General features: G+C 62.0%; 105 protein-coding genes and 4 pseudogenes. 54 read left to right on the forward strand and 55 right to left on the reverse strand.

Translation table 11 applies throughout. From position 1 onward, the window contains the following. Positions 1–771: 771 nt before the first annotated feature. On the forward strand, positions 772–2,766 hold the full coding sequence (locus tag AC0L14_RS19445; protein ID WP_473750488.1) for an nSTAND3 domain-containing NTPase: 1,995 nt from the start codon (positions 772–774) through the stop codon (positions 2,764–2,766). A 36-nt stretch (positions 2,767–2,802) separates the two neighbouring features. Here the strand turns inward: AC0L14_RS19445 and AC0L14_RS19450 are convergent, their stop codons facing one another. The 10 genes and pseudogenes from AC0L14_RS19450 to AC0L14_RS19495 form a co-directional block, all read right to left on the reverse strand. After that, positions 2,803–4,653 carry a hypothetical protein gene (locus tag AC0L14_RS19450; RefSeq protein WP_473750431.1) on the reverse strand — a complete coding sequence of 617 codons (1,851 nt, stop codon included), beginning with the start codon at positions 4,651–4,653 and terminating at the stop codon, positions 2,803–2,805. A 285-nt stretch (positions 4,654–4,938) separates the two neighbouring features. Next, positions 4,939–5,169 (reverse strand): annotated as a pseudogene (locus AC0L14_RS19455) (ABC transporter ATP-binding protein/permease); the annotation flags it as partial. A 15-nt stretch (positions 5,170–5,184) separates the two neighbouring features. Continuing rightward, a complete protein-coding gene (locus AC0L14_RS19460; protein WP_473750432.1) occupies positions 5,185–5,604 on the reverse strand; it encodes a DOPA 4,5-dioxygenase family protein in 420 nt (139 codons plus the stop codon). A gap of 131 nt (positions 5,605–5,735) precedes the next feature. Beyond that, positions 5,736–7,232 (reverse strand): serine hydrolase, encoded by a 1,497-nt coding sequence (locus AC0L14_RS19465; RefSeq protein WP_473750489.1) that lies wholly within the window; start codon positions 7,230–7,232, stop codon positions 5,736–5,738. Positions 7,233–7,413: 181 nt separating this feature from the next. Further along, entirely contained in the window at positions 7,414–8,172 is a 759-nt protein-coding gene (locus AC0L14_RS19470) for an ABC transporter permease (protein WP_473750433.1), read from the reverse strand. Next, positions 8,169–8,945 carry an ABC transporter ATP-binding protein gene (locus AC0L14_RS19475; protein WP_473750434.1) on the reverse strand — a complete coding sequence of 259 codons (777 nt, stop codon included), beginning with the start codon at positions 8,943–8,945 and terminating at the stop codon, positions 8,169–8,171. Before AC0L14_RS19475 ends, AC0L14_RS19470 begins: the two co-directional genes overlap by 4 nt. After that, on the reverse strand, positions 8,945–9,991 hold the full coding sequence (locus AC0L14_RS19480; RefSeq protein ID WP_473750435.1) for an ABC transporter substrate-binding protein: 1,047 nt from the start codon (positions 9,989–9,991) through the stop codon (positions 8,945–8,947). The genes AC0L14_RS19475 and AC0L14_RS19480 overlap by 1 nt, the downstream gene beginning before the upstream one ends. Before the next feature lie 67 nt (positions 9,992–10,058). Beyond that, a complete protein-coding gene (locus AC0L14_RS19485) occupies positions 10,059–10,496 on the reverse strand; it encodes a VOC family protein (RefSeq protein ID WP_370463434.1) in 438 nt (145 codons plus the stop codon). Between the two features lie 2 nt (positions 10,497–10,498). After that, positions 10,499–11,230: a FadR/GntR family transcriptional regulator gene (locus AC0L14_RS19490; protein WP_292192908.1), complete on the reverse strand. Its 732-nt coding sequence runs from the start codon at positions 11,228–11,230 to the stop codon at positions 10,499–10,501. A 10-nt stretch (positions 11,231–11,240) separates the two neighbouring features. Then, positions 11,241–11,678: an FAD-binding oxidoreductase gene (locus AC0L14_RS19495; protein WP_473639521.1), complete on the reverse strand. Its 438-nt coding sequence runs from the start codon at positions 11,676–11,678 to the stop codon at positions 11,241–11,243. A gap of 400 nt (positions 11,679–12,078) precedes the next feature. Here AC0L14_RS19495 and AC0L14_RS19500 point away from each other — a divergent pair. Together AC0L14_RS19500 and AC0L14_RS19505 are read left to right on the forward strand one after the other, a co-directional pair. After that, positions 12,079–12,226: pseudogene (locus tag AC0L14_RS19500) on the forward strand (sugar ABC transporter substrate-binding protein); the annotation flags it as partial. A 47-nt stretch (positions 12,227–12,273) separates the two neighbouring features. Further along, positions 12,274–13,023, forward strand: a complete 750-nt coding sequence (locus tag AC0L14_RS19505) for a glucose 1-dehydrogenase (protein WP_473526969.1) — start codon at positions 12,274–12,276, stop codon at positions 13,021–13,023. A 69-nt stretch (positions 13,024–13,092) separates the two neighbouring features. Here the strand turns inward: AC0L14_RS19505 and AC0L14_RS19510 are convergent, their stop codons facing one another. From AC0L14_RS19510 to AC0L14_RS19520, 3 genes are all read right to left on the reverse strand, one after another. After that, on the reverse strand, positions 13,093–13,668 hold the full coding sequence (locus AC0L14_RS19510) for a dihydrofolate reductase family protein (protein WP_473526968.1): 576 nt from the start codon (positions 13,666–13,668) through the stop codon (positions 13,093–13,095). 130 nt (positions 13,669–13,798) lie between these two features. Then, positions 13,799–14,332 (reverse strand): SRPBCC family protein, encoded by a 534-nt coding sequence (locus AC0L14_RS19515; RefSeq protein WP_473526967.1) that lies wholly within the window; start codon positions 14,330–14,332, stop codon positions 13,799–13,801. Then, positions 14,329–14,718 carry an ArsR/SmtB family transcription factor gene (locus tag AC0L14_RS19520; RefSeq protein ID WP_473750436.1) on the reverse strand — a complete coding sequence of 130 codons (390 nt, stop codon included), beginning with the start codon at positions 14,716–14,718 and terminating at the stop codon, positions 14,329–14,331. The genes AC0L14_RS19515 and AC0L14_RS19520 overlap by 4 nt, the downstream gene beginning before the upstream one ends. Before the next feature lie 419 nt (positions 14,719–15,137). Between AC0L14_RS19520 and AC0L14_RS19525 the strand changes: the two genes are divergently transcribed. Then, the gene (locus AC0L14_RS19525) at positions 15,138–16,685 is read left to right on the forward strand and encodes a winged helix-turn-helix domain-containing tetratricopeptide repeat protein (RefSeq protein WP_473526965.1); all 1,548 of its coding nucleotides are present in this window, start codon (positions 15,138–15,140) and stop codon (positions 16,683–16,685) included. Between the two features lie 103 nt (positions 16,686–16,788). Here AC0L14_RS19525 and AC0L14_RS19530 read toward each other — a convergent pair whose 3' ends face one another. Then, positions 16,789–17,424, reverse strand: a complete 636-nt coding sequence (locus tag AC0L14_RS19530; protein ID WP_473750437.1) for an ankyrin repeat domain-containing protein — start codon at positions 17,422–17,424, stop codon at positions 16,789–16,791. A gap of 387 nt (positions 17,425–17,811) precedes the next feature. On the opposite strand from AC0L14_RS19530, the gene AC0L14_RS19535 reads away from it, so the two are divergent. After that, positions 17,812–18,267: a histidine phosphatase family protein gene (locus tag AC0L14_RS19535; RefSeq protein WP_473526963.1), complete on the forward strand. Its 456-nt coding sequence runs from the start codon at positions 17,812–17,814 to the stop codon at positions 18,265–18,267. 57 nt (positions 18,268–18,324) lie between these two features. Further along, positions 18,325–18,747, forward strand: a complete 423-nt coding sequence (locus AC0L14_RS19540; RefSeq protein ID WP_473526962.1) for a VOC family protein — start codon at positions 18,325–18,327, stop codon at positions 18,745–18,747. Positions 18,748–19,134: 387 nt separating this feature from the next. Here the strand turns inward: AC0L14_RS19540 and AC0L14_RS19545 are convergent, their stop codons facing one another. Beyond that, positions 19,135–20,277, reverse strand: coding sequence for an MFS transporter (locus tag AC0L14_RS19545; protein ID WP_473550346.1), 1,143 nt, complete (start codon positions 20,275–20,277; stop codon positions 19,135–19,137). A 474-nt stretch (positions 20,278–20,751) separates the two neighbouring features. Between AC0L14_RS19545 and AC0L14_RS19550 the strand changes: the two genes are divergently transcribed. Both AC0L14_RS19550 and AC0L14_RS19555 read left to right on the forward strand, forming a co-directional pair. After that, the gene (locus AC0L14_RS19550; RefSeq protein ID WP_473750438.1) at positions 20,752–21,762 is read left to right on the forward strand and encodes an Lnb N-terminal periplasmic domain-containing protein; all 1,011 of its coding nucleotides are present in this window, start codon (positions 20,752–20,754) and stop codon (positions 21,760–21,762) included. A 152-nt stretch (positions 21,763–21,914) separates the two neighbouring features. Beyond that, on the forward strand, positions 21,915–22,769 hold the full coding sequence (locus AC0L14_RS19555; protein ID WP_473487544.1) for an aldo/keto reductase: 855 nt from the start codon (positions 21,915–21,917) through the stop codon (positions 22,767–22,769). Positions 22,770–22,878: 109 nt separating this feature from the next. Here AC0L14_RS19555 and AC0L14_RS19560 read toward each other — a convergent pair whose 3' ends face one another. From AC0L14_RS19560 to AC0L14_RS19575, 4 genes are all read right to left on the reverse strand, one after another. Further along, entirely contained in the window at positions 22,879–25,026 is a 2,148-nt protein-coding gene (locus tag AC0L14_RS19560) for an alpha/beta fold hydrolase (RefSeq protein WP_473487543.1), read from the reverse strand. Between the two features lie 310 nt (positions 25,027–25,336). Continuing rightward, on the reverse strand, positions 25,337–25,624 hold the full coding sequence (locus AC0L14_RS19565; RefSeq protein WP_473487542.1) for a hypothetical protein: 288 nt from the start codon (positions 25,622–25,624) through the stop codon (positions 25,337–25,339). Further along, positions 25,608–25,913: a hypothetical protein gene (locus AC0L14_RS19570; protein ID WP_095496525.1), complete on the reverse strand. Its 306-nt coding sequence runs from the start codon at positions 25,911–25,913 to the stop codon at positions 25,608–25,610. Before AC0L14_RS19570 ends, AC0L14_RS19565 begins: the two co-directional genes overlap by 17 nt. A gap of 138 nt (positions 25,914–26,051) precedes the next feature. Continuing rightward, positions 26,052–26,855, reverse strand: coding sequence for a class I SAM-dependent methyltransferase (locus AC0L14_RS19575; RefSeq protein WP_473750439.1), 804 nt, complete (start codon positions 26,853–26,855; stop codon positions 26,052–26,054). 222 nt (positions 26,856–27,077) lie between these two features. Between AC0L14_RS19575 and AC0L14_RS19580 the strand changes: the two genes are divergently transcribed. Then, a complete protein-coding gene (locus tag AC0L14_RS19580) occupies positions 27,078–27,998 on the forward strand; it encodes a VOC family protein (protein WP_473487540.1) in 921 nt (306 codons plus the stop codon). Between the two features lie 92 nt (positions 27,999–28,090). Here AC0L14_RS19580 and AC0L14_RS19585 read toward each other — a convergent pair whose 3' ends face one another. Beyond that, positions 28,091–29,143, reverse strand: coding sequence for an acyltransferase family protein (locus AC0L14_RS19585; RefSeq protein ID WP_473750440.1), 1,053 nt, complete (start codon positions 29,141–29,143; stop codon positions 28,091–28,093). A gap of 359 nt (positions 29,144–29,502) precedes the next feature. Between AC0L14_RS19585 and AC0L14_RS19590 the strand changes: the two genes are divergently transcribed. Together AC0L14_RS19590 and AC0L14_RS19595 are read left to right on the forward strand one after the other, a co-directional pair. After that, entirely contained in the window at positions 29,503–29,682 is a 180-nt protein-coding gene (locus AC0L14_RS19590; protein ID WP_095496522.1) for a hypothetical protein, read from the forward strand. Beyond that, positions 29,679–30,080, forward strand: a complete 402-nt coding sequence (locus AC0L14_RS19595) for a DCC1-like thiol-disulfide oxidoreductase family protein (RefSeq protein WP_473487538.1) — start codon at positions 29,679–29,681, stop codon at positions 30,078–30,080. The genes AC0L14_RS19590 and AC0L14_RS19595 overlap by 4 nt, the downstream gene beginning before the upstream one ends. Before the next feature lie 190 nt (positions 30,081–30,270). Here the strand turns inward: AC0L14_RS19595 and AC0L14_RS19600 are convergent, their stop codons facing one another. From AC0L14_RS19600 to AC0L14_RS19615, 4 genes are all read right to left on the reverse strand, one after another. Beyond that, on the reverse strand, positions 30,271–31,770 hold the full coding sequence (locus tag AC0L14_RS19600) for a thiol-disulfide oxidoreductase (protein WP_473750441.1): 1,500 nt from the start codon (positions 31,768–31,770) through the stop codon (positions 30,271–30,273). A gap of 322 nt (positions 31,771–32,092) precedes the next feature. Further along, complete coding sequence (locus tag AC0L14_RS19605) at positions 32,093–32,335, reverse strand: hypothetical protein (protein WP_473487536.1); 243 nt, start codon at positions 32,333–32,335, stop codon at positions 32,093–32,095. Positions 32,336–32,611: 276 nt separating this feature from the next. After that, positions 32,612–33,862: an NAD(P)/FAD-dependent oxidoreductase gene (locus tag AC0L14_RS19610; protein ID WP_473750443.1), complete on the reverse strand. Its 1,251-nt coding sequence runs from the start codon at positions 33,860–33,862 to the stop codon at positions 32,612–32,614. A gap of 1 nt (position 33,863) precedes the next feature. After that, complete coding sequence (locus tag AC0L14_RS19615; protein ID WP_473487534.1) at positions 33,864–35,252, reverse strand: aminotransferase-like domain-containing protein; 1,389 nt, start codon at positions 35,250–35,252, stop codon at positions 33,864–33,866. Between the two features lie 311 nt (positions 35,253–35,563). Here AC0L14_RS19615 and AC0L14_RS19620 point away from each other — a divergent pair, with 311 nt between their 5' ends. Genes AC0L14_RS19620 through AC0L14_RS19635 form a run of 4 tightly spaced genes read left to right on the forward strand, consistent with a single transcriptional unit; the run spans position 35,564 to position 39,896 of the window. Then, positions 35,564–36,727, forward strand: coding sequence for an ABC transporter ATP-binding protein (locus tag AC0L14_RS19620; RefSeq protein ID WP_473487533.1), 1,164 nt, complete (start codon positions 35,564–35,566; stop codon positions 36,725–36,727). Positions 36,728–36,732: 5 nt separating this feature from the next. Continuing rightward, on the forward strand, positions 36,733–37,782 hold the full coding sequence (locus tag AC0L14_RS19625) for an ABC transporter substrate-binding protein (RefSeq protein ID WP_473547848.1): 1,050 nt from the start codon (positions 36,733–36,735) through the stop codon (positions 37,780–37,782). Positions 37,783–37,788: 6 nt separating this feature from the next. Beyond that, the gene (locus tag AC0L14_RS19630; protein ID WP_473487531.1) at positions 37,789–39,069 is read left to right on the forward strand and encodes an ABC transporter permease; all 1,281 of its coding nucleotides are present in this window, start codon (positions 37,789–37,791) and stop codon (positions 39,067–39,069) included. Between the two features lie 2 nt (positions 39,070–39,071). Next, the gene (locus tag AC0L14_RS19635; RefSeq protein WP_473750444.1) at positions 39,072–39,896 is read left to right on the forward strand and encodes an ABC transporter permease; all 825 of its coding nucleotides are present in this window, start codon (positions 39,072–39,074) and stop codon (positions 39,894–39,896) included. A 46-nt stretch (positions 39,897–39,942) separates the two neighbouring features. Here AC0L14_RS19635 and AC0L14_RS19640 read toward each other — a convergent pair whose 3' ends face one another. Beyond that, positions 39,943–40,281, reverse strand: coding sequence for a winged helix-turn-helix transcriptional regulator (locus AC0L14_RS19640; RefSeq protein WP_065008584.1), 339 nt, complete (start codon positions 40,279–40,281; stop codon positions 39,943–39,945). Here AC0L14_RS19640 and AC0L14_RS19645 point away from each other — a divergent pair. The 3 genes from AC0L14_RS19645 (at position 40,179) to ftsH (ending at position 44,000) form a co-directional block, all read left to right on the forward strand. Beyond that, positions 40,179–41,339 (forward strand): NAD(P)-dependent oxidoreductase, encoded by a 1,161-nt coding sequence (locus AC0L14_RS19645; RefSeq protein ID WP_473750445.1) that lies wholly within the window; start codon positions 40,179–40,181, stop codon positions 41,337–41,339. The genes AC0L14_RS19640 and AC0L14_RS19645 overlap by 103 nt on opposite strands. Further along, a complete protein-coding gene (locus AC0L14_RS19650; RefSeq protein ID WP_473750446.1) occupies positions 41,332–41,745 on the forward strand; it encodes a GFA family protein in 414 nt (137 codons plus the stop codon). The genes AC0L14_RS19645 and AC0L14_RS19650 overlap by 8 nt, the downstream gene beginning before the upstream one ends. 341 nt (positions 41,746–42,086) lie before the next feature. Continuing rightward, a complete protein-coding gene (gene ftsH, locus AC0L14_RS19655) occupies positions 42,087–44,000 on the forward strand; it encodes an ATP-dependent zinc metalloprotease FtsH (RefSeq protein ID WP_473750447.1) in 1,914 nt (637 codons plus the stop codon). Positions 44,001–44,025: 25 nt separating this feature from the next. Here ftsH and AC0L14_RS19660 read toward each other — a convergent pair. Then, positions 44,026–44,338 (reverse strand): annotated as a pseudogene (locus AC0L14_RS19660) (glycosyltransferase family 2 protein); the annotation flags it as partial. Positions 44,339–44,613: 275 nt separating this feature from the next. Between AC0L14_RS19660 and AC0L14_RS19665 the strand changes: the two are divergent. Continuing rightward, the gene (locus AC0L14_RS19665) at positions 44,614–45,576 is read left to right on the forward strand and encodes a glycosyltransferase family 2 protein (RefSeq protein ID WP_473750448.1); all 963 of its coding nucleotides are present in this window, start codon (positions 44,614–44,616) and stop codon (positions 45,574–45,576) included. Positions 45,577–45,654: 78 nt separating this feature from the next. Here AC0L14_RS19665 and AC0L14_RS19670 read toward each other — a convergent pair whose 3' ends face one another. Then, positions 45,655–46,881 (reverse strand): glycosyltransferase family 2 protein, encoded by a 1,227-nt coding sequence (locus AC0L14_RS19670; protein WP_473750449.1) that lies wholly within the window; start codon positions 46,879–46,881, stop codon positions 45,655–45,657. Positions 46,882–47,160: 279 nt separating this feature from the next. Here AC0L14_RS19670 and AC0L14_RS19675 point away from each other — a divergent pair, with 279 nt between their 5' ends. The 5 genes from AC0L14_RS19675 (at position 47,161) to AC0L14_RS19695 (ending at position 53,126) form a co-directional block, all read left to right on the forward strand. Continuing rightward, positions 47,161–48,132, forward strand: a complete 972-nt coding sequence (locus AC0L14_RS19675; RefSeq protein ID WP_473750450.1) for a polysaccharide deacetylase family protein — start codon at positions 47,161–47,163, stop codon at positions 48,130–48,132. Next, positions 48,132–48,977 (forward strand): ABC transporter permease, encoded by an 846-nt coding sequence (locus AC0L14_RS19680; RefSeq protein ID WP_473750451.1) that lies wholly within the window; start codon positions 48,132–48,134, stop codon positions 48,975–48,977. Before AC0L14_RS19675 ends, AC0L14_RS19680 begins: the two co-directional genes overlap by 1 nt. Before the next feature lie 88 nt (positions 48,978–49,065). Further along, entirely contained in the window at positions 49,066–50,016 is a 951-nt protein-coding gene (locus tag AC0L14_RS19685) for a glycosyltransferase family 2 protein (protein WP_473750452.1), read from the forward strand. A gap of 240 nt (positions 50,017–50,256) precedes the next feature. Beyond that, entirely contained in the window at positions 50,257–51,885 is a 1,629-nt protein-coding gene (locus AC0L14_RS19690; protein ID WP_473750453.1) for a glycosyltransferase family 2 protein, read from the forward strand. A 5-nt stretch (positions 51,886–51,890) separates the two neighbouring features. Then, on the forward strand, positions 51,891–53,126 hold the full coding sequence (locus AC0L14_RS19695; protein WP_473750454.1) for an ABC transporter ATP-binding protein: 1,236 nt from the start codon (positions 51,891–51,893) through the stop codon (positions 53,124–53,126). 231 nt (positions 53,127–53,357) lie between these two features. Here the strand turns inward: AC0L14_RS19695 and galE are convergent, their stop codons facing one another. The 3 genes from galE to AC0L14_RS19710 all read right to left on the reverse strand — a co-directional run bounded on the left by galE (position 53,358) and on the right by AC0L14_RS19710 (position 56,884). Beyond that, the gene (gene galE, locus AC0L14_RS19700; protein WP_473750455.1) at positions 53,358–54,332 is read right to left on the reverse strand and encodes a UDP-glucose 4-epimerase GalE; all 975 of its coding nucleotides are present in this window, start codon (positions 54,330–54,332) and stop codon (positions 53,358–53,360) included. Further along, positions 54,329–55,303 (reverse strand): UDP-glucuronic acid decarboxylase family protein, encoded by a 975-nt coding sequence (locus AC0L14_RS19705; protein ID WP_473487518.1) that lies wholly within the window; start codon positions 55,301–55,303, stop codon positions 54,329–54,331. The genes galE and AC0L14_RS19705 overlap by 4 nt, the downstream gene beginning before the upstream one ends. A gap of 378 nt (positions 55,304–55,681) precedes the next feature. Next, positions 55,682–56,884: an MFS transporter gene (locus AC0L14_RS19710; RefSeq protein ID WP_473526944.1), complete on the reverse strand. Its 1,203-nt coding sequence runs from the start codon at positions 56,882–56,884 to the stop codon at positions 55,682–55,684. Between the two features lie 212 nt (positions 56,885–57,096). Here AC0L14_RS19710 and AC0L14_RS19715 point away from each other — a divergent pair, with 212 nt between their 5' ends. Next, positions 57,097–57,519, forward strand: a complete 423-nt coding sequence (locus AC0L14_RS19715; RefSeq protein WP_473526943.1) for a VOC family protein — start codon at positions 57,097–57,099, stop codon at positions 57,517–57,519. Positions 57,520–57,562: 43 nt separating this feature from the next. Here AC0L14_RS19715 and AC0L14_RS19720 read toward each other — a convergent pair whose 3' ends face one another. Next, complete coding sequence (locus tag AC0L14_RS19720) at positions 57,563–58,456, reverse strand: LysR family transcriptional regulator (RefSeq protein ID WP_473750457.1); 894 nt, start codon at positions 58,454–58,456, stop codon at positions 57,563–57,565. A gap of 97 nt (positions 58,457–58,553) precedes the next feature. Between AC0L14_RS19720 and AC0L14_RS19725 the strand changes: the two genes are divergently transcribed. Together AC0L14_RS19725 and AC0L14_RS19730 are read left to right on the forward strand one after the other, a co-directional pair. After that, the gene (locus tag AC0L14_RS19725; protein ID WP_473750458.1) at positions 58,554–59,303 is read left to right on the forward strand and encodes an SDR family NAD(P)-dependent oxidoreductase; all 750 of its coding nucleotides are present in this window, start codon (positions 58,554–58,556) and stop codon (positions 59,301–59,303) included. Positions 59,304–59,463: 160 nt separating this feature from the next. Further along, a complete protein-coding gene (locus tag AC0L14_RS19730) occupies positions 59,464–59,847 on the forward strand; it encodes a YybH family protein (RefSeq protein ID WP_473487513.1) in 384 nt (127 codons plus the stop codon). Between the two features lie 106 nt (positions 59,848–59,953). On the opposite strand, the gene AC0L14_RS19735 is transcribed toward AC0L14_RS19730, so the two are convergent. Continuing rightward, the gene (locus tag AC0L14_RS19735; RefSeq protein WP_095496501.1) at positions 59,954–60,415 is read right to left on the reverse strand and encodes an Lrp/AsnC family transcriptional regulator; all 462 of its coding nucleotides are present in this window, start codon (positions 60,413–60,415) and stop codon (positions 59,954–59,956) included. Positions 60,416–60,572: 157 nt separating this feature from the next. Here AC0L14_RS19735 and AC0L14_RS19740 point away from each other — a divergent pair, with 157 nt between their 5' ends. Beyond that, complete coding sequence (locus AC0L14_RS19740) at positions 60,573–61,580, forward strand: ornithine cyclodeaminase family protein (protein WP_473526940.1); 1,008 nt, start codon at positions 60,573–60,575, stop codon at positions 61,578–61,580. Positions 61,581–61,661: 81 nt separating this feature from the next. Here the strand turns inward: AC0L14_RS19740 and AC0L14_RS19745 are convergent, their stop codons facing one another. Both AC0L14_RS19745 and AC0L14_RS19750 read right to left on the reverse strand, forming a co-directional pair. Further along, complete coding sequence (locus AC0L14_RS19745; RefSeq protein ID WP_473750459.1) at positions 61,662–62,594, reverse strand: dimethylarginine dimethylaminohydrolase family protein; 933 nt, start codon at positions 62,592–62,594, stop codon at positions 61,662–61,664. A gap of 22 nt (positions 62,595–62,616) precedes the next feature. Next, entirely contained in the window at positions 62,617–64,209 is a 1,593-nt protein-coding gene (locus AC0L14_RS19750) for a zinc-binding metallopeptidase family protein (RefSeq protein WP_473527004.1), read from the reverse strand. Between the two features lie 75 nt (positions 64,210–64,284). Between AC0L14_RS19750 and AC0L14_RS19755 the strand changes: the two genes are divergently transcribed. The 6 genes from AC0L14_RS19755 (at position 64,285) to AC0L14_RS19780 (ending at position 69,836) form a co-directional block, all read left to right on the forward strand. Next, the gene (locus AC0L14_RS19755; protein WP_473487510.1) at positions 64,285–65,172 is read left to right on the forward strand and encodes a LysR substrate-binding domain-containing protein; all 888 of its coding nucleotides are present in this window, start codon (positions 64,285–64,287) and stop codon (positions 65,170–65,172) included. A gap of 268 nt (positions 65,173–65,440) precedes the next feature. Further along, on the forward strand, positions 65,441–66,535 hold the full coding sequence (locus AC0L14_RS19760) for an ABC transporter ATP-binding protein (protein ID WP_473547825.1): 1,095 nt from the start codon (positions 65,441–65,443) through the stop codon (positions 66,533–66,535). A gap of 91 nt (positions 66,536–66,626) precedes the next feature. Continuing rightward, the gene (locus AC0L14_RS19765) at positions 66,627–67,739 is read left to right on the forward strand and encodes an ABC transporter substrate-binding protein (RefSeq protein ID WP_473750490.1); all 1,113 of its coding nucleotides are present in this window, start codon (positions 66,627–66,629) and stop codon (positions 67,737–67,739) included. Between the two features lie 24 nt (positions 67,740–67,763). Beyond that, positions 67,764–68,597, forward strand: a complete 834-nt coding sequence (locus AC0L14_RS19770) for an ABC transporter permease (RefSeq protein WP_473750460.1) — start codon at positions 67,764–67,766, stop codon at positions 68,595–68,597. After that, positions 68,597–69,403, forward strand: a complete 807-nt coding sequence (locus AC0L14_RS19775; protein ID WP_123148113.1) for an ABC transporter permease — start codon at positions 68,597–68,599, stop codon at positions 69,401–69,403. Before AC0L14_RS19770 ends, AC0L14_RS19775 begins: the two co-directional genes overlap by 1 nt. Before the next feature lie 187 nt (positions 69,404–69,590). Then, positions 69,591–69,836, forward strand: coding sequence for a DUF982 domain-containing protein (locus AC0L14_RS19780; RefSeq protein ID WP_473750461.1), 246 nt, complete (start codon positions 69,591–69,593; stop codon positions 69,834–69,836). Positions 69,837–69,881: 45 nt separating this feature from the next. Here the strand turns inward: AC0L14_RS19780 and AC0L14_RS19785 are convergent, their stop codons facing one another. Beyond that, on the reverse strand, positions 69,882–70,946 hold the full coding sequence (locus AC0L14_RS19785) for a glycosyltransferase family 2 protein (RefSeq protein ID WP_473750462.1): 1,065 nt from the start codon (positions 70,944–70,946) through the stop codon (positions 69,882–69,884). Between the two features lie 171 nt (positions 70,947–71,117). Here AC0L14_RS19785 and AC0L14_RS19790 point away from each other — a divergent pair, with 171 nt between their 5' ends. Further along, complete coding sequence (locus tag AC0L14_RS19790; protein WP_473526934.1) at positions 71,118–71,327, forward strand: hypothetical protein; 210 nt, start codon at positions 71,118–71,120, stop codon at positions 71,325–71,327. Between the two features lie 112 nt (positions 71,328–71,439). On the opposite strand, the gene AC0L14_RS19795 is transcribed toward AC0L14_RS19790, so the two are convergent. Next, positions 71,440–72,771, reverse strand: a complete 1,332-nt coding sequence (locus AC0L14_RS19795) for a dicarboxylate/amino acid:cation symporter (RefSeq protein WP_123148166.1) — start codon at positions 72,769–72,771, stop codon at positions 71,440–71,442. A 239-nt stretch (positions 72,772–73,010) separates the two neighbouring features. On the opposite strand from AC0L14_RS19795, the gene AC0L14_RS19800 reads away from it, so the two are divergent. From AC0L14_RS19800 to AC0L14_RS19810, 3 genes are all read left to right on the forward strand, one after another. Further along, positions 73,011–74,870, forward strand: coding sequence for a sensor histidine kinase (locus AC0L14_RS19800; RefSeq protein WP_473750463.1), 1,860 nt, complete (start codon positions 73,011–73,013; stop codon positions 74,868–74,870). 14 nt (positions 74,871–74,884) lie between these two features. After that, positions 74,885–76,240, forward strand: coding sequence for a sigma-54-dependent transcriptional regulator (locus AC0L14_RS19805; protein ID WP_473526932.1), 1,356 nt, complete (start codon positions 74,885–74,887; stop codon positions 76,238–76,240). Positions 76,241–76,516: 276 nt separating this feature from the next. After that, entirely contained in the window at positions 76,517–77,242 is a 726-nt protein-coding gene (locus AC0L14_RS19810; protein WP_473750465.1) for a 3-keto-5-aminohexanoate cleavage protein, read from the forward strand. A 50-nt stretch (positions 77,243–77,292) separates the two neighbouring features. On the opposite strand, the gene AC0L14_RS19815 is transcribed toward AC0L14_RS19810, so the two are convergent. Beyond that, positions 77,293–78,123 carry an NAD(P)H-dependent oxidoreductase gene (locus tag AC0L14_RS19815; RefSeq protein ID WP_473750466.1) on the reverse strand — a complete coding sequence of 277 codons (831 nt, stop codon included), beginning with the start codon at positions 78,121–78,123 and terminating at the stop codon, positions 77,293–77,295. Positions 78,124–78,213: 90 nt separating this feature from the next. Between AC0L14_RS19815 and AC0L14_RS19820 the strand changes: the two genes are divergently transcribed. The 7 genes from AC0L14_RS19820 (at position 78,214) to AC0L14_RS19850 (ending at position 84,087) form a co-directional block, all read left to right on the forward strand. Continuing rightward, positions 78,214–79,137 (forward strand): LysR family transcriptional regulator, encoded by a 924-nt coding sequence (locus AC0L14_RS19820; protein WP_473750468.1) that lies wholly within the window; start codon positions 78,214–78,216, stop codon positions 79,135–79,137. A gap of 178 nt (positions 79,138–79,315) precedes the next feature. After that, positions 79,316–79,837, forward strand: coding sequence for an Lrp/AsnC family transcriptional regulator (locus AC0L14_RS19825; RefSeq protein WP_095496485.1), 522 nt, complete (start codon positions 79,316–79,318; stop codon positions 79,835–79,837). Further along, positions 79,834–80,991, forward strand: coding sequence for a saccharopine dehydrogenase family protein (locus AC0L14_RS19830; RefSeq protein WP_473750469.1), 1,158 nt, complete (start codon positions 79,834–79,836; stop codon positions 80,989–80,991). The genes AC0L14_RS19825 and AC0L14_RS19830 overlap by 4 nt, the downstream gene beginning before the upstream one ends. Positions 80,992–81,106: 115 nt before the next feature. Beyond that, positions 81,107–81,895, forward strand: coding sequence for an ABC transporter substrate-binding protein (locus AC0L14_RS19835; protein ID WP_145721171.1), 789 nt, complete (start codon positions 81,107–81,109; stop codon positions 81,893–81,895). Between the two features lie 85 nt (positions 81,896–81,980). Beyond that, a complete protein-coding gene (locus tag AC0L14_RS19840; protein ID WP_473750470.1) occupies positions 81,981–82,658 on the forward strand; it encodes an amino acid ABC transporter permease in 678 nt (225 codons plus the stop codon). Further along, a complete protein-coding gene (locus AC0L14_RS19845; RefSeq protein WP_473750471.1) occupies positions 82,655–83,329 on the forward strand; it encodes an amino acid ABC transporter permease in 675 nt (224 codons plus the stop codon). The genes AC0L14_RS19840 and AC0L14_RS19845 overlap by 4 nt, the downstream gene beginning before the upstream one ends. A 29-nt stretch (positions 83,330–83,358) precedes the next feature. After that, positions 83,359–84,087, forward strand: coding sequence for an amino acid ABC transporter ATP-binding protein (locus AC0L14_RS19850; RefSeq protein WP_473750491.1), 729 nt, complete (start codon positions 83,359–83,361; stop codon positions 84,085–84,087). Positions 84,088–84,235: 148 nt separating this feature from the next. Here the strand turns inward: AC0L14_RS19850 and AC0L14_RS19855 are convergent, their stop codons facing one another. After that, positions 84,236–85,237: an NADP-dependent oxidoreductase gene (locus AC0L14_RS19855; RefSeq protein WP_473750472.1), complete on the reverse strand. Its 1,002-nt coding sequence runs from the start codon at positions 85,235–85,237 to the stop codon at positions 84,236–84,238. A 126-nt stretch (positions 85,238–85,363) separates the two neighbouring features. Between AC0L14_RS19855 and AC0L14_RS19860 the strand changes: the two genes are divergently transcribed. Beyond that, entirely contained in the window at positions 85,364–85,966 is a 603-nt protein-coding gene (locus AC0L14_RS19860) for a TetR/AcrR family transcriptional regulator (protein ID WP_473750473.1), read from the forward strand. Next, the gene (locus AC0L14_RS19865; protein WP_473750474.1) at positions 85,963–86,829 is read left to right on the forward strand and encodes an alpha/beta fold hydrolase; all 867 of its coding nucleotides are present in this window, start codon (positions 85,963–85,965) and stop codon (positions 86,827–86,829) included. The genes AC0L14_RS19860 and AC0L14_RS19865 overlap by 4 nt, the downstream gene beginning before the upstream one ends. A 132-nt stretch (positions 86,830–86,961) precedes the next feature. Here the strand turns inward: AC0L14_RS19865 and AC0L14_RS19870 are convergent, their stop codons facing one another. The 3 genes and pseudogenes from AC0L14_RS19870 to AC0L14_RS19880 form a co-directional block, all read right to left on the reverse strand. Then, entirely contained in the window at positions 86,962–88,020 is a 1,059-nt protein-coding gene (locus AC0L14_RS19870) for a Gfo/Idh/MocA family protein (RefSeq protein WP_473487495.1), read from the reverse strand. Between the two features lie 77 nt (positions 88,021–88,097). After that, positions 88,098–88,882 (reverse strand): annotated as a pseudogene (locus AC0L14_RS19875) (ThuA domain-containing protein). A 193-nt stretch (positions 88,883–89,075) separates the two neighbouring features. Continuing rightward, positions 89,076–90,557, reverse strand: a complete 1,482-nt coding sequence (locus AC0L14_RS19880; protein WP_473750475.1) for a DUF2778 domain-containing protein — start codon at positions 90,555–90,557, stop codon at positions 89,076–89,078. Between the two features lie 503 nt (positions 90,558–91,060). Here AC0L14_RS19880 and AC0L14_RS19885 point away from each other — a divergent pair. Then, complete coding sequence (locus AC0L14_RS19885) at positions 91,061–91,489, forward strand: hypothetical protein (protein ID WP_473485608.1); 429 nt, start codon at positions 91,061–91,063, stop codon at positions 91,487–91,489. Between the two features lie 62 nt (positions 91,490–91,551). Here AC0L14_RS19885 and AC0L14_RS19890 read toward each other — a convergent pair whose 3' ends face one another. After that, positions 91,552–92,991: an FAD-binding oxidoreductase gene (locus AC0L14_RS19890; protein ID WP_473641174.1), complete on the reverse strand. Its 1,440-nt coding sequence runs from the start codon at positions 92,989–92,991 to the stop codon at positions 91,552–91,554. Positions 92,992–93,278: 287 nt separating this feature from the next. Here AC0L14_RS19890 and AC0L14_RS19895 point away from each other — a divergent pair, with 287 nt between their 5' ends. Both AC0L14_RS19895 and AC0L14_RS19900 read left to right on the forward strand, forming a co-directional pair. Beyond that, positions 93,279–93,542, forward strand: coding sequence for a hypothetical protein (locus AC0L14_RS19895; protein ID WP_473641176.1), 264 nt, complete (start codon positions 93,279–93,281; stop codon positions 93,540–93,542). Between the two features lie 529 nt (positions 93,543–94,071). Then, positions 94,072–94,371: a hypothetical protein gene (locus tag AC0L14_RS19900; RefSeq protein WP_473526922.1), complete on the forward strand. Its 300-nt coding sequence runs from the start codon at positions 94,072–94,074 to the stop codon at positions 94,369–94,371. 63 nt (positions 94,372–94,434) lie between these two features. Here the strand turns inward: AC0L14_RS19900 and AC0L14_RS19905 are convergent, their stop codons facing one another. The 3 genes from AC0L14_RS19905 to AC0L14_RS19915 are packed head-to-tail and all read right to left on the reverse strand — an operon-like array spanning position 94,435 to position 97,432. Continuing rightward, positions 94,435–95,658 carry an NAD(P)/FAD-dependent oxidoreductase gene (locus AC0L14_RS19905; RefSeq protein WP_473750476.1) on the reverse strand — a complete coding sequence of 408 codons (1,224 nt, stop codon included), beginning with the start codon at positions 95,656–95,658 and terminating at the stop codon, positions 94,435–94,437. Beyond that, positions 95,655–96,368, reverse strand: coding sequence for a methyltransferase domain-containing protein (locus AC0L14_RS19910; protein WP_473750477.1), 714 nt, complete (start codon positions 96,366–96,368; stop codon positions 95,655–95,657). Before AC0L14_RS19910 ends, AC0L14_RS19905 begins: the two co-directional genes overlap by 4 nt. Then, the gene (locus tag AC0L14_RS19915; protein WP_473750478.1) at positions 96,365–97,432 is read right to left on the reverse strand and encodes a type III polyketide synthase; all 1,068 of its coding nucleotides are present in this window, start codon (positions 97,430–97,432) and stop codon (positions 96,365–96,367) included. Before AC0L14_RS19915 ends, AC0L14_RS19910 begins: the two co-directional genes overlap by 4 nt. A gap of 651 nt (positions 97,433–98,083) precedes the next feature. On the opposite strand from AC0L14_RS19915, the gene cueR reads away from it, so the two are divergent. From cueR to AC0L14_RS19930, 3 genes are all read left to right on the forward strand, one after another. Further along, positions 98,084–98,482 carry a Cu(I)-responsive transcriptional regulator gene (gene cueR, locus AC0L14_RS19920; RefSeq protein WP_123148164.1) on the forward strand — a complete coding sequence of 133 codons (399 nt, stop codon included), beginning with the start codon at positions 98,084–98,086 and terminating at the stop codon, positions 98,480–98,482. Beyond that, positions 98,479–99,027 (forward strand): cytochrome c, encoded by a 549-nt coding sequence (locus AC0L14_RS19925; RefSeq protein WP_244602786.1) that lies wholly within the window; start codon positions 98,479–98,481, stop codon positions 99,025–99,027. The genes cueR and AC0L14_RS19925 overlap by 4 nt, the downstream gene beginning before the upstream one ends. 109 nt (positions 99,028–99,136) lie before the next feature. Continuing rightward, positions 99,137–99,811 carry a phytochelatin synthase family protein gene (locus AC0L14_RS19930; protein ID WP_473750479.1) on the forward strand — a complete coding sequence of 225 codons (675 nt, stop codon included), beginning with the start codon at positions 99,137–99,139 and terminating at the stop codon, positions 99,809–99,811. Positions 99,812–100,047: 236 nt separating this feature from the next. On the opposite strand, the gene doeB is transcribed toward AC0L14_RS19930, so the two are convergent. The 10 genes from doeB to ehuR all read right to left on the reverse strand — a co-directional run bounded on the left by doeB (position 100,048) and on the right by ehuR (position 109,886). Beyond that, positions 100,048–101,049 (reverse strand): N(2)-acetyl-L-2,4-diaminobutanoate deacetylase DoeB, encoded by a 1,002-nt coding sequence (doeB, locus tag AC0L14_RS19935; protein WP_473750480.1) that lies wholly within the window; start codon positions 101,047–101,049, stop codon positions 100,048–100,050. A 5-nt stretch (positions 101,050–101,054) separates the two neighbouring features. Next, complete coding sequence (gene doeA / locus AC0L14_RS19940; protein WP_473641188.1) at positions 101,055–102,245, reverse strand: ectoine hydrolase DoeA; 1,191 nt, start codon at positions 102,243–102,245, stop codon at positions 101,055–101,057. Between the two features lie 38 nt (positions 102,246–102,283). After that, the gene (eutC, locus tag AC0L14_RS19945) at positions 102,284–103,276 is read right to left on the reverse strand and encodes an ectoine utilization protein EutC (RefSeq protein WP_473641190.1); all 993 of its coding nucleotides are present in this window, start codon (positions 103,274–103,276) and stop codon (positions 102,284–102,286) included. After that, positions 103,273–104,265, reverse strand: coding sequence for a hydroxyectoine utilization dehydratase EutB (eutB, locus tag AC0L14_RS19950; RefSeq protein WP_473750481.1), 993 nt, complete (start codon positions 104,263–104,265; stop codon positions 103,273–103,275). The genes eutC and eutB overlap by 4 nt, the downstream gene beginning before the upstream one ends. Positions 104,266–104,269: 4 nt before the next feature. Continuing rightward, positions 104,270–105,046 (reverse strand): ectoine utilization protein EutA, encoded by a 777-nt coding sequence (gene eutA / locus AC0L14_RS19955; protein WP_473750482.1) that lies wholly within the window; start codon positions 105,044–105,046, stop codon positions 104,270–104,272. Between the two features lie 55 nt (positions 105,047–105,101). Next, complete coding sequence (ehuD, locus tag AC0L14_RS19960; RefSeq protein WP_473750483.1) at positions 105,102–105,761, reverse strand: ectoine/hydroxyectoine ABC transporter permease subunit EhuD; 660 nt, start codon at positions 105,759–105,761, stop codon at positions 105,102–105,104. Positions 105,762–105,777: 16 nt separating this feature from the next. Then, a complete protein-coding gene (gene ehuC, locus AC0L14_RS19965) occupies positions 105,778–106,437 on the reverse strand; it encodes an ectoine/hydroxyectoine ABC transporter permease subunit EhuC (RefSeq protein WP_473750484.1) in 660 nt (219 codons plus the stop codon). A gap of 229 nt (positions 106,438–106,666) precedes the next feature. Beyond that, positions 106,667–107,518: an ectoine/hydroxyectoine ABC transporter substrate-binding protein EhuB gene (ehuB, locus tag AC0L14_RS19970; protein ID WP_473744964.1), complete on the reverse strand. Its 852-nt coding sequence runs from the start codon at positions 107,516–107,518 to the stop codon at positions 106,667–106,669. Positions 107,519–107,591: 73 nt separating this feature from the next. After that, positions 107,592–108,377 (reverse strand): ectoine/hydroxyectoine ABC transporter ATP-binding protein EhuA, encoded by a 786-nt coding sequence (gene ehuA / locus AC0L14_RS19975; RefSeq protein ID WP_065006648.1) that lies wholly within the window; start codon positions 108,375–108,377, stop codon positions 107,592–107,594. Between the two features lie 123 nt (positions 108,378–108,500). Beyond that, on the reverse strand, positions 108,501–109,886 hold the full coding sequence (ehuR, locus tag AC0L14_RS19980; RefSeq protein WP_473750485.1) for a MocR-like ectoine utilization transcription factor EhuR: 1,386 nt from the start codon (positions 109,884–109,886) through the stop codon (positions 108,501–108,503). Positions 109,887–109,969: 83 nt separating this feature from the next. Here ehuR and AC0L14_RS19985 point away from each other — a divergent pair, with 83 nt between their 5' ends. Then, the gene (locus AC0L14_RS19985; RefSeq protein WP_473750486.1) at positions 109,970–110,461 is read left to right on the forward strand and encodes an Lrp/AsnC family transcriptional regulator; all 492 of its coding nucleotides are present in this window, start codon (positions 109,970–109,972) and stop codon (positions 110,459–110,461) included. Positions 110,462–110,626 lie beyond the last annotated feature (165 nt).

The raw sequence follows: 110,626 nt of genomic DNA on the forward strand, positions 1-110,626 counted from the left end.
GTGCTGAGGCGCCGCCCCCCCCCCCCCCGGCTCGACCGCCCCCCCCCCACCCCCCCCCCCCCCCCCCCCCCGCGGCCCCCCCACCCCCAGGGGGGGGCGCGCCCCCCCCACCGCGCGGGGGAGCCGCCCGCCCCGCCCCCGCGGGGGCCGGGGGGGTAGTGGGGGGTAGGCCGACCGGAGAGAGCTGCGCCAGGACTCGGACACAATCGCAGACTGCCACGCCAAGCTAAGCGATTTCACCCCTTTAGTTCGCCGACTACGGCTAGCTTCGGACTAATCCATCCAAGCCTTACTTCGCGAATTTGTGTGGAAGAGAGGACGGCAACGATACATCCAACGTGGCGTGTTGGCGTGGATTGTTGCATCTATTTGCGGAGATTCGGCGCGTGGCATACCAGGTGCAGCTTGGGTAAATCGAACGGTCAAACGAATCTAAGTGGTAGTCCACGAACGGCTCAGGGAGCCTGGACAGATCTAGCGCTTCATACCTTGGGCTGGAAAGCCTTTCAGGACCTTTGCGCACATGTTTGCGAAGATGTCTTGGAGATACCAGTCGAGGTCTTTAGGGAGGCCCAGGATGGCGGGCAAGATGCCGTCTTTGTTTCCAAACCTCAGAAGTTCGATGGCGCACTTCTAACGACGACGGTCCAGTGCAAATTCAGTTCTGATCGAGCCCGCTCGCTAAGATTGACGGATTTAGCTCCGGAAGTGGAACATGTAGAGGAGCTTATAAAAAAGGGGCAGGCGCACCAATATTTACTGATGACCAGTATGTCGGTGTCAGCCCCGATTGCCGTCCTAATTAAGGACCGTCTGCGGGCGTTAGGTGTAGCCAGGCCTCACGTTTTCGGAAAAGAATATCTTGTACGGGTGATCAGAAGTAGCGGGCGACTGCGCGCACTGGTGCCAAGAATATACGGGCTCGGCGACCTATCCGTTATACTGGACGAACGGCGTGCAGCTCAGACGAAAGCCCTTCTAGGCCACCTTACCTCGACTCTCAAAGCTTATGTGCCAACCGGACCACACGTCAAAGCTGTAAGAGTTCTGTCGAAGCATAGAATCGTCATGCTCACAGGCAATCCTGCGACGGGTAAGTCGACCATAGCAGCCGTTCTTTCAACGATCGCAGCTGATAGCCCCGACCATGTTTGTTATAAAGCAGACGGCCCGAAGCAGCTGTTGGAAAGCTGGAACCCCGACGAGCCCGGTGGGTTTTATTGGATTGACGACGCGTTTGGGCCTAATCAACTTCGTGAGGATTTTGTCGATCACTGGATCTCGATAATGCCAAAGTTGCAGGCGGCGATAGCTGCAGGGAATTCCTTTGTTCTCACATCTAGGCGCCATATCTACGAGGCTGCAAAGCCAAAACTGGGAACGAGGAATCACCCCCTGTTCCGCGACAACACAGCGATTGTCGAAGTTGGCGCTCTTAACGAAAACGAACGGCGCCAAATACTATACAATCACATAAAGATCGGTCGTCAGCCCGCGTTTTGGAAGCGAAAGGCCAAGAATTATTTGGGTGAAATAGCCAAAGAGTGGACGTTCACTCCTGAGGTGGCACGGCAGCTTGGCGACCCAGCCTACACCGCAAATGTATCGTTGACGCCGGACTCACTAGTACGGTTTGTCCGCGAAAATCGCGAATTTCTCCTCCAGACCGTAGGCGAACTCTCCAAGGCGCATCGTGCCGCGTTAACGCTGATATTCTTGCATCGCGGCAAAATGCCGATTAGCGGGCCTTCTCCAGAAATCCAAGATACAGTTGTCCGGTTCTACGACGTGTCCCGTGAGCAGTTGGCGGAATCCCTCCATGAACTGCGCGAATCCTTTCTCGTTCAAACGTTGGAGGGTGCTGAGCGCGTCTGGAGCTTTAAACATCCGACTCTTTCCGACGCGCTCGCGGCAAGTCTGCGTGACGCTGACGGTATGAGAGAACTGTACATTCGTGGTGTAGGTGTAACGACGATCTTATCAGAAGTACGCTGCGCGGATGTTGAGCACATTCCGGATGCGGTAGTTGTTCCTAAGGATTTGGACCAGCTTCTCGTAGGACGCCTTCTTGAAGCACCTGACGACGGTGGCGGTGTGAACCGCCTTTTATACTATTTCTTATGGGTGCGCGCGTCGGATGCGGTTTTCCGAGAGGTTTTAAAGGCAGACCCCTCCATTCTTCGTCGGCGAGCATGGGTGAGTAGAGAGATCGCTCAGGATCCAAAAGCCAATACTTATGCGCGTGCCTTATCCATGGGGCTTCTGTCAGTTGAACTCAGGAATGACATGAGCGACAGAATCGAGAGTGATCTTTTCGCCGATCTGGATGCTTCGGTTCTCGCCAACGATGGGGTGCTATCGTTGCTAACTCCGATGGCGCTTATCAAGCTCGCGAAGGGAATTAAGATCCGACTCATTCCGGCGATAATGGAGAAGGTGGACACCGTCTCCGAAAGTCCGGACGCAGAGCTAAGTCCTGAAGAGAATTTCGAAGATATCGCGGTCGCTATTGAATACGTAAGGAATTTCTTTGCCGAGGAGTTAGAAGATTTTCCGGAGTTGGACGAAATATCTGCCTCAGTTTCTACGAATATCGACAGTCTGGAGCGAAAAAGACGCGAGGATGAGTTGGAACAGGCGGAAGGTGATTGGAGATGGAAGGAAATGTCCGATCGGTCCGCGCTGGTCGGCGCGGTCAACTCTTCTAAAATCCCTCACCAATTCGCAGCCCGGGAGCGCTCGATCTTCAGCGACGTCGACGAGTAGGCTTGAGAGTTCGACGCGTCGTAAGCTGCGACTCGATCAGTGGCCGAGTAGCGAAAATACTTCATCCGGATTCAAAATCCGGGGCACGTCCGGTCGAATCCAAAGCTCTTCCCCGTAATCCCAAATCCATTCGGTGAATGGAGATACGACAGCGTACACAACTTCCTCGGCGGACGAAAAATCAAAATTGCGCCCAGATGGATTGTGGCGAACGAACTCGCCCAGCGATTTCGCTTGATCTAGTTTCGCGACCAGCCGCTCCCGTCGAATCTTTATCGTTCGCGGCCGTCCGATCTCGTAATCCAACGGCCGCTCGATAGACACGCACTCGAATAGGTATAGACGTTTGCCGACAAGGACCCCAGCGTCCAACTCTCGTTCGCTTCCGTCATTGGCGGTCAAGACGCCGGCGCTAACGTCAAAGCCACGCCTAGCTAAGGCCTCTCGAAACAGTCTTTCAAACACAGTCCCACTCTCACCAAACTGGTCAGTCATGAAGACAAAGATCGAGCGCAACAAGGCCGGGACGCTAACCAGGTCGAGCACGCAAAAACCATTGGTGGGGATAACGACACTCCGTGGCCCATTGCTCCATGGCGATACCTTTTCCTGGAGACCTTTGTTGAGCGTCATGGAATCGACGACCCTGCGCACTTCAGCTAGTTCGAATTCCCTAGAGAAAATGATAGACAGGCGATCCATAAGCATCGCCATTAGATCGTCGATCGTGCCGAGAAATAGGTGGTAGCCCCTAGTAAGTGTTTGAGTAAATGCCGCAAGCTTGTAGCGCTCTTTTTCCTTTTCATCATCGTTGTATAGGCTTCTTGAAGGAATAAAAAGGAAAGAAGATAGAGCAGACAATACACTAACCATCAACTCAAAATCATAACCTCTCTTCTTGATGAACTCGTCACGCATAAAGTGGTGATGTCGAAAGAAAGTGCCAGCACTTAGAAAAAGTGGAAAAAAATTCATAACAGAGTTCTCAGCGAACCGAGCTCCGAATATCTCTAGAGATTCGGGTGTCTTGGCTCGGGAAGTGTTATAGATCGGAAAGAAAACCACATCTGCAACCGGTTCCTCGCTATTGCGAGTGGGTCTAAGTGTTTCAGAATCAATCCATATGCCGAGAAGAGATGAAAAATTCCCTGAATTTGACGTTCTTTGGTCGATCGACTCGATCAGCTTGGAGAGTTTTCGATCGGGCACGTAATCCCAATCGCCGCCGCTGCTCACAACGATCCTCGCGCCTTTACCCAGAGATCGAAGAAGTGCGGTCAGTCGCCAGTACTGGTAAGAGGCCCCTTCTATTGCGTAGATATCAACGAAGTCCCTCTTGGAAAAATCGCGTATAACCCAAGTCGGAGTCTTTCTCGCGAGACTCGCGTATCTCCGAAATATTGCCTCGCCGCTTCTTCCGTCACCACCAAGGCTCTTAAGCCCTTTCTTCATCCAGCCGCCTAGAATGAGGCTAGCTCCCAACTCGTCAGAACGACCGAACTCTCTGGGTGCGTTCAGTAGTCCGTGTTTCTGGATAGTTAGTTCGGCGATTTGTCGCACTAGCCCAAGTGTGACTTCATCCGTCTTACCCTCGTGCTCCGGAGACAGATAAACGCCTATTCTGCGGTAAAGGTGAAGCCAATATGCGACGCTCCTCCGCTGAACTATCGCCCCCATTTCCCGATCAATAATTTCAAGTATTTCTCTGACTATAGGCCAGGCATCGTCGCTCTCGATTATCTTTCCAGGTGCAAATCGATCCAGAAATAGCTTTGATCGGAAATCAGCAAACCTTCTTATAAGAACAACGTTAATTTCATCGTAAAATATTTTAGTAAGAAGATCGAAAGCCGCGTGGTGGTAGGGTAAGTACAGGTATTCCGACATGGTGTGATACCAGCCCAATTGGGGTAAAGGTGCGTTAGAACTAGGCGTTTATAGACGCCTCAGCGCGCCTTGTATTTTCCCACAGTACGATGGCGAATAGGCCAGTCGGGACTTTCGGTAAACGTCTTGGCCGGCCGATACCGCTCGAATATCCACTCGCTATATTTCACGTCTGCCAGGCACCTGATAATCGCTTCCTGGTCGCCCCGGGCCAATAGACCGGTATCATCGATTCACCGCAAAATAGTATGCCGTAGCCACCGTGCTGCAACAACGTCGGCCACTTCACCCAGTCGATTGTTTCTTAGTGCGAACCCGAGTGGAGCTTGACCGTCGGCGGCTAGCAACCGCTTCCCAGAGTCGGCCCCGCTTGGGCATGCGCGGCACAAGCTCCACATCGCTGACCAGCTTCGCGCCGCCCACTCGCCTTTCCAGAGTGGTCTTGCGGCTGTGGTAGGCTTCCAACTCGGCGCGGTGGGTCACGCTGATGATGGTGACCTTGGGCAATTCGTGGATCTTGTCGATTGCGCCCTACGCCCCCATCGTCGGCTCGGTATTCACCTCTAGCGCCTCTTCCGCCTCATCCTCCTCGCCGAGAACCTCGCCGTGCACCCCCAGCGGGCGGCCGATCCAGATCGGGTCGGCCAGATGGTCGCGCTTTGGGTTGGTGGTGTTGGGGTGGATGAGGATGCTCAGGCCGCCGTGGTTCAGCATCAGCCACGGAACGAGGGTAGCGAAAATCCCGGTGGCGAAGGAGACCTGGTACATGGCCTGCTCATGCGGGCCGACCGGCTCGTCGCGCCAATTGCCCAGGCGCACGCGGAAACGCTCGCCAATGCGCAGGCGCAGCCATTCGGCATGCTGCCGCTCGGCCTGCCCGTCGTAGTAGATATGCGCGTGATAGCTGGCAATTTCCGAAAGCGGCCTTGGACTGGCGGCGTCTTCGTTCACCTTAATGCTCCCCTTCGATGATTATCGCGCCCGGCAGACCCGAAGCACGGAAGGTCGGTCCTGTCGAGGCAGCGTTGATGCAGCGTCTTGCAGGGGGATAACTGGGACAACCGTCTTACTACCATTGCCCCCTAATCACCGACGCGCCGCAGCGTGCCAAGATTGTTATCGTCGAGAAACTCTATGGTCATGGCCGACGCCTTGCCGTTGGGGCCGATGTCAAAGCCTACGCCCGATGGCCTGTCCGGCGTCTCGGCGTCCGGGAAGGTCAGGAAGAGGTCGCCGTCGAAATGCTTCAATGAATAGGACCGGGCGCCGGCCGGCCCGACCTTGAGCACAAGGGCGTCTCCCGCACTCGACACGATCGCATCGCCAATGAAGTCGTTGGAGTAACGGCCCGCATAGGCATTGGCCGGCCCGGCCGACCTTGCCGGAGACGCTGGCGCGGCATAGGTGGCCTTGGCCGCCGCGACCGCCGGGCCGAACAGGCTCGCATAGGTATCATCCCATGCCTTGACCCAGTCCTTCTCGACCGTTCCGTCGAAGACAAGATCGGCGAAGCTGTCGGATAGACCTTCCGGCACGCCTGTCGAAAAGGCGTTGGCGACAATGACGATGCCAAGCTTCTCCTCCGGAAAAAGTGTCACCAGGGTGCGTGCGCCAACACTGAAGGCGCCGGCATGACCCCAGCTCAGGCCGTGCCGGCCGAATTCGACATTCCAGCCGAGACCGTAGAAGGACTGGCCGCCTGAGACGGGGTTCCTGCCGCGAGCCATCAGAGGAACATGCGTCTGGTCCAGCGCGTCGGCTTTAATGAGTGTCTCGCCGGCATAGACACCATTGCCGAGTACGAGGCGCACCCATTGCGAGAGATCGCGTGCCGTGGAGCTGACGCCGCCTGCGGGCGCCTGCGCATCCGGATCGCGCTTCACCTTCGCGGCCCAGACGCCGTCGATCTTGACGTGGAGCGCAGCGCGATTGGCGTGCTTGATGAAGTCCGCATGACGGGAGCTGGTCGAGACCATTCCAAGCGGACGGTAGAGCTTCTCCTCGGCGACCTCCTCCCAGGACTTGCCTGTCCGCTTCGCGGCTGCGACGGCACCTTCGGTCAGTCCGAAATTGCTGTAGGAGTAGCCGGCGCGAAAGCTCGACAATGGCGGCACGAAGCGCAGCCGACGCAGGATCTCCGCACGGTCATAGCCAATGTCCTCGAGGTCGTCGCCGGCCGTGCCGGGAAGTCCGCTGCGGTGCGAGAACAGGTCGCGGACCGTGAGTTCACTGGTCGGATAGGGCTCGGACAGCCGGAACGCCGGATCGAGATCGACGATTTTCGCATCCCAGGAAACAATCTCGTCGCTGACCAGCGCCGCCACTATCGTGGCGGAGACTGGCTTGGAGAGGGAGGCGATCTGGAACACCGTGTCGGGATCGACGGCCTCCGGTTTGCCGGCCTCGCGATGTCCGAAACCCTTGAGGAAGACCACCTCGTCGCCATGCACGACGCCGATGGCGAGACCGGGCACGCCACCGTCCTTGATCACGCCTTCGGCGAGCAGTTCGAGCTTCGACAGGGCGGCAGTGATCCGCTCGGGCGTATCGGCCGACGCCGCATGCGGCGAAAGCACCATGACGGCGATGAAGGCCCCCAACCCACAACGGCGAAAATTCTGACTCACGCTCGAGCTCCCCCTATCCCGTGTAAGCGCTGGTCATAGTACAGGCCGACAGCGGAAAGGCCAATCCTCGCCTGCGCGTCTAGAGCAAAGTCCGCGGTGCGACGCCAAGCGGCCATCCCTGGGAACCAGCCGGTCAACGGTATCGAACGGACCACCGCTCAGCGGCGACGACCGTCGTGAAGAACCCGATCGATAGCAGCGATGAGAGCACGATGGCTGCGTAGAGCCGGTCGGACTGATAGTTGAAGGTCGCCTGGATGATCAGCGCACCGAGACCTTTGTCGGAGCCGATCCATTCGCCGACGATCGCGCCGATCACCGCGGTCGCCGAGGCGATCCGCAGCGAAGCGAAAAGCATTGGCAGCGCGCGTGGCAGGCGCAGGCGCCAGAATACTTCCCAGCGCGTCGCCGACAGCACGCGAAACAGCTCGTGCTCGCTGGCGCTCGCCGATTCCAGACCCCGGATCATGTTGATGAGCGTCGGGAAGAAACAGATCACTGCCGCGATCACGATCTTGGGCAGCATGCCGAGGCCGAAGATGAGGATGACGACCGGGGCCAGCGCAAGCACCGGGATCGTATTGAAGAACAGCACGACCGGAAAATAGGCAGCCTGAAGCGTACGGCTGTGCACGAAGACGACCGCCAGCAGCACTGCGGCGAGGTTGCCGAGCACGAAGCCGGAGAGCGCCTCGATGGCCGTCGGCCAGAGGTTCGACAGGAGAAGCGATCCGTTCCTGGCAAACACGCCCGCTATCGCGGTCGGCGTCGGAACGATGTATGCGGGCACGCCGGCGAGCGGCAGCAGAACCTGCCATGCGAGAATGAGCGAGCCGGCGCCGAGGATCGGCAGCAGGGTCTGTGCGAACGGCGAAAGCCGTCCCCGGTTCACGAGGCCGCCCCAAGAGCGGAGCGCATCCTGGCCATTGCCGCGACGATCGGCGGATCCTCGCGCGAGCATCTGTTGCCCGGCCCCTTCAGCGGACGAAGGTCGTGGTCGGCGACGATCCGTCCGGGATGGGCGGCAAGCACGATCACGCGCTGCCCGAGATAGACGGCTTCGGCAATGGAATGCGTGACGAACAGCACGGTCGTTCCGGTCCGCCGCCATAGGTTCAGCAGTTCGTCGTTGAGGCGGTCGCGGGTGATCTCGTCAAGCGCCCCAAAGGGTTCGTCCATCAGAAGCAGGCGTGGCTCGCCAAGCAGCGCCCGGGCGATCGCCAGCCTTTGGCGCTGTCCGCCGGAAAGCTGATGCGGCAGGCGCTCACTGAGCGCCGACAGGCCGACGAGTTCGAGCAGCTCGTCGGCCCGGTCGTCTATCATGCGCGACAGGCTGCGGCGGCCCACCTGGATCGGCAGCCGCACATTCTCGCGCGCCGTGCGCCACGGCAAAAGGGTCGAGTCCTGGAAGACAAAACCCACGCCGCGGCCGGAGCGTACCGCCGACGGCGTATCGCCCATCACGCGTATCGTGCCCGCAAGTGGCGCCAAAAGATCGGCGACAACCCGCAGAAACGTTGACTTTCCGCACCCCGAAGGCCCTAGGATCGACAGGAACGTCCCGGCCTCGACTGTCAGTTCGAGACCGGAGATCACCGTCACTGGCGAGCGCCGGCCGGGATAGCCGACGTCGAGCCCGGAGGTCTCGATGGCCGGCGCGGCCATCAAGAGGCAGGTGCGCCGAGCTTCGGCCGTTCAGCCGCACTGAGTTCGAGGACCTCAGTCGTATAGACGTCCTCGGCCTTCGGCCTGCCGTTTGGATACTGGCCAATCTGGTCAAGCAGGGCGATCTGGCTCTCGATCGAGGCAGGATCGAACGTGCCCCATCCATCCTTTTTCGTGTTGTCGTCAAACGACAGTTTCAGCACCAGCGGGATCGTCTTCTTTTCCCAGCCTGCGTCGATCTCGGGATAGGCCGCGACGAGCTTGTCGACCGCCTGCTCGGGATTGGCGTGGACCCACCCCCACCCCCTGGCGACCGCACCGATGAATTTTGCCAGGGTCTCGGAATCGGATTCGATGGCGCTGTCGGTCGCGAAATAAACGTCGGCATAGGACGCCAGGCCCAGCTCCGACAACAGCAGATCGATGCGATCATCGCCGACGACGCTGAGCGCCTGCGTGTTGGTGATCCAGCCGCCGATCGCATCCACGTCGCCACGGACGAGCGGGGCCTTATCGAACCCGACATTGACGATGGTGACTTCGGAAGGGTCGATGTTGTTCTTCGCGAGCATCGCGTCGATGGCGAAGCGCGCGGTCGGCTGCGTGCCGATCCGCATGCCCTTCAGATCCGCCGCCGACCGGATCGGCTTCGCCGGTTTCGAGGTCAGCGCATAGGGTCCGGTGCGATAGCCGCAGGCAATGATCTTCACCGGAACGCCGCTCGCCCGCGCGGCATAGAGCTGAGGCGATTCGGAGAATTGGCCGAGCTGGGCGGCACCGGACACCACCGGCGGCACGGTGGCGGCGTTCGGTCCGCCGGGGCTGAATTCGACTTCGAGCCCGGCCTCTTTGAAGTAGCCATTGGCGACGGCTGCCACGTCGCCGATCTGGCCGTTCGACATCAGCCAGTCATACTGGATGACGAGCTTGGCAGCTGCCGAGGCGCTGGCGCCAAACAGCTGAAGTCCCGGCCCGAAAGCCGCCAGGCCGGCGGCGCCGGCCTTCAGGATCGATCTGCGATTCCATTGCGATGTGTTCCCACTCATCTTCTTGCTCCTTTGTTGGACGGTTTGCATGCGGCGCGGCCCTTCTCGCGAGGCCGTCGCGATCCAATCACACTTGCGTGTCGTGATAGTCGCCCGGCCCGGCGCCGGTCCAGGCGTAGAGCTCCCACAGCGTCCCGTCCGGGTCGTGGAAGTAGGCGCAGCGCGCGTTCCAGACATAGTCGCCAGGCGGCCCGACGAACGGCACGCCCTTGTCCGACAGTTCGGCGTAGAGCCGGTCGACCTCGCCGGCGCTTTCGAGTTCCATCGCAACGCACGCCTTGTGCGCCTGCTTCGGAGAGCGGACATTCGAGACGCCGCAGTGGCGATTGATGTGATCCAGTTCCCATGCGGCGAGCGTCACACGCTCGGAATGAAAATCGACAAAGCCCTCGGCGCGGCGTCTGATCCGGTAGCCGAGTTTCTGCGTGTAGAAGTCGATGGTGCGGTCGATATCCTCGACGAGAAGGCAGATATCGGTGATTGCCTTGGTCTGCCCGAGCGACATGGTCATTTGCCTCGATTGATCTTCGCGGTGAGTTCGACGCCTACCCGCGATGCCGCGCCATCGATGTGCCGGCGCATCGCCTCGCCGGCAGCCTGCGGATCATGCGCGGCGAGCGCGTCGTAGATTCGCACGTGTTCGGCGACGTTGACCTCGACCAGGTCGTGGAGCGGATTGGTCAGGCGGGCATAGTGGATCGACTGGCGGATCTGCTCGCATACGAACGAAATGAACGTGTAGATGTAGCTATTGCCCGTGGCCCGGGCGATCGCCCGATGGAAAAGCAGATCGGCCTCGATGCTGCCATCCTCCCAGCGCTCTTCGCCGCCCATGCGGTCCAGCGCAGCCTTGATCGCGTCAAGATCATCGGATGTACAGCGCGCCGCGGCCAGCGTGGCGGATTCGGTCTCCAGGATGCTGCGCAGCTCGAAGAGCTGCTCCATGTTGCGCTGGTCTTTCAGTGCTTCACGGTCGATCCGGATGGCTGTCCGCTGTTCCGGCGCCATGACGAATGCGCCCACCCCCTGACGCGCCTCGATCATGCCATCGGCGCGAAGCTGCGCGATCGCTTCCCTGACAACATTGCGGCTGACGCCGAACTTGTCGGCGAGCTGGCTTTCGGTGGGAAGCCGGGCTCCCGGGATGATGTCGCCGCCCTCGATCTCGCGACTCAGATGCGAAGCGACGCGATGCGGGAGCGCCTCCACGCTGCCGATGATCGACGAACGCTGCTTCATGCGGCTTCCCCTACAAATCGCCCGGACCAGGCATGAGACACGCGGGATTGAACAGGCCTGCCGGATCGAAGGCTGCCTTGATCGCGGTATGAAGCTGCCGTTCGCGTTGCGACAGGCCGGCCCAGAACACGTGACTGCGGCTGCGACCCACACCATGCTCGGCACTGAACGAGCCGCCGAGCGCGAGAGGGAAGGTCATGTCGGATGCTTCAGCGGCGTCCTTGACGTCCTGCAGCACGGCACCGGCGTCAGCTTGCAGCGTGAAGTCGAGCCGATCGACGGAGCGTATCCGATTGAGACGCTCAAGCGACAGCACGGCGAACTCCGAATTGTCTGGAATCGCGCCGCCGGCAAGTCCGGTATTGCCGCCTTGCACGACGATCGCGACACCGCTCTGCGAGCACCATCTCACAAACGCCTGGACGTCTTCCACGGATCCTGGACGCACGATGAAGCGGGCACTGCCGCGCCTGTCGCGGCCCCAATCGAGGAGGTGCGCTCTGCCAGTGGCGACCGTCCGTCTATCAGCGCATCACCCGCCAGCTGCGCAGGCAGCTCAGCAATTGCGCCGGAAGCTTCGCGTTGAAGAGATGGATGAACCGTAGTCATGGGTCCGATCATACGGTCATCCTACAACTTGGCAAGTCGCATTCTCTCGGTTGCCGTCTTCACTTCGGCGCCGAACTCCGCGGCCCACCCCGCAATCCACGCCCGCGCCTGAACTGTTCGCCCTCGAAAAATGCTATTTTTTACAACCGGCCGGGGCCAATGCCTTAACGTGCTGCCTGGAACTGTTCTTTGTCGGCCTGAAAATGTTTCAGATCCTTCGCAGTTTCTCGCTTGGCCAGGTCGGCCAGCGGCCGTTCGAAATGGGCTGCAAGACGATGATAGCGCTGAAGGACATGAAGGACGGCAAGGCCTCCGCCGGCCGACCCGACCTACACCGGGCTTGACATTTGCACTCCGGAGACAGCGGATACCTGCATCGCCAAATAGCACTATTGGGCGGGAGGAAACTCCCGCCCTTTTCCTAGGGGATATCAATGTCGGAATTGTTCTCGCTCAACGGCCGTGTCGCGTTGGTCACGGGTGCTTCGCGTGGTCTCGGCTTCGCCATGGCCAAGGCACTTGTGGAAAACGGCGCGACAGTGATCGTCAATGCCCGCGATCCGGCCGCCCTCGCCGCGGCGGCTGAAAGGATCGGTGCCGAAGCCCTGCCGTTCGATGTCACCGACGCGGCGATCTCAAGGGCGTCGCTGGAAGGAATCGTCGAACGCCACGGCCGCCTCGATATTCTGGTCAACAACGCCGGCATCCAGCATCGAAGTCCACTGGTCGAATGGCAGGACGAAGATTTCAACCATGTGATTGCCGTCAATCTGTCGGCCTGCTTCCGCATGATGCGCGACGCGGTGCGCCTGATGCTGCCAAACAAGTTCGGGCGCATAATAAACACCGGATCGGTTGCGGCGATACTTGGCCGTCCCACCATTCACGCCTATGTGGCGGCAAAGGCGGGGCTGCACGGGCTGACACGCTCGACCGCCGCTGAACTGGGCCGTCACGGCATCACCGTCAACGCGATCGCCCCCGGCTATTTCGCCACCGAGCTCAATACCGCACTTATGAGCGACGAGGCCTTCACCAAATGGGTCGAGACACGAACCCCGGCGGGCCGCTGGGCCCAGCCTGAGGAGCTCGGCGGAGCCGTGGTGTTTCTTGCCTCCGACGCTGCCGCCTACGTCAACGGACATGTACTGGCCGTTGACGGTGGGCTATCGGTTTCCCTCTGACCGGCAACGTGCCTTTCAGGAATAGATTTCAGCCGGGCAGCGCTGCGAGATCTGCGAAGACCGGCTGAGTTAGCCAATCCCATAGACCAGGCTCACGCGCCCGTCGGGAAGCTGCTGAACCTTCCGCAGTTCGAGCCCGCGACGATTTTGCGTTGCTCCAAACAGCGCCTTCCCTTCCCCGACGAGCAGCGGATAGACGATCAGCCGCAGTTCATCCACCAGCCCGGCATCGATAAGGCTCGCGGTCATTCGAGCACCGCCCATGAGATAGATATCCTTGCCCGGCTGCTGCTTGAGGGCAGCGATGTCTTCGAGGCTCCGCACGAAGCGGGTCTTTGGCCAGGCCGCCGAAATCATTGTGTTCGAAAGCACATAATGCGCGGTCTGTTCGGCAAAGCGGGCCCATTCGAGCTCCGCCGGCGTCGGTAATTTGCCGGTCATCGGCAGCGGCTTGTCCGGCTCATTCTGGATCGCGCTCCAGTAGCGCTCGTAGCCGACGTACATGACGCTCCCGAGCAGGCAGGCATCGATCTGCGGCGTCAGCCCATACTCCTCCGACCACGCGTCGACCCAATCGGCGTAACCCTCGGGTCCCTCCATCTTGCCGTCGACGGAAACCTTCATTCCGGTGATCAATTTGCGCATGACTTCCTCCATCGGGCTTGCGAAATGCAAGCACGTTTCATCGTCGGTTCGTTGCTGGTGTGCGAGCCTCCAAGGGCCGATGCCGGTGGAGGCTGGGCGGTGACTTCAGGGGTTGGCCGACGCGATCGTGTCAGGCCGGCAGGCGGCGGTCGTATTCTTCCCGCAGGCGGCTCCAGCCGTTCCAGAAAGAGGTCGGGGTCTTGCCCGCGAGGCGGGCAGCGAGCATGTCGAGGTGCATGTGCCAGCCGGCGGTGACGTTGAGCTGAATTGCGCGCTCCGGCAGCCGGCGATGGATGACGGTGAGCAGCACATCGTTGCCCTTCGGCTCCAGCAAGAAGGAAACGCCGCCGGTGTTTCCCCAGGTGATGGCAAGCTTGTAAGGCGGATCGAGCTCGGTGATCCGGCCCTCCATCCGATGCTCTTCGGGGAAGCCCGCAGGGCGCTGGCCGGGCGGATCGGTCAGCTCGTCGTTACGCCAAACGAATTCGAACGACGTGCCGGCCTTCATTTCCATCTGCCCCGCGGCCATCCACTGCCGACGCAGGTCACTCTCGGTGAGATAGGCCCAGACCCGCTCGATAGGGCCAGGCAAAAGCCGCTGGATGGTGAATGTCGCCGGCTCGGTCAGCTCGCCATAGGCTTCGATGGTTTTCATCTGGTTCATTGGTCGTTTCCTTCTTTTGAAGTGGGCGATTTCCTGGAATCATCCTGGGCTTTGCGTGCGTCCTCCTCGCGAAGGAGACGTTCGAGAACATCGAGACGGTTGGTCCACAAGCGCTCGTAGAAGCCAAGCCATTGGTAGGCGCTGGCCAGCGGTCCGGGTTCGAGGCGGCAAAGATGCGTGCGGCCCCTCACCTCGCGACGAATAAGCCCGGCATTCTCCAGCGCCTTTATGTGCTTGGAGGCGGCGGCCAGCGACATGTCGAACGGTTCCGCCAGCTGGCTTACCGTTCGCTCGCCGCCGGCGAGGTCGCGAAGCATCCTCCGGCGAGTGGCGTCGCCAAGCGCGTGAAAAACCGCGTCGATCTGGGATGTCTCTAATTCAACCATGGAGTTGAATATAGAGGCGCGTTTTCGGATTGTCAACCGTTTGGTTGAATGATTGTGGGAAAACCCCTGCTACGCCAGATTCAGCAAAATTTCAGAAATCTTCCGGTACGCACCCGTTCTTTGGCTTCATTGTTCTCAAGAAAGAAAGAACCGGATGAGGTCGACCATGTCACTGAATGAGAACACGCGCCAAGCCGCCCGGCAGGAACTCCTCGAATATGTATCTTGCGTTATGGCTGCGTCGCCTTGTGCGCCCATGCCTGGAACGATGTTCGAAATGCTCGAGATCATCGCCATGGACAGGCGGATGGCTTCCAGCCAAAGTGAAGGCGAATCAAATTCCTTTGGTCCCTTGACGTCTGAGCGGATTGAGACCCCAATCAGGCAGCGTCTAGTCAGGCTGATCAGGTCGGCATTCGATGTCGCAAGAAAATCCAGAGCCCGTTCTGGCACTTGGCAGGTGCGAGCTTGATCTGGCGCGCGGCCTCCTTCTCCGCGACGGGAAACCTGTTGCTCTCCGCTCCAAGGCGTTTGATCTGTTAACCTATCTCAGCAGGAATGTTGGACGTGTCGCGACCAAGTCAGAACTGATGTCAGCGGTGTGGCCTGATGTCTTCGTGACCGAGGACTCACTGACGCAAGCCGTCAGGGAGTTGCGAAAGGCGCTGCAGGACGAAAGCCAAACCATTGTCCGCACGGTCGCTAAGCGCGGCTACGTCCTCTCTCTTCTCGATGCGCCAAAGCCAGAGCGCTCTGGACAGCCAAGCGTTGCGGTACTGCGCTTCAGCAATGAAGGTGCGCCGGAAGACACCCCTCTGGTTGACGGCTTCGCCGAGGACATTGTCAATGCGTTGGCTCGCTTTGGAACGGTGGTTGTGCTGGCGCGCAATTCCGGATTTGCATTTGTCTCGGATTCCGCTTCCGATTGGCGTGCCATTGGCGACAGCCTTGGCGCAACCTATTTGGTCCGTGGCAGGGCGACGACTCGCGCAGACGGCATGCGGGTCACCGTCAGCCTCATTACCGCTTCGACGGGTGGAGTTCTCTGGAGCGATAATTTTTCTGCGTCTGGCGGCCAGATCTTCGATATGCAGGAAGAAATCGCTCGCCGTGTGGTGAACCGGCTGGTCGCTCGGCTCGACGACGCAGGGATTAAACAAGCAACCCCAAAGCCTACGGACAGCTTGGCCGCATACGAGCTTCTCCTGCGTGGACTGGCCCGGCTGCGCGGCTATGGTGATGACGACAATGAGGCTGCGCGCAGTCTTTTCCAGGCGGCGGTCGAGAAGGACCCGACCTATGCCTTGGCGCATTCCTACATCGCGCTCGCCGATCTCATTATCGGTGGCTATGCTGAGGCATCCCCAGCGTTGCTTGGTTCAGTGATCGACCGCGCAGAGTGTGCGGTAACCCTGGCGCCGGAAGAGCCACGCTGTCATCGCGTACTCGCCCAGGCTTTCCTCTCAGCCCGTCGGTTCGAAGCGGCCGAACATCACCTTCAACGCGCGCTCGACCTCAATCCATACGACGCCGATACGATTGCGCAAATGGGATACTTGCTCACGATGAGAGGCAGGCCTCTTGAAGCACTGGCGGCGCTTGACAGTGCGATACGGATCAACCCGATCCATCCTGATTGGTACCACTATGATCGCTCTATCGCGCTTTACTCTTCAGGAGACTACAAGGCCGCGCTCCGTAGCATGTCGAAGCTCCCATTGAAGACACCCTGGCGGCTGACAAGGCTCGCGGCGTGCCATGCGCAACTTGGCGATCTCAAGGGAGCCCAGAGCATTATCGCAGAGGTCAAGCGGATAGCGCCTGACTATTCGCCACTGGAGTTTGCGCAAACCCGGATAGCGTTCGAACATGCGAGCGATATTGAACACTTCACTGCCGGCGTCGCCAAAGCACTTGCAGCATATGAGGCCGGCCCGGTCGGCGCCCTGCCCGGACATCGTGAGTAGCAGCGCGCTTATCGCGAAGGGCTGACGAGCCTTCCGGATTGGAGGATTACCTGTTTCTTCGCCCGGTAACCACAAATGGCAACTGGAACCGGACGCGAGACCTTCACTTGCCTTCGAAGAAATTATGGATCGCGGCTTCCAGCTTTTCGATAAGGTGATGGTTATGGCTGCTGCCAGCCCAGATCAGGGCGTTCAGTCTCATATCCTTGTTGAGAAAGTTCATTTTCCGAGAATCAAGCAGGTATCCCGCGACCTCATAGTGCCGTCCCTTGATAGCCTCGATAAGGGCGTTGTTTCGTCCGGTCTTGTCACTCAGATTCACGTCGGCGCCATTCTCGACAAGCAACTTGACGACATCAAGATGCCCGTTCTTTGCCGCTTCGATCAGTGCCGTTCTGCCGTAGTAGTCGGCTCGTGCATTGATCTCTATTTCGGGGTGTTTCACGAGGGCTAAAACAGAGGCGAAGTGGCCCTTGGCCGAAGCAAGGCTCAAAGGCGTGCTCTTCCATTTGTTTCTGGAATTCACATCGATCGCCGGGTGTTCGATCAACGCCTCGACCGCCGCGGTGCGGGCATTGAGGGCTGCAAGATGAAGGGCTGACCAGCCGCCGTCGTCCGCCTCGTTGATATTGGCGCCGGCCGCCAATTCCGCTCGAACGGCCTCCGCATCGCCGCTTTCTGCCGCGAGCAGCAGATTCGACCAGCCTCTCGCCTCTTCGGCTTCCAAGCTCTCAGTCAATGCAGTCGCCTCCCCAAATGCTCCCCGCAGGATACCATTGTTCCGGTTCGGCCGACATCCACCGAATGACCGGCTTCCATCGAAAAGCCTTTCTCATTCGACAGCCCTAAGCACCCGAACGGTGGATATACCACCAGGTTCGACATTTGGCGGATCGTGGACGAGCACTGCGACCCGGCATTGCTAAACGAGGCTCCCGGCCTGCAGTAGCTGCCGGCACTCGTCAAAGCTGCTATCGGATCCAAAGCCGCTATCGGAACGGTGAGAAGCAAGATGCGAATTGGACGTCGGCGATTTCTTATCCTGTCGCTCGGAGCGGCTGCTTTCGGCAAGGCACAAGCCTCCGAGCCACTCTGGGCAGCCCTGCGATCCGGAGAAGCCATTGCCTTGCTGCGCCATGCCGCGGCCCCAGGCTCCGGCGATCCGCCTGGCTTCAGGCTCGGTGAGTGCAGCACCCAGCGGAATCTGTCGGAAGAAGGTCGTGCGCAGTCCCGCGCGATCGGCGACCTGTTCCGTGCGAATGGCATCTCGTCGGCCGCCGTCTATTCGAGCCAGTGGTGTCGTTGCCTCGACACCGCTCGCCTGCTCGGGATCGGCGAAGTTGTGCCTCTTGAGCTGCTTAATTCATTCTTTGGCGACAGTTCGGCCGCAGAGCAGCGCACCGCCGCTCTTTTGGCATGGCTTCGCGGGCAACGTTTCGGCGGACCAGCCGTGCTTGTCACGCATCAGGTCAACATCACCGGCTTGACCGGCGAGGTGCCGGATAGCGGCGAAATGATCATCGCCCGTATTCATCAGGCTGATCCCGTGCAGGTCATCGGGCAGGTTGCCACGCCGGCTTGAGCATCATGGCCTTCGACCCCATCTCGTGCAGCATCGCTTCAGTCGTGGAACAACGACGTGCGAGGAGAGATCAAAGGGAGTGATGGCATGGCTATCGATTTCAACCACACAATACTGCCGGCCCGCAACAGCGAGGCGTCGGCAAAGTTCCTGGCGGAAATGCTTGGCCTTCCAGCCCCGAGGCGCTGGGGGCCTTTCCAGATGGTCACGACCGAAAACGGTGCCAACCTCGACTACATGGATACCGGCGGCGAAATCAGGCCGCAGCATTACGCCTTCCTGGTCAGCGAAGCCGAGTTCGACGAGATCTTCGGTAGGATTCGTGAACGGGATCTCCCGTACTGGGCTGACCCTGGCCGGACGCAGCTGGGCGAGATCAATCACCACGACGGCGGCCGCGGCGTTTATTTCGAGGACCCGAACGGTCATCTTCTCGAAATCATTACCCGTCAATACGGCAGCGGCGGATGGAACCCGTGACCGCTCGGCGACGTAGCCAGGCGGCGGACGCTCTGCGAACTGGTCTCATGGCGGAACCTGAACGGTGATCTTGATCGATGAATAATAGCGGCGACATTCGCAAATAACGAAGTACCTCCGAGGCCGACCGTGCTTGGCATTCTTGCAAACCGCACCTATCGCCTCTCTTCGCGGCTATCTTCTCAGCATCGGACCGGGTGAAAAAGCTCTTCAGGAAAGTCTCGTGATCGACATCGGTCACGGCGACGGTGCATGTCTACACCGCCTTATCGTCCAACCTGGCTTTTGTTACCCCGATGATGGCCCCCTTCGACATGGTATCGTCCGCCGCTTTGCCGCCGCGATCGATCCCTCCTGGCTAAACGCCCCAAACCGACAAGGCTGGCCTCACCGCTCCTCTGGGGGCTTCAAGTGCCGGAACTGCAGCAGCAGCAGCAGGTCATAAATGATCTTCAATGCACCGCAGATGAGGAGGGGCCAAGCTCGGAAAGAGGCAGCAAGCAGAGCGCCCGCCAGCGCCGGACTGGCTGCCGCGGCCAGACTGCGCGGGACAGAAGTGAAGCTCGCGGCCGCCGCCCGCTCCGCTTCCGTGACAACGGCCATGACGTAAGATGAGCGCGTCGGGACGTCCATCTGCGAAAGCGCAGCGCGGACCAGCAGCAGGGCCAGTGTCAGAGGTAGCGTCGGCGCAAGCGCCGCCAGCATCAGGGCGATGCTGGACGGAATGTGTGTGAACACCATCGTGTTGATGAGTCCGATGTGCCGGGACAGCCAAGCTGCAACGGGGAATGAGAACGCCGAAAGCACGCCGGACCAGAAGAAGAAAAATCCCGCTTCCGAAAGCGACAGGTCGAATTTTTCGAAAAGCCATAGGGCAAGCAGCGACTGGACGACAAAGCCGCCGGCGAAAGCATCAAGGCTAAAAAGGGCCGCAAGCTTGAGAACGATATTGCGCGAGGGGCCGAGCGCGGACGCAGTACCTGTGTCCGACGCGGGACGGCGCTGCGGGATCCGCGCGTAGAAGAGGCCGCCGAGCAGGCCGAGCAACGCGTAGAGCACGAACATGGCCTTGATGCCGGTGAGTTGGTCGAGGCCGGATGGAGCAACAAGATCAGGGGTCGCCGAAGCGAGTGCGCCAACGGCGCCTGCAAGCGCGCCCACCAAGCTGTAACGCGCGAACATCTTGGTCCGGGCGGCATCAGTGACTTCGCGCGTGAGCACGGCATGCTCTAATGGCACGAACACGCTGACGCTGCCGGCCGACGGGTTGATGGTGCCTGCGAACGCGATCACCAAAAGCAGCGCGTAGTCATGAACCAGGGCAAAGGCCACACCCGTGGCGACCATCAGACTGGTGGCGGCAAGCAGGAGACGGCGGTGATCGTGCCGGGCACCAAGGACTCCGACGGCGATGGTCAAGAGCGCTGAACCGAGCAGCGATGCGGTCGCGATGATGCCGACCTGCAGAGGCGTGAAGCCCAATGCGAGCAGGTAGACCGGCAACAGAACGGCCACGAAGCCATCGCCCATATCGCGCAGGGCTCGGGCCGCAAAAAGAAAGGTCGTCGGGTGGATCCGCTGCACTGGCCAAGCCTACTCTCATGACCTGCGTCGGCGTCACCGCGCTCGGCAGCGACGCTCGGCAAGGCGGAAAGATCATGACGGAGTCGCGTTGGATATTCCAGCGAGGCGAGTATCGGTTTTGTTGGACTGGAACAGAGAGAACCTGTTCCGGGTAGATGGACGGGTGTTTCAGGTACGGATGGATGGATGAAGGAACTTGTTAGGGCCCGTGAGCTCGCGCGGTCACTTCATCGAACGGCCGATGCCGAGCGCGTCCGTTTCGCGTGGGCACCTTCTCGCTCGCTCCACGCCTGCGAAATCCGCAGCGAAAATGGTATCGGACCGATTGGTGCTCCAATATGGACATGTAGAGTTGTTGTCTTCGAGCGTTCCGTGAGAAATGGCATCCAGGCAATGACAGACCGCCAGAGGGGGGAATAAATGCGTCGCATCGCTCGGATCTCGCTTGCCATCATCCTTTCGCTAGCCGTCGCAATCCTGACTGCCTGGGCCGGGCTTGCCATGTGGTATCGCCTGCCTGTGGCTGAGCTTGGACGGGCTGTGGCCGGCGTCCTTTTCATCTTGTTCGGCCTCGCCACCGTCATCGCGCTGTTCAGCCGGTTTCGCATCAGGGCGTTCGTCCTGTTTGCAGCGGCGTTTGCTGTGGTTCTGGTTTGGTGGAGCACCATCAGGCCTTTCGATCACGCGGACTGGGCGCCCGACGTCGCCCGTCAGGTGACCGGCACCCGCGACGGGAACCTGTTGACGCTGACTGATGTGCGCGACTTCGAATGGCGTAGCGCTACTGATTTCACCGAACGCTGGACAACGCGGACCTACGACCTCTCCAACCTTCAGACGGTCGACCTCTTCATGTCTTATTGGTCCGGGACCAAAATCGCCCATGTCATCATAAGCTTCGGCTTTGCAGGAGGTGACTATCTTGCCTGGTCGATTGAGGTGCGACGCCAGGGAGGCGGCAAGTTTTCTCCCATGGCAGACCTGTTCAAGAGCAATCCGCTGGTCATTATTGCGGCCGACGAGCGCGACGTGGTCGGCGTCAGGTCGAATGTTCGGGGAGAGGACGTCCAAATCTACCGCCTAAAAGCATCACCGGATGCGGTCCGGGCGCTCCTGCTGGAATACGTGTTGGACGCGAATGCACTTTCCACGACTCCGGAGTTCTACAATTCCATCACGACAAACTGCACGACCACCATCGTCAAGATGATGCGAGCCGTCGGTGATGTGGTTCCCCTCGACTGGCGCCTCATCGTTAACGGCTACCTTCCCGAATATGCGTATGCACAGGGTGCGCTCGATGTCAGCTTGCCGATGTCGGTTTTGAGGGAGGCAGCCCACATTGACGGTCGTGCGCGGGAGTCAGGCCTTTCGCCAGACTTTTCGAGATCGATCCGGATTGGCGTACCATCTCCCGGTCCAATTTATTGATCTCTGGAAACTATTTGCTGGTCGGTGCGAATCGGATCTCATCCCGGCTTCACGGCGCACTTCTACTTTCTCCACCTGTCGACTCGCCTTGGCGGACGTCGTGCCTAGATAAGCACACTGCGCTGGGCGAAACGATGAAGAAGGACCTGAGCATGCCTCAACAAATTACCCTGAATAAGCCTGAACAGATCACATTGAACGACGGCTCAGCCATTCCCCAGATCGGCCTTGGCGTGTGGCAGGTCGATCCAGCCATCACGGCCCAGGTTGTGAGTTGGGGGATCCAGACCGGCTACAGGTTGATCGACACCGCCGAAGGCTACCAGAACGAGGAAGGCGTCGGGCGAGCGATCCGCACGGCTGGCGTGCCGAGAAGCGAGTTGTTCATCACCTCGAAGCTGCGCAACGGCGCGCATCAGCGTGACGCCGCCCTGCGGGCCTTCGACGAGACGATGAACAAGCTCGGCATCGATCAGATCGACCTGTTCCTGATCCACTGGCCAGTGCCCGGCCAGGACAAATATGTCGAGGCGTGGAAGACGCTGATCGAAGTCAGGAATGGCGGCCGGATCAGGTCGATCGGCGTTTCGAATTTCAACCAGGACCATCTGGAGCGGATCATCGGCGAGACCGGAGTCACACCCTCGGTCAACCAGATCGAACTCCATCCCCGGTTTCAACAGCGCCATACCAGAGAATTTCACAGCACGCACAACATCCGCATCGAAAGCTGGAGCCCGCTGGGCAGCGGCCGGCTGTTGAGCGACCCGACCCTTGAAAAGATCGCGGGAAAACACCGCAAATCCGTGGCGCAGGTGATCATCAGATGGCACCTCCAGGAAGGGCTGATCGTCATTCCAAAGTCGATCCACCAGGACCGCATCGCCGCAAATTTCGATGTCTTCGATTTCGAGTTGGACGCGGCAGACCTCAAGACTGTCCGAGGCATGGATTCATCAGACGGTCGCACCGGGCCGAACCCAACCAGGGCTGCGTTCCTGTTCTGACGAGCGACGGCCAGATCAGCGAAGGCGGATGGCGCAAGGGTAGCCAGCCTCGCAACGGCCGGCTGCCCGACTGCCGAAACCTGCACGCCGCGATTTTTGTCGACCAACATCAGACACCGGGTTTGCTAACGGAAAAAAGCTGCAGGCTGCCGGGCAGCCCGCTCGCTTCCAGCTCGCCATGCTCTTCGAATTCCAGGCCGGAGCCGACTACGAGATCGCGCACCGTCCGCGACGCGATGATCTCGCCCGGCCGCGCATGATCGAGCAGCCGCGATGACAGCTCGATCGCGATGCCTGTGAAGTCATCGCCGCGCTCCTGGCATTCGCCGGTATGGACTGCCGAGCGGACATAGAGACCGGAATGCCTCAGGCGATGACGGATCGCGATCGCGCACTGGATCGACCGCGTCGGCCGTTGGAACACGGCGAAAAATCCGCCTGCGGAGCGCCTGATCAGTCTGCCTTCGGCAGCGAGCAGTTCACCGCGGATCTCTTCGGCGTATCGCTCGATCAGATCTGCGCCGACACCAGAAGGCGGGCCGGCTATCTCCAGGGACAGCACCGACACCAGAATCCCTTCGCCCGGCGCTGCCGGCAAGGCGCCGGTGACGAAGGTCTGGATTTCGTCGACGAGGCGATCGGAATTCTCGCCCCAGATTACGTGATCACGGCCGGCAAGCTCGATGTATTTGGCGCCTTCGATATGCGTTGCCAGATAGCGCCCCTCTTCCGGTTTTACCCAGCGGTCGCCCGCCGTCTGCACGATCAGTGTCGGGACGTGAATGGCTGGGAGAAGGGCGCGAACATCGATTTCGGTGCCCCAGCGCCAGAGCGCGATCGCGTCGGCAGGCGAAGCCGAATTCCTGAGATACGCGGCGAACCATTCTCTCTCGAAACTGTCATTCATCAGGCTGGGCGCGGCGTTGCTCATATCCGCCGGCTCCCCCCACTGTCTCTCGACGGCGGCCAGATCGTCTTCCACCTGCTCGCTTGTCCTTGCCCACGGGTAATCCTTCGACCATCGGCCGCTGGCATAGGTCCCGTTGAGGACGAGAGCCGCTGTCCGCGCGGGATAGATCGCCGCGAACAGCATGCACATGGGGCCGCCTTCGGAGCTGCCGAACAGAACCGTGTACTTCGAGCCGACCGCATCCAGCACCGCCCGCATGTCTTCCATTCGCTCTTCCAGCGTCGGCAAACCGACATTGCGATCGGACAGCCCCGTGCCGCGCTTGTCCATGCGGATCAGGCGCGAGAAGCCGCCGAGGCGCTGGAGCACATGCGAAAACCGCGGCGACGACCAGGCAAGGTCAAGGTTTGACACCCATCCAGGCACATAGATCAGGTCGACCGGGCCGTCGCCGGTCACCTGATAGGCGATGTTGATCCCGGCCGATTTGACATAGTGGGTCGCGGGGCGCATCGGCTCGGCCCGGAACGCCGGCCGCTCGCCGGTTCGGGCTGGCGACGGTGGCGGTGTCTGGGAAGGCGACGCCGAGGCGGCTATCCGGGAGGCGGCTTGCGGCGTCATGCGGCGCGTCCGGAGGTCTTCATAGAGATGTCGGGTTTCCGGCTCGGGCTGCAGGTTGAGTTCCCGCTGCAGCGCACCGCGGCAATTTTCATATTGCCTCAGCGCGAGATTGAGCCGGCCCTGGACCGCATAGGCTCGCATCAGCGCACGGTGGATATCCTCCCTCAGCGGCTCCATGGCGAGCAGGCGGGTTGCCGAGCGCACGCATGAGACAGGATCGTTCGTAGTGCAGTAATGCGCGACGAGCTTGTCCAGTGCCGCGACGGCCATCGCCCTCAGGCGCTCGCGCTCGACCCGCAGCCAATCCTCGAACGGCTCCTCCTTCAGGCCGAAGCCGTCGAGCAGGTCGCCGCGATAGACGACAAGCGCCTGTTCGAGTTGCTCCGGTTCTGAGCCGGCGGCCAGCGCCTCGAACCGCGCGACATCGAAATCAAGATCGTCGAGATTGAGGGTAATGCTTTCGCCGTCGGTCAGGAACGTTCGGCCACCGGATGCTTCCGTCCCCTTCCTGATGGCCGATAGGGCCTGTCGAAGGTTCATCCGGGCCTGCGCCTCACCGTTGCCGCCCCACAAAAGCGCGGCGAGCTTCTCGCGCGACTGGCAGTGTCCGGATTGCAAGGCGAGATAAGCCAACATGGCGCGCGCCTTGCGGCTGAAAACCGGGGCCGCCGCTGCGCCTCCGGCGAAGTCGAAACCGCCTAGCAGACAGAGATGAGGGTGCGCCATCGGATCCGCCACAGTCACAACTTTGTTTGCGATTCTTTCCTGTAGTTGCCCCTAATTCAACTGTCATTTTCACCGGCCTGGCGTTTTCACGAATCCTTCACGCTGGCTGCAACGCGCCTCTCACGGCCGCGGTGGAGATTGTCCAGACGAGCAGCCCTTATTTCAGGAGGACACTATGCTATGCCCGAGTTCGGCCGAATGGCCCATCTGGCATGATGATCCCGGTCAAAATGAGCAGCCGCGCGGCGGCCCGTTACGCCACGATATTGCGCTTACGCATTATCTCGAGAAGCAGCGGGCCTGCCGGGTATCAACGGTCCGCTCGTTCGATTTCCGGACCACCGCGATCCGCGCATTCGCGCTGATCGCGCGTCTTGGGCGTGATTTTTTCCGGCGACTGCGTCCATTCAAACGGCGCATCGAAAAATGCAACTAAGTTGACCGACGATATTGGCTTGAGGCTGGCGCAGATCGAAGCAGAGATAAGCAACTCGTTCTGGCGTCGGTGAGCACGACAGCGGGTTTCGGCTCGATCCCAATGCCTTTTTTTTACGGTGAAAAGCTCCCCTTCCCGCTCAGCCTCATATTCCCGAGCCATCCAGCAGCGGGACATCTTCTTCGTCCCAGGGGCTCGGCATTGAGCCCTTGCTCAGATTGGCGGTTGGCAGCGGCATCCAGCATTTCAGCTCGGGTTCGGCGTATTCAACCACGCGCCCTGGAGATGAGTCGGAAGCGCGCCAGCCCTCGCTGCCGAACTGGTCGGCTCGAGACCAGTAAGCAAGGTCGACTTCGGCCGGCCCCTGTTCGGAGGGCCGAACCGTGACAAGGATTCGACTGCCATCCCTTGGCGCGCTCGACATGTGACGCCACCGATCGGGCTCGTCCATCGTATCTCCTCCTGACGCCGGCATGACGACCTCGGCTGGACGAATAGTCGCTTCGTGTACAAGGCCGGTCAACCCGAACTTTACGCAGGACAGTCTATAATTGGCGACCTGTCCGTCTGGCGCGACGTGGGCTCGCGGTCAAACCTTGGCCTTGACTGCCCAGGCTCTCGTTTTCAGGGGAATGGACCCGTCCTCGCCGCGCGGCAGACTCTCGCGGAGCCTCTCCATCAATCTCTGGCGAGCTTCGGGTTCGAGACTCATGCAATAGCCGGGCGCCGGCCCCGCCCCCAGGGTGAAGGGGTGCCAGTAGTCTTCGAAGTCCTTGAACACAGCGGGCATCTCAATCCTGGTGGACTCGATGGAAACGAGGCCGGCCTTCTCCGCGAGATCGGTCAGTCCATCTCGTGTGCAAAATGGAAAACGCCTGTCTTCGGTGAGGTCGATGGCACCGGGGTCAAGCGCCGTCGCAGCGGTCCAGAAGGCCCGCATGAATTCCACTCCGCCGCCAGGATAATCCCACACATAGAATCCAATCGTCGCTCCAGGGCGGGCCACTCGCCGCATCTCGGCGAGCGCCTTTTGCTTGTCGGGGACGAAGTTGAGAACAAGCGCCGACACGACCATGTCCTTGCTGCCCGATTCGACAGCCAAGGCCTGCGCATCGCCTGCGAGAAACTCGACACGCTTGTCCGGCACGTTTGCCCGCGCCTTGGCGAGAAAACCCTCCGACGGGTCTATGGACACCAGGCTCCTGGGATTGCAACGGGCCAGGATGGCTGCCGACAGCGCCCCGGTTCCGCAACCCACCTCCAGCCAGTCCAGACCCTCCGCCGGATCGAGCCAAGCCAGGAACGGTGGAGCGATCTGACGGCTCCATCGCCCCATATAGAGGTCGTAGCTATCCCCGGCCTGCCAGGCGTCGTGACGCGTTGCCTCAGCCATCGCAATCTCCTCCCGAGATAAATTCAGATCATTGGGTCGCCGCAAGAATACGCTCGCCTCTCGCGCAGGAACAGGGGCCTAGGAACGTGTAACCCGGGTCGTACGCACTCGGATGCCTCGACCAGTTCTCCGCCCACCAGAAGCGGATCAACCCGAACTTTGCGCAAGACAGCTTTATCGTTCGCGGTTAATCTTCTCAGGCTGCAATCCGGACGGTGTTCGATGAAAAGCGAAGATTTGCTCGCCAACGCCACCCGTCTCGGCCCGGTTCATCTGCGCGTCATCGATATTCCAGCTGCCTTGCCGCTCTGGCGTGACGTGGTCGGTCTCGCTGTCCTCGCCAATGATGGCGGGACGGCCGATCTCGGCGTCGACGGCAAATCTCTGATTGTGCTGCACACCGGAGCGACGACCGCCCTGCCGCCAAAGTCGCGCGGTCTTTTTCATGTTGCGGTACACGTGACGACGCGCAAGGAATTGGCCCGCGTCGCCGTCCGGCTTCGGGCGTCTGGCGTCAGGCACGGCGCCCAAGATCACCTGGTATCAGAATCCCTGTACGTCTCCGATCTTTCCGGCAACGGCATCGAGGTCTGTTTCGATACGCCCGACCGCTTCGCATCCAGCGCGGTGACGGCGGACGGCAGCGTCGCGCTTGTTGCCAGGGACGGCACCACGCATTCCGGCCTCGAGCCGCTGGACCTCGACCGGTTGCTGCTCGAGCTCGACAGTGCGGATGGTGTCGAAGCCCCGCTGGCGGCGGATGCCTTCATCGGCCACATCCATATGCGCGCACGCTCGCCCGAAACGCTGATGGCGTTCTATCTGGGCGTGCTTGGCTTCAAGCCGCACATCCAGTCCAGATCGTTCGGATTGTTTGACTGCGGGACCGACGAGCGCCGACACATGGTCGCATTCAACATCTGGGCCGGCACCGAACTGAAGGAACCTCCGCCCGGCTCGGCGGGCCTCGGGCATTTCACAGTCATACTTTCTTCCCAGCAGGATATGGCAGCGGTCGCGCAGCGGCTACGCCATGCCAACATCCCCGCTAGGCAGGCGGAGCGGGCGCTGGACGTCTTCGATCCGGAAGGAAATCGCCTGCGAATGGTGGCCGCAGGGACTGATTGGTCATCGGTCCGCTAAGCGGCTTCCAGCAACCCGAGCTTGCCGTCCGACAAGGATCTCCAATCCAGAAGGAAATCGCCTGCTGCTGACGTCACCGGACGTGTTCGTGCTCAGCCTGCCCGGAACGCGAGGCTCCGCCTCATCAGTTGGATGCTGAGCGACAGGTCTCCGCTTCCGATGAACCAGGGAGATAGTATCCGGGACGATCTCAGTCCGCGATAGAGCAGATAGGGAAATCCGAGCGACAGGGCGATCAGCGCCAACTCGGAAGACATTCCGAAGTCACGCAGCGTGAAATGAACGAACTGATGGACGAACATGATCACCAGCGAGGCCGCCCCGATTTCCGCCAACGGAGCGATGCGCAAGCTCGGCATCGCCATGAAGCGGATGAGGGCGAGGACAAAGGTCGAGATCGCCAGTGCAACGAGCAGGCCGAGAAGTGGCGGGCCGAAGATGGCGTTCTTCATGCTGAAGGTAAAGTCGGAACCCATCCGCGCCGCCGCGAGCGCGGCCCCGGCAACCGCCACCACAAACACCGCCGACCACAGCGCGCTCATGCCGCGTTCGCGCAGGAAATGTCCGAACCAGAATGCGCCGATGGCGAGCGGCACGTTCGTCAGAGCCAGCGGCGCGCGCACCTCCTGCCAATAGGCCTGGATTGAATAGGCGAGGCCGACGGATGCGCCGACGAAGATCAGCATGCCGGGATCGGTCGGTCCGCTAGTCCTGATCGCGACCTCGTTGTAGACAAGTTGCGTGGCGACGAGGCAGGTGACGAACCAGAACACGCCGAGTTCGCGCGTGAGGTGCCGTCCGCCCAGCAGTGCGTCGGTGATGAGTTCCCTGATCTGCCAGGGCGCCGGGGTGTCGCCGCGCAACAGGTCCACAACGAGCACGCTCGCCATGATCGCGCCGAGAAACGTCACATAGGGGATGAGCAGGCCCTGGGCGCGCTTCCGGAAAAGCGCCTTCCTGTCCGTGACGGCAAAAAGGTAGCCGGATATGATGAAGAAGAACGGCATGAAGAAGAGCGATGCCGCAAAGTAAACCGGGTGCGCCCATCGCCAGGTGCTGTGGTCGAGGACGTGGGCCATGACGACGAGGGTGATTCCCAAGCCCTTGGCGGTGTCCAGCCAGGTCTCGCGTATGGGCAGGTTCAACTTCAGCGTTTCCTGGATTCGGCCTACCGGCCGGCTCGGTCCTTCGGTTTCGATGGCGATTGTGCGTCGCATCATACCTTGTGGCAAGTGCGAATTGGCTCGGATGCTCCGGATTGCCGATAGTCCCATTCGGTCGGCGAGATTCAGCATTCCGCTTGATTTTCCGCCGATCCTCACGCATTGTTGCGCTGCACAATATCGGGGTAGTTCCGATGTGTCAGTTCAAGGCCTTTCGATAGGAAACGTTGACCGGCACCAGTTACCGTTTTTGCGAAAGGCAGCGGGCTGCTGAAATCGATCGCGCTTTGACGTCGGATCGGCCAGGTCCGATTTGAGGCAGCAAGGGATCACATACCAAGATGCTTCGCGACTTGTCCGCCTACAAGAAAATGATGATGCTCGGCATTATCGGGCTGCTGTTCGTCGCTGTCCTCGATGCCTTCAGCAACCTGCCGGTCGTTTCCGGCTGTGCGTTCTACGGCAATTGCGCGATCGCCGAAGCACCGATCGAGCTCAGTCTGGACCCGACAGAGCAATGAAGCCACCTGAGAAGACCGCGCTTATCGTCTATGACGGCGACTGCATCTTCTGCCAGAGCTATGTCCGCTTTGCCCGGCTGCGCGACGCGGTCGGTCCTGTCGAGTTGCTCGACGCGCGCTCCGGCGACCCGCGTGTTGTCGGGTTTCAGCGCCAGGGCTTCGACCTGAACGAGGGCATGCTCTTCGTTTTCGAGGACCGCGTCTATCACGGCGAGGAAGCCATCAATCTCCTGGCGATCCTCAGTTCCTCTTCTACGCTTTTCGGCTGGCTCAACCGCAGGATTCTCTCAAACAGGACGGCCGCGCGGCTGATCTATCCGGCGCTCAAGCTCGGACGACGGGCCACCCTGAGGCTTCGTGGCCGCTCGCTCATCCCTGCCGATCTTGACCGGCGCTAATTCATGTCGCGCAAAAGTGCGCAGCGGTTTTGCGATAACGACATGAACTTAAAGCGCGACGCGTGAGTCCTTACAAACGCGATGCGCTTTAGACATTTCCCGGCGAAATGGATGGCTGAAGCCGACTGCCCGGCGACATCTACCAGTTTCGTTCGTGAACATTCGAACAGCTCTCCTCCCAGCGCGGCGCTCAGTGGGTGCAGACCTTCGGCCGCGAGAAATCCACCAACTTGAAAGTAAGGAACTTTCGTTCGAGGAGATTGGGCATTTCGGCCGCGAAAGTCGACGCGTTGGCGCGCGCAATCGTCTCGTCATCCTTCACGTAAGTCACCCAAGCCTCGGGCTTCCGGCGCAGTTGTTTCTTCAGATCGAGGAGGACGTGGTAATTGCCTGCCCGCGACTGCCGGACGAGATGAGGCTCCGAGGAATCAATGATCTTCACCACCTCGTTCTGATAGTCGAACAGGTATGGTGGTTTGGGAAAGAGCAGATGGTTGGTCTGGCCGGCTTCCGTGTGCAGATTGCTGAACATGTTGATAGAACTCTCCGTCTTGAGCCCGACATAGGGTGACAGGCAGGAGAGGAAGAACAAGCCCGGCACCAAATAGATCCAGAGCGGCTGGCGTGGCGAGGAAACGATCCGGCAAGGCAGGTTCTGCAGAGCCACATAGGCTAGCACGACCATCGCCACGCCGCCCACTACCGCCCAAATGAGGATCCAGACAGAGTGTACCATCATGTCGAAGGACCGCCCGGGGAAAGTATAGGTGAGCAGAATGACGAGAGTGACCGCGAACAGCATCACGGCCGCGCCCGGCAGCAAGATGCCGATCCGGCCGAACGTTTCGCGCAGCGGATTGGTAAACTCCAGCGAGGTGCGATAGAGCGCCTCGCTAGCGGGCGTGGGGATGCTCAGCACATACAGCGCGAACACCAGGCTGGAAAAGTCCATGTACCAGGAATAAGCCGAGATCGGGATCACGTAATGGAAGACGAGTGCGAGGATGAACCCCACGGCGAAATAGCGCTTCCAGTAGAGAGACACGATCGCGATCGCCTCAATGACGAAGGTGGCGAAGATCGCAAGATACCGGCCAAAGAGATTGTCCTCGAGGCCGAACGGACGAGCCAGCGGAGCGTATAAGCCCACCGCGCAACTCACGGAAGGATCGAGGAAGTCGGTGTTGATCTTGTGGAAGATGCCGTAGAAATACATGATGGCGAGCAGCGACCGGGCGACGATCCGGATCTGTTGATAAAGGTCCATCCGGGCCAGGGCGGCGCCACGGCCGGCGGCCCGCAGATAGAGCACCGCTGCGCTGAGCAGGATAGCCCCGTTCATCACCGCCGTGATCGTCTTGTTATTCGAAGCGACCGGCATGCGCAGCGCGTATAGCACAAGCGATACCATCACGAGCCCGATCAAAAATTCGGTCCGCCGTGGGTACAGCAGGAGTAGCAAGCTGAACAGGACGACCGACCAGCTCAGAGCGGCAAAAAGCGGCCCCTTGTAGCCAAGCATCGAGTAGATATCACCGGCGATACTGAAGATCGCCGCCATTGCCCAGAAAGGGGTAAATGCGGTCAACCCGTCAAATGTGTCGTCCCGACCGCTGACGTTCGCGATTTTGCCGCGACCAATGTTCCATAACGGTATGGCGCCTGAGAACTGCTGCTGCCCTATAGACACTAGTTAGACCCCCTCAAAGATCCTTTTGGCGGTTCTTTCGACGTCCAACTGGGGACGGCTTGCCGCCTTCGGAACCGTTGCTCTATGTTGCACTGCAACATCAGCACGGGTTTAGATAAGAGTCAATTCGGTGTCGTCGGTAGCTCCTCCTACTGGGCATCAGCCATTGAGAAACTGCTAGCAGGCACGGTGTAGAGCGGGATGCGTTCAAATTGAACTGGCCATCCCGCTCTATCTATTGTTTAGCTGTATTTCTGCGACGCCAAAACTTAAAGCCACGCACGGAGCCCTTCGGATGCGACGCGCTTTAAGAGTTCGCCGACTATCGCTGTCTTGCCGTTTTGGGAAATTCCACTACGTCCGCCGGCGGGCGCTTGTACTGGGCTGCGGCAATTGCATCGATCAGAATATCCAGAGCCGCGCGAGCAGCACTGCTCGTCTCGTCATCGCCGCGCAAATAGTGGCAGGCTCGTTCAAGATGGAGGTGGGCGGCGGCAAAGTCGCTAGTCATGGATTCTCCTTTTGCCCGCCGTCCGACAAGGATGACCCATTTCGATTTACCCAAAGGCGAATATCCACAGCTGGATTTGAATCAACTTTGGCCGGTTAACCAGATCTTCAGCATCGCGAGGCGACCTTGCTGCTGCGGACATGTGTTGAGTTCCGCCTCAGGCAACAGACCCGCTCCGGAGACCGGGGCGGGTTTTTGCTTGAATGGTGCTTCGGGTCGAAGCCGGCATCCGCAATTTGGCGCAGGCAGGCGTCGGTTGGGGAACAGAAGAGGATGCCGAACGCCTATCCAATGCTTACGCTGCGCTGCTGCGGCCGAGCCGACGTACCTTCATGCACCGAAGCGGTCCACTGCAAAGGGTGCGAGGCGGTCAGGATCGCCGCGTCCGGCAATCAGGTCGGCAACCAAGCGGGCCGTGATCGGCGCCAGCGTGAGGCCGAGATGACCGTGACCGAAGGCATGGATCACCCTGGGGCTGCCACGCGACAGACCGATGACCGGCCGGGAATCGGGCAGCGACGGCCGGAACCCGAGCCATTCGGATGAATGCCGGCCGAGTTGGGGAAAGAACTGCCTGACGCCGCGATCGAGCAAAGCCAGCCGGCGCGGATTTGCCGGTGATGCAAGCCCGCCGAGCTCGACGGTTCCGGCGACACGCAGCCGGCCGGTCATCGGCGTCATGTAAAAGCCGAGATCGACAGGACAGACCGGACGACTGAGCAGAGGCGCTTCGGTCGGGAATTCGAGATGATAGCCGCGTTCGGTCTCGAGCGGGACGCTGTCGCCGGCCTGCATCGCCAACGCCCGCGATTGCGCGCCCGCGGCGATCACCACCGTGTTCGCCTTGATGCAAAGGCCGGAACCGCCGAGCCTGACACCGTCCGCCTCGACCCGCAGCCCGGTTATTGCAGCCTGCGCCACCGACACGCCGCGGGCGGTCGCTGCATCGAGCACCCGCCGCATCAGCGTCTTCGGATCGGTGACGTTCATCGAGTCCGGGAAGTACAGGCCGCAGGCCCCGGTCGGGGGCAGGCCGGGCTCCAGCGCGGCCACCTCTCCCGGCGTCAGAACCTCCTGATGCACACCAAACCCGGCGCGCAGCGCCCTGCCCCCAGCGGCCTTGGCGAAATCGCTCTTGCGGCGATACAGGTAGAGACAGCCGTTGCGGCGCATCAGGTCGGCCATATCGGCCTCTTTCACCATCTCCTCCCAGGCCGGCAGGGCCCCAGTCAGAAGCCCGGCGAGCGCCATCGCGTTGGCGCGGGTGGCCGCCGGAAGCGACTGCCGCACGAAGCGGACCAGCCAGGGCGCCAGCTGGAAAAACGCTGTCCAGCGCAATGCAAAAGGGCTGTCCGGATCGAGGAGCAGTTTTGGCAATTGGCGCAGCACGGCCGGGTTGCCGACCGGCATGCAGGCATATTCGGCGAGCGTTCCGGCGTTGCCGAACGAGGCGCCGGAGCCAGGCTCGTTGGGGTCGATGAGCAGCACCTCGCGCCCCTCGGCCGCGAGCCGGCGTGCCGTTGCCAAACCGACAATGCCGGCGCCGACTATGGCGACTTCCACGGTTTCCGGTGCAGCCATCCTAGACGAAGCCAGGCAGTTGCAGATGCCCGGCCGCGAGCAGTTCGGCCATGGTGTTCAGGGCCGTGCGCAGGTCGTCGAGCGAGCGCGCGGCGCCGACATTGATGCGCACCCCGTGCTGCACCGGCTCGCGCCCAACCGCGAAGGCGTCGCCGGGAAGAACGGCAACGCCACGTTCCAGGCAGGTGCGAGCGAAACCCGCGCCCCGCCACGGCTCCGGGAGGCGCAGCCAGGCATGGGTCGAGGTGGCGTGGCTCTGGACATCGTAGCGGCCGAGGATTTCGATGAGGATGGCCTGGCGCTGACGAAGCTCCTGCTTCTGGGCTTCGATGATGCGCGCCGCCGAGCCCTCTTCTATCAGCCGCGCGCCGATCAGCGCCGTCAGAGGGCTGATGCTCCAGCAGTTGATGCGTAAAGCCGCGGCGACCTGGCCGGCTATGGCGCGTGGCGCGATCACAAAACCGAGGCGCAGCCCTGGGGCAAGACATTTCGACAAGGCGCCGATGTGAACCGTCAATTCGGGCTCGAGGCTGGCAAGCGACGGCGGCGGATTGTCTGCCAACGGCCGGTAGACGTCATCCTCGATGATGAGCACATTATGGCGACGGGCCACAGCCACCAGTTCGTGCCGGCGTTCCTCGCCCAATGTGATGGTGGTCGGGTTGTGCAGGGTCGGCACCAGGAAAACCGCGCGCGGGCGCAGCTGCGCGCAGGCCGACTCGAACGCGTCGGCCCGCATGCCGCCACGGTCCATGGCGACGCCTCTGAGATCGAGCCCATGCACCCGGCACAGTGCATTGATGCCCTGATAAGTCACTTCGTCGGCGAGCACGACCTCGCCCTGCCTGGTCACCGCGCCAAGCACGCAATCCAGCCCATGCTGGGCGCCCGCCGCCAGCACCACCCGGCCGGGATCGCCGTCGCCCGCCGCCGGCCGCATCCACTCGGCGATTGCCTCCCTCGCCCACAGCGGCCCCTCGGGCGGATGATAGTCCTGAAGCGTGACGTAGTGCCGGTCCTTGGACAGGCGCGGCAGCAGCAGCGCCAGCGCGTCGAGATAGGCCGAGGTCGCAGGTCTGTTCACGGAAAGATCAATGACGCCGGTGTCTTCGCTCGGCGCCGACACGAAACCTGGTCCTTCGCCGCCGTTGCGGGCGGCGACCGTGGTGCCGCGTCCGGGCCGCGCTTCGAGCAGGCCGCGCTGCTGCAGTGTCGACAGCGCGCGCGTCACCGTGGTGACGTTGATGCCCAGTGCGCGGGCAATCTCGCGCTGCGGCGGCAACCGGTCTCCAACGGCAAGCGTGCCGGCTGTAATCCGTTCGGCAATAGCGTCAGCAAGGCGCCGGTAGACCGGGCCTTCATCCGAGGCGAGTTGCAGGTCCTGAAGCATGCGGGTTGGCGGTTTCGGTGTGTTGACACTCTGGCTACCGGCGCATCTAGCATAAGACAATGCTCCGGACAATAGCACTTGTCCGGTACATGTTTTCAAAATCCGGCTGAAAAAACTCACACAATTCCGAAGAAAGCCGCTTGACGGGCAAACTTGTCTGCACCTATGCTGCTTTAGCGATTGATTGTGTGAGCATACAAGTTTGGTTGCCGCCCTTGCGCGGCCAGCGTCATGCGAGACCGACACATGCACGGCAACTACCACCTCGTTTCGACAAGCGGCCATTGCCGCCGCTCAACGGATTTCCGTTCGTGATCGCCGAAGCGACAGTCTTGCCAGCCGACAGCGCCGCCGCGGCACCGGACGCCCGCCGGCAGGGATTTGTCGAATTCGTCGATGTCGAAAAATCCTATGACGGCCGGACTTTCGCGGTGACACGGCTAAACCTCAGTGTGGCGCGCGGCGAGTTCCTCACCCTTCTCGGCCCCTCCGGTTCGGGCAAAACGACGACGCTCAACATGCTTGCAGGTTTCGAACGGCCGACCAGCGGCGTCATTACGCTTGAAGGCCAGTCGGTCGACAGGCTGCCGCCCTACGAACGCAACATCGGCATGGTGTTCCAGAACTACGCGCTGTTTCCGCACATGAGCGTTGAGGAGAACGTCGCCTTCCCACTCTCGGTCCGCAAGATCACCAAGGCGGACGTTGCATCCCGCGTCGGCCGCGCACTCGACATGGTGCGGCTGCGGCAGTTCGGCGACCGGCGGCCGGCACAGCTTTCCGGCGGCCAGCAGCAGCGTGTCGCGCTTGCCCGCGCGCTGGTGTTCGAGCCGAGCCTAGTGCTGATGGACGAGCCGCTCGGCGCGCTCGACAAGAAGCTGCGCGAGCATATGCAGCTCGAGATCAAGCAACTGCACACCATGCTCGGCGTCACCATCGTCTACGTGACGCACGACCAGAGCGAGGCGCTGACCATGTCGGACCGCGTTGCCGTGTTCAACAATGGCGGGATTGCCCAGCTCGGTTCGCCTGATGATCTCTACAACACGCCGGAGAGCTCGTTCGTCGCGAGCTTCATCGGCGAGAACAACACGCTGGAAGGCAAGGTCGAGCGCATCTCCGGCAAGGAGTGCCGCGTCGCGCTGGACGGTGGCGGTTCGGTAACCGCGCTGGCCATCGGCGTTGCGGAGGGTGCGGCCTGCCATGTCGCCATCCGCCCGGAGCGGCTGAAGCTTGCGCCCGCTTCGAACGGAGCAAATGCGCTAGCCGCCACGGTCGATGGCCGCATCTATCTCGGCGACCACCAGCGTCTTCTGGCCAGGCTTGAAAACGGACAGGTGCTGACCGTCAAGGTCGGCCCCGAAGCGACCATGGGTAGCGGGGAACCGGTCACGGTTTCCTGCACGCCCAACGACTGCCGTGCCTTTCCGGCCGATGCCGGAACGGGCGGTTCCATCTCGAAAACAGGGGAATAAGAACAATGAAAATCACAAAAACCCGGCTGTTCGCCTTCGCGGCAGCCACAGCATTCATCATGTCAGGACACGCTGCCTTCGCCGAAGAGCTTTCGATCATGGCCAGCGGCGGCGCCTGGCAGGATGCCCAGCGCAAGGCGTGGTTCGAGCCGTTCAGCAAGGAGACCGGGATCAAGATCGTCGAGCAGGAATATCTTGGCGATCTCGGCAAGGTAAAAGCGATGGTCGACACCGGTAACGTGCCGATCGATCTGGTGACGGTCGAGACCGCGACCGTGCTGCAGGGTTGCGACGCCGGCATTCTCGAGCGGCTCGACTATTCCAAGATCGCCCCCCGCGAAAAGTTCATCGAAGGTTCGGCACTCGACTGCGGCGTCGGCCTTGATGCCTATGGCGACGTGCTTGCCTATGATCCCAACGTGCTGAAGGAGGCGCCGACTTCGGTCCTCGACATCTTCGACACGACCAAGTTTCCGGGCAAGCGCGCGATGCGCAAGTTTCCGGCGCAGAACCTCGAATGGGCGCTGATGGCCGATGGTGTCGCGCCGGCCGATGTCTACGAGGTGCTGGCAACCCCCGAAGGTGTCGATCGTGCTTTCAAGAAGCTCGACACCATCAAGAAGGACATCGTCTGGTGGGATGCCGGCGCACAGCCGCCGCAGCTCCTCGCATCCAAGGAAGTGGTGATGACCACCGCCTGGAACGGCCGTATCCAGAACGCCATCGACAAGGACGGGGCGCCGTTCAAGATCGTCTGGAACAACCAGATCCTCGAATATGACATGATTGCCATTCCGAAGGGCGCCAAGAGCCCGGACCTGGCCTACAAGTATCTTGCCTATATCAGCCAGCCGGAAATCAACGCCAAGCTCGCCAGCTACATCACCTACGGCCCGGTGCGCATCGATGCGGCTTCCTTCGTCGCGCCGGACGCCCTGCCGAAATTGCCGAACGCACCTGACCACATGACCGCTTACCTGGTCGCCGATACCGAATTCTGGGGCGACTATGGCGAGGATCTGGTCAAGCGCTTCAACGCCTGGCTCGCGCAGTAGGGGAAAATGTCGGCGCTTGAGCCCACGAAACTGGACCGGCCGCGGGCAAGCCGCGACTGGTCGGCCGCCGATTCCAGCACAGCAAGGTCGGTCGCGGTGGCGCTTCGCCGCGCCGATCTCGGCGACCGTCTGCGGTCGCTGGCGCTGGCGGCACCTTTGCTTGTGCTGCTGGCGCTGAGCTTCGGCATCCCGATCGTCCTGCTTCTGTCGCGCGCTGTTTATGATCCGACGATTGCCGACGCTTTGCCGCAGACCAGCCAGGCATTGGCCCGCTGGAACGGCACGGGACTGCCCGACGACGCTGCGTTCCTGGCCCTTGCCGCCGATCTCCGGAGCAATCAGGCCAAGGGCACCGCCTACGAACTCGCCAAGAGCCTGAACGCCCGTCTACCAGGTGCACGCAGCCAGGTGCTCAAGACGGTGCGTCAACTCGAGGCCGCCGACAGGCCGCCGCTCGAGGTGATGAAAGCGGTGCCGTTCTGGTCGGCCCCGGGCACATGGCCGGTCATCGAGAGCGGCACCCATAGCGTGACGTCGTTCTACCTGCTGAGCGCGCTTGATCTGCGCTGGAATGCCGATGGCGGCATCGAAAGGGTGCCGCCCGAACAGGCCATCTTCCTGCAGGTGTTCATGCGCACATTCTTCGTCGCCGCAGCGGTGACGCTGGCAACGCTGATACTGGGCTTCCCCCTCGCCTATCTCATCGCCTCCGTGCCCAAGGGCCTCGCCGCCATTCTCATCGTTGCGGTGCTGCTGCCGTTCTGGACGTCGATCCTGGTGCGAACCGCGGCCTGGACAGTGCTCCTGCAGAAATTCGGCCTGGTCAACGATCTGCTGCTGTGGCTCGGGGTCGCCGACGACCGGCTCGACCTGATGTACAGCCGCATCGGACTGATCATCGCCATGACCCACATCCAGCTGCCGTTCACGCTGCTGCCGATCTACAGCGTCATGCGCACCATCCAGCCTTCGCAGATGAAGGCTGCCTATTCGCTCGGCGCAAAACCTTTTACCGCGTTTCGCCGCGTCTACCTTCCACAGGTCTTTCCGGGCGTGATGGCTGGCTGCCTGCTCACCTTCATCCTCTGCCTTGGCTATTACATCACGCCGGCACTGATCGGCGGCGCCAGCGACCAGCTGATCAGCAATTTTATCGCCAACTACGTCAATGTCGAACTGAACTGGGAGATGGCGGCGGCGCTCAGCTTCATCCTGCTCGTCTTCACCCTGGCGCTGTTCGGCATCTTCGCCCGCATCCTCGGCCTCGACCGTCTCAAGCTGGTGTAGCCATGTTGCTGTCTCCCTACCCGACGACAGGCGAGAGAATCCGCATCACCCTGCTCTGGCTGTGGTGCGGCATGGTGATCCTGTTCCTCCTCGTGCCGATCCTCATTCCCGTTCCCTTGTCGTTCAACAGCGGCGCCTTCTTCATCTTTCCGCTGGAGGGAATTTCGACGCGCTGGTACGAGGTCGTGCTTGGAACCCAGCGCTGGCAAGCAGCAATCGGCAACAGCCTGATCGTTGCGTTCGGGACGACGCTGATCGCAACGATACTCGGCACATTGACGGCTATTGCGCTTTCCGACGAAAAGTTTCCCGGCCGCCGCATCGTCATGCCGCTGCTGCTGTCGCCACTGATCGTGCCGGTGGTGATCACCGCCGTCGGCTCATATCTGTTCTATGCACGCGTCGGCCTTGCCAGCACCTATGCCGGCATCATCCTGGCGCACACCGCGCTCGCCAGTCCCTTCGTCGTCGTCACGGTGGGAGCAAGCCTCACCGGCTTCGACCGTAATCTGATGCGCGCCGCCGCCATCTCCGGAGCAAAGCCCATCACATCGTTCTTCAGGGTGATGCTGCCACTGATCCTACCCGGCGTGCTGTCAGGGGCCGCCTTCGCCTTCGTCACCTCGTTCGACGAGGTCGTCGTGGTGCAGTTCCTGGCCAGCGCCAATCAGCGCACCATGCCACTCGAAATGTTCATCGGCCTGCGCGAGAAGCTGAGCCCGGCAATCACCGCTGCCGCGACACTGATGATGGCACTGTCGATCATCCTGCTCGTCGTTGCCAATCTTCTGGCCCGCCGTGGCAAGCAGCGACCGCGCATCGAGTAGGAATGTCGGGCGGCGGTCGGCCAAAGCCTCCATAGGCCTGCCCGCGTCAGGCCGCTTTACGCTGCGATTTCCATGTCTCGTGGTGCTTGCCCCACGCCGACATGACTGTCACCGCATCGTTCAGGCTAAAGCCGAGCGGCGTGATCGAGTATTCCACGCGAGGCGGCACCTCGTCATAGGCGCGCCGGCTGATCAGCCCGTCGGCTTCCATCTGCCGCAATTGTTGCGTGAGCACCTTTTCGCTGACGCCAGGCAACAAGCGGCGCAGTTCGGCAAAGCGGTATGGCCGCAGGTGCAGTTCCCATAGCAGCGAGGTTTTCCACTTTCCGCCGATGGCCTGCAGCGCGGCAGCAAAACCGCAGCTGTCTGGTTCCTTGCGCCTCATTTGGCAGCTCCTGTCATGATGGCGATAGCTTACCTCAAGGTGCGTACTTCTCAACGCAGCAAGAATTTATATCTTCGGATCGAGCGCGCCAAACATACAGCGGACTCTCGTCGAGAGGCCATCAATCTATCGGAGAAGTTACTATGGCATCGAATGTCTGCGTGCTCGGCGCGGGCCGAATGGGCTCGTCCATTGCTCGAACGCTGCTCGACCGCGGCTATCCAACATGGGTCTGGAATCGAACCGCGGCAAAGTGCGATCCATTGGCGGCCATTGGCGCGAACGTCGCCCCCTCGGTGGAGGATGGAATCCGAGCGGCCGACGTCGTGATCATCAATGTTCTCGACTATGCCGCCAGCGACGCTTTGCTGAAGCGGGTTGGCATCGCTTCGGCATTGGCCGGCAAAGCCGTCGTGCAACTCACCTCCGGATCGCCGCGCCTGGCGCGGGAAGAAGCGCGCTGGGTGGAGGCACATGGTGCCGGCTATCTGGACGGGGCGATCATGGCCACTCCGGATTTTATCGGCAAACCCGAAACCGCACTGCTTTATTCGGGTTCCCGCGACGTTTATGAGAAGCACAAGCCCCTGCTTTTCGCACTCGGCGGCGGCACGAACTATGTTGGGGAACTGCCGGGTCAAGCCTCTGCGCTTGATACCGCTCTGCTCACACAGATGTGGGGCGGGCTCTTCGGAGCACTCCAGGGCATGGCAGTCGCCGAGGCCGAAGGTCTCGACCTGGCGACGTTCAGGAGCCATCTTTCCGGATTCAAGCCTGTTGTCGATGCCGCTCTGTTCGACCTGGTGGATAGAACGAATGCACGCCGTTTTGCCGGCGACGACGCAACCCTGGCGTCCTTGGGCGCCCACTACAGCGCCTTCCAGCATCTGCTTGAGGCATGCGAGGAGCGAGGGCTCGACGCGGCTATGCCGCGCGCCATGGATATGATCTTTCGACAGGCGCTTTCGCTCGGGCGCATTGAAGATGATTCTGCATCTCTCGCGCCGCTGTTTCGAAATGGTTCGCCGCGCCAGAGCCGGGAGCCATCGAATGCATAGCGGCAAGACGAAACGAACCGCGAACTGCTCATGCCGGAGCGTGGAACTTGTCCTCGCCGGAGAGCCGCGACGCGTCTATGCGTGCAGTTGCATGGAGTGCCAGCGCTGCACCGGAACGGCGTTCTCATACCGGGCCATCTACGCCGGTTCCGCCCTCGTCGGCCAGAAAGGCGAGACCAGATCCTGGCGCAGAACCGGCTCGTCGGGACAATGGTTGGAGCAGACATTCTGCACCACGTGCGGGTCGGTCGTCTTCATGCGGGCAGAAGGGCTGAAAGATGCGCTGTCGGTATCGGTCGGCTGTCTGGAGGACCCGGAATTCCCGCCCCCGACAATGCTCCATTGGCCTCACAGAAAGCATAAATGGCTTTGTTTGGAAGGCGTGTCCGAAGCAGCCGCCTCTTGAGGGCGGATCACCAAGCGCGATGCCTGGCTTGCAGCAGCCTCGGCATCGTGAGTCCGGCAACGTCTCCTTCGGCAATCGATTTCCGTTCAAGAAGGTCCCGATTGGGCGGATAGCTGTCGCGGGCGACTGCGAATCCCAAGGCTCCCTCGCAGCACTCCTTGCAACACTTTGCGCTCCCCGACGTTCTCCCAAGGCACGCTCCGAAGCCGATTGTCGCGGCTCCAATGGCAAATCCCATTGCTGGAGCGAGGGAGCCATCCCGGCTTCGCCGGCTGGCCACGGCACCCAGCGTGCTGTGGGGGTTCGGCAACCTGCATCGATGTGGCGCTGGAGGAGATGCCATGGACATGGGCAACCGGAAGACGCAGTTCAATATCTGGTACTGGATCGTCGCCTTCGTCGGGCTGATGATCTTCCAATATGTCTACACTGCCACCCAGCACGTCGCGCAGATTCCCTACAGCCAGTTTGAGACCCTGCTGCGCGACGGCAAGATCGCCGACGTGCAGGTTTCCGATCGCTTCATCCAGGGCCGCTTCAAGCAGCCGCAGGACGGGAAGCCGCTATTCATTACAACGCGGGTCGAGCCGAATCTCGCGCGGCAGCTGCAGGAACACGGCGTCACCGTCACTGGCCAGATCGAAAGCACATTCCTGAGCGACCTGCTCTCCTGGGTCGTCCCGATCCTCGTCTTCTTCGGCTTGTGGATGCTGCTGATGAGACGCATGGGCGGTGGCATGGGCGGTTTGATGCAAATCGGCAGGAGCAAGGCCAGGGTCTATGTCGAGGCCAATACCGGCGTGAAGTTCGACGACGTGGCGGGTGTCGATGAGGCCAAGGCCGAGCTGCAGGAGATCGTGGATTTTTTGAAAAGCCCGCAGGAATATGGCCGTCTTGGAGGGCGCATGCCCAAGGGCGTACTGCTGGTCGGACCGCCAGGCACCGGCAAGACGCTGCTCGCGAAGGCCGTTGCAGGCGAGGCAAAAGTTCCGTTCTTCTCGATCTCAGGCTCTGAATTCGTCGAGATGTTCGTGGGCGTCGGCGCCGCCCGTGTGCGCGACCTGTTCGAGCAGGCATGCGCCAGAGCCCCGGCAATCATTTTCATCGACGAGCTCGACGCGCTGGGCCGCGCCAGGGGTGCGGGCCCGATGATGGGCGGCCACGACGAGAAGGAGCAGACACTCAATCAGCTCCTGGTCGAGCTCGACGGTTTCGATCCGAAGATCGGCGTCGTGCTGCTCGCCGCGACGAACCGCCCGGAAATCCTCGACCCGGCACTTCTTCGCGCCGGCCGTTTCGATCGGCAGGTGCTGGTTGATCGGCCGGACAAGCAAGGTCGCGTCCAGATCCTTAAAGTCCACATGAAGAAGGCGAAGCTGGGAGCGGATGTCGATGCCGAGAAAGTCGCCGCGCTGACGCCGGGCTTTACCGGCGCTGACCTCGCCAACCTGGTCAACGAGGCGACCCTGCTTGCCACGCGCCGGAAGGCGGATGTCGTCACCATGGACGATTTCAACAATGCGGTGGAGCGCATCGTGGCCGGGCTCGAGAAGCGCAACCGGTTGTTGAACCCCAGGGAACGCGAAGTCGTCGCCTATCATGAAATGGGCCATGCGTTGATAGCCATGGCGCTGCCCGGCGTGGATCCCGTGCACAAAGTATCGATCATCCCGCGCGGCGTCGGTGCGTTGGGCTACACCATCCAGCGGCCGACCGAGGATCGATTCCTCATGACGCGCGAGGAGTTGGAGAACAAGATGGTGGTGCTGCTCGGCGGCAGGGCGGCCGAGTGGATCGTGTTCGGGCATCTGTCGACGGGGGCCGCCGATGACCTTGCCAAAGTGACCGATATCGCCCGCGCCATGGTTACGCGTTACGGCATGTCGGAAAAGCTCGGCCATGTGGCGCTGGAAAAGGACCAGCGCTCCTTCCTGAGCCCCAACCCACTCGCCGGCGGTCCGCGCGATCACGATTACGGTGAGGCCACCGCCGAAGCTATCGACGCGGAAGTTCGCAGCATCGTCGACACAGCTTTCGCGCGAACCGTCGGCCTCCTCACCGAGCGACGGGATCTGCTGGAAAAGACGGCACGCAAGCTGCTCGAAATCGAGACGCTAAGCGAGGCTGAACTCGTGTCGCTCGTCGGAGACGCCTTGGCACCGGATCGCACTGAGGCATCCGATCCGCGATCGGGGAAGCAAACGATACGACGGGGCAAGGCCGCGGCTACAAACCTCTCGCGCCGGGCCGAGTGATGACCTTCCTCGTCCCAACGTGGTCCCCGGGTCCGAACCGCTCGTCCAAGCCCGATACGGGCAGCAAGATCGCCGTACATCGTCATGCTGCAGCCCAGGACAAAGCCGTCGGGATGGACATCAGGGGCAGTCGCTCGCGGACCGGCGACCGTTTGATCGTGAACGGCAGATCCCTGGCATCGCCAATCTCGACGCGGCCTTCCCAGGAGACCCGTTCCCAGTGGCATAGTGTCGCTGCCAATCACTGAGATAGTCGCCCAGGATTGGCAACAACGAAGACCAGCACGGCCTCTCGCACGCGCCCGGCCGGCGTTGCGGGCGGCCGCCAATCCGCGTCGCGCGGCGCCGGTTGACCGGCTTATTCAGTAAAGGCTAATAGGGCAGCGTTACGCGACCGATCCTTGTGTCTGTTTTTCGGATTTGGCGTTGCTTTCGTCGCGGTCCGAATCCGCCAGCTACGGTAGGCCAGGCTGAATGACCGACCTCATTTGCCTCGAATTCGCTCCAATCATGGAAGAGCGGTGCTGATTGCAATGCTGGCGCCATCCGTTTACCAACTCCTGCAGACAAAACGAAGGCTCCTATGATCCAGGACAATGCCAGGGTCGGCGTCGTGGTGCCGATGTTCAATGCCGAGCGAACCATTCGCGCCACCTTGAGCAGCATCTGCCAGCAGGACCATCAGGCGCTCGACATTATCGTGGTGGACGACGGGTCGACGGACCAGTCCGCCTCGATTGTGGCCTCCTGTGCTGAGAGAGACCGGCGTATACGCCTAATGCGGCAGTCGAACGCCGGTGTTGCGCAGGCCCGCAACAGCGGTGCGGCCTCTACCGATGCGGAGTTTCTGGCGTTTGTCGACGCGGATGATCTCTGGGCCCCATCCAAGATCGCACTGCAACTGCGCGCCCTGCAGGAAGGCGGCTCTTCTGCGGGCCTGGCATATTGCTGGTTTGCTCAAATCGACGAGGACGGCCGGGTATTCTCACTATACCGACCCGATGCCGATGGCCGCGTTCTGCAACGGATGTGCAGAATGAATTTCGTCGGCAACGGAAGTTCGATGCTGATGCGTCGCTCCGCATTCGAGCGGGCGGGACAATTCGATCCTTCCCTGAGGGCCAGGAATGCACAAGGCTGCGAGGACCTTCTCATGTGCCTCAGGATAGCGGAAAGTTACGAATTCCGTGTCGTGCCTCAGCACCTGGTGGGCTATCGGATGACGAACGTCAACATGTCGAGCGATGTCATGCAGATGCTTCGTTCATGTGAAATCGTCCTTGCCGAGTATCGCGAAAAATATCCGCAGTTCGGCAGCGATCTCGATGCGCATCTCGTCGACATGATCCATTGGCTTGCCATCAGAGCCTTGGTCGGCGGGCGGCTGTTCGCAGCCGGCGACCTGCTGAAGAGATACTTCGTCCTGGAACCGCGCACAGCAATTTCCCGCCTGCCCAACATGATCGACATGTACTGCCGGGCCAGGCTGGTTCCTCGCTGGATGAAGGTTGGAGTGAAACGGATGCGAAACAAGAACGCCGAGTTTCGGCGCCTTTATGAAGAGACTATCTGGTGAATGTGAGCGTATTCCTGTTCGCGCGCTTGCAGCGGCTCTTCCGCCACGGGGGTCTGGGTGCACCTCGTGTTTGAGACCTTAAGCGCCGTCTTCGACGAGAGCGGACGGATCAATACTCCTCGGACCTGACTCGCGAAGCTGGCGCGGCGTCGGCGTCTTGAGGGCCACCTGGACTCGCTTTCGAAGCCACTCCGGAGGAAATGGCTGGCAGATGAAGGTCGGATCGGCGTCGAAGAAACGCTCGGAGGTACAGATGGAATGCGGTGAGGTCGGAACCATCCGCTGTTTAACGGCAAGCATTCTTGGCACAAAGCGACTCAGCCGCCGCCACAGGTCTTGTGCGGACGGCTTTGCGAAGACATGAAACAGCGCGGCCGGATCGATCCGTGTTGCGTGGACAAGCGGAGCGATGGCCGCGCCTGGCGACGTGCGGGCGGCTTCGCTGCCATAATACGCTGAAGCCACGCCATCGGACCAACGAAACAAGAAAGAAGCTAGCTTGGGATGTCGCGTGCGGACTGTTTCAAGGACGATCCGGTGCGATGTCAGCATGACGATATAGCTGGTCGACATAGAAGATAGTGATCGCCGGTAACCAATCAGATACTCGGGAACGACATCATAATCGCAGATCGCGGCAATGTTGAGCTGCATCTGCAAGTCTTCGGCTCCTTGGGCGCCTGCGGCTCTGAGCGAAGGGTCGTATCCCCCGGTTGCCGTAAGAACTGATCGCCTGATTAGCGGTGAACTTGCATTGCCGATAAAATTCTCAACCAGCAGCCAGTTGTGCACGTCCCCGCGAGCGAGAGTTGGCGGGCAGCATTCGATCACCCAATCATCATCATCGATGACCCGATACCATGCGTAGACAAGGCCGACAGGCGGCCGCGACTGAAAGAGACTGTGCTGCTTTTCCAGCTTTGTCGGATGCCACACATCATCCGCATCAAGTGGCGCTATAAATTCACCCTTCGCCGCATGAATTGCCAGGTTTCTGGCGACAGCAACCCCTTGGTTCTGCTGTCTCAGAAGAGAAATACGCGGATCACTGGTTGCAAATGCCTCGACGATCTCAGCGGTCCGGTCGGTCGACCCGTCATCGACCACTATGATCTCTAGCTGTTTGAAAGTTTGCGAGGCGGCCGACTGAAGGGTGTGTCGGATGGTCTTTTCCGCATTGTAGGCAGGAATGATGACGGAAACTGCGGGTTGCATATCGAAAAAAGCCTGCTTTTGATGAAGGATGAAAGAAAGACGGGGCGCCACCGGCCTAAATACTAGCATGCTCGAGCGGGATAGTATCAAGCCGCGCCTCTCCCTATGGCTACTTCAATGTCTGAGAATTCGCCCGGTATTCGCACTTACGGCGGCGACACGTGCTAATATGCTGGTTTCAATCCGCCCAAACTTGTGGATGCCTTCATGCTTCCTTTCATTTCGCTCACATCCGTGCCCGTGGCCCCGTGGTCATATTGCCATCAGCTATATGCTTGAACACTCACATGTATCGCGTTTCTGCCGATCGGGATGGCATCCACGATCGGACATGAGCGTGGTTTTTACGGTTCTTGCGGCGGGAGACCGATGGTGATTCCGCGCGTTCTCCTGCAGCTTGGTCGGCTGGTGCGGCGTCGACGCCTGCGCCGTGCTCCCATCATACTGATGTACCATCGCGTTGCAGATATCGCCGTCGATCCGTGGAGCCTAGCTGTCCATCCGGCGAGGTTCGACGAACAAATCGAAGCGCTGACGCGGAGCCGGCAGGTGGTGCATTTGCATGAGCTGTTTGATGTCATCGCACGGGGAAAGCCAGGCAAACCGCTTGCGGTTGTCACGTTTGACGACGGCTATCACGACGTCTACAGCAACGCTCGCCCGATCCTGCAGCGTCACGACTGCCCGATGACGCTGTTTGTTGCGACGGGAGCAATCGGAAGCGGCAGAGAATTCTGGTGGGATGCGCTCACGCGCATCTGTCTTGAGACCGCTGAACTGCCTGACCAACTCGACATCACGATCGAGGGAGGCAGGCATCAATGGCTTATCCCGAAGATGGTGGAAAAGGCCGGCCGTGACAAAGTCTACCGGGAGGTGTGGTCGGCGCTCCGAACGCTGCCGTATGAGCGACAGAACGCACACGTCGAAGACATTGCGAAATGGGCGGGCGTTGGTCTCGACGCCAGGCCAGAGCACTGTATTATGACTCCCGCGGAGGTTGGTGACATCAGTGACGACCTGATCACGATCGGCGGTCATACTGTCAGTCATCCCACGCTTCCGGCCCATTCCTTCGCGACCCAGCTTCGCGAGATCGTCGACGGCCGTTCGGCCTGTGAGCAAATGACCGGAAAACGCGCCCTCTCTTTTGCATATCCATTCGGAGACCATGACGCTCTGTCGGTAACTGCCGTCAGGGAAGCGGGATTTGAGTTCGCATGCACGACGCGCGCCGGGTGCGTTGCGCCCGAGGCAGACGTGCTGCGTTTACCTCGATTGTATGTCGGCAACTGGTCAGGGGACGAATTCTTGCGAGAAATCGAGGATCATCTGTCCTGATGAACGCACAGCAGACTACCATTATCACTCCTCGACGCGGCTGGTTCGACCTCGATTTCTGGCACCTGTGGCGCTATCGCGATCTGCTGCTCCTGTTCGCGATGCGCGACATCAAAGTCCGCTACAAGCAGACCTTGCTTGGTCCGGCTTGGCTGATCCTGCAGCCCCTCGCGCTTACCGCAGCCTTGACCACCGTCATCAGCGGTATCGCGGGCATTTCAACCGGTGGCCATCCGGCGCCAATCTTTTATCTGACAGCGCTGGTGCTGTGGTCGTATTTTTCCCAGGTCGTCTCCACCGCGAGCCAGGTCTTCATTGCTAACGGTCATCTTTTCAGCAAGATCTACTTCCCGCGACTCGTCGTTCCCGTGTCGTCGCTGCTGTCGAACGGTGTGGCCCTGGCGATCCAGCTTGGCGTCGCATTTGCCTTCTTGCTCTGGTACCAGCTGACAGGAAAAGTGGACGGGTTGTCGTGGCGCCTGGCGTTCTTTCCGCTGGTGATCATCCAGGTCGCGGCCTTCTCGTTGGCTGTTGGGCTTTGTCTAGGGGCGTCAACCGCGAAGTACCGCGATACAGCTCATATGACTCCGTTCTTGATTCAGATCTGGCTGTTCGTGACGCCGATCATCTTTCCTTTTTCGGCTATTCCCGAGCAGTACCGGACGCTGACCGGATTTCTGAATCCGCTCGCTGTCATAATTGATGAAGGGCGCTGGTGCTTCTTCGGCACCTCGGCAGTCGGTGCACCACAAATCGCTGCAGCGCTTGTCACGACCGCGGTCGTGCTGTTCATCGGCATCGTGATCTTTCAACGCGTCGAACGAACGGCCATGGACATGCTGTGAAGAGCAATAACAACCCTTGCGGCCCCGTAGAGAGTGAAGGTCGCCTTTCGTCGGCCGCGGCGCATTCTGCACAATGGGCACGACGCCGATGCCATTGATCTCCGTCATCACGCCTTTCCTCAATGTCGAGCGGTTTCTTCCGGCTGCGATCGAAAGCGTGCGCGCGCAAACCTTCACCGACTGGGAAATGCTTCTCATTGACGACGGATCATTCGACGGCAGCGTTGCAATCGCGGTGGCTGCAGCAACGGGCGATCCGCGAATCCGTTTCATTCGATCGAACGGCCAGCGTCGCGGCGCCGCCGCGGCGCGCAATGCCGGAATCGCGGCCGCGTCGGGCATGTTCTTCACGTTCCTGGATGGCGACGATATATTTGAGCCGGAAAAATTCGAGACGGAACTTGCGATCTTTGATGCGCATCCTCGCGCCAAGGTCCTTTACGGACCGACCCTGTGGTGGTTCCCCGAAGAGCCGCACAGGAACTGGACCGACTCGATGCCACGCCAATCGGACCGTCTGCACATGCCGCCCGACCTGCTCGACCAGGTCATCGTGCGCCAGCGGGCTCATGTGCCGTGCATCTGCTCGATCATGGTTCGCCGCGAAGCTTTGGTAGCGGTGGGTGGCTTCGATGAGGCGTTCGAGCTCTACGAAGACCAGACCCTTCTGGTAAAGCTGCTGTTGCGCTATCCGGTATTCGTGACATCCACGCCCACCGGCCGATACAGGCAGCACCTCGATTCGACATCGGCCAAGGCGACTGCTTCCGGCATCTACGATCGACTGCGCCCGCATGCGGCTCGCATTGGCTTCCTCGAATGGGTTGAGATGCATGCGTCGGCCTCGGGATTGATGACGCCGAAGTTGCAGCGGGCGCTCCGCTTCGCATTTGCGCGCTATCCCGCCCAGCGTCGGCCCCTGACACTTCGCGATAGATTTGACCTCGCCATCGAAGCCGGACGCCGGTTCGCTCGGCGGCTGACGCTACGTCGCATCCTGTCGAAGGTGTTCAGGCTGCTGACGAGAGCGCGGAGGTAGTGGGCGGGACCGGTGGCGCGGATTGGATCGCGACCGAGCCTGAGATTTCTGATATTAACGATACTGTTCTACGTGAATGACAAGTCGCATCGCCTCGCTGGGGGCGACGTGCTAAAACTGACGAGTCTCCATCATTTCTGTGCCAAAATTCTGTTTGTGAGGCCTAAGGTCGCGTTCGATTTCTGGCAACGAACACCAGCCGTTGCCTCTCTGCGAAGCTAAGGAGAATTTGGCTGTTTCATGATCGCAGTCGTCATAACAACTTACAACCACACTCGCTTTCTCGAGGACGCCATTCAGAGCTGTCTTCGTCAAAGCCGGCCGACGGATGAAATTATTGTCGTCGACGACGGATCCACCGACAATCCGGCATCGGTTGTCGAGCGTCATCCAGGCGTGCGCCTGATCAGGCAGGACAATTGCGGGCTCGCGTCCGCCCGAAACACCGGACTGGCGGCTTCCAGATCCGATTACATCACCTTTCTGGACGCGGATGATCGTCTCCTTCCCAATGCCATGGAGACGGGCGTGCGAGTGCTGGTTGCGCATCCAGATGCGGTTTTCGCTTACGGAGCTCATCGCTTCATCAATGGAAGGGGTGCGATCGAGTCAGACAAGCATCACATCGCGCTTGTTGAAGATCCTTATCTTCAGCTACTGCGGACGGGAAACTTCATTGCGATGCATGCGACCGTGGTTTATCGGCGGGAGAGGCTCGCGGCCATGGGCGGGTTCGACGTTTCAATGCGGTCCTGCGAAGACTATGAGCTATTCTTGCGAATCGCCCGGCGCGGTTCGATCGTAACGCACGAGGATGTCGTCGCCGAGTATCGCATGCACCGCGACAACATGTCTAAGAATCGATCGATGATGCTCGCTGCAGCATTGTCGGTGCTTGACAAGCAGTTGGCAGGTCCGGTTGACGACGATGTGCGTCTTGCAGTCCGCGATGGTAGGCGGTTCTGGAAGACCTATTATACCGGAGAGTTGACTACTGATGCCTTGCGCGCGATCCGCGCCGAACCCGCCAAAGCGATGCGCATGCTGCGGCAGGCTTTGCAGATGTCGCCGCCGATCACGCTGCAAACGGCGGCATTTAAGATAACACGCAAGGTCGGCAGGCATCTGCAACGGCTGCTCGGAGCTTCCGGCGCCGATTGGCGGGCTCCGCGCGTCGGTTCGGTGCAGTTTGGGGATTTCGCACGCACGATGCCGATGAGCCACTCATTTGGATATGATCGCGGCAAGCCAATAGATCGGTATTATATCGAGAATTTCCTACAATTGAATGCGGCCGACATACATGGCCGTGTGCTTGAAATCGGCGACAACAGCTACACGATGCATTTTGGCGGTGCTCATGTCGTCAAGAGCGACGTGCTGCATGTTGATCCCGATGATCCAAACGCGACCATCATAGGCGACCTGTCGCAGCCCGGGGTGCTGCCGTCAAACGCCTTCGACTGCATTATCCTCACGCAAACGCTTCATCTGATCTTCGACATGTCGGCCGCGGTCGCTGCACTGGCCGAAGCGCTCAAGCCTGGGGGCGTGCTGCTGCTAACTGTTCCTGGCATCACCCCGGTCGATCGTGGCGAGTGGGGCAGCACGTGGTTCTGGTCATTGACGCAGGCGGCCTTGGCGAAGTTGCTTGCGAAATCCTTCGGCACGGCGAATATGGCGCTCGAAACTCACGGCAACGTCTTTGCCGCAGTTTGTTTTCTCCAGGGGCTCGCCAAGGAAGAAGTTTCTGACCAAAAACTCGACGTCCGGGATACCGCCTATCCTATCGTTGTCACGGCGCGCGTCGTGAAGGACGGGCTGACCGCGGATCAACCCGGCGGTCGAACCGCAAATGTTACGGCTTGAGATCGATGACAGAATTGCCAGCCGTTGAGGTCCGAGGACTTTCCAAGCGCTACCGGCGCGGCGCGATCGGCGTGCGCTCATTGCGTGAGGAGGTCGAACAACTTGTCGCGCGTTTGCGCTCGCGGGAAGCCGAAGCTTCCCTCAACGAATTTTTCGCCATCAAGAACATCACTTTTTCCGTTCCGACTGGCACCGTGTGCGGTATCATCGGACGCAACGGCTCGGGAAAGACCACACTGCTCAAGGTTTTGACCTCGATCACGGCTCCGGATGAGGGCGAGGCAGTGATGCGAGGCCGGATCGGAAGCTTGCTGGAAGTAGGGGCCGGATTCCATCCGGATCTCGACGGGATCGAGAACATCTACCTCAACGGCGCAATCCTCGGCATGAGTAAGGCCGAGATCACGCGTAAGCTAGACCGGATCATCAAATTTGCCGATATCGGCAGCTTTCTCGAAACGCCGGTCAAGCGTTATTCGTCCGGCATGTACGTTCGGCTTGCCTTCGCGATCGCTGCTCATCTGGAGCCCGAGATTCTCGTCGTCGACGAGGTGCTTGCTGTCGGCGATGCTGAATTTCAAAGGAAATGTATCGGCACGATGAAGAACGTCGCGGGTGAAGGTCGGACCGTGCTGTTCGTGAGCCACAACATGGCCATGGTTCGGCAGCATTGCACAAAAGCGATTTATCTGGACCGCGGCCTTCTGAAGAATTTTGGCGAGGCATCATCGATCATCGATGCGTACCTGTCGAACACCGCCGCGAGCAGCAACGGTTCCGAGCGCGTTGGCGATGATGACCTCTGGATGCAGGTGGCTATTGTGTACCCGGGTACGCGCGAGCGCTGCAGCCAGCTCAAGTTTGGCGGCGACTACGATTTTGTGCTGAAGCTGGGCGCGAGGAATTCGTTTCACCGTAGCGTGGTTCATATCCAGATTTTTGATCAGGAAGGCAACTTGATCTCTGTGCTCGAAAGCCTCGCGGAAGGTGTTGGCCAATTTGACATAGTCGGGCAGGCCACGGTCGTATTCAGCGTGCGATCGTTGGGATTGTTGCCAGGCACATATAGCGCTGGAGCGGCTCTCTATGCGTGGGGAGAGGATGACCCGGACCTCGCAAGCGAGAACTTGCTAACGTTCGACGTTGTTGCAGCAACAGTCAATGACTCCTATTGGCCATATCTGAAAGAGCACGGGATTGTGCGACTGTCGCATTCTGCCCAGTTGCTTAAGGTGGATTGAAGGCTCGTGGAGTGACGTCCTGGCGAATGAATCTTCAATGCAGTTCAATCCGTCGACCGCAACGCTGAAATCGCGCGCCACTTGAAGCGCCTGAAGGACGATCTGCACTTGCGGGAAAGCTTGGGTCGGGCGGCACGAAAGCGGATAGAGGAAAATTTCTCGCTTGCCGCAGTCGCCGCCGCTCGCGATTGCTTGTTGACCATGCGGTAGGGCTCTTCCGCAAAAAAATCCTCACAACTGGCGGCGATACCAGGCCAGCGCCGTTTCGACGATCCGGTCGATTCCGGATTGCTCAGGCGTCCAGCCGAGTTCCCGGGCCGCCTTGCCTGCCGCGGCGACAAGCTCAGGCGGGTCGCCTGCCCTGCGCGGACCGTAGGCCACAGGGAGGCGCGTTCCCGAAGCCCGGCTCACCGCATCGACCAACTCGGTCACCGTCGTTCCGGTTCCGGTGCCGAGATTGTAAACATGGACTCCCGGATCGCGCAGAAGCTTCTCCCCTGCCAGAACATGCGCACGGGCGAGATCGGTGACGTGGACATAGTCCCGCACCGCCGTTCCGTCCCTTGTGTCGAAGTCGGTGCCATTGATGGTAAAAATCCGACCCGACCTGACCGCCGCCTCGATAGCGAGCGGAATGACATGCGTTTCCGGTTCATGCCGCTCACCGACCTCGCCGTCGGGATCACATCCGGCCGCGTTGAAATACCGAAGCACAACCGCGTTGAGGCCATGGGCATCCGAAAGATTGTCCACCATTCGTTCTACGATGAATTTCGACCATCCATAGGGATTGATGGGCGACTGCGGATGCGTTTCGTCAATCGGAGAACGAATCGGAACGCCGTAAGACGCGCAGGTGCTCGACAAGATCAGCTTGTCGACGCCGATCTTCAGCATTTCCTCGAGCAAGACCAGCGTCCCAAAACTGTTATTCCGGTAGTAGAGTTCCGGGCGCTCGACGGACTCGCCGACATAGGCGTAAGCGGCGAAATGCGCCACCAAATCCGGCCGATACTGGTGCAGCGCTGCTGCCACCGCTGCGACATCGCAAATATCGCCCTCGACAAGCGGTCCCCATTTGACCGCGTCGCGCCAGCCGCGCGAGAGGTTGTCGTACGCAATGACCGACCAACCGGATTCGGCGAATGCCTTGCAACAGTGTGAGCCGATATAGCCCGCCCCGCCAGTGACCAAGACTGTTTTCATTCGGCTGCAGCGGACCGAGCATATCCCGATGAGACCAAGTCTTCGAAATAGGCAATGGTCGTGGCGAGGCCATCGCGCAATGCAATTCTTGGCTTCCAGTTGAGATCGCGCAAGGCACACCCGATATCAGGCTGTCGCTGCCTTGGGTCATCGACGGGCAAAGGTAAAAACCTGATCTTGGATCGGCTTCCGGTAAGTTCGATCACGAGATTGGCAAGTTCGAGCATCGTGAATTCGACCGGGTTGCCGAGATTGATTGGACCGGTAACATCGTCGGCCGTGTGCATCAGGCGAACCAGACCATCGATGAGATCATTGACGTAGCAAAATGAGCGTGTCTGCTGGCCGGTGCCGTACACAGTTATCGGCTTGTTTCGCAGTGCCTGCATGATGAAGTTGGAAATGACGCGGCCGTCGTCCGGACGCATCCTCGGACCGTAAGTGTTGAAGATGCGCGCTACCTTGATCCGCAGACTGTGCTGCCGCCAATAGTCGAAAAACAGGGTTTCGGCACACCGCTTGCCTTCGTCGTAACAGGAACGGGGACCTATCGGATTTACCCTGCCCCAATAGTCCTCGGTCTGCGGGTGAATCTCGGGATCGCCGTAGACTTCAGACGTGGACGCCTGAAGGATCTTTGCGCGAACCCGCTTGGCGAGCCCCAGCATATTGATCGCCCCATGGACGTTGGTCTTTGTCGTCTGGACCGGATCGAACTGATAGTGAACCGGGCTTGCCGGGCAAGCAAGGTTGTATATTTCATCAACTTCTATGTAGAGCGGAAATGTCACGTCGTGGCGAATGATCTCAAAGGATCTGTTGTCGAGCAAATGCGAGACGTTTCTCCGACTTCCTGTGAAGAAATTGTCGACGCATACAACCTCGTGGCCTTCAGCAAGCAACCGCTCGCATAAGAACGATCCCAGAAAACCTGCGCCCCCCGTCACCAAGACTCGCTTTGCCTGCTGCATTTTAGGGATCCTCACGCCAGTTCTTCACGCAATCGAATGCGCAAAGCCCTGAGGCGAGGATAGGAAAAAAATGCTGCGCAGCAAACACAAAATGTTAACGCACTTGAAATAGGCGCGTGAGGTGTGGCGCAAAAATACGCGAAAAAACCGTTCATTCACCCGTTCTGACGGTTTTCGTCCGAACGTCGGCTTGCCGGCAATCGGCATTTGGACGTGAACGCGCTGCGCCGCAGCATGATCGATTGCTAATTAAGGGAGATGGGTCCTGCACAGTCTTGACCCGGCTCTATCACCGCCGATGAACGCCACGCGACTGGGGGTCAAAAGCTGACATATGCGATGTCCACTTTCGACCCCCTGCATCCTCTCTCCGCCGTGCTACGCCGGTTGCAACTCCCTGCGCGGCAGCCGCGGGAAGGCGATCGCCACCGCAACCGCGCCGAGCCCGACCAGGGCCGAGCCGATGAACAGCCAGGAATAGCTGGCATAGGCATCGAACACCATGCCGCCGGCGAGCGGGCCGAAGGCCATGCCGATGCTGGACAACATGGTCACAGCACCAAACACCGTGCCGAGGATGCGCTGGCCGAAATATTCGCGCGCCAGCACCGCATAGAGCGGCATCACGCCGCCATAGGTGGCGCCGAAGATGACGGCCAGCGTGTAGAATTGACCAAGCTCACTGACGGCGAGATAGGCTGCGATGACCACGGACTGTATCGCCAGACCGGTAATCAGCACCGGCTTGACCCCCAGCCGGTCGGCGAGCACGCCGTATAGAAGCCTGCCGCCCAGGCCCGCCAGGCCCTCGATGCTGTAGATGCTGACCGCCGCCATCGGCGCTATGCCGCACAGCATCGCATAGCTCACCATGTGGAAGATTGGCCCGGAATGCGCCGCACAGCAGGCAAAGAAGGTCAGTGCCAGCACGATGAATTGCGGCGAGCGCAGCGCCTGCGGAACCGACATGCCTGTATCGTCGGCGGCAAGAGCGGAGGCAGCGTCACTAGCGACAGGCTTGGGCGGCTGACGCACCAGCAATGCGGCCGGCACCAGCAGCGCCCACGCCGCGACGCCGATGACAAACATGGCGGTGCGCCAGTCATAGGCCGAGATCAGCCAGCGCGCGAAGGGCGAGATCGTCATGGGTGCCACGCCCATGCCGGCCGAAACCAGCGAAACGGCAAGGCTGCGGTTCTTGTCGAACCAGGCCGTGGTCAGCGCGATCATCGGCGCAAAGAAGGCGCTTGCCGCGAGGCCGACGAGCACGCCATAGGTGATCTGGAAGACAAGCAGCGAGCCGGTGCGGCTGGCCAGTACCAATGCCAGCCCGAGCAGCACCGCACCTATCATCACGACAATGCGAGCGCCGTAGCGATCGTAAATGGCGCCCCAGGCGAAGCCGCCGAGGCCCATTACCAGGAAGTTCAGCGTCATCGCGCTCGATATGCCGGCACGCGACCAATCTGTGTCGAGCGCCATCGGTTCGAGGAAGATCGCCAGCGAGAACATCGCCCCGAGGGCGACACAGGTCATCAGGGCGCCAGCCGCGACGATGACCCAACGATAGGAAATGCGCATATTTTTCTCCCGAGATCGTTTGGACACGGCGCGACTTCTTTCGAGCTTCGTCACACCGCTTGCGTCCGAAGGACGATGGCGACATTTCGAATCCTACAATCCGGTTGCATTTTTTATCCAGTCAGGAAATCGCGCCACTCAATTGCTCCATTGCATTGACCGTGCACCGCCCTGAGCTAGATTTCCAACCTGGCGATCAGGAGCTAACAGGCATGGAACTTCATCGCGGCCGTCTCATCGACCACGTCCAGCTGGTGGTTAGGGATCTTGCCGCCAGCCGCCGCTTCTACGAGGCGGTTTTCAGCGTGCTCGGTATTCCCATCGGCGGCAGCGCCGAGGATTACTTCTGGGCCGACGAGCTGTTCGTCTCCAGCATCGATAGCCGGGCGGCCAGCGGACAACTGACGGGGCGCCACCACCTTGCCTTCCAGGCAAAGGACCGCGCGATGGTCGACGCCTTCTATAGAGCCGGCCTCGACGGCGGCGGCACGGACAACGGCGCACCGGGCGAGCGGCCGCACTACCATCCCGGCTACTATGCCGCCTTCCTGCTCGACCCCGACGGCAACAACATCGAGGCCGTCTTTCACGGCCCAGCCAACCGCAGCGTCGCCTCGGTGAAGATTGCGTTCTGATGACCGGGTGACGGATCGACGACGGACGCTGTCCCGACCTATCCTATCGTGTCAGCGCCGCCATCTGGTTCGCCAGGAAGTCGACGAACAGCCGCGCGCGGACCGGTAGCTGTCGCCCGTACGCATGGACGATGTGCACCGGCATGGTCGGCATCGCCACCTCGGGCAAGATGCGGACCAGGCGGCCGGCGTCGAGATCGTCCTGCACGGCAAACTGCATCAGATGCGCGATGCCGGCTCCGGCAAGCGCCGCTTGCCGGATGGCGCCGCCGTCATCGGTATCGAGCCGCCCGTTCGGCACGACTACCGTGCCGTCGGCCAAGGTGACCGGATAGGGCCGGCCGGCCATCTGATAGCGGATGAAGTCGTGGCTCCGCAATGCCTCGATCGAGGCCGGCCGGCCACGCTGTTCGACATAGGCCGGCGAGGCCACCAGCACGATCGGCAGATTGGCGATCTTGCGCGCGATGAGCCCGGTGTCCGACAGCGCCCCCATGCGCACCGCGACGTCATAGCCTTCGCGGATCAGGTCGGCGTGGCGGTCGGTAACGTTGAGTTCCAGTTTCACCTCGCTGTGCTGAGCCAGGAACGCTTGTGCCCAAGAGGCGATCAGGCCGCGCCCGAGTTCGACGGATGCCGTGACGCGCAGCAGGCCGCGCGCCGTATCGGCCATCTGGACGATGTCCTCGGCATCATCGAGCGCTCTGAGCAAAGGCGCGATCCGCTCGTAATAGGCGAGGCCTTCGCTGGTCAGGCCCAGCCGGCGCGTCGAGCGCTGGATCAGCCTGACGCCCAGCCGGCGCTCGAGCCGCGCCACGCTCTTCGACACCGCCGAGGGGCTGGAGCCGACCAGCCGGCTGGCGGCATGGAACGAGCCCGCATCGACCGTGCGCACGAAGGCGACGAGACCGGCGGTCTTTTCGAGGATGGTGGTCATTCAAGAATTCCAGGCACGAAAGAACCGATCGAGGCGATCCTAATACGCTATCCGATCACTATTAAATACCGCTCATCATCAGCAAAGGAGAAATTTGATGAGCAACCTGAACGGCAAGGTCGCCATCGTCACCGGCGCCTCCAAGGGTATCGGCGCCGGCATCGCCAAGGGCCTTGCAGCGGCCGGTGCCGCCGTCGTCGTCAACTATGCCTCGTCGCGGGAAGGCGCCGACCGCGTCGTTGCCGAGATCAAGGACGGAGGCGGCCGAGCCGTCGCCGTCCACGGTGATGTGTCGCAAGCGGCTGACGTGCACCGCCTGTTCGAGGCGGCCAAATCGTCGTTCGGCGCGGTGGACATACTGGTCAACAATGCCGGCGTGTTCGCGTTCGAACCGCTGGAAGCCGTGACCGAGGCCGAGTTCCACCGCGAGTTCGACACCAATGTACTGGGCACCATCCTGGCCATCCGGGAAGCGGTGAACCATTTCGGCACCAGAGGCGGCAGCGTGATCAACATCAGCTCGGTCGCCAGCCTCAACCCGCAGCCGAACTCGCTGGTCTACGCCGCCACCAAGGGCGCGGTGGATTCGATCACGCTGTCCATGTCGCGGGAGCTCGGCGCCCGCAACATCCGCGTCAACGCCATCGCCCCGGGCGGCGTCGACACCGAAGGCCTGAAGCGGATAGGCATCGTCGGCAGCGAGTTCGAGAAGCAGGTCATCGCCATGACCCCGCTCGGCCGCTTCGGACAGCCCGACGACATCGCCCGCATCGCAGTGTTCCTCGCCTCCGACGAGGCATCGTGGCTGACCGGCGAGCGCATCACCGCCTCGGGCGGTTGGCGGTAGGGATAGAGGGCGCGGACCGCCGTTTCACGGACCATGCCCAACACAGCGCAACGTCGATAAAACACTGCAATCGATGACGGGAGCGATTTAAGACCTATGTTGCGTCGAGGGAGGAGCGCCGTGCGGTATCGATGACAGCGAGAAGCCGGGGAGATAACGGATGACGGACGACGAAAGAGCAATCCGAAAGCTGGTCGAGACGTGGATGGATGCGAGCAAGCGTGGAGACACCGCGACCGTCCTCAGCTTGATGACGGACGACGCGATCTTCATGGTTCCCGGCCGGGAGCCCTTCGACAAGGAGATCTTCGCGGCGGCCGCGGAGGAGATGGCCGGCGTTCATGTCGACGGCACGAACGAGATCGTTGAACTACAGCTTCTCGGCGACTGGGCCTTCATGCGCGGTCGTATCGATATGACCGCGACGCCGCCGAACGGGAAGCCGGTGCGTCGATCGGGATATACGCTGACGCTCCTGCGCAAGGAGGCTGATGGTGCGTGGCGGCTCGCGCGCGATGCAAACCTGCTGACCCAGCAAAGCTAGAGCCGGTCTCCGGCATCTCTGCACCGGAAGGCACGCCAGGGGGAGCGATAAGATGGCAAAGATGCGATACAGATCGCCCTGAGCAGCGTTCCCCTCGTCCACCTGATCACACCGGCAAGAGAGCGTTCGGCTTGACATCGGCGATGGAGGCGAAAGTGTGCGTTTCGCGCACGCCGGGCAGTGGCAGGATGACCCGCTGCAGGAAATCCTGGAACACCGCCATATCGGCGATCCGCGCCTTGACCAGATAATCGAAACCGCCAACCACCATGTGGCACTCCAGAACCTCCGGAGCTTTCGCCACGGCTTCGGCGAAGCGGTCAAAGACGTGCGGCGCCGTGTGATCAAGCCGGACCTCGATGAACACCAGCGTTCCCCGGCCGACCTTGCGCGGATCGAGCATGGCCCGGACCGCGGTGATGAACCCGTCGCGGAACAGGCGCTTCACCCGCTGGCTGGTTCCGGTCGGCGACAGCCCGACACGCCCGGCAAGATCAAGCGTCGTCCGGCGCCCGTCCTCCTGCAGCAGCCGGAGCAGGCTGCGGTCTATCTGGTCGAGGTCGCCCATTTCACAATCCACGCCATTTCAGTGACTTGTGTGCCGATTTCACGCAGAGTGTCAAAATCAACGTATTTCATCACATGAAACCTTGCAATAGCCTGCGCTTCCCTCATCCGCTCAAAGCAAATGTGGTGAGCCGATTTCGACGAAACAGGGGTGCAGGATGACCAAGGAATTGTTCAGCCCAGCCGGCGAGAGTGCGGCGGAAATCAGCAAGGGAGTGACCGAGATCCTGGTGCTGAGCGAAGCCGACGTGATGACGTGCATCGACCTCAGCCAGCTTCTCGATGTTCTGGAAGACGGCTTCAAGGCGCTGTCACAAGGCAAGGTCGTCAATCCACCCCGACCACAACTCGACATCCCCGGGGCCGGCTACAGCCTCGCCATGCCGGCCTGGATGGAGGGCATGAACCTGACCGTCAAGATCGTCAACGTCTTCGAAGGCAACCTGGCAATCGGCCTGCCCAGCCACCTCGCCACCATCAGCCTGTTCGATCCGCTGTCCGGCCTGCCGGTCTGCATCATGGACGGCACCTTCATAACCGCGGTGCGAACCTCCGGCTCCGCCGTGCTGTCGGTGCGCGCGCTTGCGCGCCGGGATGCCAGGATAGCTACGGTGGTCGGCGCCGGCGTGCAGGCCAACCAGCACCTGCATCTGTTGCCGCTGGTGCGCGACTTTGCCGAAATCCGCGTCACCTCGAAGAGCTTCGACGATGCAGCAGCGCTTGCCCGGCTGCATCCGTCGGTGGTGGCGGTCGCCGACCTCGAGGCGGCGGTGCGCAGCTCCGATGTGGTGTGCCTGGCGACGCATTCCTACGAGCCGGTGATCAAGGCAGACTGGGTTCGGCCGGGCACGCATGTCTCGTCGGTCGGGGTGGCGCCGCCCGGCGGTGAAATGCCGATCGAGCTCATCGGCAAATCCAGTCTTTTTGTCGAGACCAAGGATGCATTCAAACCGACCCCGGTCGGTTCTTGCGAGCTTGCCGGCATCGACCCTGATTTCGGCACCGAGCTTGGCGCCATGCTGCTCGATCGCGCGCCAGGCCGCGTTTCGAATCAACAGATCACCACCTACAAGGCGATGGGCATTGCGATGGAAGACATGGTCGCCGCCGATCTCGCCTATCGTTGCGCCCGACGTGTGCGCAAGGGAAAGCTCGTTGTGCTGTAGGCGCGTGCCGCGAGCCAGGCTGGGATCGACGTTGCTGACAATGGCGCTTTCGCGGAGGCGGTCGGGCTAAAGGCCGGCCCCTCAGGCCGGCTCGCGCTTCAGCGCCTGCGCCATGCAGTGGATGCCGCCGCCGGTCTTCGAGATCTCGCTCATGTCGACGGCCGCGACCTCGAAGCCGCGCGCCTTGAGCTGACCGATCAGCGTCTGGCTGGATGTCGGCGCGATCACCCTGTCCTTGCCCAGCGACATGAAATTGCAGCCGAGCGCCATCGTATCCTGGAACGGCACGTCGATGATCTCGTGGCCCTTGCCCTTCAGCCAGTCGACGATGCCAGGCTCCGTGCAGGCGAGGCAGACGGCGGTCAGCTTCTCGGCGATCGGCACCACCATCAGGTCGATATGGACATAATATTCGTCGATGAAGGCGATGCGGGTCTCCCAGCCCTCCTTGTCGAACCAGGCCTGGACCTGGCGCGCGCCCTCCTCCTGGGTGCGGGCGCCGCCGCAGCCGATCAGCACCACGCCGTCCTCGATGACGTTGAAGTCGCCGCCCTCGAAGGTGCCCGCAGTTACCAGGTCGTAGATCGGGATGCCGAGCTTCTCATAGGTGCGGATCGCCGCATAGTTCTCGCCGCGCCGCCACCATTGGGACATGGCGGTGATAATGGCGCCATACGGCGTCATGACGCTGGAATCGCGCGAATAGACCTGCATCGGCAGCTCCGGCGTCGGCTCGTGCCAGTGGATGTTGACGCCGAAATGCTCGTAGGCGGCGACCAGGTCCTTGTGCTGCGCCTGCGCGATCTGGATGTTGCACGGCGCCTCGCGCAAATGCTTGCGCGACAACGAGCTGGTCGAGAGGTGGCGCAGGAAATTCGGCGAACCGAGCAGCACGTCGGTCAGGACGTCGGTCTCGTTGGCGAAGCCCCAGGCGGTCAGCGGCTTGGTGCCGCCGGCCGGATTGCGGCGCTGCAGTGAAAACGGCTCGGTGACGATGCGATCATGGACGGTCATGGGGTTCTCCTGGCTTGAATGATCACGCGGCTTGATTGCTTGGTATCCACCAGTCCCTTCCGCGCGGGGTGGTGACATATTCCGGCCAGCGGAAATGGATCGGCGGTTCGTAGTCGCAGAGCGGCGCGAGCCAATTGCTGCCACCAATGCCGCCGCCGGTGCGGCTGACGAATTCGTCCATCGCGGCTTCGCGGGCCGCCTTGTCTTCCAGCAGGCGAAGTGCCGCCAGGGCGATCGTCTTCGCGGCGCAGGTACCCATCGGATCGATGGTGGCTGAAATGCCGCCCAGCGCGTTCATCGCCCAGGACGGATACGCCTGGCCGTTCTCGGACCGCAGCGCCGGCCGGGCGACATAGAACCGCGCCGTCGGCGCGTGCCACGACATGTCGGTGTAATCGTCGGAGGTCGAATTGAGCTGCGATGGCGGCAGGTCGCGGCGCAGCAACGCCTCCGCCTCCTCAGGCGCGATCAGTTGCTCCAACTCGGCGATAAACGGCTCATCGGTCGCCGCGCCGCCGGCATTGACCTGGATTTCGCGCGCGATCGTCTTGGCCGTCTCGTCCCAGCGCGGCGGCCCGACCTTCGACAGCGCCTCGTAGGCAATCATTGCCATGGCGTGGTTAGCCAGCCCCGGCCGCGACTTCGACACCCAGTGCCGCTCGTAGCGGCAGCCGCTCATTTTCGCGGCGGCTTCGGCATTGCGGTCGAGCACGGCGGTCACCTGCTCGGCCATCGCAAGCGTCGGCACGCGGATCATGTACTGGATCTCGGCCAGACCCGCCGGCAGATTGTCGGCGGTCGCCTGCCCTGCCGTCAGGACCGCTTCGCTGATCGACCAGCCGCCCTGATGCGGCAGCATGGAATCGCGCAGCGCCTTGGAGGCCATGTACATCATCATGAGCGCGTCGTTGGCGCCGGGCGCCCTCACCGCCGAATGCGCCTGCGGAATCGGCGCGCCATCGCTTGCGCGAACCCAATTTTCGGGTTCGTCGCACACAAAGCGGTAGATCATCGCGTAGGCCGCTCCGCAATGTGTGTCCCAGCGCGCCGTGTTGCAGAGCGGCAGCATGTAGAAGGGATGGAAGGAGATCATGCCGGCGAGGCCATCATAGTAGCCCTTTGCCGCATGGATCGGCTTCGATCCTCGCACTTTCTCCGCCGGCTCGCCGGTGAAACGCAGCGTGCCCGATATGCCGTGGCGCTGCATCGCCGCCTTGGCCGCCAGCAGACCGCCGAGGCTGGCAATGCCCAGCCCCGAATGCGGATCGGTGTGGCCGCCGGCCTCAGCGCCTAGACCCGGACGCGGTCGCTTGACGGTCGCCGCATCCTGGCAATTGCCAGGTACCGCGTCATACTCGGCATACATGCCGATGGTCGGCCCGGCGCCGTTGGTCCAGTGGGCGCAGAAGGCGGTGGGCATCCCGCCGGAGCCTTCCTCGACCGAAAAGCCCTCGTGCTTCAGATGCTCGACATACCAGGCGGCCGACTGGTATTCGCGCCAGGCGGTCTCGCCGAAATCGAAAATCGTCCGCGTCCACGCCGACAGCGACGGCTGGATATCGTCGAGACAGGCAAGCGCGGTTGCTTGGGCCGAGGTGGTCACCGGTTCCTCCATGGGTGAAAGAAAGCAGTGAAGCGCCTCGCCAAAAAGTGATATGTTTTCCCGGCTCATGCAAATTCGGTTCACCTCTTGAGAATTCCATCGACGCAGGCGCTGCGCGCCCTCGACAGTTTTGCCCGCCACGGCAGCGTCTGGCGCGCCGCGGACGAACTGCATCTGACCCGCAGCGCCGTCAGCCATCAGCTTCGCCTGCTCGAACGCGATCTCGGCTTCGATCTGCTCGAGCGAATCGGCAAGGGCGTGGCGTTGACGCCGCGCGGCCAACGCTATGCCAGTGACGTGCGCAAGGCGCTGACGGTGCTGGGCGATGCGGTAACGGGCCATGCCGGCACCGGCGTCGGCGGCTCGTTCAGCGTCAGCTGCACGCCGGGCTTCGCCTCGCTGTTCCTGTGTACTCACATTGGCGAATTCCGGCAGATGTACCCCGATGTCGCGCTGCGTATCCTGACGCCGCGGCGGCTGGACGATGTCAGCAATGCCGAAGCCGACGCCTTCATCGCCTTCGGCGTCGGCAACTGGCCGAACCGCGCGGTCGAGCTGTTGTGCGAAATCTCGTTCACGCCGCTGTGCAGCCCGACCCTGCTCAACAAGATCGGCGGCTTTTCCAAGCCCGCCGACGTGCTGCGCGCCAATCTCCTGCATCTCGGCGACACCGAGGACTGGGCGCGCTGGCTGGCGCTGTCGAAGGTCGAGAATCCCGACATCGAGGGCGGCATCTTCTTTTCCGACATGAACCTGGTCTTTTCGGCGGCGATCGCCGGCCAAGGCATCGCCATGGGCGACGAGCTGACCAGCCGCCGGGCGCTGAGCGAAGGCCGGCTGGTCCGCCCGTTCGACATCGCGATCAGTTCGCCGCGCTCCTATTTTCTCGTTTCCGAACATGCCAAGGCGGCGCATCCGGTGCTGAATGTTTTCAGTGCATGGTTGCGGTCGAAGCTGTCGGAGAACCAGCGCTAATCTCCCCCCTTGAGGGGGAGATGGCCGCGAAGCGGCCAGAGGGGGTCGCTTCGGCTGGGCTCGGCCCGGTCTGCTTTCAAAGAAAGAGGAAGTCGCCACTCCACGCGAGACGACCCCCTCTGTCGCCTTTGGCGACATCTCCCCCTCGAGGGGGGGGGGAGATTGGCGCCATAGATGAATCAAATTTGCCGGTCAGGCGAAAACTATTCGGTTGCGGTGAGCCGCCGCGCTGCCTACGATTTCAATCAGCATTGAGGACAAAGGCAGGATGCAGCAACCCGGCCGTGCCGCAGAGATCAAGGCAATCGGGATCGGCAAGAGCTTCGGCTCGTTCCGTGCGCTGGACGACCTGACGCTCGATATCGGCCGCGGCGAGTTCCTGACCCTGCTCGGGCCGTCAGGTTCGGGCAAGACCACCTTCCTGATGATCCTTGCCGGTTTCGTGCAGCCGACCGACGGTCGCCTGTTCAGCGACGGCGTCGACATCACCGAGCGGCCGGCCGAGCAGCGCGCCGCCGGCATGGTTTTCCAGGGCTACGCCCTTTTCCCGCATATGAGCGTCGAGGCCAACATCGCCTTCCCGCTCAAGGTGCGCAAGAAATCGGCGGCCGACATCAAGCGACGCATCAGTGAGATGATCGAGCGCGTCGGGCTGAAGGGTCACGAGAAGAAACTGCCGTCGCAATTGTCCGGCGGCCAGCAGCAGCGCGTCGCGCTGGCGCGTGCCTTGGTGTTCGAGCCGGGCGTGCTTTTGCTCGACGAGCCGTTCTCGGCGCTCGACAAGGGCCTGCGCGGCCAGATGCAGGCCGAGATGAAGCGGCTGCACCAGGAAACCGGCACCACTTTCGTCTTCGTTACCCATGACCAGAGCGAGGCACTGGCGCTGTCGTCGCGCGTCGCCATCTTCAACCACGGCAAGTTGCTGCAGGTCGGCGCGCCTGACGAGGTCTACGACCGGCCGGCCAACCGCTTCGTCGCCGAGTTCCTCGGCGAGATCAACATGCTGCCGCTGAAGGACGTGCGCAATGCCGACAACGGCGCCACCGGCCTGTGCGAAGACCGCACCATCACGCTGCGCGGCAATGCAAGCGCCGTCGGCAGCAACGCCATCCTGGCGATCCGGCCCGAATACATGTCGATCGCGCCCGAAGCGACAGCCGGCGAGAACGGCATCGCCGCGACTGCGGTCGCCTCGACCTATCTCGGCGCTGCGACACGGCTCGATCTGACGACGCGCCAGGGTGCCAAGGTGACGGTCTCGGTGCCGAACGAGGTCGCCGCTTCGGCACTCGGCAAGGGCAATTCCGTATGGCTGACATGGCCGGCGGAAAAAGGTTTCCTCCTTCCGGACGGAGGACAATGACGATCGGCGTAGCGAAGCTGAAATTCGCCAGGCTGGCTTCGGGAACTATCAACGACAAAAAAGGGGAACTGACATGACCAGCAATTCAAAGATGAGCGAAACCAAGAAACACTCGATCGAGACGCTGTCCGCCAGGGCGGTGCGCGGCGAGATCTCGCGCCGGCAGTTCACGCAACTGGCCGCACTCGTGCTGGCCGGGACGCCGATGCTGCTGCGCTCAACCGGCGCCTTCGCGCAAGCCAAGGAACTGGTCCTGGTCAACTGGGGTGGTGACGCCATCACCGCCTATGACGCGGCCTATGGCCAGGCCTTCACCAAGGAGACCGGCATCACCGTCAAGATGGATGGCTCCGGCCCGACCGAGGGCGCGATCGCGGCGCAGTTCAAGAGCGGCGCCCCGACCTGGGACCTGGTCGACGTCGACCCGTTCTCGGCCATCACGCTCGGCGCGCAAGGCATGCTCGAACCGATCGACTATTCGATCGTCGACAAGAAGAAGATGCGCGAGGGCTTCGGCTGGGAGCACGCCGCCTCGACCTATTTCTTCTCCTATGTCATCGCCTATGATTCCGAAAAATTCGGCAGCCAGGCACCAACCGGCATGGCCGACTTCTTCGATGTGAGCAAATTCCCCGGCAAGCGCTCGCTCTACAAATGGGGCGTGTCGAGTTGGGAAGCGGCACTGCTCGCCGACGGCATCGCGCCGGCCTCGCTCTACCCGCTCGACCTCAAGCGCGCGCATGATAAGATCGCCGCCTTCAAGGAGAATGTCGTCGCCTATTGGGGCGGCGGCGCCGAAAGCCAGAGCGTGCTGCTCGACGGCGAGGCCTCGATGGCGATCGTCTGGTCGACCCGGGCGTCGCTGATCGAGCAGGATTCCGGCGGCAAGATCAAGTTCATCTGGGACCAGGGCCTGATCTCGCCCGGCGCGCTCGCCGTGCTCAAGGGCAATCCCGGCGGCAAGGACGCGGCGATGAAGTTCATCGCCAGCGCCCAGGATCCGGAGAAGCAACTGATCATGTTCGACAAGCTCGGCCAGGGTCCGGCCAATCCGGCCACCGACGCGCTGATCCCCGCCGACAAGAAGCGCATCAACCCGGTCGACCCCGAAAACATGAAGAAGCAGATACCGCTCGACATGGAGTGGTACGCCAAGAACTACGGGGCCGCACTCGACGAATACACGAAGATCATCTCCGCCTGATAGACCGGGATAACCGGGGCCGAGATGAAAGCATATCTCTCCGACAGGATGGGCGCGGCGCTGCTGATGGCGCCGCTGCTCCTCTTCCTTGCCGCCGCCTACGCCTGGCCATTCTTCGGCGTTGTCAACTGGAGCTTCACCCTGCCCGAGCCGGGGCTCGGGCAATATGGCACGCTGTTAAGCGACCCGCTGGTGCAGTCGGTGTTTGTCCGCACGCTGCGCATCGCCGCAATCGTCACAATTGTTTCGGTTGCCGCCGCCTACGCCATCACCGTGGTGTGGGTGCGCGGCACGCCGGCGCAGCGCGTGATCGCCGAGTTCTGCATCCTGGTGCCGTTCTGGATCTCGGTGCTGACGCGCGCCTTCGGCTGGGTGGCGCTGCTTTCCAATCGCGGCCTGTTCAACACCTGGCTGCAGGCGATCGGCTTCATCTCAGAACCGCTGACACTGGTACGCAACGAATTCGGCGTCATCGTCGGCATGACGCATTTCCTTATCCCCTTCGCCGTGTTTCCACTGGCGTCTTCGATGCGCAGCCTCGACGACCGCGTGCTGCTGGCGGCGCGCGGGCTCGGCTCCAGCCGCATGCGCACCTTCTGGTCGGTCTTCGTGCCGATGACGCGGTCGGGCATCATCGGCTCGGCGCTCATCGTCTTCGTCTTTTCGCTGGGCTTCTTCGTGACGCCTGCGATCCTCGGCGGCGGCCGCAGCGTTATGGTCGCCGAGCTGATCTATCTCCGCATCTTCCAGAGCCCGGACTGGGGCCTGGGGGCGGCGATCAGCGTCGTGCTGGTGCTGTTCGTCGGCGCGCTGATGGCGCTGGTGTTCCGCTATGTCAGACCGAAGCAGCTGATCTGATGCCGACCTACCGCCCCGGCCCCGTCTCGCTGGTCCTCGCCGCCCTGGTTGCGCTATTCCTGCTGTTGCCGCTGCTTGCCGTGATCCCGGTGTCGCTGACGCCGACCCGCATGCTGGCAATGCCGTCCGGCGAATTGTCGCTGCGCCACTACCGGGCGCTGATCGAGGATCCGCGCTGGATCAACTCGATCCTGCTCTCGATCAGGATCGGCGTCGTCAGCAGCGCCTTCTCCACCGTGCTGGCGCTCTGCTTCAGCCTTGGCGTGTGGATGTTCCAGCCACGCTTCACCGCCGCACTTGTCGGCTTCGTGCTGCTGCCGATGGTGGTGCCGCCGGTGGTCTCGGCGATCACGCTCTACTTCCTGCTGACCTCGATCTCGGGTGTCAGCTCATTCTTCGGCTACGATACCTGGCTCGGCGTCGCCATGGCGCATGCAGTGATGACGGTGCCCTTCGCCACGGTGCTGATCCTGGTGTCGCTCAGCCAGCTCGACCGGCGCATCGACCTTGCAGCGCGCGGCCTCGGAGCCACGGTATGGGAACGCGCCACGCGCATCATCATGCCCAACATCAAGTTCGGCATCGTCACCGCCGCCCTGCTGTCCTTCGTGCTGTCATGGGAAGAGATCGGCGTCACCCTGTTCATCACCTCGGTCAACGCCATCACGCTGCCCCGGCTGATGTGGATGGGCCTGCGCGACAACATCGACCCGGCGATCGCCGCCCTCTCGGTGATCCTGATCATCATCACGGTTTTGGTGCTTGCGGCGCGCAGTGTTATGGTCAGGCTGCGCGGGGCGCATTAGGGCAGAAGCGTGCCTGCCCTACCCGGGTCGGCATGCACCGCAAGGCCATTGCGTTCGTTGCGTTGGAACGGGACGCCCACCGACTCCTGGCGGCGGAGCGCCGCCTTCACGCCATGGTGACAGGCACGAATGAAACCTTGCGCCACGATATGCGTTTTGGTGGGTTCAACTCATCAAAGGTTCCACCATGAACCAAGGATGGTTTTCCAAGCCGGTTGCGGTTTCGGTCGGCATCACGGGAGCGATCCGACATATTTCCAACGCACAACAGGCCGTCGAATTGCTGACAGGCCAGTGGCGGGATGCGGGCAGTCTGCAACACAGCTCAGCGCTGCGCGCATGCCGCCGGGCCATGAGCGGCGATGTTTCGGCCGAAATCGCCAGGGATGCGTTTGTCGGAGCCGCGCGGGAGGCGCATGTTCTGGTCGAGTGAGAGGCCGAACAGAGCCGGATAGTTGGCGGACTATATCAAAGCAAGCTATCCCATCGCGTGGCGGATTGTCTTGGACAGACGGCTGAGGAATGCCGGTCTCGACGACGCGTCAAGCTTCCACGACAGCACCGCCATCGCCATTTTCCGCGGCAACACCCCGACCGATAGGAACCAGGCGGCAAGGACGGCGCGCCGGCGCAGGGACGCCGTCATTTCGAGGCTGGCCACGGCGCCCGCCGCCCCGAGCGCCAGCCGGGAATCATTGGCCACGGGGTGCTGGCGCTTGTCTGCGCACAGCGACGCCAGCCGCTCTTCCAGATGGACCGGATCGTGGCGGACAGCCTCCGACGGCACAATTGTCAGGCCGATCCCGGAAGCATGGTCCGACAGCGCCTGCATGCGGCGGAAATCGTGGGTTACCCTCCAGCGTGCCCGCTCGGCGAGCTTTTCACCGAAGACCGAATGATTGGCGCCGTGGATCCGGTAGGCGCCGAGGCATTCGTCGATGGACTGGACGTGCCCGTAAAGCGGCGCCAGTGTCGCAAGATAGCCATCGGCTCCCTGGCGGAACTCCGGCTCGGGAATCGGCATGATCGATTCCAGGGTTGAGCGGTCAAAGGCCAGCCCGCTGGTCACAGTAGTCTGATAGCGGCCCTTGTTCAGGAGTTTCGGCATGACGTCGCCGCTGTCGAAAGGCAGTTCGGGCGGCGGAAAGACATCCTTGATGCGTTGTCGTTCGTCGACGATATGCAACCTGGACTGCACCTGGGCGGTTGCCGCGTCCCAGGTGTCGACGATCCTGGAAACGGCGGTCGGATAGAGAAAGTCGTCGGCGTCGAGGAACAGGACGATCTTGCCCGAGCTTGCCGCAAAGCCGGTGTTGAAAGCGGCGGCATGCCCGCCATTTTGCGCTCGCGGGCAGGCGAGGATCCTGTCCCCATATGATTTCATGATTGTCGTCGAATTGTCCTGAGATGCATCGTCGACGACGATGACTTCTACATCCGCGTAGTCCTGCTCCAGGGCGCTGTCGATGCTGCGTTTGAGGAAACGCGCGTAATTGTAGTTCGGGATGATGATGGATACCGGAATCCTCGGGACAGACTGCATCGCATTTGACCTCGCATCTTGCTTTGGTTTCGGCAAAATCCCGCGCACGGGCCTGCCCCCTCTTCAAGTGCCCGACGAGTTTCCTGAGGAAAAGCCTGCGGCTTTCCATCAGGAGACGGGCTCGCTTTGCGACTTCGTACTGAGGCCGCAATGCCTTCGAGGGCTGCCGCCTTGGTCAAGGTTGTGGTCGGCGGCAGCAAAAGCTCCGACGGTTTTCGGCCGGTCGCAACCGAGCCCGACGGAAATGTCTCGCCCTTCGGTCGCGATCAGGTCGGGATCGAGGTGGACGGGCGCCTTGAAGGCATGGCGGATACTGACCTTCAAATACGGCTGGAACAAGCCCCGCACCAAGAACAAGACTCACAAGTCTGTTACATCTGAGGCAGCGCGCAGCGGCGTGGACTGTGGATAATCGCAGAGGTTGGGAGGTTGGCGGCGGCTATACCGAAGCCGGCGGCAGCCGGCTTCGGTATATGACCGTGCAGCCTGAACGTCAGGCTGCCTGCAGCCCCGGCAGCGACAGATCGGCTTCCTCCGGCAAGTCGCCGGCCATCGCGGCGGCAAACTTGGTCTGGTCGAGTTCCCCTTCCCAGCGCGCCACGACCACGGTCGCCACCGCATTGCCGACGAAGTTGGTCAGTGCCCGGCACTCCGACATGAAGCGGTCGACGCCGAGGATCAGCGCCATGCCGGCGAGAGGCACGGTGGGAACTACCGAAAGCGTCGCAGCAAGCGTGATGAAGCCGGCACCGGTGATGCCGGCGGCACCCTTGGAGCTCAGCATGGCGACGGCGAGCAGCAGGATCTGGTCGCCGAAGGTGAGCGGCGTGTCTGTCGCCTGCGCGATGAACAGCGCGGCCAGCGTCATGTAGATGTTGGTGCCGTCGAGGTTGAAGGAATAGCCGGTCGGGACGACCAGGCCGACCACCGAGCGGTTGCAGCCGGCGCGCTCCATCTTGGCCATCAGGCCCGGCAGTGCCGCTTCCGAGGACGAGGTGCCGAGCACCAGCAGCAGCTCTTCCTTGATGTAGCGGATCAGCGCCAGGATCGAGAAGCCGTTGTAGCGGGCGACCGCGCCGAGCACCACCAGCACGAACAGCAGCGCGGTCAGGTAGAATGTGCCGATCAGCATGGCGAGGTTGGCGATCGAGCCGATGCCGTATTTGCCGATGGTGAAGGCCATGGCGCCGAAGGCGCCGATGGGCGCGGCCTTCATCAGGATGGCGACGAGGCGGAAGATCGGCGTGGTCAGTGCCTGCAGGAAATCGACGACCGGGCGGCCGCGGTCGCCAACCAGCGCAAGAGCGAGCCCGAACAGCACCGAAAAGAACAGCACTTGCAGGATGTCGCCCTTCGCAAAAGCGCCGGTGATCGTGTCGGGGATGATGTTCATCAGGAAGCCGACGATGCTGGTGTCGTGCGCCTTTTCGGCATACGTCGCCACCTTTGTGGCGTCGAGCGTAGCCGGATTGATGTGCATGCCGGCGCCGGGCTGGACGACATTGGAGACGACGAGACCGACGACCAGCGCCAGCGTCGAGAACACCAGGAAATAGATCATCGCCTTGCCGGCGACGCGGCCCACCTTCTGCAGGTCGGAAACGCCGGCGATGCCGGTCGCCACCGTGAGGAAGATCACCGGCGCGATCACCATCTTCACCAGCTTGATGAAGGCGTCGCCGAACGGCTTCATCGCCTCACCGGTTTCGGGATAGAAGTGGCCGAGAAGCACGCCGGCGGCGATCGCCGCCAGCACCTGCACATAGAGATGCCGGTAGAAAGGAAGTTTGCCGCGCGGCTCGGCGGCAGCGAATACTGTCTGCATGACGTCCTCCATTGTGCTCCGATCGAAAGCTCGACCTCCCGGAGCAATTGCGTTGACCCCCAGCAGCCTCGCGACCGCTGAAGTCGTGTCTGCAACTGCCGTGCCAAGTGCGCGGAAAAGAGCCTCTCCCTTTGATTTTATTGAGTATTCCAGAACTCACGAGGTCGCTTCGCACACAGAAAGTGCGGATATTCGCATAGCCGAATTGTGATTTGTGCGAAATCATGCACAAATAGGCGATGCTTCAACGCCCCGCCGCTGCCTTGTCGTCGACGCCCGAGCAACTCGGCAGGCGAGCGCGCCATGCCTGGCTGCTGTTTGCGGCCATCGCCCTTGCGATCGCCACGGTCGCACTTTACGGCGCCGGCCTCTATGGCCGCACCACCGAGGTCAGGGCCTTGGCGGCGCAAGGTCGCACCGATGCCAATCTGAAGGTCGCGCTGCTGCGCGCTGTGCTGGAAAGCCCGCGCGCCCTGCCCCTGCTGCTGTCGGAAGACCAGCAGGTGCGCGACGCGCTGGCGCAGAAAAGTGGTGCTGCAACCGATGTGCTGAACCGCAAGCTCGAAGGGCTGGTCTCCGGCACCAAGGCTTCGGTGCTCTATGTCATCGGCACCGACGGGCTGGCGATCGCCTCCAGCAACTGGCGCGACCCGATCAGTTTCGTCGGCAACGACTACCGGTTCCGCGATTATTTCTCCGCGGCGATGCAATCGGGAACCGCCGAATATTTCGCGCTCGGCAATGTCAGCAAACGCCCCGGCCTCTACATCTCGCGCCGCGTCGGCGACGCTGCCGCACCGCTCGGCGTCGTCGTCGTCAAGGCGGAGTTCGATCAGCTCGAGGCCGACTGGCGCGAGGCGAACCGCCCGGCCTATGTCAGCGACGAGCATGGCGTCGTCCTGATCACCAGCGTGCCGTCCTGGCGCTTCATGACGACGGCGCGGCTTGCCGGGCCTGATCTTGCCGCCATCCAGGACAGCCAGCAGTTCGGCGATGCACTGCTGATGCCGTTGCCGATCACGCGCCCGCAGGCACTTAGCCCGGACATGTCGATCGTCCATGCCGTGACGCCCGGCGGCAGCGATGCGGAATATCTCAGGCTTTCAACCCTGATCCCTTCGACCCCCTGGCGGCTCGACTATCTCGTCCCGGCCGAGGCGCCGATCGCCGCCGCGGCCCGTGAAATGCGGCTCCTTGCGCTCGGCGTCGTTGTTCCGTTGCTCGGCCTTGCTGCGTATCTGTTGTGGCGTCGGCAGTCAGGACAAATGCGGATCGCCGCCGAACAGGCGGCGCGCACCGAGCTCGAACGCCGCGTCGTCGAACGGACCGAGGATCTGAGCCGCGCCCGTGACCGGCTGCAGGCCGAGATATCAGACCACCGCAGCACCGAAGCCAAGCTGCAGGTGGTGCAGCAGGATCTGGTCCAGGCCAACCGCCTCGCCATCCTCGGCCAGGTCGCCGCCGGCGTCGCCCATGAGATCAACCAGCCGGTCGCCACCATACGCGCCTATGCCGACAACGCCCGCGTCTTCCTCGACAGGAAGCAGACCTCGCCGGTCGAGGAAAACCTCGGTGCCATCGCAGCACTGACCGAACGCATCGGCACCATCACCGAGGAGTTGAAGGCCTTTGCCCGCAAGGGCCGCACCGCCGCCGAGCCTGTGGAACTGCGCGGCGTCATCGAAGGCGCCGTCGTGCTGCTGAGAAGCCGCTTTGCCGGCCGGCTCGAAGCACTGGCCATCGACCTGCCGCCGCCGAGCCTCAAGGTCATGGGCAACCGGGTCCGGCTCGAACAGGTGCTGATCAACCTCTTCCAGAACGCGCTGGAAGCGCTGGACGGCCGCGACGATGCCAGGGTGCAGGTCTCGGTCGAAGACACGACGGATGGGGTCACGGTCGGCGTGTCCGACAACGGCTCGGGCATTCCGCCTGCTATCCTTAAATCGCTGTTCACGCCGTTCAACACATCGAAGGAAAAAGGCCTCGGCCTTGGTCTCGTCATCTCGAAGGACATCGTCGCCGATTACGGCGGCCGCATCGAGGTTTCGAGCGACGACAGCGGCACCCGCTTCACCATCCATCTTGCAAAAGCAGCGTAATGGCCAAAGCAGAAATGACGAACGATGACGCCGCGCCAGTCATCCTGATCGATGACGACAGCGATCTCCTGAAGGCCACTGCGCAGACGCTGGAGCTTGCCGGCTTCTCGGTATCGGCTTTTTCGGTGGCGGCCGAGGCGCTGGCGACGCTCGACGCCGGTTTTGCCGGCGTGGTGGTGTCGGATATCCGCATGCCTGAGATCGACGGCCTGCTGCTTTTCGACCGCGTCCTGCGGCTGGACCCGGACGTTCCGGTCATCCTCGTCACCGGGCATGGCGACATCGCCATGGCGGTCAAGGCGATCAAGGACGGCGCCTACGACTTCATCACAAAGCCCTTCGCCGCCGATCGGCTGGTGCAGAGCGTGCACCGCGCCGCGGAAAAGCGCCGCCTGGTGATGGAAAACCGCGCCTTGCGCGAAGCGGCCGGAGAGGCGCAGGACGGCCTGCCACTGATCGGCCAGACGCCGGCGATGGAAAGGCTGCGCCGGACGCTGCGCCAGATCGCCGACACCGATGTCGACGTGCTGGTGACCGGCGAAACCGGTTCCGGCAAGGAGGTGGTGGCCAGCCTTCTGCATCGCTGGAGCCGCCGCGCCAGGGGCAATTTCGTTGCGCTGAATTGCGGCACGCTGCCGGAGACGGTCATCGAGAGCGAATTGTTCGGCCATGAGGCGGGCGCCTTCACCGGCGCGCAGAAGAAGCGAATCGGCCGCATCGAACATGCCAGCGGCGGCACGCTGTTCCTCGACGAGATCGAAAGCATGCCGGTCTCGACACAGGTGCAGATGCTGCGCGTGCTGGAGATGCGCGAGGTCACGCCGCTCGGCACCAACGAAATGCGGCCCGTCGACCTGCGCGTCGTTGCGGCCGCCAAGGTCGATCTCGGCGACCCGCACCAGCGCGGCACGTTCCGCGAGGACCTCTACTACCGGCTCAACGTGGTGACGATTTCCATTCCGCCGCTGCGCGAGCGCCGCGACGACGTCGCCCTGCTGTTCTTCTATTTCGCCGAGCGCGCCGCCGCCCGCTTCAGGCGTCCGGTGCCGGCGGTGCCGGCCGCGGTGCACCGCCATCTCAGGGAGCATGACTGGCCGGGCAATGTGCGCGAACTCGCGCATTTCGCCGAGCGGTTTGTGCTTGGATTGGAGGAGGGTGCCGGAGCGCCATCCCCTGCCCCAACCCAGCCGGATGCCGCCATGAAGCTGCCGGAGCGGCTGGAGCGCTACGAGGCCGACATCATCCGCGAGACGCTTGGCCGCAACGAGGGCGACGTCAGGCGCACGATCGAAGCGCTGGGGATTCCGCGCAAGACCTTCTACGACAAGCTCCAGCGCCACGGCATCGTGCGCAGCGAGTTTTCGAGGTAAGGGTCGACGGCCGGCGCTGCCCCTCATCTGCCTGCCGGGAGAAGGACGCCTTCACCGAAGATTTCGCCAATCATCAGCGTAGCAGAAAGAGCGCTGAGGTTGCGGCCCGCCCCCCTTCTCCCCGTCACTATACGGGGAGAAGGTCCCGGCAGGGGGATGAGGGGCAGCGCCAACATCGGCGACTCTTCGCCACCAAGAAGCGGCCGCCCGGCACGAACCCGATTCCTGTGTCTGCGATCATGCGCTAGACTTGCCAGAATTCAACCGGGCTGACCCATGATTGTCCAGACCTGCATCAATGGCGCGCGCAGCGCCGATTTCCATCCGCAGCTGCCGCTTGATCCTGAAGCCATGGCGCGTGACGGCGCGGCCAGCGTGGCCGCTGGCGCGGCCGAGCTGCATGTCCATGCACGCGGGCTCGACGGCCGCGAAAGCCTCGCGCCGGCGGCGATGGACCGTACCATCCTTGCGCTTCGCCGCGCCTGCCCTGGAACGCTGATCGGTATCTCCACCGGCGCCTGGATCGAGAACGACGACGAGCGGACGCTCGCCGCGATCGCCGGCTGGAGTGAGCTGCCCGACTACGCCTCGGTCAATCTGAGCGAGGAAGCCGCGCCCGAAGTCATGCAAAGCCTGCGGCAGCGCGGTATCGGCATCGAGGCCGGGCTCGCCTCCGTCGCTGATGCCGAGCGCCTGGTCCGCCTCGACCATGGCAGCCAGGTGCTGCGCATCCTGATCGAGATCTCCGAGCAGGAAAACGACGTGGCACTGGAGGTCTGCAACGGCATCGCCGCCGTGCTCGACCGCGCCGAGATGCGTCGCGCCATCCTGCTGCATGGTTCCGACGCCACGGTGTGGCCGTTCGTGCGCAGGGCGGCGGAGCGCAACTGGTCGACGCGCGTCGGGCTGGAGGACGGCAAGGCGCTTCCGGACGGCACTACGGCATCAGGCAATGCCGCACTGACGGCTGCTGCCGTCGCGATCTTCCGGGCCGGTCGCTGATTCATCCCATAGGCTTCGGGCGCCTTGCCCGATCTTTTCGGGATGCTGCGTCAGGCCACGTCCCGCAAAGTCGAGCGCGGCGTCGCCGATTTCGCGCCTGCGCGATCCTCGTGAAGCGCGAAGCCCGCAGCGCCCGGGTCGCCCAGTTCAGAGCGGAGCTGCATGCTCGGGATGTGATAGTCGCCGCCATTCTGCTGCCGATAGGGAATGGGTCGGGTTGTCTCGAGCGTCCGCATCCTTTCGCGCAGGCGCTCCGCAACAGGCTCGAAATCGGCCTCCCCGAAACGATCCACTCTGTAGACCACGAACGGCGGAAGTACGTCGTAGCCCGGATAATAGAGGATCCCGTGATTGATCGGGAACAGCAGGTCGCCGATCGGGCCGTTGACGCCGCGGGCGGAATAATGCTCCTCCCAGCCGCCGGCGGTGACGATCAGCATCGCGCGCTTGCCGGCGAGCGTTCCCTCGCCAAAGCGGTCACCCCACCGCTTGTCGCTATGCTCGCCGACACCATAGGCGAAGCCGTAGGCGTACACCCGGTCGACCCAGCCCTTGAGGATCGCCGGCATGGCGTACCACCAGAGCGGGAACTGGAGGATCAGCGTGTCGGCCCACAGCAGCTTCTCGATCTCCGCTTTGACGTCATCGGTTAGAGTGTTGGTCGCAAAAGCTTTTTTGGAGGCCCCAGCCGGCAGGAAGCGTTCTTCGGGCGGCCACGACGGAAAGTCGGCACGGTCCACCTCGGCTTTCCAGCCATCGGCATAGAGGTCCGATATCAGCACCTCGTGGCCCTGGGCCTCGAGTTCCCTGATGGCGACGTCACGCAGTGCGCCGTTAAGCGAACGCGGTTCAGGATGAGCAAAAACAAGCAGGACTTTCATGGATCAACTCCGAAGGACAATGAACGCTGAAGGTAGCCAGCCCTGGGGTGATCCGCTATATCCAGGCAATGCATAAGATTATGCCGAATAATGGATAGATCTGATGTGACCCTCGAGCGCATGCGCACCTTCGTTCGCGTCGCCGAGCGCGGCAGCCTGTCGGCGGTGGCGCGCGAGCTCGGAGTAGGGCAGTCGACGGTCACACGGCATTTGCGCGAGCTCGAGGACGCCGTCGGCGTGCCCCTGCTCAGCAGGACCACCCGGCGTGTCACGATGACCGATGAAGGCAGCCGTTACTATGCCGACAGCGTCCAGATCCTGCGCCTCGTCGAGCAGGCCGGCGATGAGGCACGGGGCACGCGCGGGGCTTCGGCCGGCACGATCCGGATATCCTGCACGGCGGCGCTCGGGGTTTTGCACATCAGCCGGCTGATCTTCGCCTTTCAGGACCGCTATCCCGACATCGGGGTTGATCTCAGCCTCACCGACGAGCGCATCGACCTTGTGCGGGAGGGCGTCGACATCGCGCTTCGCCTCGGTCCGCTCACCGACAGCTCGATGAAGCTGCGGGCGCTCGGTCAGTCCCGGCGTCTGCTGGTGGCGTCGCCGGCCTATCTGGCGGCGCGGGGCAGACCGGCTGTCCCGCAGGACCTGCCTGGCCATGAAGGCATCCGGATGTCGAACATCGCAGGAAGCGACACGCTCGCCCTGCAGGGGCCGGGCGGCGAACGCCATGCGGTACCCATTGGCGGCCGATTTCGGGTCGACCATGGGCTCGCAGCGCGCGAAGCGCTCGTCGCCGGACGCGGTATCGCACCTGCCCATCACTGGCTTGTCGACGATCTCCTGGCGGCCGGTCGGCTGGAAGTGATCCTGCCAGACTACACCCCGCCTCCCATACCGCTGAGCATGTTGCTCGTCCCGGAGCGCGCGGGCATTGCCAGGGTCCGGCTGCTGGTCGATTTTCTCGCCGAGCAGATTGGCGGCATTCCTGGGATCGAGAAGCCGCGTTAGTCGGCATGCCCTCGGTCGGCCACGGCACCGGCAAAACCCTCCGTCTTCCGGGTTACACCGTCCGGCCTTGTTGACAAGACGGCCGAACGCTCTTGCGATTTCAAAAGATACGCCCTAAGATGTTTTCATATCAGAAAGAAAACTCCATCATTTCTTTTCATTTATGAAAGTTTGAACGCTGCGAGAACATCTCGATCAGACCGACCGGCGACTAGTCAAGCTGCTGTCGCAGGACGCGCAGCTTGGCGTCAATCGCCTCGCCGAGAAGATGGCGGTCTCGGTGCCGACGGTGCGCATGCGGCTGCGCAACCTGCTCGACCGCAACCTGCTCAAGATCGTCGGGCTGCTCAACCTGACCGAGCGCCCAGAATTGATCTCGGCGATCGTCGGCATCAATGCCCAGGGCCGCGGCCGCGCCCGGGAACTGGCGCAGCGCATCGCCGAGCTGCCTTTCGTCAACTCGGCCTCCGTTGTCACCGGACGCTTCGACATCATCGTCGACGTGACGGTGGCCGGCGATGTCGCCGATCTCTACCGCGTCACCAGCGAGCTGATCCCCGGCGCGGGCGAGCCCGGCGAAGTCGTGCGCAGCGAGACGTTCGTCGTCATGGCCTCCTGCAACAAATGGGTCAGCCTGCCGGAAGGCTGCTGGTCGGACGAGACCAAGCGCGACGAAACTGGGCGAAAGGAAATGCCATGAAGATCGCGGTTCTCGGCGGCCTCGGCCTGCAAGGCCGGGCGGCGATCGCCGATCTCGTCGCCAGCGCCGGCGTCGAAGAAGTCGTCTGCGTCGATACCGCGCCGGACGGCGCAGCCCGGCTTGGCGGCCTGACCGACCTCGCCCGCGTGCATTTCGTCGTGCCCGAAGGTGCGATCGCTCCAGTGTTGGCGAAGGTGTTGACGGGTGTCGACGCCGCAATCGACCTGTTGCCGCAGCCGCTGATGCGCGAAGCGGTGCTGGCCGCGATCGCGACGCGCACGCCGCTGGTCACCACCAATTACGGCAAGACCATCGCCGACCTCGCCCCAGCGGCGGAATCGGCCGGCGTTTCGATCATGACCGAATGCGGGCTCGACCCCGGCATCGACCTTGTGCTCTACGCGCGCGCCGCAAGGCAGTTCGACGCCATCACGACAATCGATTCCTATTGCGGCGGCATCCCCGAGCCGAAGGCGATGGCCAAGCCGCTGTGCTACAAGGTGAGCTGGAACTTCGATATGGTTCTGATGAGCCAGAATCGCGACAGCGTGGTGGTCGAGGACGGCCAACGGGTCGAGGTGCCGGCCGGCCAACAACATGAAAATCGCTTTATTCACGAGATCGAGGTCGCGGGGCTCGGCAGGCTGGAAGCCTTCCCCAACGGCGACGCGCCGCATTATGCCGGTATGCTTGCCGCCGCCAAGGGGCTGCAGCGCTCCGGCCGCTATTCGCTGCGCTGGCCGGGCTGGTCGGCGTTCTGGGCGCCGCTGAAGGAGCTTGGCTTCCTCTCCGAAGACAAGGTCCCCGGCGTTGGCGCCAGTCCACGCGAATTTCTCGGCCGGCTGCTCGGCCCGCAACTGCAATATGGCGCCGACGAGAAGGACCTTTGCGTGATGCGCAATGTCTTCTCAGGCACCCAAGGCGGCCGCCGCAAGACGGTGACGTCGGACCTGGTCATCGAACGCGACCTGGCCTCCGGCCTGTTCGGCATGAGCCTCGGCGTCGGCTATCCCGCCAGCATCGTGGCGCAGATGCTGGCGCGGGGCGAAATCACCGAGCCCGGCCTGCTCAACCCGCTGCTGCATGTGCCCGACGGCCGCTTTCTCGATGAACTGGCCCGACGCGGTATACGGGTATCCGAAATGATCGACTAGGACTGAAGGATTTTCGAACGGTGGTCGCCGCCGGCAACGGCGCTGCCGCTCAAAAAGCACCCCAAGGGGTGGAACAACAAGTGAAAATAACAACGACAACAAGGAGGAATGCCCAATGAAGATTGCCAAGCTTTTCATCGCAGGCCTTGCGCTTGCCGGCCTCACTGCCGCGGCCAGCGCCGGAACACTCGACGAGATCACCAAGCGCGGCGAATTGCGCGTTGCCGTGCAGACGCAAGGACCGCCCTTCTCGCTGGTCGGCGCTGCCGGCGAACGCACCGGCAGTTCGGTCGAGCTTGCCGAACTGATGGCCAAGGAAATGGGCGTGAAGATCACCTTCCTCGATTTCGATTGGGATGGGTTGATCCCGGCGCTGCTGTCGGGCAAGGCCGATCTTCTGGTCGCCGACATGACGCCGACGCTGGCGCGGGCGATGAAGGTCGCCTTCACCAAGCCTTACATGTACACGGGCAGCACCGTCTTCACCAAAGCCGACAGCAAATTCAAATCCACCGAGGACTGCAAGGCCAAGGGCACCAAGATCGCCGTGCTGCTCGGCGCCACCGGCGAGAAGGAGGCCAAGACCGCCTTCCCCGATGCCGACATCAAGAGCTACAAGGGCGGCGGCCCGCTGCTGCTCGACGCCGTCAACAACGGCCAGGCCGATTGCGGCGTCAACGACGTCTCGGCGGTCAAGGGCCAGTCGACCGCCTATCCGGCCGGCAGCTTCACCATCATGCCGGACATGCTGTCGAAGGAGCCGCTGGCCTTCGCCACGCGCTATGACGAGCAGGACCTGCTGACCTGGATGAACCTGTTCCTCGACCAGGTCAGTCTCGACGGCCGCCTGCAGAAGAACCTCGACTACTGGGTCAATTCCGACGACTGGAAGAAAGACCACTAAGCAGCGAAACAGTCCGGACGGTTCGCAACCGAACGTATCGATGCGAACCGTCCGGCACTTCGCCGCTTGAGGAACCAGTCCAACGATGCTCGAAAATTTCAGCTTCCGCACCATCGTCGAATATCTGCCCCTGTTCGGGCAGGGCCTCGTCACGACCGTGTGGCTGTCTGCCCTCGCCTTTGCCGGGGCGCTCGCCGTCGGCATCGTGCTCAGCGCCATGAACCTGCAGCGCGGCTGGATGTTTCGCGTCCCGGCCAAGGCCTATATCGACGCGGTGCGCGCCACGCCCTTGCTGGCGCAGCTCTATTTCCTCTATTTCGGCCTGCCCCGGCTCGGCATCATCCTGCCTGAGCTCGTCGTCGGCATTCTCGCTCTGTCGCTGAACAGCGGCGCCTATGTCGCCGAGATCATCCGCGCCGGCATCCTGTCGATCCCGCGCGGCCAGGTCGAGGCCGGCGTCGCTTCGGGAATGACCTATGTCCAGCGCATGCGGCTGGTCATCCTGCCGCAGGCGTTCAAGGTGACGATCCCGCCGCTGCTCGGCCAGGCGATCGTGCTGGTCAAGGATTCCGCTCTGCTTTCGCTGATCGCGGTCGCCGAACTGACGCGCGCCGGACAATTGCTCGCCTCCGACCGCTTCATGCCGGCGGAAGGTTTTATCACCATCGCCGCCTTCTACCTGCTGCTCTATTACGGGCTGAAGGGACTGGCGGCGCTGTCCGGGCGCTGGCTCGGATTGCAGCCGGCAAGGAGCAGCACATGATCTGGCAGCAGCTGCAAAGCCTCGCCGGCAGCTATCCCCTCGCCTTGCGCGGCCTCGGCATGACCGTGGTGCTGTCGCTGATCAGCCTGATGCTGGGCACGCTGATCGGCTTTGGCCTCGGCATCCTGCGGACCGGCGGCAACCGGCTGATCAGCGGCGCGATCGGCGCCTGGGTCGACCTGATCCGCGGCACGCCGTTCCTGGTGCAGATCTTCCTGATCTTCTTCATCCTGCCGGAACTCGGCATCGAGCTAGACGCCTTCACCGCCGGCATCATCGCGCTGACCAATCTGGCCGCCTGCTTCATCTGCGAGATCGTCGTCGCCGGCATCCGCTCGGTGCCGACCGGCCAGGTCGAGGCGGCGCTGGCGTCCGGCCTGTCGCGCTGGCAGCGCATGCGCCAGGTGGTGCTGCCGCAGGCGATGCGCATCGTGCTGCCGCCGCTGGTCGGGCAATATGTGCTGCTGATCAAGGATTCCTCTGTTGTTTCGGCCATCGGGCTCACCGACCTCACCCGCGTCGGCTGGCTGGTGGTGCAGCGTGTGCCAAACGGCCTGCTGGTCTTCTTCCTCGTCGGCCTCGGCTATTTCATCGTCTGCTATCCGCTGATCATGCTGGCGCGCCGGCTGGAGCAGCGCATGGGTGCGGCCCATGGCGAGGTGCAGTTATGACGTCGAACCGCAGCAAAAATGGTACCGGCATGATCGAGTTTCGCGGCGTCAACAAATGGTTCGGCCCGCTCAATGTGCTCAGGGATATCACGCTCAGCGTCGAGCCGCGCGAAGTGGTCGTCGTCTGCGGGCCGAGCGGCTCGGGCAAGAGCACCTTGATCCGCTGCATCAACGGTCTGGAGACGATCCGCGACGGCGACCTGGTGGTCGACGGCCAGCGCCTCGGTGATCCCGCCACCAACATGACGCGGCTGCGCACCGAGATCGGCTTCGTCTTCCAGTCGTTCAACCTCTACCCGCACAAGACCGTACTCGAGAACGTGACGCTGGCGCCGATCCATGTGCGCAAGATCCCGCGCACTGAGGCCGAGAAGGCTGGACGCGAGCTGCTTGCCAAGGTCGGCCTTGCCGACAAGGTCAACGCCTATCCGGCGCAACTCTCCGGCGGTCAGCAGCAGCGCGTGGCGATCGCCCGCTGCCTCGGCATGCGTCCCAAGATCATGCTGTTCGACGAGCCGACCTCGGCGCTCGACCCCGAGATGATCTCGGAAGTGCTCGACGTCATGGTTGCGGTCGCCGAGGAAGGCATGACCATGATGGTGGTTACCCACGAAATGGGCTTTGCCCGCAAGGTCGCCCAGCGCGTGGTATTCATGGACGCCGGCGCCATCGTCGAGAGCGGCACGCCCGACGAGTTCTTCTCGCACCCCAAGTCCGACCGCAGCCGCGCCTTCCTAAGCAAGATCCTGCGGCATTAGAGTTCTAGCTCAACTCAGTTGGCTGGCTGCCGATGGCGAGATGGGCGGATAGTGTCGAACAGTCCGCAACTATGCCCATCGCGACGCTTGGGTAGAACATCATTTGGCGATGCCGGAAGCGAAGGTCGTCGCCTGGAGCCTTGCAAAACTATTTGATCTTGATGACAACCTTACCCTTGGCGCGGCCCTGCTCGATGTAGGCCAGGGCCTCATTGGTCTGCTCAAGCGGGAAGACGCGATCTATAACCGGGCGGATGACGCCCGTTTCGATGAGAGACGTGATTTTGGTCAACTGCTCCCCATTGGCCGCCATGAACAGGAACGAATATTGGACACCTGCGCGTTTGGCCCGCCTCCTGATGCCGGCGCTCAAAAAGCGCATGACCAAGTTCAGCACCACGCTCAGACCCTTCTCCCTGGCAAACCCAGCATCGGGCGGACCGGAGATCGAAACGGCGACGCCGCCTGATTTCAACACACGCAGGGACTTTTCGAGGGTCTTGTTGTCCTGGCTGTTCAGGACGACGTCGTAGCCCGAGAGGACTTTCTCGAAGTCATCCTTCTTGTAGTCGATGATGACATCGGCGCCCAATTTCCTAACCATCTCCGTGTTCGACGCGCTTGTTGTCGTGGCGACCGTCGCGCCGAGGTGCTTTGCCAATTGAATGGCGAATGTTCCCACTCCGCCGGAGCCCGCCTGAATGAAGACCTTCTGTCCTTTCTTCAGCTTCGCTCTTTCAACCAGCGCCTGCCAAGCGGTCAGCCCCACCAGGGGAATGGACGCAGCCTCTTCCATACTGAGGTTCTTCGGCTTCAGGGCCACGTCCGCATCATTAATGGCGATGTATTCAGCGAAAGTCCCGACCCGACCGTCGCGCGGTCGCGCGTAGACCTCGTCGCCCGGTTTGAACTGTCGGACCTTCGAGCCGACGCGAATGACCGTGCCAGCCACGTCATGGCCTGCAACGAAGGGCGGGCGATAGGGCAGGATGAGTTTGAATTCTCCGTCCCTGATCTTGGAGTCCAGCAGATTGAGGCTGGCGGCATGGATCTGCACCAGCACGTCATTCTCCCCTACTTCCGGCTCCGGAACCTCTCCAGGCCGCAGGGGAGCGTTCTTTGCGTATCGATCGACGATGAAGGCCTTCATTGTAGCTTTCCCAAATTGAGGAGACCAAGAGCGCCCGATCGACATCTCCGATGCGCCGCGCTATTGCATTACGATCACTTAATGATAATATGATCGTAATGCAATAGCTGATTGAAGGAGAAAAACATGCGCTACGAGAAGGGCAGGAAGGAAGCATCGCGGCAGCGGATCATGGATGTGGCGACCGAGCGGTTTCGCTCCGACGGCATCGCTGCATCAGGTCTCGCAGGCATCATGGGCGAGGCGGGACTGACCAATGGAGCTTTCTATCCCCATTTTCCGTCCAAGGCGGCGCTTGTGCGTGAGAGTTTGGCGGCCGCCCTGGAGGTTCAGGCGGTCCAGATTCGGGAGCTATTGGCCGCCGGTGGCGTGTCAATGGCCATCGACGTGTATCTGTCGGCGGAACACCGAGACAATCCAGGCAAAGGTTGCGCTTCAGCCGCGCTGTTGCCCGAAATTGCGCGTGAGCCGGTCGAGACGCGCCAAGTCTACGCCGAACACCTGCTCAAGCTCGTACGCCAGGTGGCGGCCGAATTGACGCCCGACGCCCGAGACCCCGAGGCTGTCGCATTCGGTGTCTTCGCGACCCTGATCGGCACGCTTGAGCTGTCCCGCGCGGTGAACGGAACCGAACTGTCCGATCGCATTCTTGAGGCTGGCGCGGTAGCGGCGAAGGCGTTGCTCCAGCCCCGCGAGAACGACAAGCCAGAAGAAGGGAAACCATCATGAACGTGCATCATCTGTCGCGACCTGCGGCGATCATCAAACACAGGGACGTGCCGACGAAAACGGTTGACGTCGGCGGTACGAAATTCGCCTACCGGGAACTTGGGCCCACAACCGGGGTACCGGTGATCTTTCTTACCCATCTGAGTGCGGTTCTCGACAATTGGGATCCCCGGGTCGTCGATGGTATTGCCGCAAAACGGCGAGTTATCACCTTCGATAACCGTGGTGTTGGTGCATCAGGCGGGTCCACTCCCAACACGGTGGAGGCGATGGCCCGCGACGCGATCGCCTTCATCCGGGCCCTCGGTTTCGAGCAGGTCGACCTGCTCGGCCTGTCTCTTGGCGGCTTCATCGCCCAGGCGATTGTTCAGCTGGAGCCTGATCTGGTTCGCAAGATCATACTCGCGGGAACCGGCCCGGCCGGTGGTGTCGGCATCGACAAGGTGACGTTCGTCACCATCTTCGACATGATCCGCGCCGCGCTGACCATCAAGGACCCAAAGAACTACCTCTTCTTCACCCGAAGCCCCAACGGCAAGAAGGCGGCGCGCGAGTTTCTGCAGCGATTAAAGGAACGGACCAATGACCGCGACAAGCCCATCGCGCTCGGCGCCTTCAACCAGCAGCTCAAGGCGGTCCGTGCCTTTGGCCAGGAGCGCCCTGCCGACCTGTCGCGTATCCGGCACCCGGTCCTCGTGGTGAATGGCGATCACGACAGAATGGTGCCCACCAGCAATTCCGTCGACATGGCACGGCGCTTTCCCAATGCCGAGCTGGTCCTGTACGAGGACGGCGGGCATACGGCCATTTTTCAGTATCACGACGCCTTCGTGAAAAAGGCCCTGGACTTCCTCGAGGCCTAACGGCGCTTGGTCCGATCCATCGGGTGACGACTAGCTGTCGTCTGCAACGCAAGGTTGAAGGTCTGTAGCGGACGAAGACTGCGCAGGACCTGGGTTCCTCACCCCCACCTCGCCGGGGCGAGGAACCCAAGCTTATTGTGTATCCGCATGGGCCCTGAGCTCTGCCCGCTTCTCGTCGGAGACGACGGCGAGGTCGAGCACCTTCTGCAATTCAGCCGCGTGGCGGAACGACGGCTCAGGCGGAACGCCCGTGCGCACCGCATCGACAAAGCGCTGGTAGTTGGTCGGCACCGTTCCGGCATCGAGAACCTGCCATTTGGCGTTCTCAATGTCCTCGCCCATGCACGCTTTCAGCTCCGAGTTTTTCAGATTGTGCACGACCTCGATGCCGCCCTTGTCGCCATAGATGCGCAGCCGCAATTCGTTGAGATGACCGGTTGCCCAGCGGCTGGCATGGACGACGCCGAAGGCGCCGTTGCTGAAATCCAGCGCCATGGTGAAACTGTCGTTGGCGTCGAGCTCGTACTCGCCGATCCGGTTGCCGGGCGCCTTGTCGAACGACCTGAGGCGGCAGAACACATGGTCGACGTCGAGCGCCGCGCCATAGCTGGCAAAATCGAGGATGTGGATGCCGACATCGCCCAGCACGCCATTGGAGCCGTGGCCGCGCGACAGCCGCCAAAGCCATTTCGGATCGGTGCGCCAGTCGCCCCAGAATTTGGAAACCAGCCAGCTCTGCAGATAGGACGCTTCGACATGCCTGATCTGGCCGATCTCGCCGGCCAGCACCATGGTGCGCGCCTTCTGCAGCGGGGCGACGTTGCGATACGTCAAGTTGACCATGTTGATGATGCCGGCTTGCTCGGCGGCATCGGCCATTTCACTGGCCCTCTGGTAATTTTCGGCCAGCGGTTTTTCGCACAGCACCGGCTTGCCCGCCGCGATCAGCATCATGGTGGTCGGATGGTGGATGCGATCCGGCGTCACGTTCGCCACCGCGTCGAACTTGTCCCATGCGAGCGCGTTTTCCAGCGACGCGAACCGGTTGGGGATACCGTAGCTGTCCGAAAACTTGTCGACACGCGCGCGGTCGAGATCGACGGCGCCGACCAGCTCGACGCCTTCGATCTTGCTGAACTGCCTGGCGTGCTCTTCCGCCATCCAGCCGGTGCCGAGTATCAGGAGACGCATGATTCTTATCCTTAGGATGAGGCTTTATCTTCTTGTTCGACCGTGGATTTTCCGAACCGAAGGTTCGGGATCATGGTCTAGCGATAGCCGGCTTCGCCCTCGGCATGGAGTTTTCCGCCGCGCTCGACGATCGGCTCGAGCGCCTTTTCCACCGGCACGTTCGGCGCGTCGAGGATGGCCGGATTTGAGCCCTGCGGGTTGTGCGCCCATTTCACCGCATTGCGCAGCACCTTTTGGACTTGTTGTCGTGGTAGGTCGGATAGGTCTCGTGACCTGGCCTGAAATAGAAGATGTTGCCGGCGCCGCGGCGCCAGGTCAGCCCCGACCGGAACACTTCGCCGCCCTGGAACCAGGAGATGAACACCGTTTCCAGAGGCTCCGGCACGGCGAACTGCTCACCATACATCTCCTCGTTCTCGAGCTCGAAATACTCGCCGATCCCGGCAGCGATCGGATGGTTGGGGCTTGTCACCCAGAGCCGCTCGCGCTCACCGGCCTCGCGCCATTTCAGCGTGCAGGGCGTGCCCATCAGTTTCTTGAATATCTTCGAGAAATGGCCGGAATGAAGGACGATCAGCCCCATGCCTTCCCAGACGCGTCGCGCCACGCGCTCGACGACTTCGTCGGCGACCGCGCCATGGTCCTTGTGTCCCCACCACACGAGCACATCGGTTTGGGCCAAACGGTCGGCCGGCAGGCCATGCTCCGGTTGCTCAAGGGTCGCCCACGATACGGAAATTTCGGGGTCGAGCTCCAGCGCGTCGGCGATCGTCGCGTGCATGCCCTCGGGGTAGATCCCCGCGACCACCTCGTTGGTCCGCTCATGGATATTCTCGCCCCAAACGACAGCGCGTACAGTCATGACTTCCTCTCGATTGGTTGAAGCCGCTGCCCCGGTTACCGGTCAGTCATAGTATCCCTGGACCGGATTGAAAACCTTCGAGATTGGCCGAAATGCCCCACAGCTTCGTCATCAACTCTGAGGAAGCCACGAAGGACCGCCGCGAGGACCTACGCGCCGCGCCCTTCCGACGCGACCTGCATTAGCGGCTTGATCAGCCGCGCACGACGAGACGCTTGATCTTGCCCTTCTTGAAGGCGGCGAGGAAGCGGGCGTAGTCTTTGAAGGCGACGCAGCCGCTCGATTCCGCGCGGCCGCCGCGCAGCAGGTAGGTGTGGGCAAGAAAGCCGTCGCGGCCATATTTGTTTTTGCCGTCGATAGGAGTGAGGCGCAGGGCCTCCACCCCATGGAAGCGCGATTCGCGCAGCCTCAAATCGTAGGTGTGGGGCGGCGTCGGGCCGGCATTCTTCCGGTTGGCATAGCGCGGCTGGTCGGCCATCGAGCCCCGTCCCGAATGCGCCTCGAGCCGTGAGCCGTCCGGCATATAGACGGTTTTCGCCGAGATGTCGTAGACGGCGACGCCGCTGCCCACGCCGGGCCTGCTGAACAGGTTGCGGAAGGCCCCGCCGCCCGCCGGGCTGTCGGGCTTAGCATAGGCCAGCATGTCTGCGGCTTTCGACCGCTTGGCCGGCTTGCCCGGGCTGCTTTGCATGCCCGGGCTGCCTTGCATGCTTGGCACAGCCGCTGACGACGAATTCCTCGGCGACAACGCTGGCGCCCGGGGTATCTCGACGTGCGGAGCGGTGGCGGCCTGCACCCTGTTGGCTTTGGATGGCTGAGATTGGGCCTTGGCGGCCTTCGATGCCTGGACCTTGGGCGCTTTGGCCTTGGGTGCGTCGACCTTGGGTGCGTCGACCCCGGGCGCCTCGTCTGACTGATCGATTTCCGCATGCGGGCGAAAGGTCGGCAAGGGAACGCTGTCGGACATCTCGTCCTGCGGCGGCAGCGAGGCCATCTGCACCTCGCCCTCTTGCGACGCAGCAGGGTCAGCCGTCGTCACTTGCGGCAGCACATCGATCATCTGTTCCGGCAATGCACTCGCTAGCGCCAGTGCCAGACGGGAGGATCGTTCGATTTCCGCAACCTCGGGCCCGAAGCGCACGGACGCGGCACCGTGCTGATCAGGCACCGGCTCCGCAAAGCGCGCTGCCGTTGGCAGACTGGCGACCGCAAACGGTGCGGCCCCGCCGGAGGCGCGGGCAAAGGCGGCAGCAAGCTTTTGCGGCGACAGCGCGGCTTTCGCCACCACGCTGTCGAAGCGCGCTTGCGGCGAGATTTCTGCGACAAGCGGCGCAGTATCCGGCTGCGCTAACGGCTTGAGACGCGCCGCTTTGCCTTCATGCACGAAGTTCGCGGCGGCCTGCGCGCAACCGGCATCACACCGATCGAGCAGCGACGCCTGGCGCTGCCGGCTTGCCAGTGACGGCGCCCACGAATTGGCCCATGAACTGGCAAGCGTGCGCTGGGGATCGGCGAGCGCGATGGTGCGCGGCGCGAGCAGGCTTGGCGGAAGACTGTTGGAGGCGGCGGTGAGCGAGGTTCCCACCGAATGGAGGCCGGCCACGGTCGCCACCGACCACAGAGCGATCGCAACGCCAACAATGGGAATCGCGGCCCAGCGCAGGCCGGGCCTCATCGAAGTAACTCCAGTATCAGGATTGTCACCCCGGTTTTTCAAACGCACAAACACCATACAACCAACCTCAATCGGCCTCGCGGCATGCGGGGCTCGCAGCCGTCACAATCACAGTCGCCTAGTGCCCCCAGCACGCTTCGCGTCTGTTGCCGATTGATTCAAAAGATGGACAAACTTGGTTAACCAATCCCTCTACCGATCGCCGATTGGGCGAAGGTCGATATCAAAAAAAGCTCCCTCCACGAGTATGAAAACGGCGGAAATGCCCGCCGTATCAGGCTTTGCTGCCCGTTTTTGCCGGCCGAGTCAAGAAACCGAAAGGATTAGACCTTGCCTGGCCGGGCGCCAGCTGAAGGCCGTTTCGGGATAAAAAGCGTCGCATCACCCGTGATCGTCTGCGCGCAGGCTGCGCTGCCGGGGCCGCCTTGCATACAGGTAAATTCGCTTGTGCTAATATACTGCGGTCATGCACGTTTGTGCGCGACCAACAAAGGGAGGATGCGATGGAAACCATGACTCGCAGGTCTGCAATTGCGCTCGGCGTCACGGCCGCCGCGGTTACGCCTCTATTCGCTTTGGCGAGATCCGCAACGGCCAAGGAGTACGGCCCGAATGAGGGCAAGGAGATTGCGCCCGGCGTCAGACTGGTGGAGGTCGGCACCGGCAACTCCGACATTCCCGCCTACAAGAGCATCTCGATTGTCGACATAGTCTTTCAGCCCGGAGCCGTCGCTCCTGAAATGGTCATGGACAACGACATGGTCTGCACGATCGCTGCCGGCGAATTCACGATCAAGAAAGCGGACAAGGAATTCAAACTTAGGGAAGGCGACATGTACACTTGCGCCAAGGGCAAGACCGACGGTGCCACGAACACAAGTGCCGTGGTCGGCGTGCATCGCGTTGCGATCTTGATACCTGCCAGCGCATGACCCGAAAAATGAGGCCCGCGTCCTCCGTCGGAGGCGCGGGCCTTGTCATTGCGTGCGCACGCCTATGCGGCGCGCAGGCTTTCCGCCGGGCGCAAATTCTGGTTCATGCGGAACAGGTTCAGCGGGTCATAACGCTGCTTGATTTCCAGAAGCCGCCGATAGTTGCCGCCATAGGCTGCTTCGACCCGGTCGACCTCGTCCTCGGGCATGAAGTTCACATAGGCCGTGCCGGCGGCATAGGGCCTGGCCGCCTCGTAAACACCGCGCGCCCAGTCGATGCAGGCGCGGTCCATTTCCGGTTCGCGCCAGCGGGCGTGAACATTCATGACGAAATGCGCGCTGCGTTGCGGAAACGCTGTTGCATCCGCTGTCACGCGGCCCGCGGCACCGCCGATATGAGCGAAGAATATCTCGCATTCAGGCCCCGGAAGCCGGGGTATCGCGGCCGTGACGACCTCGATCGCGCTGTCGGAAAGCTCGGTGAAGTCATGGCTCTTCCAATAGTTGCGGGCGCCGGGCGTCAGCAACGGATCGAATGCCTGCTCCCAGCCGGTGAACGGGTTGGGGCCGACGACATCGGCAATCGGTGTGCCGATGGCGCGAAGCCTTTGCGTCGCTTTCTCGCCCTCCTGAAGGTCGCCGCAATAGCACATGGCCAGGACCAGCACCTCCTTGCCATGCCATTCGGCCGGCAGGAACGGCAGCGGCGGCGCCTGCCGCATGACCACCCAGCAGGTCAGCTCATTGGGCGCTGCTTCGAGCGCGGCGCGGTATTCCCCCAACACGTTTTCGGCATCGGCGAAGGGATGAACGACAAGCCCCGACAGCACCTGCGGACCGACTTGGTGGAGCTTGAACTCGAAAGCCGTGACGACGCCGAAATTGCCGCCGCCACCGCGCAGCGCCCAGAACAGGTCCGGATTTTCGGTCTGGCTGGCGCGCAGCAGCTTGCCGTCGGCGGTAACCACATCGGCGCAGAGAAGATTGTCGATGGTCAGGCCGAATTTCCGCGTGATCCAGCCGAAGCCGCCGCCCAGCGTCAGGCCTGAAATGCCGGTGGTCGAGTTGATGCCGATCGGCACCGCCAATCCGAAGGCCTGTGTTTCCGCGTCGACATCGGCGAGCGTCGCCCCAGGTTCCACCCATGCCCGCCGCGTCGCCGGATCGACCCGCACCGATCTCATCGGCGACAGATCGATCATCAGGCCGCCATCGCAGACAGCGCTGCCGGCGATGTTGTGGCCACCGCCGCGAACCGCGACGAGCAGCCTGTTTTCCCGGGCAAAATTGACGGCGGCGATAACGTCGGCGGCGCCGGCGCAGCGCACGATCAGCCCGGGCCGCCGGTCGATCATGGCATTCCAGATGCTGCGTGCGTCGTCATAGGCGGCGTCGCCCTCCCTCAGCACAGTGCCGCGCAATTGTGCCGAAAGCGCGTCCAGGGCCGCGGCATCGACCGTCGTCTTGCCGCGATCAAGCGTGGTGAGGCTCATGCTATCCATGGCTTTCCTCCCGATTGTTTTTGAGCTGTTTTTCCCTCCACCCGTTTCGAAGTGTGCCCTTATGTTAGAAGACGCGCAAGTTCCTAGTCGCTTGCTGAGCGATATTGCGCAACCCGCCTACTGGTTAGCTCTCATTGAGACTAGCGGCTGGGTAAAAGCCCCGCCGGCGGGCCAAGCCGAGATGGGTGCTGGATCGCCGTAAGGCGGTCTCCGCCGGTTCGATCGAGGAACTACGCAGCGGTCCACGGAGTTAGGCGTATGAGCAACCAATGCAGAGGAGAGCTCTGATGGCACCGCGCAGAAAACCCGACGATCCGTCCGAAGGCCCGACCATCGAACAGCAGGATTGGGACGCGATCAAAGGCAGTAAAATTCTACCAGACAGCGTGCCGGGAAACGGCGACATCCGTTACGACATCGAGAAGGAGGCTGAACTGCCCGAGGAAGACGACGACAATCCGTACCAGGAAAGCGACGAGGCGCTGCCGGACGACGAAGAGGAACGCGCCATCTCGCGCAACCCCTCGAAGCAAGATATCGACGAGCCGTGAACAGCATTCAATAGCGGCTAATATCTCGACACGGTGATTTTGACAGGGTCGGGGCCGATCGGCAGCGAATGTCCACAGTCCCTTTCAGCGCCAACGCCCCCTCCCTCCCAGGGTCCCCGCGACATCGCTTTGCTCCTGCTCCGCCCTGGGACGACAAAAGGCGTGATGGCTGTGGCTAGTCGGCAGCGTTCGAGTTGGCGCTGGAGGCGGGGCGGCAGCGAACGGCGCAATCTGCAGCAACAGAAAAGACCCCGCGGGGAGGAGAAGCGCGGGGTCTTTGTCCGAATGCCGTCCGAACGGCTTTCATAGTCGCTGGAGTAGAACGACTGTGCTTCCAATCGTGGCCGGCGGATCTTGTTCCATCAAAACCGAAAAAGATGGCGCCCGTTTGCGGTTTCGCCAGCATTGCTGCTTGGATTGCCATCGGCCCAACCCGTCAATCACGATTTCTGTCTGGCGGAACAACGCCGAAAAACGCTCGGTGGATAGTTACTCGCAACCAGCGACGCAACTCCAATGGAGACTCACCATGATGAAGAAAATTCTTTCTGCAACGGTAGTCAGCATCGCCCTGGCCACTTCGGCGATGGCGCAATCAAACGGTACCGAATCCGGCACCAACGATCCGGGAGTGGCCACCGGGACAGGCACTGGCACCATGGCTCCCAGCACCGATAATGCAACTCCTGCCGATCCAAACGTAACCGGTTCAACAACCACAGGCTCCGACGGCATTGGTGACCGGTGTAAGGAAACGGCAGGGGTCGACGCGGATGCAAACGCCGCCAGTGGCACTGCAACTTCGGAAATGGAGAATTGCCCCAAGTGACAAAGCCAGCGCTTGTTGAGGTCGCTAGTACCTTGGTTTACGCATGACGCGCCGCACCACGTGTTAGACAAAGCCGGGAACTGGCTTTGTCTTGCCGCTCAGTTGCGCGCCCAATGTCAATGCCTGCGGAAAATTCCGGATAATTGCCGCCATCAAGATGGCGTTACCGGGGCGAAGGGCAATTCCGGCAATCGCTGCAGCGGCGTAGACCCGCGTCGAAAACAGTGTTTTCCAGGCCGCCTCATAGCGTCTGCCGGCAGCCTGCCGCCCTGCGCTGCCGCTTTGCGCGGATGCGAGTTCCGAAGCCAGCAGCCAGCCGGACTGAAGCGCCATCGAGATGCCCTCTGCGATGACAGGATGAGACTCTCCGGCTGCATTGCCGACGCGGAAGATATCCCGTTCGTAGCAGGAGCGAATTCCCGGCCGGATCGGACCTGCGGCAAGCCATGCACCGTCGGCGTGAGCTGACTCGAGGGCATCCCTGACACCCCGGCACGATTCCATCAGATGACGGGAGACCGCACTGGCGGCCGACAAATGGGTCTGCTGGTTGGGCCCAGGTTGTTTGCGCAACCGTGCGAGCATATCGCGCCGAATGCAGCACGAGATCGATAGTCGGCCATGATCTGCCGAAACCATGCCACCATAACCGCCGGGGAATACCAGCAGGGGCATCAAATCAGGCGCCAGGGACGACCCGATGAAATGCGCCTTGAAGCCGAGCAGGTCCGAAGGGCGGTTGGTCTTCCCGAGCTGGCTGGGCAGCGGTCCTGGTTCCCAGGAGCCGTGTGCGGCGACAATCACCGGCGCACGTAACATCGTCGTTTCGTTTCCGCCTTGAATTCGCACCATTTGCATCTCGCCATCCCGGTCGATGGCGACGGCGCGGCAAGGCTGAAAGATCTCGACGCCCGCCGATCGCGCCGCCTGCAAAAGCAGACAGTCGAGAATGTCTCGGCCGAGCGCCCGGCCGAAACCATCTTTTTTCTCGCAGGGCCCATCGTTTGCAGGAGGCATTGGCGCCTCGACACTCGCATCGCCGCAAAAGAAGCCGACACGGCGGATTTCGGGGCCGGCATTGGCACGCCACGCTTCACCGATCTCCAACTGCTCCAGAAGCGCAAGATTGCTTGCCGATATGTACTCGCCGCAGACCTTGCGGCGCGGGAAGACGCTCTTTTCCACAATAGCCACGGCCCATCCGCGCCGGGCCAGCGTGAGCGCGACGGATGTGCCGGCCGGGCCGGCGCCTATGATGATCGCGTCATGGGTCAACAATCGCGTCATAGGTCATGACCGCCGCTGGCGCCGACGAAAATGTGGGAAAAAAGGCCGGCGCGCCGTTCCTCGACCGGTTTGCCGTTTGCCGCAAGCCAGAGGCTGGAAAGCTCGCTGCCGCGAAAGCCGGCACGCACGCTTTGAGCCGCGTCGTTTCGTGTCACGTCATTGGCGCCGATTGCCGGCAGAAGACGCGTCGCGGCCAACGCCAGTTTCGTCCGCAACGGCTCTGTCGCCACGAGCAGCGGGGTCTTCGGCGCCATCAGCGAAAACAGGCGCACGAGCTTGGCATCATCGAAATGGTGCAGAAACAGATTGACGGTGATCGCGTCGAAACGTGTGCCCTCATTCTTTCTCGCCCAGTCGAAGACATCGGCGGTGACGCCTTCGATCGTCCATCCCAGCCTGTCAAAATCACCACGCAACTGCGCGGTGATGAGGTCGACGCGGTCGAGCATTACCAGTTCGACCCCAGGCCAATGCCCGGCCATGCGTCGCGCTACCGCCAGCATGAAGGAGCCATCGCCGGCGCCGATCTCCAGAATCCGGCGTGGCGGCCTTGGCACAAAATTCCTGAGCAGCGACGCCATGATCTTTGCCTGAAACATCAGCGCGTTGATCCAACGGAGGTCGCGGCGCGCGGCAAGCGCTCGCGGATCGTCGCCCGCAAGCCCGTCGAGGATTTCCGGCTCAAGCTGACGGTGCTCCAGGCCGCTCATGACACCGTTCGGAAAAGCATGGTTTCGGCTGTCAGCCCGGGTCCGAACGACATGCCGCAGCCGAGCAGGCCTGGTGGCGCCTTCAACATCTCTCTCATCACGAACATGACGGTCGCGGACGACATGTTTCCATATCGGCGCAACACCTCGCGCGATGGCTCCAGCGCGGCGGGCGCGAGTTTCAGGGCTCGTTCGACGGCGTCGAGGACCGAACGTCCACCCGGGTGCACGGCCCAGAGGTCGATCGCCTCGGTCGGCCGGTCGCCGAGGATGGCGTCCTGGTTGCTCCGCAACGCTTCATGGATCGCTGCCGGGACCTGGCCGGAAAGAACCATTTCGAAACCGTGGTCGCGAATGCTCCAGCTCATCAGGTCCCGCCGCTCGTCCGCCACGATACAGTAAAAGCTTTCGAGCTCGATGCCGTGCGGCTCGGCGGTGACGAGCGCAGCCGCACAGCCATCGCCCCAGAGGCAGAACGACAACAGCTTTTCCAGTTCGCTGGTTTCCCGCAGATGCATCGTGCAAAGTTCGATATTGACCAGCAGGACTCTGGCCTGCGGGTCGGAGCGGACGATGTGGCGGGCAAGCTTGAGGCCGTTGATCGCCGCATAGCAGCCCATGAACCCGATCATCGTGCGTTCGACCCTTTCCGGCAGGCCGCATCGCGCAACCAGCTCCAGGTCGATGCCCGGCGCTGAAAAACCGGTGCAGGTGGTAACGATAAGATGGGTGATGCAGGAAACGCCGCCACCAAGCTCTAATCCGTCGACGCCTTTTTTCGCCAGAACAGGTGCGGCATGACAGAACATTGCCATTCTCTCGGCCGTTCCAGGAAAGGCGCCCCGGATGAACCTCCCGGCCAGGTCTGCTGATGGTCCTTCGGGGTCGCCGGCAGGTGCAAAGCAGGAATAGCGGTGCTCGATGCCGGCAAGGTCAGCCATGCGTTTGAAAATTCTTCGGCGATCGGCCGCAAGCATGGAGGCCGCGAAACGCAGATAGAATTGATGAACCTCGTGCTCCGGCACCGCTGTCGCGATCCGGTTGATATACGCTTTGGCCGGCATATTCTGTCTCCTCGGCGTTGTGCACGGTATACTTTGGGCCACCGCCGGAGGTTGTTTGGTCATCAGCACCAGATGTGGACATCAGGTTTTGAGTGTTATTCGATGAACGTTTCAGAGAACTGATTTCATCCCAAGGTTCAGCATGTGCTGTTTGCCAGGCGATGCTTCGGTTCGCCGGCACTAGGAACATAGGATCCATCACCGAGGCGTCCACCGAAGAGCCCGCGCTTCGGGCCGAGACGCCATTGCGTCCAGCCCTCACTGGGCGCGGTCTTTTTGCTGATCGATGGAACATTAGCGAATACTAACAGTTGTAGGATCACAGCGAGTATCTCCCGGATATTGGCTGCGGGATCGGGGCCCGTACCCCGGTCGGCCCGCGCTCCTCCAGAAGCGCGGGCTTCCCCGATGCTAAGAACAATTGCCTGCTTGAATACCCTCCAAGACCCAGCGCTCTCATCTGACGCCGCGTTTCCTGCCTTGAGCGGGTGACGTCCGCATCCGCTCGACTTTGCGTCGTTCCGCATGGTCCCAATCTACCGCTCGAGCCCTTTCCCAGCTGAGAGGGGCTGTGGCGCGTGAAAATCACCACAGCGGTTGACCTTCCAGCAGATGGAAGGTCTATTTTCCATGCAAACGGAGATTTTCATCATGAACATCGGCATCGCATCCGAGAAATCCGGCCTGCCGTCCAAGACGATACGTTACTACGAGGACATCGGGCTTTTGCGCCCGGCCCGGACAGACAATGGGTATCGTGACTATTCGGTAGCCGACATCCACCGCCTCCGGTTTCTGCAGCGCTCGCGCAGCCTGGGTTTTTCGGTCGACGAATGCCGCCAGTTGCTGTCGCTCTATCAAGACAAGGACCGCGAGAGCGCCGACGTCAAATCTATCGCAGAAGCCAAGTTGCGGGAGATCGACAGGAAGCTCGCCGAACTCGTGGGATTGCGTGGCCTGCTTCATCATTTGGTCGAGCACTGTCATGGCGACGAGAGGCCGGACTGCCCGATCATCGACGAATTGGCGGGAGAGGGCATGGTCCAGTGAAGTGGACCGCCGTGGTGATGCTGTCGCTTGCCTGCGCCTCCGCGGTGGTGGCCGCGGCCGGACCTGACCCAATCGTCGCGACGCGCCAGTCGTCGATGAAGGAGATGGCCGCTGCCGCAAAGACGATCGCCGGGATGTTCGATGGCAAGCTGGCCTATGACGCTGCGGCGTTCAAGGCGGCGGCCGGGACGTTACGTGCCCGCACCGGCCCTGCCCTCATTGCGGAATTTCCCAGCGCGACATTGGGTGCGCCTTCGGGCGCCAGGTTGGAAATCGACCAGGCCCGTTCGGAATTCGAGGCGCTGGCCCGTCACATCGGGACGCTGGCCAGCACGCTGGCCGCCAAGGCCGAGCGGGCGCCCGCCAGCATCACCGACGACATGAGGATGGATTCCGGCCCGGCGATGGGCGGCGGCAGCTTGCTTGGCAAGCGGCCGGCAGCGGCGGAAGCCGATCCTGCCAAGGCTCCCGCCGAGCACCTCCTGCATCTTATCCTGCAGGATTGCTCAAGCTGTCATTCGAAGTTTCGGCAGAAGGTCCTGTGATCGCCGACCGATCCGCGAGATCACTGGATGGCTGACCGGCCGGATGCGGCTTGATTGACGTTGCGGCGCCTTTTCTTCAATGTCCTATGCCTGCTCCCAGGTTTCAGCAATGAAGCGCAGTCTCGCTTTCGGTGTGATTGTCGGCAGTGTGATCGCCGTCGGCCTGCTGGGCGGCAGCGCAATTTTGATTGCTGGTCAGTCCAGAGTCTCGCAAGGTGCAATCCGGTCGTCGGTTACCCGCACCCCTGAATTGATTGACAGTGCCTGGAATCTCCCGGTGGCTGTCACTTTCAATGCCGATGTCACATGGCAATCAAACGGATCAAGGTGCGGCCCGGCAAGCGTTGCAAACACATTCCGCTCCATCGGCGAAGAGGAGACAACCGAAGCCGAAGTCCTCGCGGGAACCGGAAAGTGCTGGACAGGCTTTTGCATCATCGGGCTCACGCTGGACGAGCTTGCCGAGGTCGCTCGAACGAACACCAAGCGGAAGGTCTCCGTGCTTCGGAATCTGAGCGCTGATGCGTTTCGCGAGCACATGAGGCGCGCCAACGATCCCGGCCGCCGCTACATCGTCAACTTCACCCGTGAGAAGATTTTCGGCGCCGGCAGCGGCCATTTTTCCCCGGTCGGAGGGTATCTGGAGGCCGAGGACATGGTCTTCGTCCTCGACGTAACCAAGGACTACAAGCCCTGGCTGATCGAGCTTGAGCGCCTGTTCTCAGCCATGAACACAATCAACAGCGATGGCGACAAAAAGCGCGGCTTACTGCTTATCGAGTAGCACGGTCGCAAGCAGTTTCGCAGACCGCCAACGAGCGTAGTGCCTCGGCTCGGCCGCCAGCGCTGGGGCAATCTCGCCTGCTGCAAAAGGCGGTCAGGGATGCGCGGGTCGAGGCGCTGTCGGGCTTCCGCAAGGAAGTCGCCGGCGGTAGCTATCCAGCGACGCCGAAGTCGCCGGCATTGCAGAAGCCGCGCTTGAGGAATTTCGCACGTATCCCAGAAGCGATTGCCTTGCCTTCAATCGACGAGCACAGCGACCACGGCGGCGCAGTCACCCGCATTGACCAGTCCGGGAAAATGGCGTGCGGCCAGAAGGCCGGACATTGTTGCCCTGATCTCTTGAGGTGCGGCACCGGTGCGGCCGATGGAGTGGATGCGCGCCAGGACCTGGCCCTCTTCGACCGGCTCGCCGAGATCGATCATCGTCTCGATCATCCCGTCGTCCTCGGCGAATGAGAAGCAATCGCCCGACGGCATGTCCAGCCAGCGGGTCGGCTGCATCTCGACCGCACCGGCGACAATGCCGGCATGGCGCAGCACATTGAGCACGCCGCGACGGGCGATCCGCACCGTTTCCGCGCGCGAGGTGCCGCCGCCGCCAAGCTCGGTGGTTATGAACAGCTTTCCCATCTCTTCGGCGGCAGTGTCGAACATGCCGACCGCATCGATCTCCAGCATCTTCATCGACCACGGTGCCGAGAACGCCTCGACCGCGGCGAAGCCTTTCGCTTCCAGCACCTTGTCGGGCCGGATATGGGCGGCGCAGAACGGCACGAAGTCGAGCGTCTTGCCGCCGGAATGGAAGTCGAGCGCGATGTCGGTGCGCGGCAAAAGTTCGCGCTGGAAGTAATCCGCGATCTTCTCGGTCACCGTCCCGTCGGGCCGGCCGGGAAAGCTGCGGTTGAGATTGCCCTTGTCGATCGGCGAGGTGCGGGTGCCGGCACGGAAGGCCGGATAGTTCATCGCCGGCACGATAATCACCGTGCCGCTGACTTGCTTCGGATCGAGCGTGCGGGCGAGATCATAAAGCGCCAGCGGCCCCTCATATTCGTCGCCATGATTGCCGCCGGTGAGCAATGCGCTCGGCCCGCTGCCGTTGCGGATCACGCAGATCGGGATCATCACCGATCCCCAGGCGGAATCGTCACGGCTGTAGGGCAGCCGCAGGAACCCGTGCTGCACGCCGTCGCGGTCGAAATCGACGGTCGGCGTAATCGGTGATGGGCGAAGGTGGGACATCGGGCTCAATCCTTCACCACCAGCTTACGTGGCACATTGGCCAGGCACTCGACCCCTGTCTCGGTGATCAGGATGGATTCGGTGATCTCGAGCCCCATCGTCTCCAGCCACAGGCCGGTCATGAAATGGAAGGTCATGCCCGGCTTCAGTTCGGTGCGGTCGCCGGGACGCAGGCTCATCGTACGCTCGCCCCAGTCCGGCGGATAGGAAAGCCCGATCGGATAACCGGTGCGGTTGTCCTTGACGATGCCGTATTTCTTCAGCACCGCAAAGAAGGCATTGGCGATGTCTTCGCATGTATTGCCGGGCTTTGCCGCGGCCAATCCCGCCTCCATGCCTTCCAGCGTCGCCTTTTCGGCATCGAGGAATTCCTGCGTGGGTTTACCAAGGAACACAGTCCGGGAAAGAGGACAATGGTAGCGGTTATAGCAGCCGGCGATCTCGAAGAAGGTGCCCTCGCCCGATTTCATCGGCCTGTCGTCCCAGGTCAGATGCGGCGCCGACGCATCGGCGCCCGACGGCAGCAGCGGTACGATCGCCGGATAGTCGCCCCCAATCTTTCCGTCTGGCCCGTCGACGCCGCGCGTGCCGGCATCATATATCTCGGCGACCAGATCGCATTTGCGCATGCCGACTTCGATCTTGTCGACGATGCGCTGGTGCATCACTTCCACGATGCGGGCGGCCTTGCGCATATAGTCGATCTCGGTCGGGCTCTTCACCGCGCGCTGCCAATTGACGAGTGCCGTGGCGTCGACGAAGCGGGCGTTGGGCAGATGCTTCTGCAGCGACGCGAAGGCAGCGGCCGAGAACCAGTAATTGTCCATCTCGACACCGATGCTGAGCTTGCCCCAGCCGCGATCGGCCAGCACCTGCGCGAGAAAATCCATCGGGTGGCGTTCGGTCGACTGCACATAGTGGTCGGCATAGCCGACGATGTTGTCATGGGCGAGATAGGCGGTGCGCTTGGCGCCGTTGGCGTCCTGGCCGCGCCCGTACCACACCGGTTCGCCCGACGGCGGCACGATGACAGCCTGGTGCACATAGAACGACCAGCCATCATAGCCGGTCAGCCAGGCCATGTTGGACGGATCGCTGACAACAAGCAGATCGACGCCCTTGGCCTCCATGGCCTTCCGTGTCTTGGCGAGGCGGTCCGCATATTCGCCGCGCGAGAATTTCAAATTAGGCTGCATTTTCTTGGTCCTCGTTTGTTGGGCCTTGCGGCCCAGCATCAGCTTTCGAAAATCGTACCGGTGTTGGCCGCCCGGGCACGGTCGCGGGCGAGCGTGGCGATCGCCGTGTCCTGCACGCCGGTGCCGGTCAGGTCGGCGATGGTGATGTCGCTGGCCGAGCGCCGGCCATGTCTTTCGCCGGCGATGATCTGGCCGAGTTCGGTAATCTCGGCATCGGCCGCCATCACGCCCGTCGCGATGGCATGATGCAGTTCGCCCAGCAGCCGCGTCTGTTTCGCGCTGTCGGCGACGTAGAGATCGGCCATGCGCAGGATCGCCGGCGCGATCTCGTTCTTGTGCTCGGCGTCCGAGCCCATAGCGGTGATGTGTTGGCCGGCCGAGATGAAGCCGGCCTTGATCAGCGGCTCGGTCGACGGCGTCGTGGTGACGATGATGTCGGCGCCGGCCGCCGCCGATGCCGCATCGGGGTCCGCACGCACGACGATGCCTAGTTTTTCGCGCAATGTGTCCGCCGCGGCTTCGGCCTTGGCGGCGTCCCTGGCCCAGATGCGGGCCTCGGCGATCGGCCGCACCAGCATAAGCGCCTCGAGCTGCAGCCCGGCTTGGACGCCGGCGCCGAAGATCGCGGCGATCGAGGAGTCCGATCGCGAAAGGTGTTTAGCCGCGACCGCTCCGGCGGCGGCGGTACGGATGTCGGTCAAATAGCCGTTGTCGAGCAGCAGAGCGTCGACCAGCCCTGTTTTTGACGACAGCAGCACCATCATGCCGTTGACGCTGGGCAGGCCGAGCTTCGGATTGTCGAAGAAGCCGGGACTGATCTTGATCGCAAAACCGTCGATCCCAGGCACATAGGCGGTCTTGACGTCGACCTCGCCGCGATGCTCGGGAATGTCGAGCCGCAGGATCGGCGGCATCGCCACCGGCAAGGTGGCGAGCGCTCGGAACGCATCTTCGACGCAGGCGACGGCATCGAGATCGAGCTTCACGATCCCGCGCAGTTCGGCTTCGGTGAGTATCGTCATCCGGCTCATGCGGCGCTCTCCTCAATTGCTTCGCCACAGATGATTTTCCTGTGCAGCGTCATGTCGATGTTGCGGCCCGACAGAATGAGCACTGTGGTGCCGCTCGCCCTGACCTTGCCGGCAAGCACGGCGGCGACGCAAACCGCGCCGGCGCCTTCGACGATCTCGCGCTCCTGTTCATAGGCATGGCGGATGCCGGCGGCGATCTCGTCCTCGCTGAGCAGGATTACGTCGTCGAGCAGGTCGCGGCACATCGAGAAGGTCAGCCGGTTGTCGAGGCCGACGCCGCCGCCGAGCGAATCCGCAAGCGTTGGCAGTTCCTCGACCAAAACTGGATGTCCGGCGTCGAGGCTCGCCTTCATCGCCGCACCCCGCGCCATCGAAACGCCGATGACCTTCGTGCCGGGGCTGACGCCCTTCACGGCAGCGGCGACACCCGCCGCCAGCCCGCCGCCGGAAAGCGGCACCAGCACCAAAGCGGCGTCCGCAACCTGCTCGATGATCTCCAGCCCGAGCGTGCCTTGCCCGGCGATGATATCAGGATGGTCGAAGGGCGGCAGCATGACCAGCCCCTCTTCCGCGACCAGCCGTTCGACCTCCTGCTGCGCATCGTCCTGGCTGTTGCCGACAATGCGGATCTCGGCGCCGAGCCGGCGGATCTCGTCGAGCTTATTCTGCGGCACGAGTCGCGACATGCAGATCGTCGCGCGCATGCCTTCGAGCTTCGCCGCGTGGGCCAGCGCCCGGCCGTGATTGCCGGTCGAGGCGGCGACCACGCCACGCGCCTTCTCCTCGGCGTTCAGCGAAGCAATGGCGTTCGAGGCGCCACGCAGCTTGAAGCTGCCGGTGGTCTGCCGATGTTCGAGCTTGAGATAAACGGGCGCGCCCAAGTGCCCGGAAAGACTCGGGGAAAGCACGGTCGGCGTGCGCTCGACCTTGCCTGCGACGCGCTCGCGCGCGGCGCGGATGTCGGAGAGGGTGATAGGCGCAAGTGTCATGGCCTCATTGTCCCAACGGCAGCGTCATCAGACGGCCGAATTCGGCGCGCGGCTCGTCGTCGCCGCAAAGCCGCAGACAGTTCCAGACCGTTGCCTGGTTGCTGGTCACGACCGGACGGCCGATTGCCTCTTCCATGCCGACCACGGCAAGTGCGGCCCGCAGCGCCGTGCAGGAGACGAACAGCGCGTCCGCTTGCGCATCGGTCGCCTCGCGCGCCAGATCGACCAGCGTGGCCGGTGCAATCCGCGCCATCTCGCGGTCGTCCTCGAAACCGAGACAGGTGAAGCTGGCGATCTTGAAACCGTGCGCCGCGAAATAGGCCGCCATCGGCCGGCTGGTCTCGACCGTGTAGGGAGTAAGAATACTGATCGTCCTGGCGCCCAGCGCCTTCAAGCCACGCGCCCCTGCCATCGGCGGTGTGACCACGGGCACGCCGGGCTTGGCCGCCTGCACCGCCGCCTCGATCTCGGCATCGCCGATGACCACGGAGGCCGAGGTGCAGGAATAGCAGATCGCGTCGAGCGGCTCATCGGGCAGGATGAGCGCGGCGCCCGCCGTCAGCGACGGCTGCATCTTGCGCAAATTGTCCGGCGTCGTCGGATTGGCGTAGGGAATGCGCGCGACATAGACGCCGATCCGGTCGCTTGCCACCATGCGGCGAAAATCCGGTTCGGTCGTATGGTCGGTGGCAAGGATGATCAATCCGATGCGCTTTTCCAGCGGACGCGCGTCGAGCGCCGGCCGTGTCGAGTGCAAGCGGATGTCGACAGGAGCGATCACCACGCTCTCCTTGCCAACGGTTTGCACTCTAGCAAAAGCATCGCAGGAACCACTGTCATTTTTCAATACGCCCGTAGCGGCGTTCCAGCCAGCGCAGCAGCACGACCGAGAATAGGCTGATGACGAGGAAGAAGGCGCCGACCAAGGTCATCGGCTCGACATAGCGGTAATAGGTGTTGGCGACGCTCTTGGCCTGGTTCATCAGTTCCAGCACGGTGATCGCCGACAGCAGCGGCGTCTCCTTGAACATCGCGATGAAGTAGTTGGCAAGCGCCGGGATCATCGGCGGAATCGCCTGCGGCATGATGATGTGGGTCCAGGTCTGCCTGGCGTTCAGATTGCAGGCCTTGGCGGCTTCCCATTGGCCGCGCGGCACATTGTCGATGCCGGCGCGATAGACTTCGGCTGTGTAGGTGCCGTAATGCAGGCCGAGGCCGATGACGCCCGCCACCAGCGGCGGCAGCAGGATACCGATGTCCGGCAGCACATAGAAGATGAAATAGAGCTGCACCAAAAGCGGCGTGCCGCGGATGAACTCGGCGAGGAAGCCGACGGTGCGCGACAAGGCCTTGTTCGGCGAGCGCCGCGCCAGCGCGATGGCCAGTCCGACGATCGCGGCCAGGACCGAGCCGAGCAGCGTCGCCAGGATGGTGATCTTGACGCCCTGGATCAGCGTCGGCATGATCTCCCAGACGAAATTCCAATCCCATTCCATTATGAGGCCCGATCCATCAGACGCGCACCCCATCGAGGCCGCGCGCCATGCGGCGTTCCAGCGAACGCACGCCCCACGAGATGATCAGCGCAAGGCCGAAATAGATGACGAGAATGGTGGTGAACGGCACCATCGTGTTGCCGGTCTGCGAGCGCACCACCTGCGCCTGGAAGGTCAGGTCGGTGAGCGAAATCAGCGAAACCACTGCGGTCGCCTTGAGCAATTCGATGGCGTTGTTGCCGAAGGTCGGCAGCATGACCAGCAGCGCCTGCGGCAGGATGACATAGCGCATAGCTTGCCAGCGGCCGAGATTGAGCGCGGTGCAGGCCTCGTACTGTTCGCGGCCGATCGACTGGATGGCGCCGCGCACTACCTCCGCGCCATAGGCGCCGACATTGAGGCCAAGCGCCAGCACGCCGGCCTGCAGCGGCGTCAGCGAAATGCCGATGAAGGGCAGCACGAAATAGGCCCAGAACAGCTGCACGAAGATCGAGGTGCCGCGGAAGAATTCGATATAGGCGGTGGCCAGCGCCCGAATCGCGAAAAACCGCGAGAGCCGCCCCAGCCCGGCGAGAAAGGCCATGATCAGCGCAAGCACCGACCCCATCAGCGTCAGCTCGATGGTAACTAGCGCTCCCTGCAATATCAGGCCGAAATAGCCGGACCATTGGGTCATGAAGTTCGAAATTTCCAACGTTTACGGTTGTAGTCTTGGCCCCTTCTCCCCCGTTCACGGGGAGAAGATGCCGGCAGGCAGATGAGGGGCAGAGCCAATCCGGCAGAACTGGCGCAGCCCCTCATCCGGCCTTGTTTGTGCATGTCGTTATCCCAAAACCGCTGCGCACTTTTGGGCGACATGCATTCGGGCCACCTTCTCCCCGTGAACGGGGAGAGGGAAAAAGGCCCTACTTCGCCGAGCAGAGCTTGTCGCGGCTCGTCGACATCGCCGCCGCTGCCGAGAAACCGTACGGCTCGATGATCTTGGCGAATTCGCCGGACTCCTTCAGCTTGGCCAGTTCGACGTCATAGGCGTCGCGCAACGCCTCGTCGCCCTTCTTGAAGGCCGCGCCGTCGCAATAGACCGGCGCGCCGACCACCGGGGCGACGACTTCGAGATTCGGATCGCTGGCCTTTTTGACCAGATCGTTGATCGACAGCACCGGCAGCGAATAGGCATCGATGCGGCCGTCCTGCAGCATCTTCAAGCCGCTCTGGCCGTCCGGCACGACGATGACGCGGTCACGCGGCACGCCGGCGGTGAGCGCCAGCTTCTCCTCGGTGCCGCCGCCCGGCGCCCCGATCGTCGCGGTGGCATCCTTGGCGACATCCTCATAGCTCTTGAAGCCCTTGGGGTTGCCCTTCTTGACCAGCATCGCCTCGGCGTCGCACAGCACCGGCTCCGAATAGGCGACCGCCGCGCAACGCTCCGGCTTCATGAACAGGCCGGCGGTGACGACGTCGAAACGGCCGGCCTGCAGCCCGGGGATCATGGCGCCATATTCCGAGATCGAGGCGACGATGTCGTTGACGCCGAGGCGCTTGAAGATCTCGCGCGCCACATCGGGCGCCGCGCCCGAAACCTTGCCGTCGGCCGCAACCGCCGTATAGGGCGGCTCATTGGCGATGGCGACGCGGGCGAAGCCCTGTGCCTTGAGTTCTTCGAGCTTGCTGTCGTCGGCCGATCCCGCGGTCGAGGCGGCCAGAATTGCGGTCAGTGCAACACCGGCGACGCCGGCCAGAATGCCAAGTTTCTTCATTGTTCCCAACTCCTTGCTTCTCTTCGCGGTTTGGTCGTTCTGCGGAACGGCTTCGCCGCCCTGGGCATGGCGGTCAGACGCGATGTCCGGCCGCGATGATCTTCTTCAGGAAGCCTTGCGTGCGCTCCTGCTTGGGATTGCGGAAAATCTCGTCGGGCTTGCCTTCTTCGACGATCTTGCCGCGGTCGAAGAACAGAACCCGGTCGGCGAAATCATGGGCAAAACCCATTTCGTGGGTGACGAGCAGCATGGTCATGTCGGTCTCGGAGCAGAGCCGCCACAACACGTTCAGCACTTCCTCGACCAGTTCCGGATCGAGCGCCGATGTCACCTCGTCGAACAGCATGATCCTGGGCTGCAGCGCCAGTGCCCGGGCGATCGCCACACGCTGCTTCTGCCCGCCGGAAAGCTGCGCCGGCATCGCTTTGGCCTTGTCGGCCATGCCGACCATGTCGAGCAGTTCCATCGCCCGTTTTTCGGCGGCGGCGCGCGGCATGCCCTTGGTCAAGATCGGCGCCAGCGTGACGTTGTCGATAACGCTCTTGTGCGGAAACAGGTTGAACAGCTGGAAGACCATGCCGATCTTCTGGCGCATTCTTGCCAGATGCCGTTCGTCGGCGGGCAGCAACTGGCCGTTGCGCTCCATGTGGTAAAGCTGCTCGCCGTCGATCTGGATGTGGCCGCTGTCGATCCGCTCCAGCGTCATCAGGATGCGCAGGATCGTCGTCTTGCCCGAGCCGGACGGGCCGATCAGCGCCAGTTTCTCGCGCGGCATGACCTGCATCGACAGGCCGTCCAGCACCTTGAAGGTGCCGAAGCTTTTCGAAATGCCGTCGATCTTGATGATGGGCGCGGACAATGAATTCCCCGTGCTGGAGAAGCTTGGTGCCTTCAACGATGCGGAACGCGCCAAATCATGTCAATCAGAAAATAAACTCATGACAATGTTTCTGGCTCCGCACAATTTCGCGGCAATGTCTGCCTAGATCGCCAGCAGGAGATGCTCCGGGTCGCCGAGCAGAAGTTTGGTCACAACGCTCAGCCCGGCGCGCAGTTCCCCCTCGGTGGTTGAGCCCAGCGAGATCCGAACCGCCGGCTGCCAGGGCGCCGCCGAGATACGGAACGAAGTGCCTGGTGCGATCGCCACGCCCTGCAGGCGGGCCTGCGAGACGAAACCCTCCTCGGCGCGGTCGCCGGGCAGCTGCAGCCACAGATGCAGTCCGTCGCGATGGACACGATAGTCGACCCCGGCAAGCACCTGGGCGGCAATCTCCTGCCGCCGCCGCAGCGCTAAACGTTGCCAGCGGACGAGCTCCATCGCCGTGCCGTCGGCCACCCATTTTGTCGCGATCTCGGCCACCAGCGGCGTCGCCATCCAGTTGGAGACGAGATGGCGGTTGGCGACGGCGGCGGCATAGCGGTCGGGTGCCGCGAGATAGCCGATGCGCAGGCCCGGCACGACGATCTTGGTGAAGGAGGTGACGTAGAGCGTGCGCTCGGGCGCGAAGGCGGCGACCGGCGGCGGACGGCCCTCGACCAGCGGGCCGAGCACGTCGTTCTCGATGATGGCGATGTCATGCCGGCGCGCCACCGCAGCGATCTGCTCGCGCCGCACGGCATCCATAAGCGTTGCGGTCGGGTTAATCACCGAGGGCTGCACGAACACGGCGCGGATGTCGGAAAGCCGGCAGGCCTCGTCCAGCGCCTCCGGGATCAAGCCGTTGTCGTCGATCGGCAGGCCCTCGAGGTTGAAGCCGAGATAGCGCGCCAGCGGGATCAGCGTGTGATGGCCGATCGCTTCGGTGGCGACGGTCGAACCGGGCGGCGCCACGCTCATCAGCGCCACCGTCATGCCGGCCGTGGCGCCGTTGGTCAGGCTGACATTCTGCGCGGACACGTCGAGACCGCAGTGCCGCAGCCATTCGACCGCCACCGCGCGGTGGCGTGGGAACACCATGTTCGGCCTGAACGACAGCGCCGAACTCGACGGCAGGTTTTCGGCAAGCCAGCCCAGCGCCTGCTTCAGCCGCTCCAGATGCATCGGCTCGCAGACCGGCTTCAGGATCGAGAGGTCGATGACCTCGCCAAGGCGTTCCGGCAGATAGGGCGGCTCCGGCTCGCGGCGCTGCGTCTGCACGAAGCTGCCGCGGCCGATCTCGCCGGAGACCAGGCCCCGGCGGATCAGTTCCTCATAGGCGCGGCTGACTGTCTGCACCGAAAGCTCCAATTCGTCGGCCAGCCGGCGATGCGTCGGCAGCCGCGTGCCATTGGCCAACCGCCCATCATGGATGGCGCGCGCGAACTGGTCGGCGAGCGATTGATAGGCCGGCCGCCGGATGAGCGCGGGATCTGGACGCCACAATGTCATGACATATTAGAGATCGAAATCAGTGCAATTGACAATCGAAATAATGCGCCGTCATGGTGTCGGGGACAAAAAAGTGGACGCTCATGGCCGCACCGAAACTCGATCAGATCGACCTGAAAATCCTCGACGCGGTCCAGCGCGACGGGCGCATCACCAAGCTGGCGCTCGCCGAAAAGGTCGGCCTGTCGGCGACGCCGTGCTGGATGCGCCTGCGCAAGCTGGAAAAGGCCGGCATCGTCTCCGGCTATCACGCCAAGGTTGCGATACGCGCCGTCGCGCCGGTCGCCACCGTCCTGATGGAGGTAACGCTGGCCAGCCACCGCCAGGCCGATTTCGACCGCTTCGAGCGGGTCATCCGCGATATCCCCGAAATCGTCGCCTGCTGGTCGGTGGGCGGCGGCGTCGACTATCTGCTGAAAGTGATGGCGCGCGACATCGACGCCTATCAGCGGCTGGTCGACGCCCTACTTGAACGCGAGATCGGCATCGACCGCTATTTCACCTACATCGTCACCAAGACGGTGAAGGAGGAGATTGTCTTGCCGGTGGCGGATCTGCTGCCGGCGCTGTCGTGAGGCCTGAGCAAATCGCAAAGAGCCCCCTCATCCGGCCGCTTCGCGGCCACCTTCTCCCCGGCGGGAAGAAGAGGCTGGCGCCGGCGCTGGCGATCTCCTCTCCCCTCGGGGAGAGGTCGGATTGCCCCGAATTGCCCTTTGCAATTCGGTTGGCAATCCGGGTGA

The organism is Mesorhizobium sp. WSM4841, from assembly GCF_055811515.1.

Coding starts and splice junctions, on each gene's coding strand:
- AC0L14_RS19830 (WP_473750469.1), top strand. CDS start 79,834: ATGAAGATCGCGGTTCTCGGCGGCCTCGGCCTGCAAGGCCGGGCGGCG.
- AC0L14_RS19475 (WP_473750434.1), bottom strand. CDS start 8,945: ATGGCCGCGCCGGCCATCGAGACCTCCGGGCTCGACGTCGGCTATCCC.
- AC0L14_RS19710 (WP_473526944.1), bottom strand. CDS start 56,884: ATGCGCATTTCCTATCGTTGGGTCATCGTCGCGGCTGGCGCCCTGATG.
- AC0L14_RS19685 (WP_473750452.1), top strand. CDS start 49,066: ATGCCATTGATCTCCGTCATCACGCCTTTCCTCAATGTCGAGCGGTTT.
- AC0L14_RS19855 (WP_473750472.1), bottom strand. CDS start 85,237: ATGAAGGCCTTCATCGTCGATCGATACGCAAAGAACGCTCCCCTGCGG.
- AC0L14_RS19615 (WP_473487534.1), bottom strand. CDS start 35,252: ATGCTTCAGGACCTGCAACTCGCCTCGGATGAAGGCCCGGTCTACCGG.
- AC0L14_RS19910 (WP_473750477.1), bottom strand. CDS start 96,368: ATGAGCGGCCTGGAGCACCGTCAGCTTGAGCCGGAAATCCTCGACGGG.
- AC0L14_RS19860 (WP_473750473.1), top strand. CDS start 85,364: ATGCGCTACGAGAAGGGCAGGAAGGAAGCATCGCGGCAGCGGATCATG.
- AC0L14_RS19550 (WP_473750438.1), top strand. CDS start 20,752: ATGCGTCGCATCGCTCGGATCTCGCTTGCCATCATCCTTTCGCTAGCC.
- AC0L14_RS19515 (WP_473526967.1), bottom strand. CDS start 14,332: ATGAACCAGATGAAAACCATCGAAGCCTATGGCGAGCTGACCGAGCCG.
- AC0L14_RS19840 (WP_473750470.1), top strand. CDS start 81,981: ATGCTCGAAAATTTCAGCTTCCGCACCATCGTCGAATATCTGCCCCTG.
- eutB (WP_473750481.1), bottom strand. CDS start 104,265: ATGACACTTGCGCCTATCACCCTCTCCGACATCCGCGCCGCGCGCGAG.
- AC0L14_RS19745 (WP_473750459.1), bottom strand. CDS start 62,594: ATGACCGTCCATGATCGCATCGTCACCGAGCCGTTTTCACTGCAGCGC.
- AC0L14_RS19870 (WP_473487495.1), bottom strand. CDS start 88,020: ATGCGTCTCCTGATACTCGGCACCGGCTGGATGGCGGAAGAGCACGCC.
- AC0L14_RS19450 (WP_473750431.1), bottom strand. CDS start 4,653: ATGTCGGAATACCTGTACTTACCCTACCACCACGCGGCTTTCGATCTT.
- AC0L14_RS19520 (WP_473750436.1), bottom strand. CDS start 14,718: ATGGTTGAATTAGAGACATCCCAGATCGACGCGGTTTTTCACGCGCTT.
- AC0L14_RS19445 (WP_473750488.1), top strand. CDS start 772: ATGTCGGTGTCAGCCCCGATTGCCGTCCTAATTAAGGACCGTCTGCGG.
- AC0L14_RS19595 (WP_473487538.1), top strand. CDS start 29,679: ATGAAGCCACCTGAGAAGACCGCGCTTATCGTCTATGACGGCGACTGC.
- AC0L14_RS19810 (WP_473750465.1), top strand. CDS start 76,517: ATGATTGTCCAGACCTGCATCAATGGCGCGCGCAGCGCCGATTTCCAT.
- AC0L14_RS19730 (WP_473487513.1), top strand. CDS start 59,464: ATGACGGACGACGAAAGAGCAATCCGAAAGCTGGTCGAGACGTGGATG.
- AC0L14_RS19820 (WP_473750468.1), top strand. CDS start 78,214: ATGGATAGATCTGATGTGACCCTCGAGCGCATGCGCACCTTCGTTCGC.
- AC0L14_RS19525 (WP_473526965.1), top strand. CDS start 15,138: ATGTCGCAAGAAAATCCAGAGCCCGTTCTGGCACTTGGCAGGTGCGAG.
- AC0L14_RS19845 (WP_473750471.1), top strand. CDS start 82,655: ATGATCTGGCAGCAGCTGCAAAGCCTCGCCGGCAGCTATCCCCTCGCC.
- ehuC (WP_473750484.1), bottom strand. CDS start 106,437: ATGACCCAATGGTCCGGCTATTTCGGCCTGATATTGCAGGGAGCGCTA.
- AC0L14_RS19865 (WP_473750474.1), top strand. CDS start 85,963: ATGAACGTGCATCATCTGTCGCGACCTGCGGCGATCATCAAACACAGG.
- AC0L14_RS19630 (WP_473487531.1), top strand. CDS start 37,789: ATGTCGGCGCTTGAGCCCACGAAACTGGACCGGCCGCGGGCAAGCCGC.
- AC0L14_RS19895 (WP_473641176.1), top strand. CDS start 93,279: ATGGCACCGCGCAGAAAACCCGACGATCCGTCCGAAGGCCCGACCATC.
- doeB (WP_473750480.1), bottom strand. CDS start 101,049: ATGTCCCACCTTCGCCCATCACCGATTACGCCGACCGTCGATTTCGAC.
- AC0L14_RS19775 (WP_123148113.1), top strand. CDS start 68,597: ATGCCGACCTACCGCCCCGGCCCCGTCTCGCTGGTCCTCGCCGCCCTG.
- AC0L14_RS19735 (WP_095496501.1), bottom strand. CDS start 60,415: ATGGGCGACCTCGACCAGATAGACCGCAGCCTGCTCCGGCTGCTGCAG.
- AC0L14_RS19780 (WP_473750461.1), top strand. CDS start 69,591: ATGAACCAAGGATGGTTTTCCAAGCCGGTTGCGGTTTCGGTCGGCATC.
- AC0L14_RS19545 (WP_473550346.1), bottom strand. CDS start 20,277: ATGGGCGATGGCTTCGTGGCCGTTCTGTTGCCGGTCTACCTGCTCGCA.
- AC0L14_RS19590 (WP_095496522.1), top strand. CDS start 29,503: ATGCTTCGCGACTTGTCCGCCTACAAGAAAATGATGATGCTCGGCATT.
- AC0L14_RS19795 (WP_123148166.1), bottom strand. CDS start 72,771: ATGCAGACAGTATTCGCTGCCGCCGAGCCGCGCGGCAAACTTCCTTTC.
- AC0L14_RS19785 (WP_473750462.1), bottom strand. CDS start 70,946: ATGCAGTCTGTCCCGAGGATTCCGGTATCCATCATCATCCCGAACTAC.
- AC0L14_RS19485 (WP_370463434.1), bottom strand. CDS start 10,496: ATGTCGCTCGGGCAGACCAAGGCAATCACCGATATCTGCCTTCTCGTC.
- AC0L14_RS19565 (WP_473487542.1), bottom strand. CDS start 25,624: ATGGCTCGGGAATATGAGGCTGAGCGGGAAGGGGAGCTTTTCACCGTA.
- AC0L14_RS19915 (WP_473750478.1), bottom strand. CDS start 97,432: ATGCCGGCCAAAGCGTATATCAACCGGATCGCGACAGCGGTGCCGGAG.
- AC0L14_RS19770 (WP_473750460.1), top strand. CDS start 67,764: ATGAAAGCATATCTCTCCGACAGGATGGGCGCGGCGCTGCTGATGGCG.
- AC0L14_RS19510 (WP_473526968.1), bottom strand. CDS start 13,668: ATGCGCAAATTGATCACCGGAATGAAGGTTTCCGTCGACGGCAAGATG.
- AC0L14_RS19705 (WP_473487518.1), bottom strand. CDS start 55,303: ATGCAGCAGGCAAAGCGAGTCTTGGTGACGGGGGGCGCAGGTTTTCTG.
- AC0L14_RS19505 (WP_473526969.1), top strand. CDS start 12,274: ATGTCGGAATTGTTCTCGCTCAACGGCCGTGTCGCGTTGGTCACGGGT.
- AC0L14_RS19835 (WP_145721171.1), top strand. CDS start 81,107: ATGAAGATTGCCAAGCTTTTCATCGCAGGCCTTGCGCTTGCCGGCCTC.
- AC0L14_RS19985 (WP_473750486.1), top strand. CDS start 109,970: ATGGCCGCACCGAAACTCGATCAGATCGACCTGAAAATCCTCGACGCG.
- eutC (WP_473641190.1), bottom strand. CDS start 103,276: ATGAGCCGGATGACGATACTCACCGAAGCCGAACTGCGCGGGATCGTG.
- AC0L14_RS19765 (WP_473750490.1), top strand. CDS start 66,627: ATGAGCGAAACCAAGAAACACTCGATCGAGACGCTGTCCGCCAGGGCG.
- AC0L14_RS19740 (WP_473526940.1), top strand. CDS start 60,573: ATGACCAAGGAATTGTTCAGCCCAGCCGGCGAGAGTGCGGCGGAAATC.
- AC0L14_RS19805 (WP_473526932.1), top strand. CDS start 74,885: ATGACGAACGATGACGCCGCGCCAGTCATCCTGATCGATGACGACAGC.
- AC0L14_RS19900 (WP_473526922.1), top strand. CDS start 94,072: ATGATGAAGAAAATTCTTTCTGCAACGGTAGTCAGCATCGCCCTGGCC.
- AC0L14_RS19675 (WP_473750450.1), top strand. CDS start 47,161: ATGGTGATTCCGCGCGTTCTCCTGCAGCTTGGTCGGCTGGTGCGGCGT.
- AC0L14_RS19645 (WP_473750445.1), top strand. CDS start 40,179: ATGGCCGCAGGTGCAGTTCCCATAGCAGCGAGGTTTTCCACTTTCCGC.
- AC0L14_RS19750 (WP_473527004.1), bottom strand. CDS start 64,209: ATGGAGGAACCGGTGACCACCTCGGCCCAAGCAACCGCGCTTGCCTGT.
- AC0L14_RS19850 (WP_473750491.1), top strand. CDS start 83,359: ATGATCGAGTTTCGCGGCGTCAACAAATGGTTCGGCCCGCTCAATGTG.
- AC0L14_RS19480 (WP_473750435.1), bottom strand. CDS start 9,991: ATGAGTGGGAACACATCGCAATGGAATCGCAGATCGATCCTGAAGGCC.
- AC0L14_RS19905 (WP_473750476.1), bottom strand. CDS start 95,658: ATGACGCGATTGTTGACCCATGACGCGATCATCATAGGCGCCGGCCCG.
- ehuR (WP_473750485.1), bottom strand. CDS start 109,886: ATGACATTGTGGCGTCCAGATCCCGCGCTCATCCGGCGGCCGGCCTAT.
- AC0L14_RS19725 (WP_473750458.1), top strand. CDS start 58,554: ATGAGCAACCTGAACGGCAAGGTCGCCATCGTCACCGGCGCCTCCAAG.
- ehuD (WP_473750483.1), bottom strand. CDS start 105,761: ATGGAATGGGATTGGAATTTCGTCTGGGAGATCATGCCGACGCTGATC.
- galE (WP_473750455.1), bottom strand. CDS start 54,332: ATGAAAACAGTCTTGGTCACTGGCGGGGCGGGCTATATCGGCTCACAC.
- AC0L14_RS19490 (WP_292192908.1), bottom strand. CDS start 11,230: ATGAAGCAGCGTTCGTCGATCATCGGCAGCGTGGAGGCGCTCCCGCAT.
- AC0L14_RS19880 (WP_473750475.1), bottom strand. CDS start 90,557: ATGAGGCCCGGCCTGCGCTGGGCCGCGATTCCCATTGTTGGCGTTGCG.
- AC0L14_RS19695 (WP_473750454.1), top strand. CDS start 51,891: ATGACAGAATTGCCAGCCGTTGAGGTCCGAGGACTTTCCAAGCGCTAC.
- AC0L14_RS19885 (WP_473485608.1), top strand. CDS start 91,061: ATGGAAACCATGACTCGCAGGTCTGCAATTGCGCTCGGCGTCACGGCC.
- ftsH (WP_473750447.1), top strand. CDS start 42,087: ATGGACATGGGCAACCGGAAGACGCAGTTCAATATCTGGTACTGGATC.
- AC0L14_RS19560 (WP_473487543.1), bottom strand. CDS start 25,026: ATGGCGCACCCTCATCTCTGTCTGCTAGGCGGTTTCGACTTCGCCGGA.
- AC0L14_RS19690 (WP_473750453.1), top strand. CDS start 50,257: ATGATCGCAGTCGTCATAACAACTTACAACCACACTCGCTTTCTCGAG.
- AC0L14_RS19570 (WP_095496525.1), bottom strand. CDS start 25,913: ATGGACGAGCCCGATCGGTGGCGTCACATGTCGAGCGCGCCAAGGGAT.
- AC0L14_RS19465 (WP_473750489.1), bottom strand. CDS start 7,232: ATGGTGCTTTCGCCGCATGCGGCGTCGGCCGATACGCCCGAGCGGATC.
- AC0L14_RS19580 (WP_473487540.1), top strand. CDS start 27,078: ATGAAAAGCGAAGATTTGCTCGCCAACGCCACCCGTCTCGGCCCGGTT.
- AC0L14_RS19800 (WP_473750463.1), top strand. CDS start 73,011: ATGCTTCAACGCCCCGCCGCTGCCTTGTCGTCGACGCCCGAGCAACTC.
- AC0L14_RS19715 (WP_473526943.1), top strand. CDS start 57,097: ATGGAACTTCATCGCGGCCGTCTCATCGACCACGTCCAGCTGGTGGTT.
- AC0L14_RS19555 (WP_473487544.1), top strand. CDS start 21,915: ATGCCTCAACAAATTACCCTGAATAAGCCTGAACAGATCACATTGAAC.
- doeA (WP_473641188.1), bottom strand. CDS start 102,245: ATGCAGCCTAATTTGAAATTCTCGCGCGGCGAATATGCGGACCGCCTC.
- AC0L14_RS19610 (WP_473750443.1), bottom strand. CDS start 33,862: ATGGCTGCACCGGAAACCGTGGAAGTCGCCATAGTCGGCGCCGGCATT.
- AC0L14_RS19680 (WP_473750451.1), top strand. CDS start 48,132: ATGAACGCACAGCAGACTACCATTATCACTCCTCGACGCGGCTGGTTC.
- AC0L14_RS19640 (WP_065008584.1), bottom strand. CDS start 40,281: ATGAGGCGCAAGGAACCAGACAGCTGCGGTTTTGCTGCCGCGCTGCAG.
- AC0L14_RS19635 (WP_473750444.1), top strand. CDS start 39,072: ATGTTGCTGTCTCCCTACCCGACGACAGGCGAGAGAATCCGCATCACC.
- AC0L14_RS19650 (WP_473750446.1), top strand. CDS start 41,332: ATGCATAGCGGCAAGACGAAACGAACCGCGAACTGCTCATGCCGGAGC.
- AC0L14_RS19815 (WP_473750466.1), bottom strand. CDS start 78,123: ATGAAAGTCCTGCTTGTTTTTGCTCATCCTGAACCGCGTTCGCTTAAC.
- AC0L14_RS19575 (WP_473750439.1), bottom strand. CDS start 26,855: ATGGCTGAGGCAACGCGTCACGACGCCTGGCAGGCCGGGGATAGCTAC.
- ehuB (WP_473744964.1), bottom strand. CDS start 107,518: ATGAAGAAACTTGGCATTCTGGCCGGCGTCGCCGGTGTTGCACTGACC.
- AC0L14_RS19625 (WP_473547848.1), top strand. CDS start 36,733: ATGAAAATCACAAAAACCCGGCTGTTCGCCTTCGCGGCAGCCACAGCA.
- AC0L14_RS19760 (WP_473547825.1), top strand. CDS start 65,441: ATGCAGCAACCCGGCCGTGCCGCAGAGATCAAGGCAATCGGGATCGGC.
- AC0L14_RS19720 (WP_473750457.1), bottom strand. CDS start 58,456: ATGACCACCATCCTCGAAAAGACCGCCGGTCTCGTCGCCTTCGTGCGC.
- AC0L14_RS19890 (WP_473641174.1), bottom strand. CDS start 92,991: ATGGATAGCATGAGCCTCACCACGCTTGATCGCGGCAAGACGACGGTC.
- AC0L14_RS19930 (WP_473750479.1), top strand. CDS start 99,137: ATGAAGCGCAGTCTCGCTTTCGGTGTGATTGTCGGCAGTGTGATCGCC.
- cueR (WP_123148164.1), top strand. CDS start 98,084: ATGAACATCGGCATCGCATCCGAGAAATCCGGCCTGCCGTCCAAGACG.